We start from the raw sequence: 112,127 nt of genomic DNA on the forward strand, positions 1-112,127 counted from the left end.
CATGGAGGAGGTGCTGGCGCGCATCCGCGCGCTGCTGCGCCGCGCCGCCGGCCATGCGGCGAGCGAGCTCACCTGCGGGCCGGTCATGCTCGACACGCGCTCCGGCCGGGTGACGGTGAGCGGGCGGCAGGTGAAGCTGACCTCGCATGAGCACCGGCTGCTGGCCTATCTCATGCACCATGTCGGGCGGGTGGTCTCGCGCACCGAGCTGGTCGAGCATCTTTACGACCAGGATTTCGACCGCGATTCCAACACGATCGAGGTGTTCGTCGGCCGCCTGCGCAAGAAGCTGGATGTCGATGTGATCCAGACCGTGCGCGGGCTCGGCTATCTCCTGGTGGCGCCCGAAGGGCCGCGCGAGACCCCGCGCTGATGCGCGCCGGCTCGCTGGCGCTACGCCTGTTCGTCTCGGCGACGGTGGTCAGCGTCGCCGTGCTGGCGATCACCGGCTTCGCGCTGCATGAGGTCTACCGCGCGGCGGTGGAGCGAGCCTTCGACCAGCGGCTCGACGTCTATCTCAAGACCATCGTCGCCGATGTCGCCAATTCGCCCTCCGGCACCATGCCGGAGCCGACGACGCTGGGCGACCCTTTGTTCAACTTCCCCATTTCCGGCTGGTACTGGCAAATCACCCGCACCGACGGGCCGGCCGCGCAGGTGAAGACCTCGCGCTCGCTGCCCGAGGGCAAGCTGCCGCTGCTGTTCGAGCGCCAGGGCGATGCCGATGTCTCGGGCCTGCGCGAGGCCTATGCCGACGGCCCGTCCGGCCAGCGGCTGCGCATCGTCGAGCGGGTGGTCGATCTCGGCGAGGACGGGCGCTACGCGGTGGCGGTGGCGGCCGATGCGGGCGAGATCGCCGAGGAGGTCGCCGGCTTCGACCAGGCGCTGCTGGTGACGCTGGCCGTGCTGGGATGCGCCTTCCTGCTCACGCTGGTGTTCCAGGTGCTGTTTGGCCTGCGCCCGCTCAAGCGCATGCTCGCCGCGCTGCACGAGGTGCGCACCGGCCGCGCCGACCGCATCGAGGGCGCCTATCCGGTCGAACTCGCCCCGCTCGCCGCCGAGGTCAATGCGCTGATCGACACCAATCGCGAGATCGTCGAGCGCGCCCGCACCCATGTCGGCAATCTCGCCCATGCCCTCAAGACGCCGATTTCCGTGCTGCAGAATGAGGCGGCGCGGGCCGGCGAGGCCGATGCCGCGCTGGGCGCCAAGGTGACGGCGCAGGCGCAGATCATGAAGGACCAGGTGGCGCATCATCTGGAGCGGGCCCGCATGGCGGCGCGCGCCTCCGTCGTCACCACGGTGGAGGAGGTCGAGCCGATCGTCGCCCGCATCGCCGCGACGCTCGCCAAGGTGCACCGCGCCAAGGGGGTGGCGGTGGAGGTCGAGGTCGCGGGTGGCCTGCGCTTTCGCGGCGAACGGCAGGATCTGGAGGAGATCCTCGGCAATCTGGTCGACAATGGCTGCAAATGGGCGCGCTCGCTGGTGGAGATCGCGGTGGCGCCGGTGCCCGGCGGGGCGGGCGAGCGGGATTATTTCGAGATCACCATCGACGATGACGGGCCGGGCCTGACGCCGGAACAGCAGACCGAGGCGCTCAAGCGCGGCAAGCGGTTGGACGAGACCCAGCCGGGTTCCGGGCTGGGCCTGTCCATCGTTTCCGAACTGGTCGGGCTCTATAGCGGCCGGCTGGCGTTCGACCGCTCGCCCTTTGGCGGGCTGCGCTGCGTGGTGCGGCTGCCGGCGGCGTGAGGTGCAGGGGTAGAGGTGACGGGGCCGCGCTTTCGCCCTATTCCTCTTCCTTAGGTGGACATGTTCCGTGCGGAACGTGCCGTGTCCAGGCTGGAGGAAGCAATTTCATGCGCGCATACCAATTCGTGGCCGTGGGCCTTGTCGCCGGCGCCCTCGCGGGCTGCAGCACCGCGCAGGAGAACCCGAACACCGTCGGCGGCGCCGCCATCGGCGCGGTGGCGGGCGGGCTCATCGGACAGGCCGTCGGGCATAACACCGCCAGTACGCTGGTCGGCGCGGCGGTGGGCGGCCTGATCGGCGGCTCGATCGGCAATGCGCTCGACCAGGCCGACCGGCAGCGGGCGCAGCAGGCGCAGATTCAGGCACTGGAATATGGCAATCCCGGCGCGCCGGTGAGCTGGCGTGGCGACAGCGGCGCCTATGGCACCATCGTTCCCGGCCCGACCTATGCGCGCGGCGGCTCCCCCAAGTGCCGCGAATTCACCCACACCATCTACATCAACGGCCAGCCGCAGACCGCGCGCGGCACCGCCTGCCGCAACCCGGACGGTACCTGGTCGCCGGTGGCGGGCTGATCACGCACCCGGCCGAACCCGGTTCCGGCGCCCCGTGACGGGGTGACGCAGGCGCCCGCCGGCCGGCACCGGGCCTTGGTTCAGGCGGGCACACGCTCGCGCGACTGTGAGCCTGCGGCGATCGGACTGAGGGTGTTACGGATTGGCGACAGGGGCCGGGTCGGCTACCCCTCAGCGCATTAGAGGAAAACTAATGTTGCTGTGGATCGCCTTCTCGCTGATGACCGGCGCCGCCATTCTGGCGGTGCTCTGGCCGTTGCGCACCGGCGCGGCCATGCCTGCCGCCAGTACCGCCGAGGCCGATCTCGCCGTCTATCGCGACCAGCTGGCGGAAATCGAGCGCGACCGTGCCTCCGGCCTGATCGCGCCGGCCGAGGGCGAGGCGGCGCGCACCGAGGTGGCCCGGCGCATCCTGCGTGCCTCCGCCGAGAGCGGCCGGGAGGGCGCCTCCTTCGGCGACGACCGGCGCCGGCGCATCGTCGCGGTGGTGGGCCTGCTCGGCGTGCCGCTGCTGGCCGGCGGGCTCTACCTTTCCCTCGGCTCGCCGCTCTACCCGCCGCAGCCGCTGGCGCAGCGGCTGGAAGGCCAGCCCAACCCCTCCGACATCGCCATCCTGATCCGCAAGGTCGAAACCCATCTCGAAGCCAACCCGAATGACGGGCGCGGCTATGAGGTGGTGGCGCCGATCTATGCCCGCATCGGCCGGCTCGACGATGCGGCCCGGGCCTGGAGCAATGCCATCCGCCTGCTCGGCCCCAACGCCCAGCGTGAAACCGGCCTCGGCGAGGCGCTGACCGCACAGGCCGGCGGCGTGGTGACGGTCGAGGCCAAGGCGGCGTTCCAGGCGGCGCTCGCCGCCGATCCGAACGACCCCAAGGCACAGTATTTCCTCGGCCTCGCCGCCGAGCAGGACGGCCAGACCGCCGAGGCGGCGCAGCGCTGGAGCGCGCTGGTGGCCGCCTCGCCGCCCGACGCGCCCTGGCTCGGCCTGCTGCGCGAGGCGCTGGCCCGCATCGGCGCGCCGATTCCCGACGCCGCGTCCGGCCCCGGCGCGGCCGATGTGGCGGCGGCGCAAAGCCTCACCCCCGAGCAGCGCGACGCGATGGTGCGCGGCATGGTCGAGCGGCTGGAGGCGCGGCTGGCGCAGGAGGGCGGCGACATCGAGGGCTGGCTGCGGCTGATGCGGGCCTGGACCGTGCTCGGCCAGCAGGACAAGGCCAAGACCGCCGCCGGACAGGCGCGCACCCATTTCGCCAGCGACAGCGGCGCGCTCGGGCGCATCGACGCGCTGGCGCGCGAACTCGGGCTCGGGAGCTGACGCCATGACCCGCAAGGGACGTCGCCTACTGGTCATTTCCTGCGCCGCCGGCGTGCTGTTCGTCGCCGCCGGGCTGGTGCTGTTCGCGCTGAACGACACCATCGTGTTCTTCCGCTCGCCCAGCGAGATCGCCGCCGAGGGCACACGGCCGGGCACACGACTGCGGCTGGGCGGGCTGGTGAAGGACGGCAGCGTGCAGCACACCGACGGCACCCATGTGCGCTTCGTCGTCACCGATGGCGGCGCCGATATGGGCGTGACCTATGTCGGCCTGCTGCCGGACCTGTTTCGCGAAGGCCAGGGCGTGATCGCCGAGGGCGTGCTGGCACCGGACGGCAGCTTCACCGCCGACAGCGTGCTGGCCAAGCACGACGAAACCTATATGCCGAAGGAAGTCGCCGACGCGCTGAAGAAGCAGGGCGTGTGGAAGGAAGGGGAGGGGACGCCGTGAGGGATGGTGCCCACCGCTTCGCGACGACCATCCTTCGAGGCTCGGGCCTTGCCCGAGCACCTCAGGATGACGCTGTTCCCTCTCGTTTTCTTTCTCGGTGCGCCGTCATCCTGAGGTGCCGCGAAGCGGCCTCGAAGGATGCTTGTTGTTGGGATAACCGCCCATGAACCCGGAAATCGGCCATTACGCGCTGGTGCTCTCGCTGGCCGTCGCCCTCCTGATGACGGTGATCCCGGCCTGGGGCGCGCGCACCGGCGACGCGGCGCTGATGCGGGTGGGCTCGACCCTGGCGCTGGTGCTGGCCGGCTTTGTCGGCCTGTCCTTCGCCACGCTGGTCGTGGCCTATGTCCAGTCCGATTTCTCGGTGCTGAACGTGGTCGAGAATTCGCACTCGGCCAAGCCGCTGCTCTACCGCATCACCGGGACCTGGGGGAACCATGAGGGTTCCATGCTGCTCTGGGTGCTGGTGCTGGCGATCTTCGCCGCGCTGGTGGCGCTGTTCGGCGCCAATCTGCCGGCGCGGCTGAAGGCCAATGTGCTCGCCGTACAGGGCTCGGTGGCCACCGCCTTCCTGCTGTTCATCCTGTTCACCTCGAACCCGTTCACCCGGGTGATTCCGCCTCCGGCGGAGGGGCAGGACCTCAACCCGATCCTGCAGGATATCGGCCTCGCCATTCATCCGCCGCTGCTCTATCTCGGCTATGTCGGCTTCTCCATCACCTTCGCCTTCGCCGTCGCGGCGCTGATCGAGGGGCGGATCGACGCCGCCTGGGCGCGCTGGGTGCGGCCCTGGGCGCTGACCGCCTGGGCCTTTCTCACCCTCGGCATCGCCATGGGGTCCTACTGGGCCTATTACGAGCTCGGCTGGGGCGGCTGGTGGTTCTGGGACCCGGTGGAGAACGCCTCGCTGATGCCGTGGTTCGCCGGCACGGCGCTGATCCATTCCGCCGTGGTGATGGAAAAGCGCGACGCGCTGAAGGTGTGGACGGTGCTGCTCGCCATCCTCGCCTTCTCGCTGTCGCTGCTCGGCACCTTCCTCGTGCGCTCCGGCGTGCTCACCTCGGTCCACACCTTCGCCACCGATCCCACCCGCGGCGTGTTCATCCTCGCCATCCTGGTGTTCTTCATCGGCGGATCGCTGGCGCTCTATGCGCTGCGCGCGCCGATGCTGCGGCAGGGCGGGATCTTCGCGCCGGTGTCGCGCGAGGGCGCGCTGGTGCTGAACAATTTGCTGCTGACGGCGGCCTCCGCCGCCGTGCTGGTCGGCACGCTCTACCCGCTGGCGCTGGAGGCCTATAACGGCGCCAAGATCACCGTCGGGCCGCCCTATTTCAATCTGACGGTCGGCGCGCTGATGCTGCCGGTGGCCTTCGCCATGCCGTTCGGGCCGCTGCTGGCCTGGAAGCGCGGCGATCTCGCCGGGGCGGCGCAGCGGTTGATGGCCGCCTTCGGGGCCGCCATCGTCATTGCCGCTCTGGCCGCCTATGCGCAGGGCGGCGGGCCGGTGCTGGCGCCGTTCGGCATGGGGCTGGCCGCCTTCGTAGTGATCGGCGCGATGGCCGAGGTGATCGAGCGTGCCGGCTTCGGCCGGGTGCCGCGCGCGACCGCCTTCGCGCGGCTGCGCGGCCTGCCGCGCTCGGTGTTCGGCGGCGCGCTCGCCCATGCCGGCGTCGGCGTCTGCCTGTTCGGCATCATCGCCGAGACCAGCTGGAACGCCGAGCGCATCGCCGGAGTGAAGGTTGGCGGCAGCTTCGAGGTCGGCGGCTATGAGCTGACCCTCGACCGGCTGGAACCGCGCAACGGGCCGAATTACCGCGATCTCGTCGGGGTGTTCACGGTCCGCCAGGGCGGGGTCGAGATGGGGACCATTGAATCCGCCAAGCGCCTGTTCACCGCACGCAACATGCCGACCACCGAATCGGGCATCCGCACCATGTGGTTCAGCCAGCTCTATGTGAGCCTGGGCGACGAGCTGCCGGGCGGCGGCGTGGGCGTGCGGGCCTATTGGAAGCCGTTCGTGACGCTGATCTGGATCGGCTCGCTCATCATGGCGCTCGGCGGCGCGCTCTCGCTCAGTGACCGTCGCCTGCGCGTCGGGGCGCCGAAGCCGGCGAAGAAGCCGAAGGCGAAGGCGGACGGCGCTTCGCCCGTGCCGGCGGAGTGAGGGGGATGCGTGCACGCCTTTTCCGCCCCTCATCCCCGGGCGTGACCCGGGGATCCAGCCGCGTGGCGGCCGGCCTTCTGGGTTCCCGGGTCACGCGCGGGCATGAGGGAAGCGGGCGCTGGCGGGTGATGCTCGCCGCCGCGCTGCTTTGCCTCGCTTTCATCACCCCCGCCGCCGCCGTGCGGCCGGACGAGGTGCTGCCCGATCCGGCGCAGGAAGCGCGGGCGCGCGAGCTCTCGAAAGAACTGCGCTGCATGGTCTGCCAGAACCAGTCCATCGACGATTCGGATGCGCCGCTGGCGCGCGACCTGCGGCTGCTCGTGCGCGAGCGGATCCAGCAGGGCGAGTCCGACCGGGAGGTGATGGATTATCTGGTGGCGCGCTATGGCGAGTTCGTGCTGCTGCGCCCGACCTGGCACGGGGCGAACGCGATCCTGTGGCTGGCGCCCTTTGCCGTGCTTGTCGTCGGCGGCATCGGCCTGTTCGTCGCCTATCGCCGCCGCGCCGCGTCGGACAGCCTGCGCCCGACGGCGGCGGCGGAGCCGTTGACGCCCGAGGAGGAGACGCGCCTGCGCGCCGCGCTGGGCGAGCCGTCCTCGTCGGAGCAACCGGGCGACGTTACGAAAGTTTAACGCCGCCGCCAGACTGCGTTAAGGCGACGGCCTCTAGTTTCTCGTTCAACGCTCCCGGTGGGGAGAGTGATTTCGAACGAGGAACGATACATGTCGCGCACCGCGCCCAATCCGACCCGCACCCCTTCGTCCACGCTGCGCAAGAGCCGTTCCCGGCTGCTCGCCGGCGTGTTCACCCTGGCCCTGGCCGGTGGCACCGTCGGCGCTTTCGTGCTGCCCGAGATCATCACCCCTGCTCAGGCGCAGCTGACCACCAACCAGCCCGCCGGCACCTTCTCCTTCGCCGACATCGTCGAGAAGGTCTCCCCCGCCGTCGTCAGCGTGAAGGTGAAGAAGGACGAGGACAAGGTCGCCTCGAATGACGAGGAAGGCATGGGCGGCCAGAACGTGCCCCCGCAGATCGAGCGCTTCATGCGCCGCTTCGGCTTCGGCCCGGGCGGCCCCGGTGGCCCGGACATGGGCCCGCGTCGCGGCCCCGGTCCCGGTCATCGCGGCGTCGTCGGCCAGGGCTCCGGCTTCTTCATCTCCAATGACGGCTATGTCGTCACCAACAACCACGTCGTCGACGGCGCTTCCGAGGTCGATGTCACCACCACCGACGGCAAGAGCTACACCGCCAAGGTTATCGGCACCGACCCGCGCACCGACGTGGCGCTGCTCAAGGTCGACGGCAAGTCGGACTTCCCCTGGGTGAAGCTGGCCGCCAAGGCGCCGCGCGTCGGCGACTGGGTGGTCGCGGTCGGCAACCCGTTCGGCCTCGGCGGCACGGTCACTGCCGGCATCGTCTCGGCGCGCGGCCGTGACATCGGCTCGGGCCCCTATGACGACTTCATCCAGATCGACGCCCCGATCAACCGCGGCAATTCCGGTGGCCCGACCTTCGGCCTCGACGGCGACGTGATCGGCATGAACACCGCCATCGTCTCCCCCTCGGGCGGCAATGTCGGCATCGCCTTCGCCATTCCCTCCGAGACCGTCTCCGAGGTGGTTGAGGCGCTGAAGGATGGCGGCGAGGTGGCGCGCGGCTATGTCGGCGTGCAGATCCAGCCGGTCAGCGACGAGGTCGCCGAGGCGCTGGAACTCAAGTCGGCTGAGGGCGCCCTCATCGCCCAGGTGCAGCCCGGCACCCCCGGCGAGAAGGCGGGCCTCAAGCCCGGCGATGTCGTCACGCAGATCGACGGCGAGACCGTGAAGGACTCCCGCGAGATGTCGCGCGAGATCGCCCGCAAGAAGCCCGGCACCACGGTGAAGCTGAGTGTGGTGCGCGACGGCAAGTCGATGACCATCCCGGTCACGCTGGAGCAGTTGCCGACCGACGTCGCGTCGGCCGACAAGGCCAAGGCGGATCAAGGCGAGGAGGACGGCAAGGGCATTCCGCGCCTCGGCCTGTCGCTTGCTCCCGCCAAGGGCGTCGCCGGCGCCGGTGATATCGGCGTCGTCGTCACCGAGGTCGATCCGAGCGGCCCCGGTGCCGAGCGCGGCATCAAGGAAGGCGATGTCATCCTCGACGTGGGTGGCAAGCCGGTGATGACCCCCGCCGATGTGCGCGAGGGCCTCTCCACCGCCAAGAAGGACAACCGCAAGGCCGTGCTGATGCGGATCAAGTCCGAGCAGGGCACCCGTTTTGTCGCCATCTCGCTGGGTGACCAGAAGGGCTGAGCTGGAGCGCGCGCCGATCCGCTTGCACCGCAAGCGGATCGGATCACGCGGCCTCCAGTGTAACGCAGAGGGCGATTTGCCGATCAGATGTGCCATCTGATCGGATCGCACTCTAAGAGTTCCGGTTGCGGCTCGTTCCGTCGCCCCTTGGGCTGCGGCCGGTTCGGTGGCGCGGGGAGTCCGAGAGGATTCCCCGCGTCATCTATTTCAGGGGCCTTCCGGCGTTGGCGTCGGGGGATGGCAATATAGGCGCGAGGCTCGAAATGACGTACATGGAGACGAATTCGAATCTTACCGCCGCCTCCGATTCCGCGCGGGGCCGAGATGACCCGTTCATCGAGCTCGCGGACATCCGGAGGGCAGCCCGAAAGAGCGCCGAAGAGTCGCCCATGCGCCTGCTCATCGTCGAGGACGACCGCGACGCCGCCGATTATCTGCGCAAGGCGTTCCGCGAGGCGGGCCATGTGGTGGACGTGGCCTCGGACGGCGAGGAGGGGCTCGTGCTCGCCCGCGAGGGTGGCTATGACGTCCTTATCGTCGACCGCATGCTGCCGCGCCGCGACGGCCTCTCCGTCATCGCCGATCTGCGCGGGCGCGGCGACAAGACCCCGGCGCTGATCCTTTCCGCCCTCGGCCAGGTGGACGACCGCGTGACCGGCCTGCGCGCCGGCGGCGACGATTATCTGCCCAAGCCCTACGCCTTCACCGAACTGCTCGCCCGCGTCGAGGCGCTGGCCCGGCGCGGTGGGCCGCAGGCGGCCGATACGGTCTACCGCGTCGCCGATCTCGAACTCGACCGGCTGGCGCATAGCTGCACCCGTGGCGGCCAGGAGATCGTGCTGCAGCCGCGCGAGTTCCGGCTGCTGGAGTATCTCATGCGCCATGCCGGGCAGGTGGTGACCCGCACCATGCTGCTGGAGAATGTGTGGGACTATCATTTCGACCCGCAGACCAACGTGATCGACGTTCACGTCTCGCGGCTGCGCGCGAAGATCGACAAGGGCTTCGATCCGCCGCTGCTCCACACGGTTCGCGGCGCAGGATACATCATTCGTGACGGCGCTCGGTAAGCTCCTCCGCACCACCGCGTTCAAGCTTCTCGCGGCCTATCTGTTCATCTTCGCCCTCTTCGCCGGCTCGGTCATCGCCTATCTCGGCTGGCACACCCAGCGGCTGGTGACGCGACAGGCCGTGGAGGCGATCGAGAACGACACCCGCTTCATGCAGGCGCAGTTCGAGCGCGGCGGCATCACCCGCCTCGTGCAACTGGTGAACCGCCGCGCCCGCGCCCCCGATGCCGGCCTGCTGCTCATCGCCAGCTTCAATGGCGACCCGCTGGCCGGCAACATGCTTAACCTGCCGTTGAACATTCTTGACCGGCAGGGTTGGCGGGAAATCGACTATCTGCGCTCGGAGGAGTCCTCCGGCCCGCCGAGCCGCGCCCTGGTGCAGGTGATCTTCCTGCCCGGCGAATACCGGCTGCTGATCGGCCGCGACATCGTCGAGCGGGAGGAACTGCGCCAGATCATCATCGGCCCCGCCGTCTGGGGGCTGGCGCTTCTCGTGGTGCTCGGCATGGCGGGCGGCCTCTTCATCACCCGCCGCGTGCTCAAGCGCATCGACCAGATGACGGCGATCTCCGACGGCATCATGGCCGGCGACCTTTCCGGCCGTCTGGCCGTCTCCGGCACCGGCGATGAGTTCGACCGGCTGGCGCTGAGCCTCAACGCCATGCTCGACCGCATCGAGGCGCTGATGGCCGGGCTGAAGCAGGTGTCGGACAACATCGCCCATGACCTGAAGACGCCGCTGACCCGGCTGCGCAACCGGGCCGAGGATGCGCTGCGCACGGCGCAGTCGGAGCCGGAATGGCGTCTCGCCACCGAGCGCACCATCGAAGAATCCGACGGCCTCATCCGCACCTTCGACGCGCTGCTGATGATCGCCCGCGCCGAGGCCGGGCAGGCGAGTGCGACGATGCTGCGCTTCGACCTCGCCGAGACGGTGGCGGGGGTAGCGGAGCTCTACGAGCCGGTGGCCGACGAGAGCGGGCTGGACCTGCATGTCGAGGTCGCCGGACCGCTGCCGATGCGCGGCGTGCGCGAGCTGTTCGGGCAGGCGCTGGCCAATCTTCTCGACAACGCGATCAAGTACAGCGCACCTGACATGCCCGGCGGGACACCCGGCCCGCGCCGTGATGTCACCCTGACCGCCCGGCGAGACGGCGAGCGGCTGCGCCTCGTGGTCGCCGACCGCGGGCCCGGCATTCCCGAGGCGGACCGCCCGCGGGTGCTGGAGCGTTTCGTACGGCTGGAGGCCAGCCGAACCCGCCCCGGTTTCGGCCTGGGCTTGTCTCTGGTGGCAGCGGTGGTACGGCTGCACGGCGGCACACTGTCGCTGGAAGGCAACGATCCGGGACTGCGGATCGTTATCGACCTGCCGCTCGACCTCAACGACGAGGCGGCAACGGACTGACACGCGCAAGGGGGGCGAAGACGGCATGGCGGCAAGCACGAGCGGGACGGTGGTGGCGCCGGCGGAGAGCCTCGTTGCGAGGTTGCGGCGGGCGCCAGGCTTTCCCGTGCCGGTGGGGCTTCCCGAGGCGGTGGCGGATGCGCTCGCCGGCGCCGCGAGGCCGGTTCGTGTGCGCCTCGAAACCCTTCTTGCCGCCCATGACGAGGCCCGCGCCGTGCTGGCGGCGGTGGCGGACCATTCGCCGTTCCTGACCGATCTCATCCGCGTCGACCCGGCCCGGCTGCTGGCGCTGCTGGAGACCGACCCCGCTCAGGCCCTCGCCGAGGCGCGCGCCGCCACCGTCGCGGCGGTGGAGGCCTCTTCCGACGAGGCGGACGTGATGGCGGCGCTGCGGCGGCTGCGGGCGCTGACCGCGCTCACCGTCGCGCTGGCCGATATTGGCGGGGTGTTCGACCTCGCCACCGTGACCGCCGAACTGACCGCGACGGCGGATGCCGCCATCGCGGCGGCGGTGGCGTTTCTGGTGCGCGAGGGAATGAGCGCGCGCAAGCTGCGCAAGACCGGCGTGGAGGGCCTCGGCTACTCCGTTTTGGCCATGGGCAAGCATGGCGCGCGCGAACTCAACTATTCCAGCGATGTCGACCTGATCGTGCTCTACGATCCCGCCCTCGCGCCGCTGGCCAAGGATGTGGAGGCCGCGCCCTTCTTCGTGCGGATGACACAGCGGCTGGTGAAGCTGATCCAGGAGCGCACCGGCGAGGGCTATGTAGCCCGCGTCGACCTGCGCCTGCGGCCCGACCCGGCCTCGACGCCGGCCGCGCTGTCGGTGGAGGCGGCGCTGGACTATTACGAGCGCGAGGGCGCCACCTGGGAGCGCGCCGCCTATATCAAGGCGCGGCCGATCGCCGGGGATATCGCGCTCGGCCACGAGTTCCTCAAGCAGCTCACCCCCTTCGTCTGGCGCCGCGCCCTCGATTATGCGGCGGTGTCCGATGTCCACGCGATGAAGCAGGACATCCACGCCTTTCGCGGCCATGAGGCGATCGCGGTGGAGGGGCACAACGTCAAGCTCGGGCGCGGGGGCATTCGCGAGATCGAGTTCTTCGCCCAGACCCAGCAGCTGATCGCCGGCGGCCGTGACCCGCGCCTGCGCACCCCGCGTACGCTGGAAGCGCTCGCCGTGCTGGCGCAGACCGGCTGGATCGGCGAGGGCGCACGCACGGAGCTCGACGAGGCCTACCACTTTCTGCGGCGGGTGGAACACCGGCTGCAGATGGTGGCCGACGCCCAGACTCACAGCCTGCCGGAGGACGAGGACGCACTGGCCGGCTTCGCCCGCTTCATGGGCTATGCCGACCGCGAGAGCTTCGCCCAGGCGCTCACCCAGCGCCTCACGCGGGTGCAGGACCACTATTCGAAGCTGTTCGAGGACGCGCCGCCGCGGGCGGCGGTGGAGGGGCGGCTCGAATTTCCGGAAGAGGCCGACGACCGCGAGACGCTGGCGACGCTGCACCGGCTCGGCTATGCCGACCCCAAGGCGGCCAGCGCCACCGTGCGCGGCTGGCTGGCGGGCGAGCCCCGCGCGCTGCGCGCCGAGGGCGTGCGCGAGGAACTGGAAGCCATCGTGCCGCTGCTGGTCGACGCGCTGGCGCGCGGCGGCGGCCCCGATGCCGGGCTGAACGCGGCCGACCGCTTCTTCCGCGAAATGCCGACCGCGCAGCGGCTGCTGGCGGCGCTGCGGCACAATCCGGACCTCGTGCGGCTGCTCGCGACCATTCTCGGCACCGCGCCGCGCCTTGGCGAGATGCTGGCGCACCGCCCCTCGCTGCTCGACGCGCTGCTCGACCCCGCCTTTTTCGGCGCGCTGCCCGACGAGCCGGAGCTGGCGGCGCGGCTTGCCGCCGATCTCGCCCAGGCGGAGAACGAGGAAGACCGGCTCGACCGCGCCCGCCGCTTCCGGCAGGAGCACCATGTGCTGATCAGCGTGCGGATTCTCTCCGGCACGCTGCCCGCCGCCCGCGCCGGCGAGGCCTTCGCCCGGCTGGCCGATGTGCTGATCCGCTCGCTGGAGGAGGGGGTGATCGCCCGCTTCCGCGCCGCGCATGGCACGCTGGCCGGGGCCGAGGTGGCGGTGCTCGCCATGGGCAAGCTTGGTGGGCGGGAGATGACGGCGGGCTCCGACCTCGACCTTATCGTGCTCTATGATTTCGACGAGGAGCACCCCGACAGCGACGGGCCGCGCCCGCTCTATGGCGGCCAGTATTTCGCCCGGCTCACCCAACGCATCGTCAGCGCCCTGACCACCCCGACCAATGCCGGCCAGCTCTATGAGGTGGACCTGCGGCTGCGGCCTTCAGGCCGTTCCGGCCCGGTGGCGACAAGTCTGCCGCGCTTCGAGGTCTACCAGGCCGAGGAGGCCTGGACCTGGGAGCATATGGCGCTGACCCGTGCCCGGGTGGTGGCGGCCTCGCCCGCCTTCCGCGCCCGGGTGGAAGGCGCCATCCACCATGTGCTGGCGGGCGAGCGCGACCCGCACCGTCTCGCCGCCGACATTGTCGACATGCGCGGCGCCATTGCCGACGAGAAGGGCGAGGACGATCCCTGGGATCTCAAATATGCGCGCGGCGGGCTGGTCGATATCGAGTTCATCGCCCAATACCTGGTGCTCGCCCATGCCGCGCATGAGCCGCGCATCATCGACACCTCGACGCTGCGGGTGATCGAGGCGGCGCAGCGCGTCGGCCTGCTCGACGTGCAGGACGGGCAGCTTCTGGCTGACGCCTGTCGGCTGCTGCACGACCTGACGCAGGTGCTGCGCCTCGCCATCACCGAGCCCTTCAAGCCGGCGGAGGCGAGCCCGGCGCTGCGCCGGCTGCTGGCGCGTGCGGGAGCGATGCCGGATTTCTCGACGCTGGAAGCCCACCTGTTCGAGACCCAGCGCCTGGTGCGCGCCACCTTCGAGCGCCTGCTCGCCGCCGAGCCCAAGCGCCGGCGCAAGAGAGCCTAGCCCAGCAGAGAGCCTAGCCCAGCTTTTCCGCCACAAGGTCGCCGATGGCGAGGCTGGCGGTGAGGCCGGGGGATTCGATGCCGAACAGCTGCACCAGGCCCGCCACGCCGTGCTCGGCCGGGCCGTCGATGCGGAAATCCGCCGCCGGGGCGCCGGCGGGCACGATCTTCGGCCGGATGCCGGCATAGGCGGGGTTCAGCGCCCCGTCCGGCAGCGCCGGCCAGTAGCGGCGGATGGCGGCATAGAACACGTCGCCGCGCCGGGGGTCGACGGCATAGTCCGGTGCGTCGATCCATTCGGTGTCCGGCCCGAAGCGGGCCTGGCCGCCGAGATCGAGCGTCAGGTGCACGCCCAGCCCCGCCTGTTCCGGCACCGGGTAGATCAGCCGGGAGAACGGTGCCCGGCCCGACAGGGTGAAATAGGAGCCCTTGCAGAAATAGGCCGGCGGGATCGCTCTTTCCGGGAGGCCGGCGATCGAACGCGCGAGCGGCACGGCGCCGTGGCCGGCGGCGTTGATGAAGCTGGCGCAGGACAGCCGCATCGGCTCCGGGCCGCCAATGTCGAGGACGATCCCCCGCGCCGTCGCCTCGCCGGAGAGGATGGGCGCGTTGAAGGCGATCATGCCGCCGCAATCTTCCAGATCGCCGCGCAAGGCGAGCATCAGCGCATGGCTGTCGATGATGCCGGTGGAGGGCGAGAGCAGCGCGGCTTCGGCGTTCAATGCCGGCTCCAGCGCCCGCGCCTCGGCGCCGCTCAGCGGCTGGAGGTCGGTGACGCCGCAGGCGTGGGCGTGGGCATTGATGGCGGCGAGCTTGTCGGTCTCCGCCGGGCTTGTGGCGACAATGAGCTTGCCGGTGCGCCGGTGCGGAATGCCGCGCGCCTCGCAATAGGCATAGAGCGCTTCACGGCCCTCAACGCAGAGCCGGGCCTTCAGCGTGCCGGGTGCGTAATAGAGGCCGGCATGGATGACCTCGCTGTTGCGGGCCGAGGTATCCGAGCCGACAAGGCCGGTGGCTTCCAGCACCAGTACGTCGCGACCCTTTTGGGCCAGCGCACGGGCAATGGCGAGGCCGACCACGCCGGCGCCGGCGACGACGCAGTCGACGGCATGTTCTTCAGGGCTGTGCATGCAAGGCTACTCGGCGACGGAAGAGCGGCCGGTACGGTATTGCAACGCCGGGCGGCCATTCAAGGGCAGGCGGATCACCACCGTGGTACCGACACCCTCGGAGGAGCGGATGCGCATCGAGCCGCCATGCAGTTCCACCAGCGACTTGGCGATGGCGAGGCCGAGGCCGGACCCCTTGTGGGTCTTGGTGAACTGGCTCTCCACCTGCTCGAACGGGCGGCCGATCTTGGCCAGCGCGCTCTTGGCGATGCCGATGCCGCTGTCCTCGATGACGAGCAGCGCCGCGTGCTTGGAGCGGCGCGTGCGCAGGCTGACGCGGCCCTGCTCGGGGGTGAACTTGATGGCGTTGGACAGCAGGTTGAGGGTGATCTGCTTGAGCGCCCGCTTGTCGGCCTCGACGGCCACGGCGGCATCGGATTCGTCGACGATGGTGAGCTGCTTCTCGCCGGCCCGCACCGACATGACGCGGATGGCATCGGCGACCACCTCGTCGAGCCGGACCGGCTGCAGGTTGAGCTGTACGCGGCCGGCCTCGATGCGGGACATGTCGAGAATGTCGTTGATGACGTCGAGCAGGTAGCGGCCGGAATCGCGGATGTCGCGACAGTACTCGTTGTACTTGTCATTGCCGAGCGGGCCGAACAGGCCGCTTTCCATCAGCTCGGAGAAGCCGATGATGGCGTTGAGCGGCGTGCGCAGCTCATGGCTCATATTGGCGAGGAACTCGGATTTGGCGCGGTTGGCGTCCTCGGCCTTGGTCTTCTCGTCGGCATAGTTCTGCGCCAGCTCGGCGAGCTGCAGCGCCTGCAGCTCCAGCGTCTGCTGCGATTTGCGCAGGTCGGCGACCAGCGCCATCAGCCGCTTCTCGCTCTCCATCAGGCGCTCTTCGTGGCGCTTGAGGGCGGTGATGTCGGTGCCGACCGAGACGTAGCCGCCATCCTTGGTGCGGCGCTCGGCGACCTTCAGCCAGCGCCCGCCTTCCAGCTGCGCCTCGAAGGCGCGAGCGCCCTCTTCCGGCCGGTCTTCCGGGCGGAGCGGGATGCGGACCACCGGCTGGCGGGCGAGCGAGGCGATGGTCTCGAACTCCGTCCCCTGCGCCACATGGGCGTCGCCAATGCCGTAGAGCGACTGGAACCGCGAGTTGCAGAGCACCAGCCGGTTGGAGGCGTCCCACAGCACGAAGGATTCGGAAATGCTTTCGATGGCGTCGCGCAGGCGCATGTCGGCGGTGGCGGTGCGCTCGGCCAGGCGGCGCTCCTCGGTGACGTCCACCGCAATGCCGACGAGATGGGGTGGCTCGCCATTGGGCTGGGGCACGACTTCGGCGCGGGCGCGCAGCCACACCCAGTGGCCGTCGGCGTGCTTCATGCGGAAGACGCGATCAATGGTGCGGCCGGGCTTGTCGGCGATCTCGCGGGCGATGTCGTAGAGATTGGTGTCGTCGGGATGAACGAGGCTCGCCACCTCGCCGAAGGAAATCAGGTCCTCGCGCGGGGCGTGGCCAAGCATCTCGAACATCGAGTCCGACCAGAACATGCGGCCGCGGCCCATGTCCCAGTCCCACAGGCCGCAGCGGCCGCGCGAGAGGGCGGTGTCGATGCGCGCGCGCACCGTCTCGTAAATGCCGTCGGCCTCGCGGGCGCGGGTCGCCTGCCAGTGGAAGGCGAAACCGAGGATCAGCAGCACTGCCCCTGTCGTGGAGAGCAGTGTGACGGTGAGCACGGTGTCGGAGCGCCAGGTCGCCAGCGCGCCGGAGAGAGGCTGCACGACGACCAGCTGCAGCGCGCCATTGGGCAGGTTGCGCACGGTGGCGAGGGCCGCGGCGCCATCGGGCATGATGACGTCGAGCACGCCGGCATTCTCGGCGAAGATGGTGAGTGCCTGCGTATTGGCGAGAAGCTGGCCGATCTGCTCGGCGGCGGTCGCGGTCTCGTCATGGGTGGCGAGGATCTTGCCGCTGGAATCGATCAGGCCATAGCGGCGCCCGTCCTCGGCGGCGCGGGGCGGCAGGCTGTTCTGCAGCAGTGCGTCCGGCGTCGTCGACCCAGCCGGCAGGCGGCCGGCTTCGCTGGCGATGGCGGCGGCAAACAGCGCCAGCTCATCCTTGGCATTGGCGATAGCGTCGGCGCGATAGGCGTGGATCTGCACGATCGCGGCGATGGCGACCGAGGCGATGAACGCAATGATCAGCGCCGGAACGGCCTTGCGCATGAAGGGTTCGGCGTCGACCAATCGCTGATACGCAGGTCGCGCCACGGTGCGTGCAAGCCCTCTCATGGCCTGTACGCGCACGGATGCGCCTGCAGCGTTGGCGCGCGCCATCGCCGGTCTCCCCCGAAGTCCCAAAACCCGTTCCCAGTCCGATAGGAGCGATGTGCCGCATCTCTCCGAATCACTCCGATTTGAATCGATATGGCCCCCCACTGTCCAGAGTCCCGGGGAGTCAAGTTAACGATTCAGCAACCTGCGGAGGTGGCGAGGGTGCCTGGGTGGGTGGCGCGGCCGGACAAGCGGGGTGTCGCCTGCCGACAACCACGCCGCATGGACGTCGCGCAGGCGCCGGTGCTATGCGCTTTTGCCCGGTTTGCGGGTGGCTGCTGAAATAAAGAGGTTCACATGAGCGACATCTGGTTCCGTACCGGCGAAGCGACGGTTCTCGCTGCCGACGGGCAGTTCACCGACGCGATGCCGGAGGTTCTGATCGGCTCGGTGCGCGGCCCCGCCGGGCATGCCTTCGCCTCGATGATGGGGCAGGTGCAGGGGCACACCCGCATGTTCGTGGTGCGCGACCTGAACCAGCAGGTGCGCCCGGCGACGATGATGACCACCAAGGCCACCATCCACACGCTGGAATATGTCGACCTGCTCGGCGGCGTGGTGCAGGGCGCTATTGGCGACGCCATCGTCGACGCGCTCAGCGAGGGCATCCTGCCGAAGGACCAGGCGGACGAGCTGTGCATGATCGTAATGGTGTGGCTCGACCCGCGCTGCGCCGAGGATGCCAATCTCGACAAGGCCGATCTCTACCGCACCAATTACGAGGCGATGAAGCTGGCGCTGGAGCGGGCGATGACCGGCAAGCCGACGGTGGACGAGCTGATCGCCAACCGCAAGACGATCAAGCACTACGCGCTCGACGGCGTGGTCGAGTACTGAGCGCGGCTTGCCGCGTCACCCGGCGGCGCTGCCGGCCGGGATGACGCGGTGGTCCGCGAGGGTCAGCCGAGCGAGCGGCCGACGATGTCGGTCACATCAGGCGACAGGCCGGGCTTGTCGGCGACGCGCCGCAGCGCTGCCTCGGCCGAAGCGCGCCGCACCGGCTCCAGCGAGCGCCAGCTCTTGAAAGCGGCGAGCAGCCGGGCGGCGAGCTGCGGGTTGCGCCCGTCAATGTCGATCACCGCGTCGGCCACCAGTTCATGGCCGGCGCCGTCGATCCGGTGGAACTGCGTCGGGTTGAGCCCGGCGAAGCTGCCGATCAGCGCCCGCACCCGGTTCGGGTTGCTCCAGGCGAAGGCCGCATGGTGGGTAAGCCCGCGCACCCGCTCCAGCGCCTGCGGTTCGGCGATCTGCGCCTGCAGCGCCATCCATTTGTCGACCACCAGCGGGTCGTCGCGGAACCGCTCATGGAAGGCGGCCAGCGCCGCCTCGCGCGCCTGCGGCGCCGCGTGAGCCAGCAGCGAGAGGGCGAAGAAGCGGTCGGTCATGTTGTCGGCCGTCTCGAAATGCGCCTGTGCCCGGGCGAGGCTTTCCGCCGTGCCGCCGGCGGCAAGAAGATCGAGGCAGGTGTTGCGCAGCGCGCGCTGCCCGGCCGAGGCGGCCTCCGGCGAATAGGCGCCCGAAGGGGCGTGCCTGATATAGGCGGCCTCCAGCGCCGGCGCCAGCGCCGCGCTGACCGCCTGGCGCAGCGTTGTGCGGGCGAAATGGATCGCATCCGGGTCGACATCCTCGCCGATCTCGCGGGCGACGTCGGTTTCCGAGGGGATGGAGAGTGCCTGCGCCACGAAGGCCGGGTCCAGCGTGCCATCGTCCAGCGTCGCGCCAAGCGCTGCGACCAGCGCGTCCGGCGCCGGCAGATCGGCGCCGGCGCGGGCGGCGGCGGTCGCCTCCACCAGATGGCCGAGCGCGATGGTCTGGGCGGCGTCGAAGCGGTTGAACGGGTCGCTGTCATGACGGGCGAGAAACAGCAGGTCCGCCGTCGACATGTCGCTGGAGAGCTTCACCGGCGCCGAGAAGCCGCGATTGAGCGAGGGCACCGGGCGCTGGGCGATGTCGCGGAAGACGAAGCTCTGGCGCGGCTGCGTGACCAGCAGCACGCCGCGTTCGGCATTGCTGCCATCATCGAGGGTGAGCGGCAAATCCTGCCCGTCGGGGCCGACAAGGCCGACCGCGAGGGGGATGAGCATGGGCTGCTTCTCGCTCTGCCCCGGCGTCGGCGGCAGCGTCTGCACCACATCGAGCCGGTAGCTGCGCGCGGCCGCGTCCCAGCTGCCGCTCACCGTGACCTGCGGGGTGCCGGACTGCGCGTACCACAGGGCGAACTGTGTCAGGTCGACGCCATTGGCGTCGGCGAAGCAGGTGAGGAAGTCCTCCACCGTCGCGGCATCGCCGTCATGACGGTCGAGATAGAGGTCCATGCCGGCCCGGAAGCCCTCCTCGCCCAGCAGCGTCTTCAGCATCCGCACCACTTCCGCGCCTTTCTCGTAGACGGTGGCGGTGTAGAAATTGTTGATCTCGCGGTAGCTGTCGGGACGCACCGGATGTGCCAGCGGGCCGGCATCCTCGGGGAACTGGTGGCCCTTCAGCAGCCGGACATCGCTGATGCGCTTGACCGGGCGCGAGCGCGCATCCGCGGAGAATTCCTGGTCGCGGAAGACGGTTAGGCCTTCCTTGAGGCACAGCTGGAACCAGTCGCGGCAGGTGATGCGGTTGCCGGTCCAGTTGTGAAAATACTCATGGGCGATGATCGCTTCGATATTGGCGTAGTCGGCGTCCGTCGCGGTCTGCGGGCTGGCGAGGACATATTTGTCGTTGAAGATGTTCAGCCCCTTGTTCTCCATCGCCCCCATGTTGAAATCGGCCACGGCGACGATGTTGAACACGTCCAGGTCGTATTCGCAGCCGAACACCTCCTCGTCCCAGCGCATGGAGCGCTTGAGCGCGTCCATGGCGTAGCCCGCCCGCTCGGTCTTGCCGGGCTCGACATAGATTCCGAGCGCGACCTTCTTGCCGGTGGCGGTGACGAAATCCTCGGTAATGCGGTCAAGCCGTCCGCCGACGAGGGCGAACAGGTAGCAGGGCTTCGGCCAGGGATCGTGCCACACCGCGTAATGGCGGCTGGTGCCCTCTACTGCGCCGCTCTCCACCGGATTGCCGTTGCCCAGCAGAACGGGCGCTTCCTCCCGCTCGGCCTCGATGCGGGTGGTGTAGACGGCGAGCACGTCCGGCCGGTCAGGGAAATAGGTGATGCGGCGGAAGCCTTCCGCTTCGCACTGGGTGCAATAGGTGCCGCTGGAGCGGTAGAGGCCCATCAGCTTGGTGTTGGCGGACGGGTTTACTACCGTCTCGATCTCCAGCGTCAGCGGCCGCTGCGGCGGGGCGAGCAGGGTCAGTGCCGTCGGGGTGACGACATAAGCGGTGCCGGCCAGCGGCACGCCGTCCAGCGTGATCGCTTTCAGGCTGAGTTCATCGCCATCGAGCACGATGGGCGAGCCTGCGCGCCCCGCCGGGTTCGGCCGCATCGTCAGCCGGGCGACGATGCGGGCGGCGCTGGGGTGGAGGCGCACATCCAGATGCACGGTGTCGACAAGCCAGTCCGGCGGCCGGTAGTCGCCAAGGCGGACAGGCGGGGGCACGGCATCGCGCGACATGGTCGACTCCAGGCAGAAGGCGGGCAGAGGCCCTAGAGGTAAGCGCTTCGGCTCCGTACCGGAAGCCTTGAAGCCCGATCTTGGCGAGGGTCAACGCGTACGGGTGATCTCGACCCCGGCATCGCGAAAGATGCCGGCGATCGGCGCGGAGGGCTTGTGCAGTTCGACCCGGACCTTTTCCACACGCGGGAAGCGGGCAAGCACCGCCTCGGCGATCGCCTGGGCGAAGGCTTCCAGAATGTGGAAGCGGTGGCCGGTCGAGACCTCGTGGATGACCTCGAACACCTTCTCGTAGCCGACGGTCTCGCTGTAATCGTCATGGGCTGCGGCGTCGCCGGCGTCCAGCCACCAGTCGATGTCGACGATGAAGCGCTGGCCAAGCCGCGCCTCCTCCTCAAGTAGGCCATGGGTGGCGTGCAGCTCGACGCCGCGAAGGAAGACGCGGTCGGATTGGATGCGCTCGGCCATGGGGCGCTCGGACATGGGCAGGGTTCCGGTACGTGCGAGGGTGGGTCAGGCGGCGTCGAGGGCGGCGGCGAGCAGGCCGACGGCTACGGCGGGCGCGCAATCCGCCGCCTGGCGGGACAGGGCAGGATCGTCGGTCAGCACGTCGGCGAGGTCGAGATAGGCGAGGTCGCGCCGCTCGGCGAGCCGTGCCGCCATGAACCGACCAACGCCGGCGCCGACCAAAAGTTCGGGGCCGTTCTCCTGGGCGGAGGCGACGCAGTCGAAGGCGCGTCCGATGCGGGCAAGCTGCGCCTCGGCGAGGTGGCGGGCCAGAGCCCGCGCCTTGGGCAGCAGAGCGGGCGAAAAATCCTGGCCGATCATCCGCAGCAGCCGCCGGGCGCTGGCCTCGATCGTCTTCGGCCCGCCATCGGCGCTGGGGTGGAGGTCGGCATCCTCGGCAAGCGCCCCGGTGAGGCGGTGGATATCCGCCGTGGTGGCAAAATGCTCGGCCATCAGCGCCAGCCACCGCCCCTCGAACGGCGCCTCATGGGCCAGAGCCATGACCGGGGTGCGGGCGGTGCCGGTATAGACAAGCTCGTTGCTGGCGAGGCGCTCGGCGTCGGTGAAGCCGCGCGCCGTTACCCGTCCGCTGTCGAAGGGGATGAGGTCGGTGGTGGTCGAGCCGATGTCGACCAGAATGCCGCCGGGTAGCAGATGCGAGAGCACGGCGGCGGCGGCGTACCAGTTGGCGGAGGCGATGTGGTCGGCGTGCTCGGCGGCACGCTCGGGCGGGACGAAGCCCTCCGGCCCGGCGAACAGGGCCAGCGGGGCACCGGCAAGCTCGCGCATCAAGATCGCCGCCGTACCGACCACGCCGGCGCGGCGATCCGGCCACAAATCGGCACCCTCGGCGGTCATGGTGACGGCGGAGGGCACGCCGGGCTCGAACTCGGCGCGCAATTCGCGCAGGGCACCGGCGAGCGTCTCCTCGCCCTTCCACACCGGGCAGGGGGCGATCCGCACGGCTTTCAGCCGTCCATCCTGCCCGAAGGCGGCAAGCTTCACATGGGCGCCGCCGACATCCCATCCCAGGCGGGCAATTCTCTTCACGGCAATTCCTCAGGCACAATGTCGACAGGACGCGCGGGCGGCAGGTGCGGCAGATCCGGCACCACGCCATCGCGAATGAACTCGGCCATGAAGGCCAGAGGATTGACCGCCAGCGCCCGGCGCAGGCCGGCATAGGAGGTGGTGAGGCGCGGATTGACCTCCACCGCCACCGGCCCTTCAGCGGTAGCGATATAATCCACGCCGACCAGCCCGTGCAGCCCCGGCAGCGCCGCGCCCACGCTCTCCCCGAAGGCGCGCAGCGTGTCGTCGACCGGGAAGGCGCCGACGGTGACGCCGGTGAAGCGCAGCGTGCCGTTCGCCCGCACGATATGCTGGCGATTGGCGGTGAGCACATGGGTGCGGCCGCTTTGGCAGAGCAAAGTGAGGCTCGCCGCCTCGCCTTCGATATAGGGCTGGACGACGTGGTCGGCCGCCAGGGGCGGCGTCGGGCGGTGATCGAGAACGCGCAGGCCGAGCCCGCCGGCGCCGTCATCCGGCTTCAGCACGAAGGGCCCGCCCATGCCCTCGGGCAGCGCCTCGAGCGGCCAGGTGGGAACGACCTTCACGCCCGCCGCCACCAGCGCCTGCGCGGTGCGGCTCTTGCTAGCGCACAGGGCGATGGTTTCCGCCTCCGGCGCCACCACGCGCCGGCACTGGGCGCGGAAGTCGCGCACCAGCCCTTCGAGAACGCCGCCGCTCTCCGGCGCGATGGGCCAGCAGCAATCGGCCTCCTGCGCCATCAGCCGCCAGATCGAGCGCGGATCGTCGCCGAGGCGCAGCGCCGTGCTGGTGCCGCGCGGCGGCGCGGGAAAGCGCGCATCATGGGTGGTGATCACCCGCACGCCCGGCAGGTCCTCCAGATCGCAGATCAACGTGTCGCGCATCAGCGTGCCTTCGGCTATCAGCGACGCCGGCAGCTCCGAACCGAGGGCGCCGCCCCCGGTGATCGTTTCAACGACAAAGACCAACATCTACCAAAGTGCCAGAGAGGAACGTCGAAAGTGGAACTTATACCCGTGATCGACCTGATGGGAGGTGCGGTGGTCCACGCACGGCGCGGCGCCCGTGAGGCCTATCGCCCGATCGAGACACCGCTCTCCGCCAGCGCCGCGCCGCAGGATGTGGCCGAGGGCCTGCTGGCGCTCGGCGCCTTCCGCACGCTCTATATCGCCGATCTCGACGCCATTGCCGGCGGCCGGGGCCATGACGCGGTGCTGGAGGCCCTCGCCGTGCGCCATCCCGGGCTCGCTCTGTGGGTCGATGCGGGAGAGGCGTCCGCCGCCGCGCTCGCCCGCCGTGTCGCGGGCGGACCGGGCCGGCCGGTGATCGGCAGCGAAAGCCTTGCCGATCTTGCCGTAGCCAAGGCGGCGCTGGCCAGCGGCGCGGGATTGCTCTCGCTCGACTACGGGCCGGAAGGCCCGCGTGGGCCGTCCGAACTGCACGCCGACGCCAATCTCTGGCCGGAGGCGGTGATCGTGATGACGCTGGCGCGGGTCGGCGCCGGGCAGGGGCCTGACATGGAGCGCCTGTCCGCCATTCTCGCGCGGGCGGACGGCCGGCGCGTCTATGCCGCAGGCGGGGTGCGGGATGCCGGCGACCTTCATCGTCTGGCCAACCTCGGCGTCGCCGGCGTCTTGCTGGCCAGCGCGCTGCATGACGGGCGGCTGTCGCGCGAGGATGTCGCGGCGTTCATGGGGTGAGCAGAGCGCCAGCGAACAGGGTCGCCACGGTGAGGTCGGCGCTGGTGCCGGGGTTGAGGCCGCGCGCCTTCAGGCGGACGTCGAAGGCGTGAAGCGGCGCGCGGCGTATCCCTGCGGGGGCGCGGAAATCCACAATGCCCGCGACCTCCGCCGCCTCCGCACGCACCTGTTCGGCGCTGGCGTCGCCGAATTTGCGGGCGATGTGGCTGTCCGGGAAGGCGGCCATGAAGGTGAGATGCACCGCCTCGGTGCGCGCGTCCGGCTCGGCATCGGCGAGCGCGGCGATGCGGGCGAGACCGATGTCAAACACGTCCGCGAAGCCGCTGACATATTGCCGGGCGATGCGGTCGCGGCCGGCTGCTTCCGCCATGGCCTCGACCAGTCCGATGCGGGCGGGCGCGGCGACATCATGCGCGCCATGCCGGCCGAGCCCGCCCGGATTGGCGGCGGCGATGGCGCGGAAGGCGGCCTGCGCGTCGGTGATGTCGAGGCTGGCGAGCACCGCCTGCAGGTTCACCCGCAGCGCGCCGGGCCGTTCCGCCGCCGCCGCCAACGGCGCGCAGAGGAGAATGATGCCGAGATTGGTGTTGAGGCCGGTCGCCGCCAGCGAGGCCGCCACCGCCGCCTCGATCCGCGTGCCCACACGTTCTCCCGGCGCGGCGAGAGGGGCCGCCGCTGCATGCGCCGCGCGTTCGAAATGCGCCACCTCCATGCCGTGGCCGGCGCTGAAGCGGTGGACATTGCCCGCCTTCAGCGCGTCGAGTTCGGCATGGCAGGCGGCGCGGAAGGCGGCGACGATGGCGTCGGCGTTCATGCCGGCACGGCCACGCGCCGGGGTGAGGCCAGCTGGGCCGCGAGGTGGTGGGCCAGCATTGCTGCGATGTCGACCTCGATCGCCTTCTGCAGGCCCTTCCAGGCCGGCATGGAATTGACCTCCAGCACCTGAAGCTGCCCTCTCGCATCCTCGATCAGGTCTACCCCGGCATAATCGGCGCCCACCGCCGCCGTGGCGCGGATGGCGAGATCATGGGCGTGGGCATCGAAGGGTGCCGGCACGCCGACCGCGCCCTGGTGGATATTGGTGATCCACACCGGCGAGCGGCGCAGCATGGCGCCGGTCACCTTGCCGCCGATGACGAAGACGCGCCAATCCTGATAGCTCTCCGCCTCGGGCGCGGCGACGAAATCCTGGAGATAATACAGGCCGCCGACCTTTTCCGGCTCGGGCAGCAGGGCGCGCGGCGAGAGGCGACGGATGCCGCGCCCCTGGGCGCCGAACAGGGGTTTGAGCACCATGTCGCCCGGCGCGGCGTCGAGCAGCGCCTGCATCGCCGCGCGGTCCTCGCTGACGAAGCTGCGCGGGGTGGGCAGGCCGGCCTGCGCGATCAGAAAGCTGGTCATCGACTTGTCGACACAGCGCTCGACCGCGCGGGCGTCGTTCATCACCTTCACCCCCAGTGCGGTGAGCGCGTGCAGCAGCCCGAGCCGGGCGGTGATCTGCTCGGTCGAGCCCTTGGCGATGAGGCGCACGAAGGCGGCGGCCGGCAGAGCGTCGCCGAGGCCCGGCAGCACCAGCCCGTGGGCGGTGCCGCCGATCGCGAAGCCGCAATCATTTAGAGACAGCACGAGGACGTCGAAGCCCTCGCGCTCGATCGCCGCCTTCAGCCGGCGGGTGTGCCAGTCGGCATCCTCGGTGAAGATGACGACCGTATCGGACCGTTCCAGCCTCATGCGAAGGAGCGCTCCAGAATGTCGTCGTGGAACGCGCCGAAGGTGAAGCTGCGGCCGGTTTCCAGCGCCGTCACGGTGACGCGGGCGGGGCTGAACAGCATCGGGTCCATGGCGTAGAAATCGCCCTTATAGGCGGTGAAGATTTCCGCGAAGGTGCGGCCATGGTCGCGCGAGGAGGAACTGGGCAGGCCTTCCGCCAGCGCGCGGGCCTCGTCCTCCGGCCCGGTGACGAAGAGCTGCACGTCGCCGCCATAGAGTGTGGCGTCATTCGTGCGACCCATGGCGGCGACGAAGTCCGGCGCCGGCGGCGGCAACGGTGAGGCACCGATGCCGTCGATCACCCGGTCGAGCGGGAAATGCAGCGCATGCGCCTTGTGCAGCGCCACTTCCAGCACCCGGGCGACGATCTGCACCGTGCCGGCGAGGCTTGAGGTAGGGGTGAGGATCAGCGTCAGCTTCTCCGGCGCGATGCCGCATTCCTCGGCGATGCGGGCGACCAGCACATCAGGCGGCAGCTTGTCGACTTCCAGCACCAGGCAGGCCTGGTCGGCGCTGTCGCGGTAGCCGAGCTCCTCGAACAGCGCTTCCTTGCCCCACAGCGCGCGGGCCGGGCCCGAGCCGAGGGCGAAGAAGTCGCCTTCCGCGAGGCTCCAGCCGGCATATTGGCTGCCGAGGCAGGCGATGACCGGATCGGCGGTCGTCACCGTCACCATCGTGCCCCAGCGCGGAAACCGCCCGCTGGTGCCGAGGCTGACCGAGCCGAGGCCGCCAAGGCAGATTTCGGCGATGCGCCGGCCGGCTTCCAGCCCGCCGCGCGCGGCGATGCCGGCATCGACGAGGCGGGCGCCGCAGGGGCTTTGGCTTACGCCGAGCCGCAGCGTGGTGGCGTTGGCGACGAGATGGTCGACGAGGGGCGCCGCCAGCGCCGCAACGCTCGGCTTCAGCCCGTCCAGAATAAGGTCCGCCATGGGAGAGTTACTCCGCAGCTGCGCGGCTGGCTGTGTTCAGCGCGCGCGAAAGATGATCCATGCGCCGCGCCAGATTGGCGCGGGCTTCGGCAATGTCGCGCCCGGCTGCCCGCACCGTGCAGACGGGTTCGCCCGCCGCGATGCGCGTGCCCGGGGCGGGACGGTCGGCAGCCCAGTCGGGCAGCGCGTCCCTCAGCACCGTGGCGGCGGGTGCGTAAAATAGGCCGGCGGCCCGGGCCTCCACGCCCGCGCCGGGGACAAGGAGCGGGAGGTCCGGCAGGTCGCCCGCGCAGGCGTCGAGATGAAGCCGCAGCAGGGGCGGCAGCGGGGGAGCATCGAAGATGTCCAGCGTTGCGCCGGGCCGTGGGTTGACCTCGATGAGGTGCCAGCCTTCGTCATGGAGGATGAGATCAGCGCTGGCGAGGCCTTTGAGTCCGACGGCGCCGGCGAGCCGGGAGAGCGCGTCGGCAAGCGGGTGGACGAGGGGGGCCTCCGCATGGATCGGCCCGGCGCAGCCGCCATAGCGGAACGGCGCGGTGTCGGAGGGGGCGCACCATTGCTGGGAGAAAGCGAGCAGGTGTGCCCTTCGGCCATCGGCGAGGAACAGGGCGGAGACGCTGCGCCCGTCCACGAACTCCTGCAGATACCAGCCCGCGCCGCGCGCCCGCCGCGCCCGCCGGATATGGCCGCCGCCCGCACCGCCGACACGCTTTTCCAGCGCGCGAACACCCTCCGGCGCCTCCCCGGGGAAGAACCGGGGATGGGGAATGCCGAGAGCGGCCAGATGCCCGGCGAAGATGCCGGGGTCCTTGAGCCGGGCGAGGGTGTCGGCACCGCTGCCCACGAGACGAAAGCGCGCCGCCAGCTTGGCGACAAGCTCCGGCGCGTCTTCGAAACCCGTGCCGAGCACGAGGGGAACCGCCGACCCGGCATGGCGGTCCAGCTGTTCGAGAAGATCGTCCGGGTCGAGGGCGAAGCTGTCACGGCGGCGCAGCTGGACAACCTGCGAGGCCAGCGCCCGCGTGTCCTCGTCCGCGAACAGGTCGAGGACGAGGGCGCGCAGGCCGGCGCGGCGGGCGCTTGCCGCCAGCCCGCGCGCGGCGATGCCGACAAGGACGACATCGAACGCGCCCTCAGGCCGTGAGGGATCGCGCGAGGACGAAGGCATCTTCAAACCCGATGGTCATCGCCGCCGGGGCGACGCGCATGCGCTGAAGCAGCTCATGCTGCACGCGATATTTGAGATGGCCGATGGTGAGAGCGCCGATACCGAGCGCGCCATGGGCCAGCGGCGTGCCATTGGCGTGGGCGTCGATGCCGGCGATGCCCGAGGGCGGCACGGCGTTGACGTCGGCGGCGACCTTGAGGTGCTTCGCCTCGGCCAGCACGTCGGCGGAGAGGATTTCCACCCCGGCGCGGCCACAGGCCAGCACCACCTCGACCTCCGCGACCAGCGCGCGCTTGTCGTCTTCGCTCTTGCCGCTGGCGCTGGCGAGGTCGACCCCGAAGCGCTGCTTGAAGTCGCGGGCCTTGGCCTCGACCGCCTCGATGTCGCGATGGCTGACCAGCGTCACCTCGGCACCCGCCTGGGCGGCGATGACGCCGGCAATGCCGCCGACCACGCCGGTGGCGCCATAGACCTGGACCTTCACACCCTTCAGCCCCTCCGGGCGGGCGGGGCGCAGCTTCAGCTCGACTTCGGCCACCATGGCGGCGGCGGTGGTGAAGGAGCCGGCCGGGTCGACGAAGACGGAAATCTCGAAGGGCGGGAACAGCACGCTCTTCGCCTTGTTCGCCATGTCGAGCGCCAGGCCCGCATCCTTGCCGCCGATGAACAGGCCGGTACGCGGGGCGGCGTCGGGATGGCGCGAGAACATCATGTCCTGCGTCAGGTCGCCGACCTCGTCGAGCGTCACCCCGGAATAGGGGAGGATGGTAGTGTAGCCGGCATCGACCGCCATGTTGACGTCGAACGGGCTGACGTGGCGAAGCGGCGAGATGATGTGGAGAATGGGGGCGATGTCCGCCATGGCGTGCGTTCCCTAGGTCAGAATCGGGCCTTGCGGCCTCTCGTGCGGAAGATGGGTGAGCGACGCGGGCGGGACGCCAAAACCGTCGCTAGCACTGCTCGACGCAGGCAAGCCATTCGATCCGCGCCCCGGCATTGCTGCCGCGCGCACAGTCGAAAGCCAGAGCGGGCCGGTCGCCGAAGCGGATCCGGGCCTCGCTGAGAAGCTGGTCGGCCTCCTCGGGGCTGCCGACAATGGCAAAACCCGTGGGGCCCCAGGAACTCTGGCCGAGGCCGCGCAGGCCGCGCGCCTCCAGCCAATCCATCACCTCGGCGACGAATGAGCTTGTATAGCGGCCACCCTGGGCACTCGCATAGTGCTCTCCGAGCAGTCGCTGCATTTCGCCCACCGCCGCGGCGAAGTAATCCACATCGCCCTCGGCCAGCGCAGGCAGCGCCACCATCACGGCGAGCCGGGACATGTGGCCGGCCAGCGTGTCGGCGAAAGGCGGCAGGCCCTCCATCGCCTTCACCTCGTCCGGCCCGCTAAGTCCCTGATGGCCGTGGTCATATACCAGCAGAAGGCGCCAGTGCTCGGGGAAGGGCAGGCGCGAGAGAATGGGGGGAGGGGCGTCCGAGCCGCGCTTCTTGCCGCCATCGAGGATCACCCCGCCCTCGGTAAAAGCGCCGATGCCGATGGCGGAGCGGGCGCCGCGACCCAAAGCCGCGCCGATCTCGCGCGGGGACAGGTCGAGCCCGTTGATCAGGCAGAGCCCTGTCGCCACGGCGAGGCCGAGCTGGGTGCCGGAGCCGAGGCCCGAATGAGGCGGTAGCGCCGCCTCGACCGTCACCTCCACCCGCGTGTCGAGGCCGAAGCGGGACGCGGCTTTTTCAACGGCCAGAAGGGCGCGGCCAGCGTCGGGGCCGCTGGCGGTGAGCGTTTCGGCGCGGCGCAGGCGGACCACGGTGGCGGGTCGGTCCAACGCGATGCCGAGGCTACCGAAATGGCGGCCCAGCGTGCCGGCGAGGTCGAGGAATCCGAGATGCAGCCGGCCCGGCGCGGTGATGCGGATCACCGACCTCTCCCGTTCATCCTTGGCCGTCCGTAATTGGCGTGTTGTGGTGTTCACCAGCGTTTCCTCGGCGGCCATGGTAAGGCCCGGAAGCCGTCCGGGACAAGCCGGGTGATGATTTACGGGTTTGCCGGATGCGGCGCGGGCGTGCTACCGAATCAGTCAATGACGCCCGCATCAGAACGGGCAGATGCCGCCAGGAGGACGCCAGGACATGGCGCTGGATCCCAAAAAGACCTTCACCGACAATGAGGTGGAGGAACGCCTCGCCGTCGACCTGCCGCAGTGGAAGCTGCAGGACGGGTGGATTCGGCGCACCTATCGCACCTCCTCGTGGAAGGGGACGCTGATGGTGATCAACGCTGTCGGCCATTTGGCGGAGGCAGCCTGGCACCATCCGGATCTCACCGCTTCCTATGCCTGGGTCGAGGTGCGGCTGATGTCGCACGACGCCAAGGGCATTACCGAGCGGGACTTTCAGCTGGCGAAGAAGATCGAGGATGTCGTCGGCTGGCAGCCGGGGACCGAGGCCGACAGCGCGCTGGAAGGCACGCCGCGCGGCGACCTGAGGTTCGCCTACATCAAATACGACTGATTTGTCAGGTAATTAGCAATGGCCGAGGTTCAGACGATCCATGATGTGGCCTGCGGCTTCTGCGGGCTCGGCTGCGATGATTTGACGGTCGAGGTCGAGGGCCGGCAGGTCCGCGCCAAGGCCCCGGTCTGCCCCGAAGCCGCCCGGCTCTTGCGGCGCCTGGATACCGCTGATCCGATGCCGCGCGTGGCCGGTGAGGTGATCGATCAGGCCGATGCGGCCAAAGCGGCGCATCAGATCCTCGCGGCCGCCCGCGCGCCTGTGATCGGCGGGCTCGGCGTCGACATGGCCGGTGCCGGCGCCGCCGTCGACCTCGCCATCCGCTTCGGCGGGGTGCTCGACCATTACGCCTCGGACGGGCTGTTTCGAAACTATGCCGCCGCCCAGCGCACCGGCTGGCTCTCCACCACGCTGGCGGAGGTGCGCAACCGCTGCGACGTGCTGCTGGTGGTCGGCGACGACCCGGCCGCGACCTGGGGCCGGCTGTTCGAGCGGCTGTTCCCGGAGAAGCCGCTCTTCGCCGGTTCGAACCGCCGCGTGATCTTCCTCGGCGGCGCGCCGGGGGAGAAGACGCGCGCGCAGCTGGCCGGCGCGAGCGTCGTTCACCACGCCACCACCGACGCGGTGGCGGCGCTGGAGGCGCTTGGCAGTTTCACCGCCGGCCGTCGCCCGCCGGGGAGCTGCTTCGGCGGCATCGAGGCCGACACGCTGGCGGGCCTCGCCGAGGAACTGCGCAATGCCCATTACGCGGTGGTGACCTGGAACGCGGCCGACCTTGACGATGGGGACCTCGTCGCCGAGCGGGCCACCGCGCTGGTCGACACGCTGAACGTCACCACGCGCGCCGGCGTGTTCCCGCTCGGCGGGCGCGACAACATCATCGGCGTCAACCAGCTGCTGCTGTGGCGGCTCGGCTATCCCCTGCGCACCGCCGTGCAGGGGCAGGCGAGCAGCCATGACGGCACGCTGTTCGCCACGCAGGCGGCGCTGGCCGATGCCGATGTGCTGGTGTGGATCTCGGCCTTCCGGCCGGAGCCGCCGCCGGCCTTCGGCGGCAAGATCATTGCTCTTGCCCATCCCGAGACAGTATTCGACAAGGAACCTGATGTTCTCATCCCTGTGGGCACCCCCGGCGTCGACCATGCCGGCACGGCGTTCCGCATGGATTCCATCGTAAGCCTGCCGCTCGGCGCCTTGCGCGTCGCGACGCTTCCTAGCGTCGCCGAGGCTGTGCGTTGCATAGCGGAGGGGTAAATGAGACTGCGGTTGAAGGGCGGGCGTGTGCTCGACCCTGCCAATGGCGAGAACGGGGTCGCCAGCGGCACCGTGCGCGACATCGAGATCGAGGACGGGCGCATCGTCGCCGCCACCGATCTGCGGGCTGACGCCGAATATGACCTTGGCGGCGATGTCGTCATGGCCGGCGGCATCGATCTGCACAGCCACATCGCCGGCGGCAAGATGAACCTGGCCCGCCTGCTGATGCAGGAAGACCGGCGGGCCTTCCCCGAAATGCCGGGCAATTTCTGCGGCTGCGGCGGCGGACGGGCGGTGCCGACCGCGCATGCCACCGGCTGCCGCTATGCCGAACTTGGCTACACCACGGTGTTCGAGCCGGCCATGGTCGGCGCCAATGCGCGCGCCGCGCATCTGGAAATGGCCGATATTCCCAATCTCGACACCGGCGCCTATCTGGTGCTCGGCAATGACGATTATTTCCAGCGCCTGCTGGCCGCCGGGGCCGGGCAGGAGCAGGTGAACGCCTATGTCGGCTGGATGATCGAGGCGACGCAGGCCTTCGCCATCAAGATCGTCAATCCCGGCGGCATCAACGCCTTCAAGTTCAACGCCCGCAAGATGGACCTCGACGAGGCCAACCCGCATTACGCGGTGACGCCGCGCAAGGTGCTGACCACGCTGATCCGGGCGGTGACGGAACTCGGCCTGCCGCACCCGATCCATCTGCATGGCTGCAATCTCGGCGTGCCGGGCAATGACGAGACCACGCTCGCCACCATGCTCGCCACCGAGGGGCGGCGGCTGCACCTGACCCATCTGCAGTTCCATTCCTACGGCACGGAAGGCGACAAGCGCTTTTCCTCCTCGGCGGCGCGCATCGCCGAGATGGTGAACGCGAACCCGAACATCTCGGTCGATGTCGGGCAGGTGATGTTCGGCCAGACCATCACCGCGTCCGCCGACTACATGTCGCAATACCGCAATCGCGGACTCGCCAGCCCGAAGAAGTCCATCGGCATGGATATCGAGCTGGACGCCGCCTGCGGCGTGGTGCCGTTCGAGTACAAGGACAAGTCCTTCGTCAATGCGCTGCAATGGGCGATCGGGCTGGAGCTGTTCCTGCTGGTGGAGGACCCCTGGCGGATCTTCCTCACCACCGACCATCCCAATGGCGGGCCGTTCACCACCTATCCGCACCTGATCCGCCTGCTGATGGACCGCGATTTCCGCAACGCCCAGCTGGCGACGCTGAACAAGGCGGCGCAGGCGCACACGCTGCTGGCGCAGATCAAGCGCGAATATTCGCTGGAGGAGGTCGCCATCCTCACCCGCGCGGCGCCCGCCCGCATTCTCGGCCTCACCGACAAGGGCCATCTGGGCCCCGGCGCGGTGGCCGACATCGCCGTGCACACGGAGGACGCCGACCGCGAGGCGATGTTCTCGACCACCCGCATGGTGTTCAAGAACGGCCGGCTGATCGTGAAGGACGGCGTGGTGGTGGAACTGGCGCAGGGCACCACCCATGTCGCCCGCCCCGAGTTCGACCGCTCGGTCGACAAGGATATGCAGCGCTGGTTCGATGAATCGGTGGGGCTGAAGTCGAAGCATTTCCGCATCGCCGATGGCGAATTGCGGGGCGGCGCCGGGCCGACCATCCTCAAATGCGAAGGGGTGGCGTCGTGAGGAGTGTCGTTCTCGTTCAACATCCTTCGAGGCTCGCGGAGCCTGTCCTCGGGCTTGCCGGAGGCAAGACCCGTGGGCTCGCACCTCAGGATGATGTGGTTTTCCTGGATGAACGTCATCCTGAGGTGCCGGCCGCAGGCTGGCCTCGAAGGATAGTCGTGGAGGGCGCCCGATGATCCTCAATGGCGTCGAGATCCGCGACACGTTCGCGGAAGCCTTTCCGATGGTGGGCACGCGGCTCATCATCACCGCCGACACGCCGGAATGGGCGCTGATCGCCGGCCGCACCACCACCGGCTTTGCCACCTCGGTGATCGGCTGCGGCTGCGAGGCGGGCATCGAGCGCACGCTCAATCCCGAGGAGACGCCGGACGGGCGTCCGGGCGTTTCCCTGCTGATCTTCGCGATGGATTTCGGCTCGCTGAAGAAGGTGGTGCCGCTGCGCCTCGGCCAGTGCGTGCTGACCTGCCCGACCACGGCCTGCTATGCCGGCATCGACACCGGCAAGCGGGTGCCACTGGCGAAAACCATCCGCTATTTCGCCGACGGGCACCAGATTTCCAAGAAGATCGGCGGGAGCAAAGGCGAGGGGATGCGCTTCTGGCGCCTGCCTGTCATGGAGGGCGAGTTCGTCTGCGACGAGGACACCGGCTCGGTCGAGGGCGTGGGCGGCGGCAATTTTCTCATCCTCGCCCGCTCGCGGGGGGAAGCCCTTAAGGCTGCCGAGACGGCGGTGGCGGCGATGGTTCAGGTGCCCGGCATCATCCTGCCCTTCCCCGGCGGGGTGGTGCGCTCGGGCTCCAAGGTCGGCTCGAAATACAAGGGCCTGTTCGCCTCCACCAACGACGCCTATTGCCCGACCCTGCGCGGCACGGTGCCGAGCCAGCTGCCCGACGAGGTCGGTTCGGTGCTGGAGATCGTCATTGACGGGATGAGCTTCGCGGCGGTGGCGGAAGCGACACGGGTCGGCATCACGGCGGTCTGCGCCATCGGTGCCGAGGGCGGCGTGGTGGCGATCGACGCCGGCAATTATGGCGGCAATCTCGGCCCCTTCCACTTCAAGCTGCGCGAGATCATGCAGAACGGCGCGGGAGAGACGGCATGACCGGGGTTTCCCTCAAGCCGCGGGCGCCGTTCGAGGCGCGGGTCGACCTCTCCGGCCTCACGCCCGAAGTCACCGGCCCGCTGTCGCTGCGCGAACTGGAGCATCGCGAGGTGCCGTGCGGCGGGCGCAGCGTGAAGCTGGCAGAGCTGTTCTTCGTCGAGGGCGCGCCGGACGGCGTGCTGCTGGTCGAGCTCGGGGATGTCAGGCTCGACGGCGTCGGCGCCGGCATGACCAAGGGCGAGCTGATCGTCGACGGCACGGTCGGCGCCCATGCCGGGCGCGGCATGAGCGGCGGCATGCTGCGGATTGGCGGCGATGCCGGCGATTTTCTAGGCAGTGAGATGTCCGGCGGGCGGATCGAACTCGCGGGGAATGCGGGCTCGCATGCCGGCGCGGCCGGCTCCGGGGCGCGGCGCGGCCTCTCCGGCGGGGTGCTGCAGATCGGCGGACATGCCGGCCCGCACGCGGCCGAGCGCCAGCGCGGCGGCCTCATCACCATTGCCGGCGATGCCGGCGAGGGCCTCGCCACCGGCATGATCGCCGGCACGGTGAGCGTCGGCGGCACCATTGGGCCGCTGGCCGGGCGCGGCATGAAGCGCGGGACGATCTTCGTCAACGCGGCGCCCGAGCTGCCGGCCGGCTTCATCGACACCGGCACGCATGAGCTGGTGGCGCTGCGCCTCATCGCCCGCCGGGTGCCGGAGCTTTCCGCCCTGCTGGGCGGCTGGACGCGCGCGCGCCGGATCGTCGGCGACACGCTGATCGGCGGGCAGGGCGAAGTGCTGGCGGGGGCGTAGGGGCTGCCCCGTCATCCCGGACCGGCCACAGGGCCGATCCGGGACGAGGTTGCCCCCGTCCTACAGCAGCGTGCCGTTCAGGATCACCATGGCGACGGTGAAATAGATCACCAGCCCGGTCACGTCGACGAAGGTGGCGACGAACGGCGCCGAGGCGCTGGCGGGGTCGAAGCCGGCGCGGCGCAGCACGAAGGGCAGCATCGAGCCGATCAGCGAGCCGAAGGTGACGATGGCGACCAGCGCCGCGCCCACCGTCGCCGCCACCAGCATCCAGTACTCGCCATAATCATGGAAGCCGGCGAGCTGCCAGACGGTGATGCGGGTCATGCCGAGCGTGGCGAGGATGGAGCCGAGCACGAGGCCCGAGGGCAGCTCGCGCAGCGCCACCCGCCACCAGTCCTTCAGCTTGATCTCGCCCAGCGCCAGCGCCCGGATGATCAGCGAGGTGGCCTGCGAGCCGGAATTGCCGCCCGAGCTCATGATCAGCGGGATGAACAGGGTGAGCACGATGGCGCGCTCCAGCTCATCCTCGAAATGCTGCATCGCGTTGGCGGTGAGCATCTCGCCGAGGAACAGGATGGAGAGCCAGCCGCCGCGCTTCTTCAGCATGTTGAAGAAGCCGATTTCCATATAGGGCTCGTCCAGCGCTTCCATGCCGCCGAATTTCTGCGCGTCCTCGGTGCCTTCCTCGATGATGGCGTCGATCATGTCGTCGACGGTGACGATGCCGAGCACCTGCTCGTTCGCGTCCACCACGGGCACGGCCAGCAGGTCGTATTTGGTGATGAGCCGGGCGACATCCTCGCGGTCCATCAGCGGGTCGGTGGTGATGGGATCATGCCGGGGCGCCACGTCGAGGATCGGCTGCTCGGGCTCGCCGGTGATTAGGCGGCGCAGTGTTACCGCCTTGAGCAGCTTGTGCGAGACCGGATCGAGCACATAGATCGCGTAGATCGTTTCGCGGGTGCGCTCGATTTCGCGGATATGGCGCAGCGTCTCGCCCACCGTCCAGGACGCGGGCACGGTGACGAATTCGGTCGTCATCAGGCTGCCGGCGCTGTGCTCGGGCCAGGCGAGCAGGCGATTCAGCTCGGTCTGGGTTTCCACCGGCAGGCGGGCGAACAGATGCGAGCGGGCGGGCTCGTCCATCCAGCGGAACAGGTCCGCCGCGCGGTCGGCCGACATGTCGGAGATAAGGCGCACCGCCTCCTCGACCGGCAGCGCTTCGATCAGTTCGCTGGTGAGGTCGACATCGGGGCCGTCAAGCACCTCCACCTGCTGCTCGCGCGGCAGGCTGGCGAGCAGGGCGGAGGCGGTCCTCGGCTCGTGCTCGTCAAGCGCTTCGGCAATGTCGGCGGGGTGCTCTTCGGCGAGCTCGGCCGCGAGGGCTGCGGTGTCCACGACGATGTCGTCGCGGCGGTCTTCCGTCCGGTCGTCCATTTCGGCTCTCTTTCCGCTGTCCTGCCTTTAGCAGGCGGGCGCGGGGAGCCGAGACCGGGTCACGCCCGGGGCCGGTTCACAGCGCCAGCCGCCAGGGGCCGGGCAATCGACTGGTACTGTCGCTGGGCATGTCTACGGTATTCCGGTGGCGGCGCGGTGACACGCGGCGGGCGGGGAATGAACCTGCGGGGTGGTAAAGTCAAGGCGGACCATCGCCGCCGCGGTGCCCCGCGTGTCCCGGACGCCTGCAGCGCCAGCGGAAGGCGATCCCGGACCCAGCGGGCGAGTCTTCGGCGATGTCTGCCGGCGTGTTTCCCCCGACGGTCGCCTGTGGCGGAGTCTTCGCTGGGCCCCGGATCGGCGCGCCGCTTCGCGGCGCTTGTCCGGGGAACGGGGGGGTGGGAGACGGCGCGGTGGCAGCCCTAATGGTCGCTTGGTTCGCGCAGGCGGGCGTGGACCTGGCCGAGACGCACTGGGTCGAGCGTGCCGGTGCGGCCGCCCTCGCAGAGCGCGCCGCGAAAGCCGAGATAGTCTGCCCCGACGCCGACCAGCGCCGGGATGTCCTCCAGCCGCAGCGAGCCGGCCAGCCCGGTCATCAGCCCGTGGCGGCGCGCCTCGGCGACGAACTGGCCGAGCGTGAGTGGGTCGAAATGCTCGGTCAGCGAACCGGCCTTCTTGTCGGCGGTGTCGATCATCACCCCGGCGAAGCCGGCGCGGCCAAGTGCGGCGAGCACGGCGAAATCGGGCGCCTCGTCGGCGAACAGCACGCCGATCAGCCGGGTCCGGCTGGCGAGTGGGGCCAGCGCCTCGATGCACTCATTGGTGTGCTGGGAGGCGGAAAGACCGATCTTGACCAGCGGCACGCCGGTGCGGGCGACGCGCTCGGCGGCGGTGCGGACCAGCGCCGGCACCATCGGCTGGTCGCCGATCGTCGCGCTCAGCGCCGGCCGGCCGGCTTCGCCCAGTTGCTCGCCCCAGGCGGTCCACAGCATGACCGCGGCGGCCAGTGCATCGGTGCTCCAGGCGCCGAGAGTGCCGAAGGCCGGCTGCTTGAGATCAACGATATCGGCACCGCCGGCCCGCGCCAGCTCCATCTCGTGGAGATCGGTGACGCTGGCGAGCAGGCCGGGCGCGGCGGTGCTCATGATGCCCGCCGGCTGCGGTGTTCGGCCACGGCGTCGAGCACCCAGCCCCACGCTTCCAGCTCCTCCGGCCCGGCGGTCTTTTCCACCGCGATGGCGAGATAGGCCATTTCCTGAGCCACCTTCTCGTCGGGCAGAAGGCCGAGCCGGCTGACCAGCACGGCGGCTTCCAGCACCGCCGCCTTGGCGCGGTTCATGCCCTCGAAGCGGGTATGGCCTTCGGAATGATAGGTCTTGCAGAAGAATTTCGGCCGCTGCGGGTCGTCCTCCGCCCGTTCCACCGTCACCTCGTCATGCGAGAGCGCGTCGGCAAGGCGCGGGCAGTCGATATAGGTCGCCTTCTTCACATCGACATTGTAGCGGCGCCCGACCACGCAGCTGGCGAAGATGCGGACATCGTCGGTGAAATTGACCACGGCGATGCGGGTGGCGGCGAGATTTTCCAGCGTGCGCGAGGGCCGGAAGGGCTGCAGCACATAGCCGCCCTCGATCACCGTCGCGCCCATGGGGGCGATGTGCGGCTCGCCTTCGAGCGAGCGGGTGGTGACGATGGCTTCACGGATCACGGCGTCTCTCCGGCTTTCGCCTTGGCGGCTTTGGCCTGCAAGGTTGTGCCGGCCTCCTTGAATGTCAAACGGTGGGCCTCTTCGGGGCTGCCGGCGATCTCGCCCGCCGCGCCCCATTTCAGCCCCTCGTCCTGCGCGTAGCGCTTGCCGAGCTTGTAGGCGATTTCGGCGCGGGCGGCTTCCACCCCGAGATAGAAGGCATGGGCGCCATCGGCTTCGACGCCGAGATTGGGAAACAGCGCGAAGGGCTCGGAAGCCACATGGTGGCCGTCGCGATTGTAGATGTGGATGCCCGCCTCGCTGACATCGATGCGGAAATTGCGGTCGCGCACCTCGGCCGCCAGACGGGCGATCTCGTCCGGCGTGGCGGCATAGGGCTTGCGGTCGCGCAGCGCCATCAGCCCGCCGCCAAAGCCCTGCGGCAGCGCGCCGGCCTGCCGGGCGGCGAAATATTCGCGCCGCGCCCGGTCGAATTCGCGCACCGCCGTGCGGCAATGCGGGCTCACCTGCACCGCCAGCACCGCCTGGATGTGCAGCTCCGAGATCATGCCCATGAGCAGGGCGTTGATCCCTGTCGTGTCGGCGTCGGTCAGCTCGGTGACATTGCCGATGCCCATGAGGATCGGAATGTCCGGGTAGCGCCGGCGCAGCTCGGCATAGCGCACCACGGAAGCGGTGTAGCCGTAATGGATCGGGTCGAGGATCGGGTCGGCATAGAAGGGCTGGCCCGAGGCGAGGCAGGCGTCCACCGCGCGGCAGAGCGAGGCGAGGTCGCCCTGCGTCGCCGGCACCAGGACGGGCACCGCCGGGCCTTCCTTCGCCACGTCGAGCGTGTTCCCGTTGAGGCTGAGCAGATAATCCGCACCGGCGCGGGTGGCGCGGGTCAGCTCCTCCAGGCTGAACGAATCGACGCTGACCTTCAGCCCCGCGCCGTGCAGCGCGGCGATGGCCTCTTCCAGATGCGGGAAGGGCGTGTCCGGCAGGCAGCCGAGGTCGATCACATCCGCGCCCTCGCCCTTGAGGAACAAGGCGCGCTCTACGAGGGCGTCGATGTCAAGCACGGTGGCGTCGACGATCTCGGCGAAGATGGTGACGTCGTGCTGCGTGAGGTCCGCCGCCCGGCGCTTCTGGCCGAAATAATCCGGCAGGTCCGCCACCTCGTCCGGGCCGCGGGCGAAGGGCACGCCGAAGAAGCGCTCCAGCCGGTCGAGATCGCCGCGGAAGCGGCCGGGCATCAGCACCCGGTCGGTGCCCTCGGGCAGCTTCAGCCGGCGCTCGACGATCTCGGCCGTCATCAGCGCGGCCACCTTCACCCCGACATTGACCACGACCGGATCGAGGCTCGCATCGGTGATCTCGCCGGCGATCTTGGTCAGGCGCGGCTCGGCCAGCGAGCCGGTGATGAGGGCGACCCGCTCCGGTTTGGTCGAGGCAGGGGGCTCGTCCGCCATTTCAGGAGGCGGCCCTGTCCGCGAGGTGGAGCCGCCGCGCGGCAATGGCCGCTTCCAGATCGCCGATCGATTCCACCACGACAGTGTCGTCGAATTCCTTCAGCTTGGCGGTGTTCTCCAGGTCGATCCGGCGCGGATAGACCGAGACCGGCCCCTTGGGCGCCATGGTGATCATCTCAGGCGCGGTGTCGCAGGCGAAGACGATTGTCTGGACGCGGCATTTGCCGGCCTGGGCGAAGCAGTTGGTCACCAGCGTGTCGGAAATGCCGAACACCGCCTTCGCCACCGTGTTGGAGGAGGCGGGGGAGACCACCAGCGTGTGGTACAGCCCCTCATAGAACCGCCCGACCGGGGCGGAACTGGCCGTGGTTTCCTTGAAGATGCGGGTGTCCTTCGGCAGGTCCTGCTTGTACATGCGCAGCACCTCGTCCGCCGCTTTCGAGACGAACAGGTCCACCGCGTCGAGTGCCTTGATGAGCGCGATCGACTCGGTGAAGAAATGGCCCGAGCCGGTGAGCGCCCAGGCCCAGCGCGGATAGGTTCCCTTGCTCGCGCTCATGCGGCGATGTCCCCTTGGGTGGATGCGGCCAGCAGCGCCGGCACGGTGGTCAGCCCGACCGGGCCGGCGAGGCGGGCGGCGAAGCTGGGAAAGAGCGGGTCGACAAGGCCGGCGGTCGCCCAGTCGGCGGGGCCGCTGCCGGGAGCGGCGGCGGCGGATTTGACCAGCGTCAGCCGGACGGCGCCGAGCTGTGCCGCCAGCCAGGCGGACAGGCTGTCGGAGGTGAGGTCCCAGCTTTCCGGCAGCTCGCTTGCCGCCAGCGCCATGCGGGCGGGCAGCCACAGCGCGGCGCGGCCTTCCGCATGGGCGGCAGCGATCTCCTCCGGCGTGGCGGCGAGGGCGAGCGCGTGATCGCGGCAGAGGTCGACGAAGGCGTGGGCGGTCTGCTCCATGGCGAGGATCGCCATGCGGTGGCAGGCGGCATCGGAAAGCGCGAGGCGCGGCTGCAGCGCCCGCACCGCATCGGCCAGCGGGCCGCCGCCGGCCACGAGGAGCAGGGGCGCGCCCTGCCGCGCCAGCGCCTGCAGCAGAGCCGGCAGGCCGGGATCGCCCATGAGGCTGCCGCCGAGCTTGACGATGGCGACAGGGGGCGGGTGGGACAGGTCCGGCATCGTTCAGCTTCCGTTCGGGCCGGGGCAGGAGCCCGCATCGATCAGGCGAGCCTAATCGCTTCCGTCTCCAGGCCCTAGATCGTGCCGCGCGGTCGTCGCAATACCAGCAAAAGGCCGGCGCGTCCAAAGCGGCCGCCGACAGAAAAAAGGCCCGAGGGGGTACCTCGGGCCTTGATGAGTTGACGATCAATCAGACGGCTTCCCGCCTGTAGAAGTGCACCTGAAGATGCGCTTCGGGGCGGCGATTGTCGAGACATGATTCGAATCTCACGCGTGCTTTACCGGCCACAGGCCAGAGAATGCAGCGCGATACCGCTGGTTGTCGCGACATTCAGCGAATCGAAGCCGCCGTGCATCGGGATGCGCACCGTGCGGGTGCGGGCGAGAATGGAATCGGGCAGGCCCGGGCCTTCGGCGCCCAATAGAAGGGCGGTGCGGCGGGCGGGCTTCACCTCGCCCAGTACGGTCGCGCCGGCCGGGCTGAGCGCCAGCAACTCGAAGCCGACGGCGGCGAGAAGGTCGAGCAGCGCCTCGGCGGAGCCTTCGCGGGCGAAGGGCACGATGAGGCTGCCGCCGACCGAGACCCGGATCGCCTTACGGTAGAGCGGATCGCAGGAGGCGAAGTCGAACAGCGCCGCATCGGCGCCGAAGGCGGCGGCGTTGCGCATGATGCCGCCGACATTGTCGTGATTGGCGATGCCGAGCGGCACCACCACCAGCGCCTCCTCCGGCAGCCCGGCCACCAGTTCCGCCATCGAGGGCAGGGCGCCGCGCAGGCCGACGCCGAGCAGGCCGCGATGGATGTGGAAGCCGGTGATGCCGTCCAGAATCGTCTGGCTGGCGGTGTAGATCGGCAGGTCCTCCGGCGCCTGCGCCAGCAGCGGGCCGAGCGCCTCGATCCGGCTTTCCGCCAGAAGCAGCGATTCCAGCGCGAAGCGGTTGCGGGGCGAGAGCGCCACATCCAGCACCGTGCGGCCCTCGACGATGAAGCGCCCGCCGCGCCCGACCAGATCGCGCTCCTTGATGACGCGATAGGCGTCGATGCGCGGGTCGTCGGAGGAGGTGAGGGGGATGAGCATCATGACGGCACTCTGATCTCTCCCTCATCCCCGGGCCTGACCCGGGGATCCAGGTTTCCGTTGGCTCACGGCGGCAAGGCTGGGTCCCCGGGTCAGGCCCGGGGATGAGGGCGGTTCAGATCGGATGATGGACCTGAGCCGCGTCTCGAAGCACGCAGGCCGCGCCTTCGCGCGGTCCCGCGCGGCTCACCCGCCGGCTTCCTCGCGCATCATTTCCAGCTTCAGCCACTCTTCCTCGGCCTTGGCCAGTTCCGCCTGCGCCTTGGTCAGCTCGGCGGTGGCCTTCTGGAAGCCGGCGGGGTCGCGGGTGTAGAAATTGGGCGTGTGCAGCGTGTTGTTGATACGCTTGATGTCCGATTCCAGCTGCGCGATCCGCTTGGGCAGCTGTTCCAGCGCGTGCTTCTCCTTGAAGGAGAGTTTGCGCTTGGACGAGGCAGGTGCGGGCGCGGAGCTGCCGGCGCTGGTGTTGGCGCCCTTGGCATTGCCGGCCTTGGTGCTCGCCCCCTTGGGCGCCGCTGCCGCCGCCGCGCGCATCTTCACGCCATGGCCGCGCTGGGCGACCATGTCGGAATAGCCGCCGGCATAGACTTCCCAATTGCCGTCGCCCTCATAGGCGATGGTGGCGGTGACGGTGCGGTCGAGGAAGTCGCGATCATGGCTCACCAGCAGCACGGTGCCGGCATAGTCGTCGATCATCTCTTCCAAGAGGTCGAGCGTCTCAAGGTCGAGATCGTTGGTCGGCTCGTCCAGCACCATGAGGTTGGAGGCCTGCGCCAGCGCGCAGGCCAGCAGGAGCCGCCCGCGCTCGCCGCCGGACAGGCGCGAGACGGCGGTGCCGGCCTGTTCCGGGGTGAACAGGAAGTCCTTCATATAGCCGATGACATGGCGGGGATTGCCGCCGACGAACACCTGGTCGCCGCGCCCGTCGGTCAGCGTCTCGCGCACCGAGCGGTTGGGGTCGAGCGCGGCGCGGCGCTGGTCCAGCGTCGCCATCTCGATATTGGTGCCCATCTTGGCCTTGCCGGTGTCGGGGGCCAGTTCGCCGGTCAGCATCTTCAGCAGCGTGGTCTTGCCGGCGCCGTTGGGCCCGACAATGCCGATGCGGTCGCCGCGCTGGATGCGGATGGTGAGGTCGCGCACGATGACGCGATCGCCATACGTCTTCGAGATGTGTTCGGCTTCCATCACCAGCTTGCCGGAGATCTCCGCCTCGGTGGCGGCCATGGTGACGGTGCCGACCGCGCCGCGATGGTCGCGGAACTGCGCGCGCAGCGACGCCAGCTCGCCGACGCGGCGCACATTGCGCTTGCGCCGGGCGGTGACGCCGTAGCGCATCCAGTGCTCTTCCGCGACGATCTTGCGGGCGAGCTTCTGCTGGTCGCGCTCTTCTTCCTCCAGCACCTGGTCGCGCCATTCCTCGAAGAAGGCGAAGCCGCGCTCCATCCGCTTGGTGCGGCCCCGGTCGAGCCAGACGGTGGCGCGGGTGAGGTCCTGCAGGAAGCGACGGTCATGGCTGATCAGCACGAGGGCCGAGCGCAGCGAGGCGATCTCCGCCTCCAGCCATTCGATGGCGGGCAGGTCGAGATGGTTGGTCGGCTCGTCGAGCAGCAGGATGTCCGGCTCGGGCGCCAACACGCGGGCCAGCGCCGCGCGCCGTGCCTCGCCGCCGGACAGGTTGGCCGGGTTTTCCATGCCGGTGAGGCCGAGCTCGCTCAGCAGATATTGCGCGCGGTATTCCTGGTCGCCCGGCCCCATGCCGGCCTCGACATAGGCCAGCGTGGTGGCGAAGCCCGTGAGGTCGGGCTCCTGCGGCAGATAGCGCACCGTCGCGCCGGGCTGCACGAAGCGCGCCCCGCTATCGGCGGCGACGAGGCCGGCGGCGATTTTCAGCAGGGTGGACTTGCCCGAGCCGTTGCGGCCGACAAGGCCGACGCGCTCGCCGGCGGAGACGGAAAGCTCCGCCCCCTCCAGCAGCGGCGTGCCGCCGAAGGTGAGCTTGGTGTCTTGAAGCAGAAGAAGAGGAGGGGCCATGGCGCGGGGATAGGGGGAAAGACGCGCCGGGGCAAGGGGGCGCGGCGCGGCGACAATGGAGCCATGTCCGCGATGAACGTCGCGCCGGGTGGGCGCGCGCCCGCCTTGCCATTGCCGGGCAATGATGTACATAAATCATGTACAGGTTTCAGGAGACAGGTGCATGAGCGCAAGGATCGTCCCGGCCGCGCAGTTCAAGGCCGAATGCCTGCGCCTGATCGACGAGATGAACCAGACCGGCGAGCCGGTGACGATTACCCGCCGGGGCAAGCCGGTGGCGGTGCTGAGCCCGGTCCCGGCCTCGCCGGCGCGGTCCCTGATCGGCGCTTCCCGCGGGGTCGTCACCCGCTATGACGACCCGTTCGCGCCGGTGGCGGAAGCGGGCGACTGGGCCGCCATTTCGTGATCCTTCTCGACACGCATGTACTGATCTGGGCGCTGGACGACGACGCGCGCCTCGGCGGGCAGGCGCGTGCCGTCCTCGATCAGGCGGGTGCGGCCGGCGGCGTGTTCGTCTCCGCCATCACGCCGTGGGAAATCGCCATGCTGGTGCACAAGGGCAGGCTGGCGCTGGCCGACGATGTCGGCGCCTGGCTGGAGACCGTTCTGGCCCTGCCGGCGCTGCGGCTGGCGGCGCTGGAGCCGGCCATCGCCGTCGGCAGCGTGCGCCTGCCCGGCACGCTGCATGCCGACCCGGCGGACCGGATCATCATCGCGACGGCGCGGCATCTGGGTTCGTCCCTGCTTACCGCCGACCGCGCCATTCTCGACTATGGTGACGCCGGCCACGTCCGTGTCATCGACGCCTCCCGCTAGTTTCAGGATCGCTCATGTCCGCCCTCTCCCCCTTGCTCGCCACCCTCGCCCAGCGCATCGGCGCGGCGCATGTGCTCACCGACCCGGCCGACATGGCGCCCTATCTGCATGAGGAGCGCGGGCTCTACCGGGGCGAGGCGCCCGCCGTGCTGCGGCCCGGCTCGACCGAGGAGGTGGCGTTCATCGTCGAGGCCTGCGCCCGGGCGGGCGTCGCGCTGGTGCCGCAGGGCGGCAATACCGGGCTGGTGGGCGGGCAGATGCCGTTCGGGCAGATGCTGCTCTCGCTTGCCCGGCTCGACCGCATCCGTGCCGTCGATCCCGTCGACATGACGATGACGGTGGAAGCCGGCTGCATTCTCGACAAGGTGCATGCGGCGGCGGAGGAGGCGGGCTGCCTGTTCCCGCTGCACATCGCCTCGCAGGGGTCCTGCCGCATCGGCGGCAACCTTTCTTCCAATGCCGGCGGCACCGCCGTGCTGCGCTATGGCAATGCGCGCGAGCTGGCGCTGGGGCTGGAAGTGGTGCTGGCCGACGGGCGGGTGTGGAACGGGCTGAAGCGGCTGCGCAAGAACAATGCGGGCTACGACCTCAAGCAGCTTTTCCTCGGCAGCGAGGGCACCCTCGGCATCATCACCGCCGCCGTGCTGAAGCTGTTCCCGCAGCCGGCGCAGCGCGCCACCGCCTTTCTCGCCGTCCCCGACCCCACGGCGGCGCTGGCCCTGCTCAAGCGGCTGCGCGGCGAGGCGGGCGACGCGCTGACCACCTTCGAGCTGATGGCCGCCTTCGGGGTCGAGACGGTGCTCAAGCACATGCCGGGCACGGTGCGCCCGCTGGCCGGCGCCTATGAGTGGTATGTGCTGGCCGAACTCTCCTCGCCCACCCGCGCCTTCGACCTCGGCGCGCTGCTGGAGGAGGGGCTTGGCGCCGCGATGGAGGCGGGCGAGGTGCTCGACGCCGTCATCGCCACCAGCGAGGCGCAGGCGGCCAATCTGTGGCGGCTGCGCGAGGACATGTCGGAGGCGCAGAAGCACGAGGGCGGCTCGATCAAGCATGACGTCTCGGTGCCGGTCTCGCGCGTGCCGGAGTTTCTCGACCGGGCGCTGCCCGCCTGCCTCGCCGCGCTGCCGGGGCTGCGGCCGTGCCCGTTCGGCCATGTCGGTGACGGCAATATCCATTTCAACCTCAGCCAGCCCGAGGGCATGGACAAGGCCGCCTTCCTGGCCCTGTGGGAGATGTTCAACAGGATCGTGCATGACATCGTGACCGAGATGGACGGCTCCATCGCCGCCGAGCACGGCATCGGCCTGTTGAAGCGCGAGGAACTGGCGCATTACGCCGATCCCGTCGCCCTCGACCTGATGCACCGGGTCAAGGCTGCACTTGATCCCGTACAGACCCTCAATCCCGGCAAGGTTATTGGTGTTCAGGTGGGATGAATTCTTAGTTTGGAATAATGTAAAATTGTACAATCCTGCTCTAATCCTTCTTTCGAAGAGTTCTACATTTGAGCATCTGGTCGTTTTAGTGTTGTCGATCCCGTCACTGCGGGTTTATGCAAGCCGGGACTGAGGACGCCCCGGCCGACATCTCCGCCTTCGGGCCGGGGCGCCGGGGAAGACCGGAGCTTCGGGAAGCCGCCATGCTGACGACACCCACCACCCTCACTGCGCGCCCGGCGCTGAACCTCCTGCTGGCGCTGGCCATGCTGGCTGCCGGCCCCGTGGCGGCGTGGGCGCAGGTTCAGCAACCGGCGCCGGCCGTCTCCACCCCCGCGCCGGCGGCTCCCGCTCCTGCGGCCCCCGCGCTCTCGGCGCCGGCGACGCAAGCGCCGGCCACTTCCGCGCCCGCCGCGCCGGCGGTCGATCCGCTGGTGCCGCCGGCTCCCGGCATGGCTGCCCCGGCGATCGGTGCCCAGATGTCGCCACCGGCAGGCGATGCCGCGCCCACCGCGGGGGAAGCCCCGGCCGCTCCCGCTGGCGACCCCGCCGCTGTCGATCCCTCGGCGGATCCGGCCGCATCCGGCATGCCGCTCGACCAGAGCGAGGATCCCTCCGTCGCGGCGCAGCTTCCCCATGACCTGTCCCCCTGGGGCATGTTCATGGCGGCGGACTGGGTGGTGAAGACCGTCATGATCGGCCTCGCCTTCGCCTCCGTGGTGACGTGGACGGTGTGGCTGGCGAAGACGATGGAACTGGCCGTCGCGAAGCGCCGGCTGCGGCGGGCGCTGAAGGGCTATCTCGCCAGCGCCACGCTGGACGAGGCCCGGCGCGTAGACCCGCGCGGCCCGGCCGGCGCCATGCTGGCGACGACCGATCTGGAACTGAAGCGCTCCGGCCCGCTGCCGGCCGACGGCATCAAGGAGCGTGTGTCGATCTCACTCTCGCGCATCGAGGTGGCGGCGGGGCGGGCGATCACGCGCGGCACCGGCCTGCTCGCCACCATCGGCGCCACGGCCCCGTTTGTCGGCCTGTTCGGCACGGTGTGGGGCATCATGAATTCGTTCATCGGCATCTCGAAGGCGCAGACCACCAATCTCGCCGTGGTGGCGCCGGGTATCGCCGAGGCGTTGCTGGCCACCGCCATCGGCCTGGTCGCCGCGATTCCGGCAGTCGTGATCTACAACCACTTCTCGCGCCAGGTGTCGGGCTATCGCGTGCTGATGGGCGATGCCTCGGCCGAGGTGCTGCGGCTGCTCTCGCGCGATCTCGACCGGCGCGATGCCGGCCGCGCCGCCCCGCAGCGTGTGCGCGCCGCGGCGGAGTGAGCCAGCATGGGCGCCAAGCTGCAGAGCACCGAGACCGACGATCTGGTCGAGAACCACGAGATCAACGTCACCCCGTTCATCGACGTGATCCTGGTGCTGCTCATCATCTTCATGGTGGCGGCGCCGCTGTCGACGGTGGATGTGGCGGTGGACCTGCCGGCTTCCAATGCGCAGGTGCAGCCGCGCCCGGACAAGCCGGTCTATCTCACGGTCAAGAGCGACCTGGTGCTGGCGATCGGCAATGATGACGTTCTGCGCCCGTCGCTCGGCGCCACGCTGGACCGCACGACCGAGAACAAGCGCGACACCCGCATCTTCCTGCGCGCCGACAAGACGGTGGACTATGGCGAACTGATGGAGGTGATGAATCTCCTGCGCGCCGCCGGCTATCTCAAGATCGCGCTGGTCGGCGTCGAGATGACCAGCCAGCCCGCGCCCGCCGCGCCGCCCGCGCCCGGAGCCGTGCCGGCGGCCGCCGGTGCTTCGCCGACCACGCCCGCTCCCGCATCTGCGGCGCCCGCTGCCGCCCCCGCTCCGGCGGTTGCCGCTCCTGTCGCCCCCGCATCCGGGGTGCCGGCTCCATGAGCCTGCTGCTGGTCAGGGGAAGCGCCGGGCACCGGCTGCGCGAGGCGAGCGTCTGGGTCGTCTGCGGCGCCGTGGTGCTGGCCGTGCATGGCGGGGCGCTCGGCTACATGCTGACCGAACCGCCGATCCTGGCGGCCGAGGAGCCGGCGGCGATCATGATCGAGCTGGCGGAAATGCCGGTGGCGCCCGCCGCCCAGCCGGTGGAGCTGCCGCCCGGCCCGGAAATGGTCGAGGCGCCGGAAGAGGTGCAGGAGGAGGTTCCCCCGGACCCGCTGGCCGAGGAGGTGGAGGACACCCCGCCACCCGAGCCGCCGCCGGTGGAAGAGCCGGTGCCTGAGGTGACCGAGAGCCCGGCCGAGACCATCGAGGTGCCGCTTCCGCCGCCCCCGCCGGAGGCGTCCGAGATTCCCCCGCCGGAGAAGAAGCCCGAGCCGCCGAAGGAGCGCCCGAAGCCCAAGCCCAAGCCGAAGGAGCGCGAGAAGAGCAACAAGCCGCCTTCGCCCCGAACCTCCGCCGCGCCCTCGCTCGACGCGCAGAATTCCGATCGCATCGCCGCCCCGACATCGGGCGCCGCGTCCTCGAACAGCCGGGTGCCGGCGAACTGGCGCTCGCGGCTGATGGCCCATCTCCACCGCCACAAGCGCTTCCCCGCCGGGGAGAGCGGTTCCGGCAAGGCGATGGTGACGTTCTCGATCAACCGGGCGGGGCAGGTGCTCTCGGCGCGGCTGGCGGGCTCGTCCGGCAATCCGCGCTTCGACGAGGAGGCGGTCGCCATGCTGCGCCGCGCCTCCCCCGTGCCGCCGCCGCCGCCGGAAGTCGGCGGAAGCACCATCTCCTTCACCGTGCCGGTTCTGTTCAGCCTCAGGTGAGGCCAGAGCCCGGCGCCGCGCCGGCCTCGGAAGCGCCCGCGAAACGGCCCGCAGACACCTTGCGACCCTGCCGCACAAGGCCGGATGCGCGTCCTCGCGTGACGTTGTAAGAGAGGCGGGCCGGCCCAGTGTGCCGGCCTGTCCGGGAGAATGTGCATGAGTGCCGCGCCGTCCGCCGCCCCCACCGTAGCCGCCAAGGCGGCCAAGGTCTCGTTCGACTGGGCCGATCCGGTCGATTTCGATGCGCAGCTCACCGAGGAGGAGCGCCTCGTCCGTGACACGGCGCGCGACTACGCGCAGGAGAAGCTGCAGCCGCGCGTGACCTCCGCCTATATGGAAGAGCGGTTCGACCGCGAGATCATGAGCGAGATGGGCGAGCTGGGCCTGCTCGGGCCGACGATTCCCGAGGAATATGGCGGGGCGGGCCTCGGCTATGTCTCCTACGGGCTGGTGGCGCGCGAGGTGGAGCGGGTCGATTCGGGCTATCGCTCGGCGATGAGCGTGCAGTCCTCGCTGGTGATGCACCCGATCAACGCCTATGGCAGCGAGGCGCAGAAGCGCAAATTCCTGCCAAAGCTCGCGACCGGCGAGATGGTCGGCTGCTTCGGCCTCACCGAGCCCGATGCCGGCTCCGACCCCGCCGGCATGCGCACCCGCGCCGAGAAGATCGACGGCGGCTACCGTCTCTCCGGCGCCAAGATGTGGATCACCAATTCGCCGATCGCCGATGTCGCGGTGGTGTGGGCGAAGTCGCCCGCGCATGGCGACGAGATCTGCGGCTTCCTGCTGGAGCGCGGCATGAAGGGCTTCACCACCCCGAAGATCGAGCACAAGCTCTCGCTGCGCGCCTCGGTCACGGGCGAAATCGTGATGGACGGCGTCGAGGTGCCGGAGGAGAATCTGCTGCCCGACGCCTCCGGGCTCAAGGGCCCGTTCGGCTGCCTCAACCGCGCCCGCTTCGGCATTGGCTGGGGCACGATGGGGGCGGCGGAAGCCTGCTACGCCGCCGCGCGCCAGTACACGCTCGACCGCAAGCAGTTCGGCAAGCCGCTGGCGGCGACGCAGCTGATCCAGAAGAAGCTCGCCGACATGGCGACCGAGATCACGCTCGGCCTGCAGCTCGCCTTGCGCGCCGGCCGGCTGTTCGACGAGGGGCAGCTGCCGGTGGAGACCATCTCCATGCTCAAGCGCAATAATTGCGGCAAGGCGCTCGACATCGCCCGCCTCGCCCGCGACATGCATGGCGGCAACGGCATTTCCGGCGAGTTCCCGGTGATGCGCCACATGGTGAACCTGGAGACGGTGAACACCTATGAGGGCACGCACGACATCCACGCGCTGATCCTCGGCCGGGCCATCACCGGGCACCAGGCGTTTTTCTGAGCCGGGCGCGCTGAGGGGCTTTGCCGAAGGGCTTATCCTGGGTCCCGGCGCGGCACTCCGGCTTCGCCTGTGCTGGGCCGGGACACGGGCGCCCTCTGCTGTTTCCCGGACAAGGCGCGCTTGCGCGCCGCCGATCCGGGACCCAGGGGAGACCCTTCGGCTTCTCCGCCCGTCGTCTCAGATGCTGTACATCAGGTCGGCATCCGGGGCGTGGGCGAAGACGACCATGTCGTGCAGCGACATGCCGTCGAGAATGTCCGACATGGCGTCGCGCACCTTGCTCATGGTGATGCGGACCGAGCAGGTCGCCAGATCCTCACAGTCCTCGCAGGGCACAAAGGCGCTCTTGCTGGCGCAGCTGAGCGGGGCGAGCGGGCCGTCGAGCACGCGGATGATGTGGCCGATGCGGATCTCGCGCGGGGTCTTGGCCAGCGCATAGCCGCCGCCCGGCCCCTTCTTGGAGCGCAGCATGCCGGCATTCCTCAATTCCAGCAGAATGGCGTCGAGGAACTTCTTCGGGATGTTGTTGGCGGTGGCGATCTCCTGCCCCATGGCGCTCGAACCCGGTTCGAGCCGGGCGAGAAAGAGCATCGCCTTCAGGCCGTATTTGCCCTTGTTGGTCAGCATGTCCGCTTCGTCATGTCGCCGCACCCCGGGCTTGAGGGAGGGACGGGCGGAGCCGGGCACCGCCATCCTTCCCGGCAAAATGAGCGACCGGCGCCGATTCGGCTAGTGCCGGACCGGCGATCAGCGCGCAGCGGCGCCCGTCTCGACATTGGCGGCGAGCTTGCCGGCGTCGCGCGTCTCCGGCACCGGATGCAGGAACAGCACGGCGGCGATCACGGCCCCGTAGGCCAAGGCGAAAAGCAGCTTGTCGCGGGTACGGCGGAGGCCGGTCTGGCTCATGATTACTCTCCAGTTGGATAGTAATCTATCGACCATATAGGAATATGTAAAGGGTCACGCGTCATCCAGCCCGCGCGCGGCGGTCATCAGGTTGCCATTGCCCTCGAAGGCGGCGGTGAAGGCGGCGACGCGGCGGTCGATGCGGATGTCGGAGGCGCGCAGCGGTCGGGCCAGCGACAGGCCTTCCAGCGAGCGGGCGCGCGAGAGCGCGACATAGGCCTGGCCGGCGGCGAAGGCGCCGGCGTCGAAGTCGATCCGCACGTCCTCCAGCGTCAGGCCCTGCGCCTTGTGCACCGTCACTGCCCAGGCCGGGACAAGGGGAAGCTGGGTGTAGGAGCCGACCACCTTGGCCGCGACCTTGCCCGTCGCCTCGTCCCAGTCGTAGCGGATGCGCTCCCAACTAGTGCGCTCGATTTCGACGATGCCGGCGCCGTCGAGCCGGACATAGGCGCGGTCCGGGGCGAGGCCGGTAATGGTGCCGACCGAGCCGTTGACCCATTGCCGCTCGGGGTGGTTGCGCACCGTCATCACCCGCGCCCCGACCTTGAGCGCCAGCGTCTCCGGCACCGGCAGCCGGTCATTGGCGAGGTCGAACTCGCCCTCGCTTTTGCCCTCGAACAGCCGGCCGTCATCATAGAGCGCTTCCATGCCGCGCCTGTTATAGGCGTCGACCCGCGCATTGGTCGGCGCCAGCACGACAGGGGTGCGCCCGGCCCGGTGGTCGCGGTGCGAGGCGGCGTTGATGGCGGCGATGGCGTCGCCGACGGAGCGGCCGGTGCGCAGCTCGGCGAGGTGGCCGACAAAGGCGTCGTCGGTCTGCCGGTAGACCTGGAGGAAGGGCAGCCGCGCCGGCTCCACCTCGCGCAGCACGCGGGCGTCGAAGGCGAACGGGCCCTCATAGCCGAGATGGCCGAGGATCTCGCGCTCGGCCATCGGCACGACCGGCGGCAATTGCAGGAAGTCGCCGACCAGCACCACCTGCACGCCGCCGAACGGCTCGGGATTGCCACGCGCGATGCGCAGGCTGCGGTCCACCGCGTCCAGCACATCGGCGCGCACCATGGAAATCTCGTCGATGACGAGACGCTCCAGCTTCTTCATCAGGGTGCGTTTTTGCGTGCGCGGGCGTACCTGGTCGGGGTCCATCAGCCGCGGCGGCAGGCCGAAGAAGGAGTGGATGGTCTGCCCGCCGAGCTGCAGCGCGGCAACGCCGGTGGGGGCGAGAAAGGCCTGCCGACCGCCGCCATGTTTGCGCAGCGCGTGCAGGAAGGTGGTCTTCCCCGTGCCGGCACCGCCCAGCACCATCACCACGGGCGCGCCGGAGCCGACCAGCGCGAGCGGCCCGGCGAAGGCGTCGGCGGGGATGGGAGGGCGAATCGGAGGGCTGGCCGTGTCGTTCATCGGCGCAATGGAGCACAGGAGGGTGCTTTCCACTAGAAAGGTCGCGGCAGCCCCCCTGCCTCCGGCCCGGCCGGCGCCTAATCGAAGGCCTCAGCCTGCATCTTCTCGAACGTGGTGATCGCCCGATTGACGCGCCTGGTGTAGCGCCAGTGCCGCAGGCCGTTCAGGCGCATCAGCCAGTCATGGTCCGGCGAGCCGAGGCCCGGACGGCCCAGCGCCTGGCGCGCCTTGTTCAACAAGGCGACTTCCAGCGTGTCGCTGCGGTGTCTTCTGCGCGGAAGAAACTTCTGCTGCCCGGCATAGTGCCGCACGGCCGCATTCCTCCACCTCTCGGTAAACATGGCGGCGGCCTGGCAATTGAAGGTCAGCGGAAGCCGCGTCCAATTATTCTCGAATATTATGTTCAGCACGCATTGGTCCTGCAGCGGACAATTGTCATGGTAGTCGCAGGATATCTTGTGTCGCTCGAATTCCTCATCGAACCGGCTCAGAAAGGTACTGCTCCAGTTCGGGTAATCGACGGCGATGAAACCTGAGTTGAAATAGTGAGGCGAACGGCCTCTTTCCGAGCATCGCTGATAAAAAGCGTGCCCGCGAATGCCCTCAAACCCCACGATGTCGTAGACGGCCGCAATCGGCCTGCTTTGAAAATCAATCTTGTCCAGATCGATATTCTCCATCAGCAGGACGTCGCCGTCGATATAAAGCGCTCTTTGATAATCGGCAGCGAGTTCGTTGAGCGCAAACAGCTTCATATTGGCCGTGCCGGTGGCATTGGTGCCGGCACGGGCCTCCGATGCTTTGACGCTGTCGCTGGAGAGAAATCTGTAATGGATGTTCTTGCCGAGGGGGGCGCCTAGACGAGTGAGGCTCTCCTGGTCCTCCGGTACAAAATCGCGGCAGAAAACGATGATGTCCGTCACCGTCTGCTGTGTAAGGGCGGCAACCGCCGCCGCGTGCTCGGTGAGGTGAAAGCCCTTTGCGTCAGTGAGTAAGCAGATCGCGGTGCGCATCAAGCCTCCAAGGCCGGCGGTGAACAGCGTAGTCTAGATACGCCCTGCGCCGCTGTATGCGCCAAAGTGAAGAACCTGCCGTGCGGATGGAAGGTGGCGCCGAAACGTCACCGTCGGGAGGTCGGCGGATGCCGGGCTGAAAACGGCAAGGCCCATGGCAGGGCCGCGAGGGGAGGGCACGCTGTCGTGCCTCCCTCACGGCCGCCAGGATGCCGGCGTCAGACGCCTAGCTGGGTGACGAACTTGGTGTTCACATAGGCCTCCATCGCCTCGGTGCCGCCCTCCGAGCCATAGCCGGAATCCTTGATGCCGCCGAACGGCACTTCGGGAAGGGCGAGGCCGTGATGGTTGATCGAGATCATGCCGCTCTCGACCCGGCGCGCGAACTCGTCGGCGCGGGCGGAGGAGGTGGTGTAGGCATAGGCGGCGAGGCCGTAGGGCAGCCGGTTGGCCTCGGCGATGACCGCCTCGGTGGAGGTGAAGGACTGGATCGGCACGATCGGGCCGAACGGCTCCTCATTGAGGATGCGCGCATCCGCCGAAAGGCCGGTGAGCACGGTCGGCTCGAAGAAATAGCCCTTATTGCCGATGCGCGCCCCACCCGTGTTCAGGGTGGCGCCCTTGGCGAGGGCGTCGGCGGTCAGCGCTTCCATCGCCTCGACCCGGCGCGGATTGGCCAGCGGGCCCATGCGCACGCCCTCGTCCAGGCCATTGCCGACCTTCACACCCTTCACCGCCTCGGTGAAGCCGTCGACGAAGCGGGCATAGAGGTCCTCATGTACAAGGAAGCGGGTCGGCGAGACGCAGACCTGCCCGGCATTGCGGAACTTGGCGCCGGACAGCAGCTTGATCGCCACTTCCACGTCGGCATCCTCGAACACCACGGCCGGGGCGTGGCCGCCCAGCTCCATGGTGACGCGCTTCATATGCGCGCCGGCCAGCGCCGCGAGCTGCTTGCCAACCACGGTGGAGCCGGTGAAGGAGATCTTCTTCACGATCGGGTGCGGGATCAGGTACTGCGAAATCTCCGCCGGCACGCCGAAGACGAGATTGACCACGCCCGCCGGCACGCCGGCATCGGCATAGGCGCGCACCAGCTCGGCGCAGCTGGCCGGGGTCTCTTCCGGTCCCTTGAGGATGACCGCGCAGCCGGCGGCGAGCGCGGCGGAGACCTTGCGCACCGCCTGGTTGATCGGGAAGTTCCACGGGGTGAAGGCGGCGACCACGCCCACCGGCTCGCGGTGCACGGCCTGCTGCACGCCAGCGGCGCGGGCGGGAATGAGCCGGCCATATTGCCGGCGGCCTTCCTCGGCGAACCAGTCGATGATGTCGGCGGAGGCGAGCGTTTCCATCCGCGCCTCGGGCAGCGGCTTGCCCTGCTCCATCGTCATCAGGGTCGAGATCGTCTCGTGGCGCTCGCGCAGGAGCTCCGCCGCCTTGCGCATGATCTTGTAGCGCTCATGCGGGGGCGTGTGGCGCCAGATCGCAAAGCCCTTCTCCGCGGCGGCGAGCGCGGCGTCGAGATCGGCGCGGCTGGCATGGGCGACGGTGCCGATGGCTTCTTCCGTCGCCGGGTTGATGACAGGCTCGCTGCCGCTGCCACCGCGCCAGGTGCCGTCGATGTAGAGCTGGACCTCGGGGTAGGACACGGAATGGGGCATGGCCGAACCTTTCGCGACAGGATGCTGGGGCATACCTAATCGCCCCGGCCCCGGACGGAAAGGGGCTAGACGGACTGCCGTAGCGGCATTGGATCCAATTTTCCGCCCCGCCGGCGGGCAAAGATGGCCCGCGCAGCCAGGCGCTGAGGCCGGCATGCGCCCGTTCCTGTACCGCCCGGCGCGGCGTGCCGGGGGCACCGTTCCTGTACCGCCCGGCGCGGCGTGCCGGGGGCGGTGGGTTGGTCAGGCCGTTGGCGGTCAGCCCTGCCGGGTGGTGAGGATGTCGCGCTTGCCGGCATGGTTCGCCGGGCCGACGATGCCCTCATTCTCCATCCGCTCCATCAGCGAGGCGGCGCGGTTGTAGCCGATCTGCAGCCGGCGCTGGATGTAGGAGGTCGACGCCTTCTTGTCGCGCAGCACCAGCGCCACCGCCTGGTCGTAGAGATCGCCGCAATCCTCGCCGCCAAGCGCGCCATTGGCGGACTTGTCGAACACGGCGCTGTCCTCAGCGGCGGCCTCCTCGTCCTCCTCGGCCGTGACCTCCTCCAGATATTCCGGCCGCGCCTGGCTTTTAAGATGCTCGACCACGCGCTCGACTTCCTGGTCGGAGACGAAGGGGCCGTGGACGCGGGAAATCCGCCCGCCGCCGGCCATGTAGAGCATGTCGCCCTGGCCCAGCAGCTGCTCGGCGCCCATTTCGCCGAGGATGGTGCGGCTGTCGATCTTGCTCGTCACCTGGAAGGAAATCCGGGTCGGGAAGTTCGCCTTGATGGTGCCGGTGATGACATCGACGCTCGGGCGCTGGGTGGCCATGATGAGGTGGATGCCGGCGGCGCGGGCCATCTGGGCGAGCCGCTGGATGGCGCCCTCGATCTCCTTGCCGGCGACCATCATCAGGTCCGCCATCTCGTCGACGACGATGACGATGAAGGGCAGGGGATCGAGATCCATGATCTCCTCTTCCTCGATCAGCTCGCCGGTCTCCTTGTCGAAGCCCTTCTGCACCGTGCGGGTGATGATCTCGCCCTTGGCGGTCGCCTCCGCCACGCGGGCGTTGAAACCGTCAATGTTGCGCACGCCGAGGCGGCTCATCTTCTTGTAGCGGTCTTCCATCTCCCGCACCGCCCATTTAAGGGCGACGATGGCCTTCTTCGGGTCGGTGACGACCGGCGTCAGCAGATGCGGGATGCCCTCATAGACCGAGAGTTCCAGCATCTTCGGGTCGATCATGATCAGCCGGCACTGGTCCGGGCGGTGCCGGTAGAGCAGGCTCAGGATCATGGTGTTGATGGCCACCGACTTGCCCGAGCCTGTCGTGCCGGCGACCAGCAGGTGCGGCATGCGGGCGAGATCGACGATCACAGGCTCGCCGCCGATGGTCTTGCCCAGCCCGATGCCGAGCTTGGCGCGGGCGGCCTCGAATTCGTGGCTCGCCAGCATCTCGCGCAGCCACACCGTCTCGCGGCGCTGGTTGGGCAGCTCGATGCCGATGACGTTGCGCCCTTCCACCACGGCGACGCGGGCGGAGATGGCGCTCATCGAGCGGGCGATGTCGGCGGACAGGCCGATGACGCGGCTCGACTTGATGCCGGGCGCCGGCTCCAGCTCATACAGCGTCACCACCGGGCCGGGATTGGCGTCGATGATCTCACCGCGCACGCCGAAATCATGCAGCACCTGCTGCAGCTTCACCGAATTGCGGTCGAGGAATTCTTCCGACAGTTCGTAGTCGGGCTCGTTCTGCGGCGGCTCGGTCAGCAGTTCCAGCGGCGGCAGCTCGTAGCCGTCATGTGCCTCGGTCGCCGGGCGTGGGGCGGGACGGGGCGCGCGGGCTGCCGGGGCGGGCGCGGCAACCGGGGCGGCAATGGGCGCTACAGTGGCGGGCGCCGGCGCGGGAGCGGCGATCGGCGCCGGGGCCGGGGCCGGTGGCGTGGCCGCGACTGCCACCATGCCGAACATCGGCCAGGAGAACGACAATTCGGCCGGCGTCACGCTGTAGCCGGAGAAGCCGCCCAGCACCGCGGCCGGCGCCTCGGCCGAGGGGGCGCTGTCCTCGATCAGGGGCTCGCCGTCGGCAGGCTCGGGCGCGAGGTCGCGCGCGGCGGCGTCTTCCGCCCAGAACTCTTCGACTCCGGTGTCGGCGTCGTCCTCGAACTCGTCGTCCTCGTCGTCGGCGAAATCCTGTTCGGCGAATTCGTCCTCGGCCACTTCGTGTCCGGCGAATTCCTGTTCGTCATCCGCCGCGAAGACGGATTGAGGGGCGACGGGTTCCGGGGCGCCTTCCTGCGCCTGGGCGGGCATTTCCCGACGCGCGGTCTCCCCGGCCGGGGCCGCGCTGTCGCGCACGGCGCCGTAGCGCGCGGCGAGCAGGCGCTCCTCCTCCGGGAACTCGTCCTCATAGGCGCCGTCTTCCAGCGGAATGAGGTCGTAGATATCGGCCACGTCGTTGGGCACTACGTCGGGGGCCATCACATCGTGCGCGGCGACATCATTGGCGGCGGTGAACTGCTCGTCCGGCACCCAGGTCGCGCCCGGCGCAAGCGTCCGCGCGACGGGGATCACCGGCGGCGTGTCGTAGCCGAACTGGATCATCGAGGCGACCGGCGGGGCGACCGGGCGGGCGGCGACGGCCGGCGCCGTGGCGGCGGGAGACGGTGCGGCTTCCACAAGCGGCGCGGCCGCAACGGGCGCGGCCACCGGGGGGACGACCGGCGCGGGCGAGATTTCGGGCTGGGCGCCCAGCGCGCGGCGGGCATGGGCGGCGATCAGCGCCTTCGGCACCGCGCCGAGCGGCGGCTTGCGCGGTGGCACCCGCAGCACGGGCGTCTGCGAGGGACGCGGCGGCGCCACGATGGCGGTGGCGGTCGTGGGCGCTTCCGGCACCGGCGCCGGCAGCGGCTGGCGCATCAGATAGTCCGGCGTGCGGGTGAAGCGCGTATTGGGCGGCATGGTGAAGGGCTGCAGCCAGCTCGGCACCATTTCGTGCTGCGGCGCCACGACGGGCGGCCGGGGCGCGGGGGCTGCCGTCTTCGGCACCTTGGGCGCCGGTGGCGCGTGCGTCACCTGCGGGTTGGCGCGGGAGAACACATGAGTCTGGGCGGTCGCCTTCGACTCGGAAGCCTTGTCCGCATTCGGATCGGAGGGACGCGCCGGATTACGCATGGGACGCTGGAACCTTTGCCACTACTGCCGTTGAGCCTGCCGGACGATGCGCGAAAGGCGCCGTCGCGGCCGTGCCATATGGTTAGGCGCACAGCGTTAACGAACGGTATGAAGCGGCGGGATTTCCCGCGTCGAAAGGCGTGGACCGGCGCGTCTCTCCGCTGGCCGAAGCGCAGGCGTCAGACCGGCAGGCCGAGCGTGGCGCGGATTTCCGCCGGCATCAGGTCATGCGTCTCGGGGTGCTTCATCATGTAGCGGCCGAACACTGAGCAGCGCGGCACCACGGCCAGCCCGCGCTGGCGGGCGCTGGCGAGGCCGGCCTCGACCAGCTTGGTGGCGAGCCCGCGCCCGCCGAGTTCCGGCGGCACTTCGGTGTGGGTGAAGATGATGTGGTCATGGGCGAGAATATACTGCGCGATGGCGGTCTGGCCGTCCTGCTCGATCTCGAAGCGGTCGGCAGCGCGGTTGTCCCGCACTGGGACTTCGCCGTTCATGCTCATGGTTTTTCTCCTTGGGGGCGCCCGGTTCGGTTTCGTGAGGTCGGTTTGGCGTAAGGCGGGCGCCTTGGGATATTGTCGACCAAAACGGGTGCAGCGTCGCCCCCGTTTGGCCGCGCGGGGTGAATTTATCGGCTGGGTCCGATATAGCGCAGCTCAACCTGCAGGGAAGAGAGCGCCGATGACCCCGCCCCCTCGCCGTCCGTCCACTCCCGAAGCGCTGGCGCTGCTGGAGACCCGCCGCTCGGTCGCCGCCGCCGGCCTGCATGCGCCGGGGCCGGATGCCGACCAGACCCGCCGCCTGCTCGCCATCGCCGCCCGGGTGCCCGATCACGCCATGCTGGTGCCGTGGCGCTTCATCGTCATCTCAGGCGCGGCGCGGGGCGAGATCGGCGCGCGGCTGTCGCAGGCCTATCGCGAGAACAACACCCATATGCCTGAGGAAAAGCGGGAGAAATTCGCCGCCATCATGGGGCGGCTGTTTCCCGCCCCGCTGGCGGTGGTGGTGGTCAGCCGCCCGGTGGAGAGCAGCGCCATCCCCGCCTTCGAGCAGGAGCTTTCCGCCGGCGCCGTCTGCATGAACCTGCTGACCGGCGCGGCGGCGATGGGGTTTGACGGCATCTGGGTGACGGGCTGGGCGGCGACGCACAAGGCGGCGCTGGCGATCCTCGGCGTGGGGGAGGGCGAGCGGGTGGCCGGAATTCTCCATATCGGCACCGCCAAGGAGGCCCCCGCCGACCGCCCGCGTCCGGATGTGGCGGCGCTCACCACGCACTGGTCGCCGCCCGAGGCATGAAAAAAGACCGCCCCGGCGAACCGGGACGGCCTCTTCTCTGGCGTTTTTTGGCGCTTCCTCGAAGGGTGGATCAGGCGGCGGCCTGGGCCTCAGCCTGCGCCTGCTTCGCCTCGCGGCGGCGGCGGGTGAGCACGAATTCGGTGTAGCCGTTGGGCTGGGCGCGGCCCTCGAAGACCAGGTCGCGGGCGGCGCGGAAGGCGAAGCCGTCATAGGCCGGCGCCATCGGCACATAGGCCGGGTCGCCCGCGTTCTGGCCGTCGACCACCTTGGCCATGCGGCGCAGCGTCTCCTCGACCTGCTCGGCCGTGACCACGCCGTGCATCAGCCAGTTGGCGACGTGCTGCGAGGAGATGCGCAGCGTCGCGCGGTCTTCCATCAGCCCGACATCGTGAATGTCCGGCACCTTGGAGCAGCCGACGCCCTGGTCGACCCAGCGCACGACATAGCCGAGAATGCCCTGGATGTTGTTGTCCAGCTCCTGCTGCACGTCGGCGGGGTCCCAATTGCCGCGGTCGACCACGGGGATGGTGAGCAGGTCGCGGCGCGCGGCGCGCTTGCGGTGGCGCAGTTCCGCCTGCCGCTTGAACACGTCCACCTTGTGGTAGTGCAGCGCGTGCAGCGTGGCGGCGGTAGGCGAGGGCACCCAGGCGGTGTTGGCGCCGGCCAGCGGATGGGCGACCTTCTGCGCGATCATGTCGGCCATGCGGTCGGGCATCGCCCACATGCCCTTGCCGATCTGGCCGTGGCCGTCGAGATGGGCGGCAAGGCCGGCATCGACATTGTTGTCCTCATAGGCCTTGATCCAGGCCTGCGCCTTCATCTCGTTCTTGCGCACCACCGGCCCCGCCTCCATCGAGGTGTGGATCTCGTCGCCGGTGCGGTCGAGGAAGCCGGTATTGATGAACACCACCCGCTCGCGGGCGGCGCGGATCGAGGCGGAGAGGTTGGCGCTGGTGCGACGCTCCTCGTCCATAATGCCGATCTTCAGCGTGTTGAGGTCCAGCCCCAGCGCCTGCTCGACGCGGGCGAACAGGTCGACGGCGAAGGCCACTTCCTCGGGGCCGTGCATCTTCGGCTTGACGATATAGACCGAGCCGGCGCGGCTGTTGCGCAGCGCGCCGGTGCCCTTGAGGTCGTGCAGCGCGATCAGGGTGGTGACGGCGGCATCGAGAATGGCCTCGGGAATCTCCCGGCCCTGCGCGTCCAGCACCGCATCGGTCAGCATATGCTGGCCGACATTGCGCACCAGCATCAGGCTGCGCCCATGCAGGGTGAGCTCGCCGCCGGTGGCGGAGGTGTAGCGGCGATCGGCGGCGAGGCTGCGCTCCACCGTCTCGCGGCCCTTGGCGAAGCTGGCGCTGAGCGTGCCGGACATCAGGCCGAGCCAGTTGCGATAGACCAGCACCTTGTCCTGGGCGTCCACCGCCGCGACGCTGTCCTCGCAGTCGACGATGGTGGTCACCGCCGCCTCGATGACGATATCGGCGATGCCGGCGGCGTCGGTCTTGCCGATGCGGTGGGCGCGGTCGATGACGATGTCGATATGCAGGCCGTGATGGACCAGCAGCACCGAGGCCGGCGCCTCGGGCGCGCCGCTGAAGCCGGCGAACTGGGCGGGGTCCTTGAGCGAGGTGCGCGTGCCGGAGGCGAGCTCGGCGACCAGCGCACCCTCCGCCACGCGATAGGCGACGACATCAGCATGGCTGCCGGCGGCCAGCGGCACGCTGTCGTCGAGGAAGGCGCGGGCGCTCTCGATCACGCGCTGGGCGCGCACGGCGTTGAAGCCGTTGGACCGGCTGGCGCCCTTGTCCTCGGGCAGGGCGTCGGTGCCATAGAGCGCGTCATAGAGGCTGCCCCAGCGGGCATTGGCGGCGTTCAGCGCATAGCGGGCATTGGTGACGGGCACCACCAGCTGCGGGCCGGGAATGCGGGCCAGCTCGTCATCCACCTTGTCGGTGACGACTTCGAAGGCTTCCGGCTCCGGCAGCAGATAGCCGATCTCGGCCAGGAAGACCTCATAGGCGACGGGATCGATCGGCTTGTTACGGTGGGCGCGGTGCCAGGCGTCGATCTGCGCCTGCAGTTCGTCGCGGCGGGCCAGCAGTTCCGCATTGCGCGGGGCGAAGTCGCGCACGATGCCGGCGAAGCTCTCCCAGAAGGCCTCTACCTCGACCCCGGTGCCGGGAATGGCCTCCTTGTTGATGAAGTCGACAAGGTCGGAATCCACCTTCAGGCCGGCGAGGTCGGTGTAGTTCATGACAGGTCCCTTCACGCGAGCGGAAAGCCGGTCGCCGCGAGCGTCCGGCACAGCTGTGCTTTCCAATAGACAAAAGTGCGGGTGCGGCGCAACATCGCACATAGTCGAAGTTTTGCCCGTGGCAAGGGGTGAACCCTTGCGGGTCAACGCTTCGTGAGGCGTTTGCGTTGCAGCGCAAAAATGAAAAGCCTCACCCCCGGGGATGACGAAAACGTCCCCCCGGGGCGCCCGGCCTTCGCCGGACCACGGCGGCGGCTCTCCCCGAACCGCCGCCGGGCGCGCCGTGCGCCGCCCCGGAGTGACAAGGGCTCAGAACTGCGCCGTTTCCGTCGAGTCCTGCATCGCCGTGGTGGCGCTCATGCCTTCGCTGAGCACGGTGGCGATGGCGTCGAAATAGCTGGTGCCCACTTCGCGCTGGTGGCGCGTGGCGGTGAAGCCCTGCGCTTCCGCCGCGAATTCGCGCTGCTGCAGTTCGGAATAGGCGGCCATGCCGTCCTCGCGGTAGCGCCGCGCCAGCTCGAAGGTGGTGAAGCACTGGTTGTGGAAGCCGGCGAGCGTGATGAACTGGTACTTGTAGCCCATGGCCCCCAGCTCGGCCTGGAAGGTCTTCATCTGCGCCTTGTCCATGTGCTTGGCCCAGTTGAAGGAAGGTGAGCAGTTATAGGCCAGCATCTTGCCCGGATGGACGCGGTGCACGCCCTCGGCGAAGCGGCGGGCATCGTCGAGGCTGGGGGTCGAGGTCTCGCACCAGAGCAGGTCGGCATAGGGCGCATAGGCGATGGCGCGGGCGATGCCGGCCTCGAAGCCGCCATTGTAGCGGTAGAAGCCTTCCTGCGTGCGCTCACCGGAGATGAAGGGCCGGTCCAGCTCGTCAATGTCGGAGGTGATGAGCCGGGCCGATTCCGCGTCGGTGCGGGCCATGATGATGGTGGGCACACCGAGCACGTCGGCGGCCAGGCGGGCGGCGTTCAGCGTGCGGACAAACTGCCGGGTGGGCACCAGCACCTTGCCGCCGAGATGGCCGCACTTCTTCTCCGAGGCCAGCTGGTCCTCGAAATGCACCGCCGCCGCGCCGGCCTCGATCAGCGCCTTGGTGAGCTCATAGGCGTTGAGCTGGCCACCGAAACCGGCCTCGGCATCGGCGATGATCGGCACGAAATAATCGTGCTCGGGACCCTTGGCGCCGTCGGCGCGCTCCATGGTCTGGATCTGGTCGGCGCGCATCAGCGCCTTGTTGATGCGCCGGACCACGGCCGGGACGCTGTCGACGGGATAGAGGCTCTGGTCGGGATACATGTCGCCGGACGAATTGCCGTCGGCGGCCACCTGCCAGCCGGAGAGATAGATCGCCTCCAGCCCGGCCTTCACCTGCTGCACCGCCTGGATGCCGGTATAGGTGCCCATGGTCGGCACGAAATCCTGCGTCTGCAGCAGTTCCCACAGCCGGCGGGCGCCATTGGTCGCGAGCGTGTGCTCGATGCGCAGCGAGCCGGCGAGGCGGGCGACCTCAGCGGGGGCGTAGCTGCGATGGATGTTCCGCCAGCGCTCCGGCGCCCAGTGCGGGGCGGGGAAGGTGTCGGGCGTGGTGCGAAGCTGGTCCAGCATGGTCGTTTCCTGCAGCGATGTCGGGGAAGGAGAGAGACGCGGGGGCCGAGGAGGGCGCGGCTCCCGCGCCGGCCGACCCGCTTCGCGCGTCCTCGAAACGGGACGGCCGGAAGTCGGGCAGCCTGAAGTCATGCGGTTTGAAGCGGGGTCTTGCGGCCATCAGCCTAGCGGGGCCGCCGCGCATAGGTGGCCGCCACCAGCCGCCCGCCGAGCAGCGCGCCGACGAGCGCGCTCATGTCGTCCTGGCCGGGCGCCATGGCGATGCGGTGGCGGCCGATGCGGTGAACGATGGTGAAGTCCTTGGCGGCCAGCCCCTGGTCGCGGAAGACCTGGCCGATCTCCTCGGCGTCGCCGCCGATGATGGTGACGAATTCGTCTTCGCCTGAGGTGGTTTGGCTATGGGTGGTCGGGCTCATGTCAATTCCTCCCTGCAATGTCTGGTGTAAAGATTTAACACTCGACACCGAAAGGCAAGAAAGATAATGATTTGAGCGTGTTAAGCTGATAAGGCTTGTAAAGTTTACAGGTCGATTTTGTAAAGCCAGCAAAGGGCCGGGCCATGCTCGCCACCACCGAACCGCGCATCGGCAGCCGGGTGCAGAGGCTGCGCCGCGCCAAGCGCATCTCGCAGGCGGACCTCGCGACCGCGCTCGGCATTTCCGCCAGCTATCTGAACCTGATCGAGCATAATCGCCGGCGGATCACCGTGCCGCTGCTGATGAAGCTGGCCGGCTATTTCGGCATCGAGCCGGGCGAGCTGGTGGAGAACGACGAAACCCGCCTCGTCGGCGACATGATGGAGCTGTTCAGCGACGAGCTGTTCGCCGAGAACGCGCTGACCAACCAGGACATTCGCGACCTCGCCACCTCCAACCCGGCGATCGGGCGGGCGGTGGTGCGGCTCTACGACCAGTTCAAGACGCTGCGCGAGGCGCACCGCACCGGCGGCACCGGGGCGCTGGACAGCGAGGCCGGCTATCACCCCTCGACCGATGCGGTGTCCGATTTCATCCAGGAGAACGCCAATTACTTTCCCACGCTGGAGGCCGAGGCCGAGCGCATCCGCCGCGACATCGATTTCGCCTCGGATTCGTTCGAATACGGGCTGAAGAGCTACCTCTCCAACGTGTTCGGGCTGAACTGGCGCTCCGCCTCGCTGCCGGCCGGCATCGCCCGGCGCTATGATGCGGGGGCGCATGAGCTCATCACCGCCGAGGTGCTGCCGCCGGAATCGGCGCTGTTCGTGGTCGCCCACCAGCTCGGCCTGCTCGCCGCCTCGCGCCAGATCGACGAGCTGATCGAGGCCGGCAACCTGCCGGCGGACGCGCCCATCGTCACCCGCAACGCGCTGGCGAGCTATTTCGCCTCGGCGCTGGTCATGCCCTATGAGCCGTTCTTCGCCGCCTGCCAGGAAACGCGCTACGACATTGAGCGCATCCAGCGCCGCTTCCGCACCAGCTTCGAGCAGGTGTGCCACCGCATGACCACGCTGCAGCGGCCGGGGCGCTCCGGTATCCCGCTGCATCTGGTGCGGACCGATATCGCCGGCAACATCTCCAAGCGCTTCTCGCTGTCGGGCATCCATATTTCCCGCCATTCCGGCGCCTGCCCGCGCTGGAACGTCTATGCCGCCTTCTTCCATCCCGAGCGGATCAATGTGCAGCTGAGCCAGATGCCGGAGGGCCAGCGCTATTTCTGTATCGCCAAGTCGATCACCAAAGGCGGCCACCGGCACAATGCGCCGCGCCGGCACCTCTCCATCGGGCTCGGCTGCCACATCAGCCACGCCCACCAGATGGTCTATTCCGACGGCATGAACCTCTCCGATCCCTCGCAGACCGTGCCGATCGGGGTCGGCTGCCGCATCTGCCCGCGGCTCGACTGCGAGCAGCGCGCCCAGCCGCCGACCGACCACCGCTTCACCCTGAACGAGATCGACATGTCGGAGAGCTTCTACGCCCCGGCGCGGCGGGGGCTTTAGTCGAACTTTTCCCCCGTCACCTCGGCGAGGCGCCGGCCCATCTCGTCGCTGTAGCGCTTGACCGCGTGCGCCTCGCTCAGCACGCCCACCACCGTGCCATCGGGAAGGGTGACGGCGAGCGCGTCAGCCTCGGTGCGCTCGAACAGGTCCAGCGCCTCGCGCAAGGTTGCGGTCGGGCGCAGCGCGGTATCGGCATGGAGCAGCAGCGAGCGCAGGCTCGCGGGCGCGTCGTCCCCCCCAGGCTCGAACAGCGCGGCGGGCGCGATCATGCCGGCATAGCGGCCGTTCTCGGTGGCGACGAGATAGGCGGTGGCGCCGGGCGGATAGTGCCGGCGGGCGTCCATCAGCGGCGTGTCGACATCGATAAGCGGCACTTCGCGGCGCATCAGCGCGGCGACGGTCATCTCGCGCAGCCAGCCGATATCGTGGGCGCCGCGAATATTCTCACCGCGCAGATGGAAGCGCCAGGTGGCGAAGGAGAAGCCGAACAGCCGCCGCGTCGCCAGCGAGGCGGTGCCGGCCGCCGCCAGCACGGCCAAGGTCAGCTGCAGATTGCCGGTCATCTCAAGCGCCAGCAGGGTCATCGTCATCGGCCCGCCGACGACGGCCACCGCCAGCGCGCTCATGCCGATGAGGGCGTAGAAGGCGTGGGCGGGCACCAGATCGGGCAGGACGAGGCCCATGCCGGCGGCATAGACGCGCCCGGCCATCACCCCCATCAGCAGCGAGGCGAAAAACAGGCCGCCGCGAAAGCCGGCGCCGATGGAGACGGAGGACGCCGTGACCTTCGCCACCAGCAGCAGCGCCGCCATCACCAGCCCGGTGTCGGCGGCGAGGAAGTGATAGACCGCGCCATGCCCGGCCGAGAGCACCGCCGGATTCCACAGCGCGAGCGCGCCGACGATCAGCCCGCCCACCGCCGGCCGCAGCCAGGCGGGCAGGGCGGAGCGGCGAAAGCCCGCCTCCACCAGCGTCGCCCCGCGCATGACGGCGATGCCGACCAGCGCGCAGAAAAAGCCGAGCAGCAGCACCGAGGGCAGGTCGGACAGCTGCGGGGCGCTGAGTTCAGGCAGTGGCGGATGGTGCGGCGGCGCCAGCACCTGCTGGGTGAGAGCGGCGGCGAAGGTGGCGGTCATCATCGGCACGAAGGCCGGGATGGCATAGGTGCCGAGCACCAGCTCGAAACCATAGAAGGCGCCCATCAGCGGCGCGTCGAAGGCCGCCCCGATCGCCGCGCCGGCGCCGCAGCCGACCAGCAGGCGCAGATCCGCCCGCCGCACATGGAACACCCGGCCGAACCAGGAGGCGAAGCCGGCCGCCGCCTGGGTATAGCCGGCCTCCAGCCCCACCGAGGCGCCGACCCCGCTGGAGAACAGCGTCTGCAAGGCGACGATGAGGCTGTCGCCCGGCGACATCCGCCCACCCTGGAGCGCATTGGCCTCGATCGGGTCGACGGGCGGGCTGGCGCGGGTGCGCAGGAAGGCCCGCACGCACAGCCCGAAGGCGAGGCCGCCGAGCGCCGGGGCGAGCAGCACGAGCCAGGGGTCGATGCCCTCGGTGATCGAGAGGTGGCCGGCGGCGGGGATGCGGAAAAGGAGTTCGTGCAACAGCTGCAGCGCCGCGTTCATGGCGATGACCACCAGCCCGGCAACCACGCCGACAAGCGCGGCCAGCGCGACGATGCCAAGCTCGCTGGTCCGCACCAGCCGGCGCAGCCTCTGCCTCAGATGTCGCTCACCGGTGGTGGAATCGGGGGTCACGTGACGCTCGCTCTCGCCCTGTCCTGCCTGCACTAGGCAAGGACAGGGCCGCGCGCAACCGCCCTGAAGCCGGCTGACGCAACGTCGCGTCGCTCCGATGTGATGCCGTCGGGGATGACCGGGCCGGTGGCGCGGCTAAAGTCGGTCCGACGCCACACGGATTCGGCGGCGCCCCAAGGGCCGGCCGCCCCACGCATGGAGAACTGCCTATGTCCGAAACCACCGACTACACGCCGCCCAAGGTATGGACCTGGAACAAGGCCAATGGCGGCGCCTTCGCCAACATCAACCGCCCCATCGCCGGGCCGACGCATGAGAAGGAACTGCCCGTCGGCACGCACCCGCTCCAGCTCTATTCGCTCGGCACGCCGAACGGGCAGAAGGTGACGATCCTGCTGGAGGAACTGCTCGCCGCCGGCCATATGGGCGCGGAATATGACGCCTGGCTGATCAAGATCGGCGAGGGCGACCAGTTCGGCTCCGGCTTCGTCGAGGTCAACCCGAACTCGAAGATCCCGGCGCTGATGGACCGCTCGGGCGCGACGCCGGTCCGGGTGTTCGAATCCGGCGCCATCCTGCTTTATCTCGCGGAAAAGTTTGGCGCCTTCCTCCCCGCCGACCCGGCCAAGCGCGCCGAGTGCCTGTCCTGGCTGTTCTGGCAGATGGGCAGCGCGCCCTATCTCGGCGGCGGCTTCGGCCATTTCTATGCCTATGCGCCTGTTAAGATCGAATACGCCATCGACCGTTTCGCCATGGAGGCCAAGCGCCAGCTTGATGTGCTGGACCGGCGGCTGGCGGAGAGCCGCTATCTCGCCGGCGACGACTACACCATCGCGGATATCGCGGTGCTGCCCTGGTATGGCGCGGTGGTGAAGGGCTGGACCTACGGCGATGCCGGCACGTTCCTCTCCGCCCATGAATACACCAACGTGCTGCGCTGGGCCGACGAGTTGTTCGCCCGGCCGGCGGTGAAGCGCGGGCGCATGGTCAACCGCATGACCGGCGAGCTTTCCGAACAGCTGCGCGAGCGGCACGACGCGCGCGATTTCGACACGCGCACGCAGGACAAACTTGAGGGCTGACAAGTTGGAAGCGGCCGGCTAGAGGCCCGCAAACGAAAAAGGGCGCCCCGCGCGGGGCGCCCTTGCTCTCCATGGGGCAGCGTCAGGCGCACAGGCGCGTGAGCTCGCGGATATCGCCCAGCTGCTCCAGCCGGCGCACCGTCTCGACGATGGATTCGGTCTTGGCCTTGTCCCAGCGGGCGAATTCGGCGCAGCCGCGGAACTTGTCGGCGGCCTCGTCATAGGTCATCGGGTTGGCTGGGCTGCCCTTGCCGAAGTCGGAGCGGCCGGAGATGGTGCGGCCGTCCTTCATGTGGATGTCGATGATGGTGGTCATCTTGTCGTAGCCGGCGGCTTCCGCCTCCGGGTGGACATGGAAATTCACCCGCTCGATCATCGCCTTCACGTCGTCCCGCTCCACCGTCTCGTCGGTGAATTCCGGCAGGCTGCCGCGCCCGTCGAGCAGCAGGATCGCCATGCAGAATTCCATCGAGAACTTGGCCTGAAGCTCGTTCTTCGGGCGGTGATGGATCAGCGCGTTCGGCATGTTCTGGTTGGTGCCGACATCGACCCGCTCCACATCGCCGGCCTTGATCCCGTGTTCACGGATCAGCTCCAGCATCTTGGTCATGCCGGGATGGGTGAGCGAGCCCGACGGATGCGGCTTGATCGAGACGCCGGGGAACGCAAAGGTCCAGGGCTGGCCGAGCTTGCCGACAATGGCGGTGGGATCGAAGCCGCCGCCCGCCGCCTGGAAGAATCCGCGCGGCGCTTCCAGGATCTTGTCGGTGGTGGTCCAGCCCAGCGCGGCGAAATCCGCCGCCACCACGCCGCTCTCCGACGAGCGGCCGGCGTGGAAGGGCTTCATCATGGTGCCGAAATTCTCCCGCAGCCCGGCCGACTGGCTGCCGGCGCAGCCGAAGGCGCGCACCATCTGCTCGACATTCAGCCCCTTGAGCTTGCCGGCGGCGGCGGCGGCGGCATAGGTGCCGCAGGTCGCGGTGGCATGGAAGCCGTGCTGATAGTGGCGCGGGTTGATGGCCTCGGCGATCTTGCACTCCACCTCGACGCCGAGGTGATAGGCCAGCATCATCTCCGGGCCGGACGTGCCGGCGGCCTCGGCGACGGCGAGCGCCGCCGGCAGGGCCGGAGCGGTGGGGTGGGTGAGCAGGCCGTAGACCCGGTCCTTGCCGACGGCGAGCTGGGTGTCGTCATAATCATCGGCATGGATGCCGACGCCATTGGCGAAGGCGGCAAAGCGCGGCGGCACCTTCAGCGACGTGCCGATGACGGTGGCCGGCCCTTCCTGGATGCCGAGGCCCTTGAGATAGGCCTGGATGTGCTCGCCGCTTTTCGCCACAGAGCCGGAGAGGGCGAGGCCGATGCCGTCGAGGATCGACTTCTTGCCGAGTTCGACCACCTCGGCCGGCAGGTCGGCATAGGAAGTGCCGACGACGAATTCCGCCACCTGCTGGGTGAGGCCCTCGACGATGGGCTGGGCCTGGGCGGGGTTGGTCTGGTGCAGCGTCATGGGGCGTTTCCTTAGGGCTCGTTGGGCGGTGGTCAGGCCGCCGAGGCGCCGGCCGAAGAGGGCAGGGCGCCGATGATGGCGTCGGTCAGTTCGTGGGTGCCGGCGGTGCCGCCGAGGTCGCGGGTGAGGCTGTCGCGGCGGGCGAGCACTTCCTCGATCGCCTGCTCGATGGCATGGGCGGTGGCTTCCTCGCCGAGATGGCGCAGCATCATCGCCCCCGACCAGATCTGGCCGATGGGGTTGGCGACGCCCTTGCCGGCAATGTCAGGCGCCGAGCCGTGCACCGGCTCGAACATGGAGGGGTAGTCCTTCTCGGGATTGATGTTGCCGCCCGGCGCGATGCCGATGGAGCCGACCACGGCCGGGCCGAGATCGGACAGGATGTCGCCGAACAGGTTCGAGGCGACCACCACGTCGAACCAGTCCGGGTTGCGGACGAAATGCGCGGTGAGAATGTCGATGTGGAACTGATCGGTGGTGAAGCCGGGATATTCCTTCGAGATCGCGGCGAAGCGCTCGTCCCAATACGGCATGGTGTGGCTGATGCCGTTCGACTTGGTGGCCGAGGTGACGTGCTGCTTGCGGCCGTTGGCCAGCTCGAAGGCATAGCGCATCACCCGGTCGCAGCCGCGGCGGGTGAAGATGGACTGCTGCATCACCAGCTCGTCCTCCAGCCCCTCATAGAGCCGGCCGCCAATGGAGGAATACTCGCCCTCATTGTTCTCGCGCACGACATAGAAGTCGATCGAGCCGGCCTCGCGGCCCTTGAGCGGGCTTTCGACGCCTTTGAGCAGCTTCACCGGGCGCAGATTCACATATTGGTGGAAGCTGCGGCGGATCGGGATCAGCAGGCCCCAGAGCGAGACATGGTCCGGCACGCCGGGAAAGCCGACGGCGCCGAGAAAGATCGCATCCTTGTGCCGGATCTGGGCGAGGCCGTCGGCCGGCATCATCGCGCCGGTCTTGGCAAAGCGCTCGCAGCTCCAGTCGTAATGGCTCCAATCGAAGGAGAAGCCGCCGATCCGGCTCGCCGCCTCCAGAACCCGCTGCGCCTCCGGCACCACCTCCTTGCCGATCCCGTCGCCGGGAATGACCGCTATGGAATAGGTCGTCATGCAAACTCCTGGATATCGGCGGCGGCACCGCGACGCTTTCCAGGGCAGACTGTTCAATGAACCGACAACTGTCAACAATTAATGCCGACGAAGGCCAGCGTCCAGACAGCCGCGTTCCGCCGCTCAGGTCCATCTCGTCAGTCCACAATGCCGATGAATAAAGGGTTCGTAGCTCTCTCTCTGGCGGTAATTGGGAGCTGGCGGGGCAGTGGCTGCCGGTGACGCATGAGGCGAATATCGTCTCTTTAGTCCATCATTGTTGACAATCTGCGATTATGTGGGCCAGATGACGCCATGCTCCGCCCCGCCGCAAACCCCGCCCGCACCCCGCGCACCGCCTCCTTCGTGCCGCTGATCCAGCGCGAGATCGAGCGGATGATCGGCACCGGCGAACTCACCGGCGGCACCCGCATCAATGAGAGCACGCTGGCGCTGCGGCTCGGCATCAGCCGGGGCCCGGTGCGCGAGGCCTGCCGGGCGCTGGAACAGATCGGCCTGCTGCGCAGCGAACTCAATCGCGGCTTCTTCGTGCGCGAGGTCTCCACCAAGGAGGCGCTCGACCTCTACGACATCCGCGCCGGCCTGTTCGGCACCGCCGGGCGGCTCGCGGCCGCCATCATCACCACGGTGCAGCTGCGGGGGCTGGGAGAGCTGATCGCGCAGATGGACGCGGCGATCGAGGCACCCGACATCGCCACCTTCTACACGCTGAACAACGAGTTCCACCGCCAGGTCGTCGTCGCCTCCGACAATGACAAGCTGATCGAGCTGTACCCGCTGCTGGAGGCGGAACTGCATCTGTTCCGCCGGCGGGGCCTGGTGCTGCCGGGCTCGATGCGCACCTCCAATGACGAGCACAAGGCGATCCTCGACGCGCTGCGCCAGAGCGACGGCACTGGCGCCGCCCGCCTGCTGGAGCGGCACATCCTCGCCGGCAAGGCGCGCTTCCTGCGCACGCTGGAGGATGACAGCGCCACCGAGGCGCGGCCCGGCCCGCTCGATCCCCGCCATTCACGTTCCAAGGACAGGTAGTTCGATGACCGCGCACCCGCTTCCCATCCTCGCCCTCACGCCCGGCGACTGCACCGGCATCGGCCCGGAACAGACCGCCCGCCTGCTCAGCCAGGGCGGGCTTGAGCATGTGGCGCGGCTGGTGGTGGTCGGCGATGCCCGCGTGCTTGATATGGGCGCCCGCCATGCCGGGGTGGCTCTGTCGTTCCAGCGTTACGACTCACCCGGCGCGGTGGACTGGAGCGCGCCCGGTATTCCGCTGGTGGATCTCGGCAACACCGACCCCGACCTGTTCCCGCTGGGCGTCGCCAACCCCGAGTCCGGCCGGCTGACCGGCGACACGCTGGCCCGCGCCATCGACTTCGCCAAGGCGGGGGAGGTGGACGGCGTGTGCTTCGCCCCGCTGAACAAGCAGGCGATGTTCAAAGGGGGCTGGCGCTTCCCGGACGAGCACAAGATGTTCGCCCATCTGCTCGACCACAAAGGCCCGTTCAGCGAGATGAACGTGCTGGAGGGCCAGTGGATGACGCGCGTCACCTCGCATGTCTCGCTGCGCACGGCGCTGGACCAGGTGACGTTCGAGAGCGTGTGCGGCGCGCTACGCCTCGCCGACGAGACCATGCGCAAGGCCGGCATCGACCGCCCCCGCATCGCGGTGGCGGCGCTCAACCCGCATGGCGGCGAGGGCGGGCTGTTCGGCACCGAGGAAATCGACATCATCCGGCCGGCGGTCGAGGCGATGGCACGCGAGGGCATCGCCTGCGAAGGGCCCTATCCGTCCGACACCGTTTATCTCAAAGCGTTCGCCGGCGCCTATGACAGCGTGCTGGCGATGTATCACGACCAGGGCCAGATCGCGACCAAGCTCAAGGGCTTCAACAAGGGCGTGACCATCACAGCCGGGTTGGAGGTGGTGTTCACCACCCCGGCGCATGGCACGGCGTTCGATATCGTCGGCAAGGGCGTGGCCGATATCGGCGCCTTCCAGTCCGCCATCCGCCTCGCCGCCCGCGTCGCTGCGCGAAAGATCGAGGCCCGCGCCGCCGCGTGAGGCGCGCGCTTACGGATTCCCTCTCCCCGACGGGGAGAGGGAGCGCGACCGCCGCGAGGCGCCGGCGCCGTCAGTCGTTGCGGGCGTGGCCGTCGACGGCGGCGATGAGCCGACGCTTGGCCAGCGCCACATGGCGCCAATGCGTCACCTGCGCCCGTTCGCCATCGCCGGAAGCCAGCGCCTCAAGCATCGCCCGGTGCTCGCGGTTCGATACGGCGAGGCCGCCGCCCTGCACCAGCGCGCGAGCGCGGAACAAATGCAGCTTGTTGACGAAGCGGTGGTATTCGGCGAGCAGCGTGCGGTTGCCGCAGGAGCTGACAATGAGGTTATGGAAGCCGAGATTGAGCGGGTAATAATCGTCGAAGCTGCCGCGCTCGGCCACCGCGTCCATCTCGTCGACCATGCGGGTCAGCTCGGCCAGCAGCCCGTCGGTCATGCGTTCGGCCAGCAGGCGACCCGCCTGGCCGAACAGCGCGGCGCGCACGTCATAGATCTCGATCGCGTCCTCGACTGACAGCCGCCGGACGAAGACGCCCCGGTTGCGCACTACCTCGACCAGCCCCTTCGCCTCAAGGCTGCGGGTGGCCTCGCGGATCGGGCCGCGGCTGGTGCCGAAGCGGTTCGAGAGGTGGATCTCGTTGATCCGAACCCCCGGCTCCAGCTCGCCTGTCAGAATGAGGCGCTCAAGTTCCTTTTCGAGCGCGCTCGTGAGGGAAACGCTCTTCACAACGGACAGGTCGCTCAAATGAGCGGAATCGCTGATGATGCTCATCCGTCAATTGTAAACAGTTTCGCGTTGGAAGGCTTCCAGTTTCTACGCGATGCGGCGGGTTGTGCCGGCTTCTGCGACACTTTGATGTTGAAGAGCGGCGATCACCGCCGCCGTCACGTCGCTGGTGCCGGCCGTGCCGCCGAGATCCGGGGTCAGGGCTGTGCCCTCGGCCGTCACCTGCTCGATGGCAGCCATCAGCCGCGCGGCGGCGTCCACCTCGCCCAGATGCTCCAGCATCATCACCGCGCTCCAGAACGCGCCGATCGGGTTGGCGATGCCCTTGCCGATCAGATCGAAGCCGGAGCCGTGGATCGGCTCGAACATGGAAGGCGTTGAGCGGTCCGGCGCCAGATTGGCGGTGGCGCCGATGCCGAGGCTCCCGCTCAGCGCCGAGGCAAGGTCGGAGAGCACATCGGCGTGCAGGTTGGTGGCGAGCACCGTGTCCACCGTGCCCGGCCGCAGCACGAGGCGCATGGTCATGGCGTCGACCAGCATCCAGTCGACATCCAACTCGGGGAAGTCCTTGATCACGCCCTTGCACACCTCGTCCCACAGCACCATGCCGTGGCGCTGGGCGTTCGACTTGGTGACGATGGTGAGTTTCTTGCGCGGGCGCGATAGGGCGAGTTCGCAGGCGAAGCGGCAGACGCGCTCGATGCCGGTGCGGGTGAACACCGAAACGTCGATGCCGACCTCGATCGGCAGGCCGCGATGCGCCCGCCCGCCGGCGCCGGCATATTCGCCCTCGCTGTTTTCACGCACGATCACCCAGTCGATCTCGCGGCCCAACTCGGGCCGCAGCGGGCCGGTGATGTTCGGCAGGAGGCGCGAGGGGCGGACATTGGCGTATTGGTCGAGCCCCTGGCAGATGGCGAGGCGCAGTTCCCACAGGGTGATGTGGTCGGGAATCTCAGGATCGCCGACGGCGCCGAAATAGATGGCGTCGAAGCCGCGCAGCGTGTCGACGCCATCCGCCGGCATCATCGTGCCCGTGCGTCGGTAGCGGTCGGAGCCCCAGTCGAAGCTCTCGAAATCGAAGCCGAAGCCGCCATCGCTGGCAGCCAGCGCGTCGAGCACCTCGCGGCCGGCATTGATGACGTCGGAGCCGATGCCGTCTCCGGGAATGAGCGCGATTTTATGCCGGCGCATGAGCGTTCTCCATAAAGGCGATAATGGCGGCGACCATGTCCGCCTGGGTGCCGCTGCCGCGAATGTCGGGGGTGCGGGTGGCGGGGTCGGCCAGCGCTGCGTCGATGCCGGCCTTCATCAGCGCAGCTGCCTCGCCCGCGGCGGCAATGCCGCGACGGCGGCCGAGCCATTCGATCAGCATCCTTGTCGATTCAATCATCGCATAGGGGTTGGCGAGGCCCTTGCCGGCAATGTCCGGGGCCGAGCCGTGGGTGGCCTGCGCCATGGCGATCTCGCCGCGGCCGATGCACAGGCCCGGCGCCATGCCGAGCCCGCCGACGAGGCCGGCCGCCTCGTCGGTGAGAATGTCGCCGAACATGTTGGTGGTGACGACGACATCGAAGCGCTGCGGCTCGCGCACCAGCTTCATGGCGAAGGTGTCGACGATGACTTCCTCGATGGCGACATCGGGGAATTCCTTGCCGGCCTCGTAGCACTCTTCCACGAACATGCCGCAGCCGAGCTTGAACACGGTGTTCTTGTGCACCACCGTGAGCCGCTTCTTGCGCGCCCGGGCGATCTCGAAGGCGGCGCGTGCGACCTTGCGGCTGCCCTCGCGGGTGATGACGCGGACCGAGATGGTGGTGTCGTGCGTCGGGCGGAACTCGCCGCAGCCGGCGACCACGTTGCGGTCCGGCTGGAAGCCCTCATTGTTCTCGCGCACGATCACGAGGTCGATGTCGTCATAGAGGCACCCCAACCCCGGATAGGAGCGGGTGGGGCGCACATTGGCGAACAGGTCGAAGCTCTTGCGCAGGATCGGGTGCGGGTTGATCGCCTCCGGCACCTTCGGATAGGCCTGATGGCCGATCGGGCCGAGGATGAAGCCGTCGAGCGTGCCGAGCGTCTCCAGCGTGCCGGGCGGCATGGTGTGGCCGAGTTCTTCCAGCGCCTTGCGGCCGAGCGGCATCGGGCGCCACTCGACGGCGAGGCCGCAGGCCTGCGCCGCCGCAGCGGCGATGGCATGGGCGGCGGGGACGATCTCATGGCCGATATCGTCGCCATTGAGAACACCGATGCGCAGAGGTGGGTGCGTGGTCACGGTGCTCACTCCGCCGCGTCGCGCAGGCCGGCCGGCACCGAAGCGCGGGCGATCTCGCCGACATCGCCCAGTTCCGGCAGGCGCCAGCACAGGGCCATCAGCCGCTCGGTCACCTCGTCGCCGACGACAAGGGCCGACTGGTGGGCGAATTTGCGCGCGAGGTGCTCGTTGCTCAGCGGCTTGTCATGGCTGCCGATGGCGCGGTCGATGATCTTCTCGATCACGCGCCCGTCCTCGAACTGCACCTCGATCTCCACCGAGGCCTCGTGGATCGCGGTATCGGAGGTGGCGTCGACCTTGTCGCGCAGGGCAATGATCTCCGGCGCGTTGGCGGCTTCGTCGGTAAAGGCGGTGGGCGAGCCGTCGCCGCGCAGCAGGGCGCAGGCGGCGGCGTGGAAGACGCTGAACTTGGTCTCAAGCCCGGTCTTCGGCGTGCGCTTGCCGGTGAGTTCCAGCACCAGCGGATGGGTGCGCAGGCGCACGGCGGCGATGGCGTTCACCGCGTCGCCCAGCTCCTCGCGCAGCTGCTGGCAGCCGTCGATGGTGGGGTGGATGACGATGCCGCAGGCGAAGGGCTTGTAGGAGTTGAGCCCGGCTTCCCAGGTCTCGCCGAGCCCGCCGAGGATCTCGTTATAATCCTGCTTGGTGGAGAGCACATTGGCGAAGCCGCGCGGCGCCTCGATCGCCTGCAGCGAGCTGTCGAAGCCGGCCTTGGCGAGGAAGGCGGCGAGCGCGCCGTTGCGGGCGGCGGCGCCGGGGTGCAGGCTCTTGCACATGGTGCCGAACATTTCGCGCAGGCCCGAGGCCTGCGTCGCCGCAATGCCGAGCGCCCAGGTCATCTGGGTCTCATCCAGCTTCAGCATGTGGCCGACGGCGGCGGCGGCGCCGAACACGCCTGTGGTGCCGGTGATGTGCCAGCCGCGGTCGTAATGTTCGGGATAGACGCTGTTGCCGATGCGGCATTCCACCTCGACGCCGACGATCAGCGCGGCGAGGAAATCGGCGCCGGTCATCGGCTGATACTCCGCCGCCGCCAGCAGGGCGGAGGCGACCGGCCCGGCGGGGTGGATGATGGTTTTCAGATGGGTGTCGTCATAGTCGAGCACATGCGAGGAGATGCCGTTGATCAGCGCCGCGTTCGGCACGTCCAGCCGCTCGCCGCGCCCGAGCACGGTTGCCTGCGGCTTGCCGGCGAAGGGCGAGATGCCGGCCAGCGCCCGGTCCACCGTCTCGTGGCGGGCGCCGCCGACGGCGCAGCCCATCCAGTTGAAGAAGGTGCGCACGCCCTCCGTCTGTACCGAGGCGGGAATGTCGCCGAGCTTGCAGCCGACGATCCAGGCGGCGAGCTGGCGGGTGACGTCTTTCGTGGACATTCTGTTCTCCTTTAAACGAGGCCGCGCGCGATGCCGCCGTCGACATTGATGGATTGGCCGGTGATGTAGCTGGCGAGCGGGCTGGCGAGCCACGCGACCATGACCGCGATCTCCGCCGGCTCGGCGAAGCGCTTCAGCGGGATTTCTTCCGCGAATTCGGCGTAGATCGCTTCCACCGGCACGCCGCGCTCGGCGGCCATCTTGGTTGCGCGGTTGATCCAGAGCGCGGTCTTGGTGCGGCCGGGGCCGACCGCGTTGATGCGGATGCCCTTTTCGCCGAGCTCCAGCGCCAGCGTCTTGACGAGGCCGAGCAGGCCGGCCTTGTGGACATTGGTCATGATCTGGTGCGCGTAGGGCATCTTCGCCGCCGCCGCGCCCAGCGTGACCACGGCCGGCGTGTCGCCCGCCGCCAGCAGGGGCAATGCGGCGCGCACGGAGCGGACGGTGGAGAGCACGTTGAACTCATAGCTCGCGAGCCAGTCTTCGTCGCTCAGCGTGTCGAAATCCGCCCGCACGCTCCCGCCCACCGCGCTGACGAGAATGTCGAGCGCCCCCCAGCGCGTGCGCGCCTCGTCCATCAGTGCGATCGCCGAGGCGGCATCCTTCACCACATCGGCGACGAAGAGTTCGGGCGCGCGCCCGGTCGCCACTTCGAGGCGGGCGCGGGCGGCCTCCAGATTGTCGCGGCTGCGCGAGGCGATCAGCACCTGCGCGCCCTCGCGCAGCAGAATGGCGGCGGTGGCCTCGCCAATGCCGTAGCTGCCGCCGACGATGACGGCGCGGCGGCCGTCAAACCCCAGAATCATATTGGCTCCTCAGCACGAAGCGGTAGACGCGGAACACGATCAGGATGGTCGACGAGATCACCGCGATGCGGACGATGTGAAACGCCGTCACCAGCTCGGCATCGGCGTGCATCGCCTTGGCGGTGAGCACCATTTCGGTGATCGCCGCCGGGGCGAGGGCGAGGAAGCTGGTGGTGAGCGGCAGCCCGGTGGCGAGCGAGAGCGCTTCCGCCCCCAGCGCTGCGGCGAGGATGAGCAGCACCCCGATCAGCAGGCCGGAGGCGGCGACGCGCGGCAGCCGCACGAACAGGTCGCGGCGGAAGCGCAGGCTCAGCCAGACGCCGATCATCACCTGCGCCGCGATGATGAGGAGGCCCGGAACCGCGACATTGAGCAGGCCGGTCGCGCCCAATACGGCGCTCGGCAGCAGCGAGCCGAGCAGCCAGGGATTGGGAATGACCGTCGGGCGCAGCGCCTGTGCGCCGAGATAGGCGATGACGAGGCCGAGACCCAGCAGCAGCAAATCATGCGAGGCGGTGGGGTCGACCGTGTTGACGTTGCCGGTCTCGCCGAAGGCGAACACCATAAACGGCACGATGCTGACCACCGTCGTGACCCGCAGCGCGTGGACGATCGAGACCGCGTTCGTATCACCGCCCCGCGCGGCCGCCACCACCGCCATGTCGGCCATGCCGCCGGCGGCGGTGGCGAAGAAGGCGGTGGTGGGGTCGATACGCGCCAGTGGGCGCATGATGAGCGCGCCGATGAAGGTGGCAATGATGATGTAGAGCGTCGCCACCAGCATGGCCGGCAGCAGTTCCAGCGACACCAGCAGCAGATGCGGCGTGAAGCGCATGCCGATGGCGAGACCGACAATGACCTGCCCGATCTCGCGCAGATGCGGCCCGGCCTGCAAGGGCACGCCCGAAACATTCAGCAGGCCGCAGACGAAGAGCGGGCCGAGCATCCAGGGCAGGGGGACGTGCAGGCGCGAGGCGGCATAGCCGGCGGCGGCGGCGACGGCGTAGGTGCCGACAAGGCGCAGCCCGGCCATCCACCGCAACGCCCCCCGCTTGCCCGCCGGGTTGGGCGGTTCGGGACGCGCCGCCATCACCCGTTCGCCCGCCCGGCAGACGCCTGCCTCTGTGCCGTGACGGTCGCGATGAGGCGGGAGGTCGGCCTCCGGCGGTGGCGCGGGCGTTCGGACATGACGGCCTCCCCAAAGTGCCGCGACGGTTCGCATCGGCGCGGCGGTTTGTTGGCGCCTGTCTCGCAGCGGGCAGGTTGCCGCCGGCAGGGCATGCGGCGATAGAGACAGCTTGAATGAAAACTGTCAACAGATTGATGGGTCCTGCGCCGCCTCTCCACAGTCGACGGAAAAGGCGTGTGAAAGGGCTCACGCACGGTGTTTCGTTGATTCAAAGGTCAGAGCTGCCCCAAAGGAGCCGCCGGGCGACCGTCGCGTGGCGTCGCGAGCTATCCTTGCGGATACCGTATCTCGCGGCAAATGTGTTGACAGTTGACGGAGAGCGGGACAGTCTTCCCCAGCCTAATCCACACGGGCCGGCCGCTTCATGGCCGCCGGCCGAAGGACCCAGATGGAACGGCGGGAGGAAAACATGACAGATTTCACACGCAGAGATGCCTTCAAGATTTCGGCGGGCGGCCTCGCAGCGGTCTCCGGCATGGTCGCCATGCCATCCATCCTGCGCGCCGCGACCTATCCCTCGCGTCCGATCAATGTGATCGTGCCCTTCGCCACCGGCGGCTACAATGATCGCCTGTCCCGTGCCTTCATGCCGTATCTTGAGCAGGAGCTGGGCCAGCCCCTCGTCATCGTCAACAAGCCCGGCGCCGGCACCCAGCTCGGCAATTCCTATGCGCTGAACCAGCCGGCCGATGGCTACTCCATCCTGTGCACCTCGGCCGCGCCCTATATCCCGCTGACCGTGCTGCTGCAGAACGCGCCGTACAAGGTCGAGGACTTCTCGATGATCAACCTGCCGTCGCGTGACTACACGCTGGCGGCGACTTCGTCCGGCGGGCCGGTAAAGACCTTCGCCGAGGTGATCGAGAAGCTGAAGAAGGACCCGTCGAGCCTCAGCATCGGCGTGCAACCCGCTTCCGCCGACTATGCCAACATGGTGCTGGCCTTCCAGGCCGCCGGGGTCGATGCCAGCAAGCTGCGCATCGTCACCTATGATGGCGGCGGCCCGGCCCGCAACGCCACCGCCGGCGCCCAGGTCGATGTCGGCTTCGTCGGCGGCGAGGGCTTCCTGCCGCTGAAGTCGAAGGTCCGCCCGCTGGCCATTTTCGCCGCCGAGCAGGTGGACTGGTATCCCGACGCGCCGCTGATTGGCGCTACCCTCAAGACCGACTTCGTCGAAGGCTCGCAGCGCGGCTGGGCCGTTACCACCAAGCTGAAGAACGAGCAGCCGGAGATTTTCAAGATTCTCGTGGCGGCGGTCGAGAAGGCGAGCAAGAACCCGAAGGCGATCGAGACGCTGAAGCTGCAGGAACTGGCCACCACTTGGTACGGGCCGGATGCTTCCAACAAGGCCTATCTCGACAACGCCGCCAAGATGGCGAAATACGTCGATCTGCTGAAGTAGGCCGCATCAATGGAAGGCGGGCCGCCGGTGCGGCGCGCCCGCCTTCATTCTCCCTCCTCTGACGAATGGAGATGAAGATGCGTATCGGTCGGCACAGCTATGCCATCGACTATGGCCATCTCGCGCTCATCACGTTCATCGCGGCACTCGTCTTCTGGTATCTTCTCGATGCCCGCAGCGTGTCGCTGAGCGTGAACAATCTGCTTCTGGTGCAGCCGGTGGCGATCTTCGCGCTGGCGATGTACCTGTTCATCGTGCCGCAGTGCTTCCACAAGCTGGAGGCGCGCGAGGCGGCCAAGCCCACATCCGAGAACGACCCGTTCGCCGTGAGCCTGTCCACGGACCGTGCGGATGTGATCCGCATGGCGGCGCTCGGCGTGTCGCTCGGGCTGATGGTGTTCCTGCTCGATGTCATCGGCTTCGACATCGCCATCTTCCTGTTCGCCGCCGCGGCCATGGCCATTTGCGGCGAGCGGCGGCCGCTGCATCTGCTGTTCTTCTCGCTCGCCGTCACACTGGTCACGATCTACGGCTTCCGCGCCCTGATCTCCTATCCCATGCACACGACCCTGCTGTGAGGCGCGCCCGATGATCGACGTATCCGCCTTCAATGATGCCCTCGGCATCATGTTCACGTCGGTCGGGTCCTGGGGATGGATTGTCCCGGGCCTGATCGTCGGCCTCGTCTTCAGCGCCATTCCCGGCATTTCGATCACCATGGCGATGGCGATCGTGCTGCCAATGTCGCTCTACATGGATTTCTTCTCGGCCATCGTGTTCCTCACCTCGGTCTATACCGGGGCCGGGTTCGGCGGGTCGGTGCCGGCGATCCTGATGAACATACCGGGCTCGCCATCGTCTTTCGCGACCACCTTCGACGGCTATGCCATGTCGCAGAAGGGCGAGCACAACGAGGCGCTCGGCTATGCGCTGTTCGCTTCCACCCTGTGCGGCATCGCCGGCTATGTGCTGCTGCTCCTCGTCATCGAGCCGCTGGCCGACATCGTGCTACGGATCGGGCCGGTGGAAATGTTCGCGGTGGCGATCTGGGGCATGATGCTGCTGGGCTCGCTCGGCTCCACCTATATCAGCCGCGGTCTGCTGGCCGCTGCGCTGGGCATCCTGCTCGGCACGGTGGGCATGAACACCGCCGGCTTCACCCGCGGCACGCTGGGCCTGCCGGTGCTGCTCGACGGCATTGCGCCGATCCCGGCGATGATCGGCCTGCTGGCGGCGAGCCAGCTGCTCAGCCTCGCCAGCCGCGACTACATCATCGAGGCCGAGGGCTCGCGCGAGGTCAGCCTGCGCAAGATTCTCAAGGGCTGCTGGGGCACGCTGAAATATCCCGGTGTGCTGCTGCGCGGCTCGATCATCGGCATCATCATCGGTGCCGTGCCGGGCGTCGGCTCCTCCATCGGCAACCTCATCGCCTATGCCGAGACCAAGCGCACCGCCAAGGACAGCGCCACCTTCGGCAAGGGCAACCCGAAGGGCGTGATCGCGGCGGAATCGGCGGTGGCGAGCGGCGAGGGCGGCTCCATGGCCACCATGCTGGCGCTCGGCATTCCCGGCGGCGGCGCCACCGCGATCCTGATCGCGGCCTTCATGATGCACAACATCGTGCCCGGCCCGAGCTTCATCGAGACGCAGAAGCCGATGGTCTACGCCATCATCCTCAACAACATCGTCCAGGCGGTGGTGCTGCTGGCGGTGGGTATCGGCTTCATCTATGTCGCCTCCAACATCATGAAGGTGCGGACCCGCTACGTGCTGCCGGCGATCCTCGTCATCGCCACGCTGGGCACCTTCGCGGTGACCGGCGAGGCGGCCGGACCGATCACTTTGTTCGTGTTCGCTCTGCTCGGCTATGCCCTCAACCGCTACCAGTATCCGGTCTCGGCGGTGGTGGTCGGCATCCTGCTGGGCCGCATGCTGGAGACCGAGTTCCTGCGCTCCTACCAGCTCTCCGGCGGTAATCCGCTCTATATTCTGGAACGGCCCGGCGCGATGGCGATCTTCGCGGTCATGTTCGCCTCTCTCGCCATGACCGCCTGGGGCAAGCGCAAGCAGAACCGGGCGGAAGCGGCCGAGGCGCTCGCGATGCGGCAGATTCAGGAAGAAACCCGCGCCGCGCACACGACGCCCAGCAAGGGCTGAGCGTTCTTCTCCTATCGGCAGAACTCGGAGGGCGGGTGCGAACCCGCCCTTTTCGTTGTGCGATGCCCCGGCCTGCTGCCGGGCAAAGAAAACCCCTTCCGCCGCTCGCGAAAGGGGTTGAGGGCAGAACGAGCGCCCCGCGCGGCCGTCAGGCCGGGGAGATGGGGACCCAGCCAAAGGCGGCGCGCTCGGCCTCGTCCAGCTGGTGGATGAGGCCCATTTCCCAGGCGAGATATTGGCGGGACGCCTCGGCATTGCCGTCATGGCGGTCATGGACGAACCAGACCCGGTCGCGGGCGTCCTCCCGGCTCATGCGCCGGCGCACGCGATCGACCGGCCACCCCGCCTGCGCGCAGGCATCGGCGTCGGCCGGCAGCCAGCGGGCGGAAACGCCGGCCGCGCGCAGCTCGCAAGTGGCCGCCGCGACGGCCGTTGCATCACCGAGCAGAATCGCCTGCCGTGCGCCCTTCGCGAGCGCGCCGGGCAGCTCGCCGCGCAGCACCCAGCGCGCGCCATCGAGCCGCCACGACTCCCAGTCGCCGGAGGCGCGCAGATCCAGCACCGGCACGCCGCTCTGGGCGAGGCCCCACGCCGTCCGGGCGTCAATCGCGGCAGGCGGGGCGGGGGCCTTGAGCGCGAGCGCGGGAACCATGGGGACGTCGTTTTCCTCGACCTCATCAAGCGCCAGCACATGCGTCTCGAAGCCGAGCGCGCGCAGGAACAGCGCCGCCAGCGCGGCCCGCAGCCCGGTGTCGTCGATCAGGATCAGCCGGCCATGGCGGATGCCGACATATTGGTCGGTCGCCTGAATCAGCTGGCCGGCAAGGACGGGGACCGCACCTGGCACCGGCCGGGCCGCCCGTTCCGCCTCGCTGCGCAGATCGAACAGGAAGGGGGTGCGGCCGGCCTCATGCAGCAGCGTTTGCTCCGCGCGAGGCGTGAGCGTCGAGAGCTGCGCGGCGGCGATAAGGCGTTGGGCACGGGCCCGGCTGGCCTGCGCCTGGGCGGGGTCCAGCTCCGGCAGCGGATCGGCCTGCGCGCCCCGGTCGAGCGGCAGGCCGGCGAGCGCCCAGCCCTGCGTGCCGTTTTCCAGCGCATAGACCGGGTTGGCCACGCCGATGGCGCGCAGCGTCAGCGCCCCGACAATGCCGCGGGTCCGGCCGGCGCAGGTGATGACGATCGGCGTCGCAGGGTCCGGCACGGCGGCGCCGACCCGATGGGCGAGCTCGCCATTGGGCACGCAGCGCGCGCCCTCGATCCGCATCTTGGCGTATTCGATAGGGGGCCGGGCATCGAAGAAGGCGTGCGCGCGCCCCTCGCGGCGCCAGCGTGCCAGCGTGGCGGCGTCGATCATCGCGGGGCGATGGTCGTGCTCCAGCAATTCGCCCAGCGTCTTGCTCGGCACATTGACCCCGGCGAAGACACCGAACCCCGCCGCTTGCCATTCGGGAAGCCCACCCGCGAGGACGGCGATGTCGGTATAGCCGCAGGCCGCCAGCCGCTGCGCGGCCGTCTCGGCGATGCCGTCGCCATCATCGATGAGCAGCACCGGGCAGTCGGGGCGCGGCACCAACGCAATGGCGGAGGCTTCCAGCCGGCTGAACGGGCAGGGGACGGCGAAGAGCGGGTGCCCCTCGCCGAAGGCTGCCGCCTCGCGCACATCGAGAAAGGCGATTTCCTCCCCGCCATGCAGGCGGGCCTTTGCCGCCGCCGCCGTCACCGCTGCCGTGTTCATGTAACGCGCTCACCACGGAAGAAGCGGTAGAAGGCGGCGTAGATAAGATCGGGGCGGTGCTCGGCCGGGTAGTGCCCGGTCGGCACCGGCAGGCCGACGAGATCGTCCGCCCATTCCGACCAGGCTTCCACCGGCTTGAAGTGACGGCCGCAATGGCTGTTGGTGCCCCAGATCACCAGGGTCGGACAGGCGATCTTGCGCGTGCCGTAGTCGGCCGTGTCCATGTCGAGGTCGACGGTGATGGTGGCGCGGTAATCCTCGCACACGGCGTGGATCTGCTCGCGGGTGGCGCAGCGTATGTACTCGTCCATCGCCTCGGGGGTGAAGATCTCCAGCCCCACGCCCTTCTTGTTGAGCTTGTAGCGCATGTAATAGTCGAGATCGGCGCCGAGCAGGTTTTCGGGAAACGGTGCCTTCTGCGCCATGAAGAACCAGTGATAGCTCTCGCGCGCCCAGCCGAGCGTGATGTTGTTCAGCACATGGTGCGTCGGCACGATGTCGAGCGCGGCGTAGCGGGTGATGCGCTCGGGCCGGTCGAGGCACATGCGGAAGCCGACGCGGGCGCCACGGTCATGGCCGGCGACGGCGAAGGTCTCGTGGCCGAGTGCGTCCATCACCTCGAACGCATCCTCGCCGATGGCGCGGAAGGAATAGCCCGAATGGTCCTCGCCGCCATCGGGCTTGGAGCTGTCGCCATAGCCGCGCATGTCGATCGCGACCACCGAGAAATCGCGCGCCAGCGACGGGGCCACCTTGTGCCAGCTGACCAGAGTAAGCGGGTTGCCATGGATGAGGAGGAGGGGAGGTCCTTCGCCGGCAGTGGCGACATTGATCTCGGCGCCGCGCGTCCTGATGCGCCGGAAGGTGAAACCCTCCATCAGCCGCGTGGTCTGAACGAGTTCGGGAACGGCTTCTGCAACGTCCATCGGGCGCCTCCTCGCATGGGTCGGACTTTACTGTCCGCATTGTGCCAACTGTCAACAATATGGCCCTGAAAGGCAAGGGCATTGCGCAGGAAGTGCCCATTCGGCGACAAACTGACGGCAAGGTTCAGATTGTCGACCACGCGAGCGTCCACCCGACCTGATGTTGGGCTGAGTATGAGACCTCGCGCCTACGGGTGACGGCAGGCGGGACGGCCGGCCAGAGCATTTGCCAGCCGAAATGCCCCGCCCTCGACGACCGCCGCATCGACGCGCTGGTTGCGTTCCTGAAGACGCTGACCGACAAGCGGCTGGAGCCGCTGCTGGAGCCGCCCGCCGCCGCCCGCCGAGAGGAGAGGGGCGGCAGCGCCGGGGGGCTTACGCATTTATACTTGCGATATAACGATTGCAAATTTATGCAATCGTTATATGTAGAGAGTGGCAGGAACGGACCTGCCGCGCTCAGGAAACCCGCCATGACCCGCAACATCGGACCCGTCGACAAGGCCGTTCGCATCGTCCTCGGCCTCGTCCTGCTCTCGCTGATTTTCGTGCTGGAAGGCGATCTGCGCTGGATCGGCCTGATCGGCGTCGTGCCGCTGCTCACCGCGCTGATGGGCAATTGCCCGCTTTATTCCGTCTTCGGCCTTTCGACCTGCCCGGTGGCCGGGCGCAAGTGACGCCGGCCGATGCCGGCTGACGTCAAGGAGCCTGCCATGACGCCGCAGCCCGAAGTGACCGGGTTCTTCGATCCGCGCACCTGGTCGATCCAGTATGTTGTCGCCGATCCGGCGACGAAGATGTGCGCCATCGTCGACCCGGTCTATGATTTCGACGAGAAGTCGGGCCAGACCGCCTCGATCAATGCCGACCGCATCCTCGCCTTCGTGCGCGAGCGGGGCTACACGGTCGAGTGGATTCTCGACACCCACCCCCATGCCGACCACTTCTCCGCCGCGCCTTATCTCAAGGAGAAGACCGGCGCGCCGACGGCGATCGGCGAACGGGTGAAGGACGTGCAGGCGCTCTGGAAGGGATTCTACAACTGGCCGGACTTCCCCGCCGACGGCTCGCAATGGGACCGGCTGTTCACGGAGGGCGACCGCTTCAAGGTCGGCGACATCGAGGCCCGGGTGATGTTCTCGCCTGGGCACACGCTGGCCTCGATCACCTATGTCGTCGGCGACGCCGCCTTTGTCCATGACACGCTGTTCATGCCCGACAGCGGCACCGCCCGGGCCGATTTCCCCGGCGGCAGCGCCAGGGTGCTGTGGGACTCGATCCAGGCCATTCTGGCGCTTCCCGACGAGACCCGCCTTTTCACCGGCCATGACTACCAGCCGGATGGGCGGGAGCCGATGTGGGAATCCACCGTCGCTGAACAGAAGGCGGGCAACATCCACATGGTGCGCTGCACCACCCAGGAAGCCTTCGTCGCGGTGCGCGAGGCGCGCGACCGCAGCCTCGCCATGCCGAAGCTGATCCTGCAGTCGCTGCAGATCAACACCAATGGCGGGCGGCTGCCAGTGCCGGAATCGAACGGGGTACGCTATCTCAAGATTCCGCTCGACCTGCTCAAGGGTGCGGTCTGGGACTGACGTCATCCGGGAAAGACACGATGCTCGACACGCCTGCCAGCGAGATCGCCGACATGAAGGCCCGGGTGGGGGAAGCCTCGGCCTTTTTGAAGACCCTGTCCAATCCCGACCGGCTGATGGTGGCCTGCGCGCTGGTGCAAGGCGAACGCTCGGTGCGCGAGCTGGAGGATCTGCTCGGCATCCGCCAGCCCGGCCTGTCGCAGCAGATTGCCGGGCTGCGGGAAGCGGGGCTGATCGTCGGCCGCAAGGAGGGTAAGCAGGTGTTCTATCGCCTCGCCGATCCCCGGGTGGAGACCTTCATCGCCACCATGCACGCCCTGTTCTGCGCGCCGCACGCGGCCGAAACCACGCGATAGAATCATGACCGACTTCACCCCCGTTGCCTCCCTCGTCGGCGGCGCCCTGATCGGCCTCAGCGCCGTGCTGATGATGCTGGCGGAAGGCCGCATCGCCGGCATCAGCGGCATCGCCAGCCGGCTGTTTCCCCCCTATGCCGACAAGGCTTTCGCCGGCCGGCTGGCCTTCGTCGCCGGGCTGGTCGCCGCGCCCCTGCTTTACGCCGCCGTCACCGGCGCGGCGGTGGTGCAGACGGTGTCCACGAACCTCGCGCTGATGGTCGCTGCCGGCCTGCTGGTCGGCTTCGGCTCGGTGTGGGGCTCGGGCTGCACCTCGGGCCATGGCGTGTGCGGGCTTTCGCGCCTGTCGCGGCGCTCGTTCGTCGCCACCGGCGTGTTCATGGCGGTGGGCTTTGCCACCGTCTTTGTCGTGCGCCATGTGATTGGAGGCTGAGGCCATGTCGATCCTCGTCAATCTCGGCCTCGGCCTGCTGTTCGGCTTCGGGCTCATCGTCTCCGGCATGAGCAACCCGGCCAAGGTGCTGAACTTCCTCGATCTGTTCGGCACGTTCGATCCCTCCCTTGCCTTCGTCATGGGCGGTGCGGTGGTGGTCGCCTTCATCGGCTTCCGGCTGGTACTGACGCGCGAGAAGCCGCTGATGGCGCCGCGCTTCCAGCTGCCGACCCGGAGCGATATCGACGCAAGGCTGATCGTCGGGCCGGCGCTGTTCGGGATAGGGTGGGGGCTGGGCGGCTTCTGTCCCGGCCCGGCCTTCGCCGCGCTCGGCCTTGCCGCGCCGGGGACGCTGGCCTTCATTCCCGCCATGCTGGCGGGTATGTGGGCGGCGCGCGCCCTCGCCGAGCGCAGGGCCTAGGCGCAGGACGTCGGCCGGCAAGGTCGTGCCGCAAAGGGGGAGTGCCGCGTGCGGGAAAACAGCGGGTTGCCGATCGTGCCGGTCTCCTTCTTCGGCATGGTGCTGGGCCTTTGCGGGCTGGGGGGAAGCTGGCGCGCCGCCCATGCGCTCTGGGGCGTGCCGGCGATCCTCGGCGAGGCGTTCATGGCGGCGGGCGCGCTCGTCTGGGCGGTGGTCCTGCTGCTCTATGTCCTCAAATGGACGCTGGCCCGCCCAGCGGCGCTGGAGGAACTTCACCATCCGGTGCAGTCGGGATTCGTCGGGCTGGCCGGCGTGGCGACGCTGCTGGTCAGCATCGGCGCGGCGCCCTATTCCCGTGCCCTTGCCGAGGGGCTGCTGCTGTCCGGCGCGCTGTTCACGCTCGGCTTCGGCGTCTGGCGCACCGGTTGCCTGTGGCGCGGCGAGCGCGACCCGGAGGCCGCCACCCCGGTGATGTACCTGCCGCTGGTCGCCGGGAGCTTCGTGACCGGCACCGCCTGCGGGGTGCTCGGCTTCCAGAATTGGGGGCAGTTGGCGTTCGGCGCCGGCCTGTTCTCCTGGCTCGCCATGGAATCGGTGCTGCTGAACCGCTTCCAGCACGGCTCCGCCCTGCCGCCGGCGCAGCGCCCGACGCTCGGCATCCAGCTGGCGCCGCCGGTGGTCGGGGCTGTGACCTATCTCAGCCTGACCGACGGCGGGCCGGACATCTTCGCCCGGGCGCTGCTGGGCTATGGGCTGCTCCAGCTGCTGCTGATCGCCCGGCTGCTGCCGTGGATCCTGCGCCAGCCGCTCTCTCCGGCCTATTGGGCCTTCACCTTCGGTCTCACCGCACTGGCGACTGCGACCCTGCTTCTGGTCGCGCGGGGCGAGACGGGCGTGCTGGCGGTGCTGGCGCCGTTCCTGCTCGCCCTCGCCACCGGCGTCGTCGCCCTCGCTTCCGCCCACAGCCTCTGGCAGCTGGCGAGTGGACGCCTTCTGCCGCCGTCGCCAAAGCGCCGGTGACAAGAGGGGCGCGGCAGCCTCGCCGGCGCCGCTGGACGGCGGGCGGCTTGAGGGCTAGACCGCTCGCATGCGGCCCGGGCTCCTCATCTTCGACTGCGACGGCGTGCTGATCGACAGCGAGATGCTCGCTGCAAGCGCACTGATCAACGAGCTTGCCTGTCACGGCGTCGCCGTCGACATGGACTTCGTGGCGCGCCATTTCATCGGCCGTGCCCATACGGTGATCCGGACCGAGGTGAGGGCGCGTTTCGGCCGGGAGTTGCCGGCCTCCTTCGAGGATGACTACCGCAGCCGGCTGCTTGCCGGGTTCGAGGCGGGCCTCGCTCCCATGGAGGGAGCGCTGGAGGCGCTGGCGGCGCTCACCGTGCCGTTCTGCCTCGCCACCTCGTCCAGCCCGCCGCGCCTGGCCGCCTCGCTGCGGATCGCGGGCCTGGCGGAGCTGTTCGCCGGCCGCGCCTTCACCGCCTCGCAGGTAGCGCGCGGCAAGCCGGCGCCGGACCTGTTCCTGTACGCGGCGTCGCAGATGGGGGTCGACCCGGCCGCCTGCGTGGTGGTGGAGGACAGCGCGGCGGGGATCGCCGCCGGACTGGCCGCCGGCATGGAGGTTTGGCATTTCGTCGGCGGCGCCCATTTCGCGGGCATGGACATGCCGCTGCCTGCCGACGTAAGTCCGCACCGGCGCTTCGCCGGCTTCTCGGAGATCCGGGCGGCGATGCCCACTCTCTTTCACGCGCCGCCCGATATAGCAGACCCGACATGAGCCTGACGCCCGAGATGGACGCTTCGATCGACGACCAGGCCGCCCGCGCGGCCTGGCTCTATTATGTCGGGGGGCTGACGCAGGACCAGATCGCCAGCGAGATGGGGCTGTCGCGCCAGCGGGCGCAGCGCCTCGTCAGCCGGGCGGTGGCGGCCGGGCTTATCCATGTGCGGCTGAATCACCATCTCGCCCGCTGCGTCGAGCTGGAAGCGGCTCTGCGCGCGCGCTTCGGGCTGGTGCGCTGCCGGGTAATGCCGGGGCTCGGGCCGGCGCGCGACCCGGTGCGTTCCATCGCCCCCGCGGCCGCCGAGGAGATGGAGCGGGTGCTGGCGGAGAGCGGTTCGCGCGTCATCGCGCTCGGCACCGGGCGGGCGCTGCGCGGCATGGTGGATGCGCTGAGCCCGGTGGAGGCGCCGCAGCACCGTTTGGTTTCGCTGCTCGGCAATATCGCGCTCGACGGCTCGGCCTCCTATTTCGAGGTCATTATGCGCCTGGCCGAAAAGGTGCGGGCGCCGCATTACCCGATGCCGGTTCCGGTGCTGGTCGACACGGTCGAGGAAAACCGCACGCTCCAGTCGCTCACCGCCGTGCGCAAGGTGCGCGGGCTGGCGCAGGCGGCGGACGTCACCTTTGTCGGTGTCGGCCAGATGAGCGAGGATGCGCCGCTGCTGACTGACGGCTTCCTCACCCCGGACGAACTGCACGAGATCCAGCGTGTCGGTGCGGCTGGCGAGGTGGCCGGGTGGATCTATGATCGCCAGGGGCGCTATCTCGACCTCGCCCTCAACGCCCGCCTGACCGGCGTGCGGGTGGAGATCGCCACGCCCGAGCGCCCGGTCATCGGCATCGCTGCCGGGGAGGCCAAGATCATGGCACTCCGGGCGGCGCTGACCTCCGGTATCATCAACGGCCTCGTTACTGACGAGCCCACCGCCGCGGGCATTCTGGCCGGCTGAGGCTCCGCCCCAGACCCACGCACACGTGCATGTGAGGATCGTGACGCAACGGCAGCGTGCCGGTGCGGCGCGTCCGGTGCACACTTAAGCGGCTGATCTGCCTAATATAATACCACATTCTTACGTGCTTTCGACCAAAGGCGGGCCGACTGCTCGCGCCTGCAGCATCGAATTCACTTGACGCCCGCATGGGTGCGCGTGAGTATTTGCCCATACGGCGATTATTTGCTCAAAAACGCCGAAGGGAGGAGAGCTATGACCGTGACATTCCGCACCCTCGCGGGTGCCTCGCTGCTGGTTGCCCTGATGGGCTCGGCCTCGGCGCAGACCAGCATCACCGTCGCCACCGTGAACAATGGCGACATGATCCGCATGCAGCGGCTGATGCCCGAATTCAACGCGCTGCATCCCGACATCAAGGTCAACTGGGTGACGCTGGAAGAGAACGTGCTGCGCCAGCGCGTGACCACCGACATCGCCTCCAAGGGCGGCCAGTATGACGTGCTGACCATCGGCAATTACGAAGTGCCGATCTGGGCCAAGCAGGGCTGGCTGATGCCGCTGGAGAACCTTGGCGCCGATTACGACCAGGCCGACCTGCTGCCGCAGGTGGCGCAGGGCCTCACCGTCGACGGCAAACTCCACGCCGTGCCGTTCTACGCCGAAAGCTCGATGCTGATGTACCGCACCGACCTTCTGGAGAAGGCCGGGCTGAAGATGCCCGAAAATCCCGATTGGGATTTCATCACTGACGCGGCCCAGAAGATGACCGACAAGGGCGCCGGCATCTACGGCATCTGCCTGCGCGGCAAGGCCGGCTGGGGCGAGAACATGGCGTTCCTCACCTCGATGAACAATTCCATGGGCGGCGCCTGGTTCGACATGGAGTGGAAGCCGCAGTTCAACGGGCCCGAGTGGAAGCAGACCCTCGACACCTATCTGAAGCTGATGACGGAATACGGCCCGCCCGGCTCCTCCTCCAACGGCTTCAACGAGAACCTGGCGCTGTTCCAGACCGGCAAGTGCGGCATGTGGATCGACGCCACCGTCGCCGCCTCCTTCATCTCCGACCCGAAAGAGTCGCAGGTTGCCGACAAGGTGGGCTTCGCGCCCTCGCCGGTGCGCAAGGGTGGCTCCAACCACGGCAACTGGCTGTGGTCGTGGAACCTCGCCATCCCGGCGACCACGTCCAAGGCGGAAGCCGCCAAGACCTTCGTCGCCTGGGCGACCTCGCCCGCTTATACCAAGCTGGTGGCGGAGAAGGACGGCATCGCCAATGTGCCTCCGGGGACCCGTACCTCGCTGTACAAGAACCCGGACTATCTGAAGGTCGCGCCCTTCGCCGCGATGACCCTGACCGCCATCGAGTCGGCCAACACGCAGAAGCCGTCGGACAAGCCGGTGCCCTATACCGGCGGCCAGTTCGTCGCCATCCCCGAGTTCCAGGCGATCGGCACGGCGGTGGGCCAGCAGTTCTCGGCCGCGCTCGCCGGCAAGGCGACCGCCGACCAGGCGCTGGCGGCTGCGCAGGCGCTCACCACCCGTGAGATGACCCGCGCCGGCTACCCCAAGAAGTAGCCCCCTCTCCGGGCCTTCGCGCTGCGAAGGCCCTTAACGTCCGCCCGGCGCCCGCCCGCGCCGGGCTGTTTCCCGACACGGCGCGAGGGTCTCCCGCTCCCGTGCCGTGTCGGGACCTCCCCGCACAGGGGCAGAATTTCGCGGCCACGCCGGCGACGCCTGCGTGCCGCCGAGCGCTCGAACCCCATCCGTTCCTCCGAGCCTGCGGCGGCCTGCGCCGCCGCGCGCTCTGGCCAGGGAGGCCCTCCATGGCGACGCAAGCCTCACGCATTGCCGGCCGGCTGATGCTCTCCCCGGTGGTTGTGCTGCTGTTCCTGTGGATGATCGTGCCGCTGGGCATGACCATCTACTTCTCCTTCCTGCGCTTCAATCTCCTGATGCCGGGCACGGAAGAGTTCACCGGCTTCGAGAACTACAGCTACTTCTTCACCGATCCCGCCTTCTGGCCGGCGCTGGTCAACACGCTGGTCCTCGTGCTGGGCGTGCTTGTCATCACCGTTGTCGGCGGGGTTGCGCTGGCGGTGCTGCTCGACCAGCCGATGTGGGGGCAGGGGATCGTCCGCATCCTCGTCATCGCGCCGTTCTTTGTCATGCCGAGCGTGTCCGCGCTGGTGTGGAAGAACATGCTGATGAACCCGGTCAACGGGCTGTTCGCCGCGCTGGCGCGCGGGCTCGGACTGGAGCCGATCGACTTCTTCGCCGACGCACCGCTCGCTTCCATCATCGCCATTGTCGCCTGGCAGTGGCTGCCCTTCGCGACGCTGATCCTGTTCACCGCCATGCAGAGCCTCGATCGCGAGCAGATGGAAGCCGCCGAGATGGACGGCGCCGGCCCGATCTGGCGCTTCGTGCACCTCACCATTCCGCATCTGATGCGGGCGGCGACGGTGGTGGTGCTGATCCAGACCATCTTCCTCCTGTCGGTCTTCGCCGAAATCCTCGTCACCACCAATGGCGGTCCGGGCACGGCCTCCACCACGCTGACATTCCTCGTCTACATGCAGTCCATGCTGCAGTTCGACGTCGGTCTCGGCTCGGCGGGCGGCATCGTCGCGGTCATCCTCGCCAATATCGTCGCGATCTTCCTGATGCGGATGATCGGCAAGAATCTGGAGGCTTGAGATGGCACGCGAGGCTTCCAAGGGCCACAAGGCCGCCGTCACGGTGCTCGCCTGGGGCGTGGCGCTGCTGATCTTCTTCCCGATCCTGTGGACCTTCCTCATCTCGTTCAAGACCGAGGGCGAGGCGATCAATTCGCACCCGTCCTTCCTGTTCTTCGAGTGGACGCTGGAGAATTACGAGACGGTGAACCAGCGCTCCGACTATCTCGCGCATTTCTGGAACTCGGTGGTGATCTCGCTCGGCTCGACCGTGCTCGGCCTCATCATCGCGGTGCCGGCGGCGTGGTCGATGGCCTTCGTGCCCGGCAAGCGCACCAAGGACCTATTGATGTGGATGCTCTCCACCAAGATGCTGCCGGCGGTGGGCGTGCTGGTGCCGATCTATCTGCTGGCCCGCGACGCCGGCCTGCTCGACACCAAGACCGGCCTCGTCATCGTGCTGACCATGGTGAACCTGCCGATCATCGTGTGGATGCTCTACACCTACTTCAAGGAAATCCCCGGCGAGATCCTGGAAGCGGCGCGGATGGACGGGGCCACCCTGTCCTCGGAAATCCTCTATGTGCTGACGCCCATGGCGGTGCCGGGCATCGCCTCGACGCTGCTGCTCAACGTCATTCTCGCCTGGAACGAGAGCTTCTGGACGCTGAACCTGACGGCGGCCAGCGCCGCGCCACTCACCGCCTTCATCGCCAGCTATTCCAGTCCGGAAGGGCTGTTCTACGCCAAGCTTTCAGCCGCCAGCACCATGGCCATCGCGCCGATCATGATCCTGGGCTGGTTCAGCCAGAAGCAGCTCGTGCGCGGGCTGACCTTCGGCGCCGTGAAATAGGGAGAGACTTATGGGCGAGATCGTTCTTTCCGAAGTCCGCAAGTCCTTCGGCGGCGTGTCGATCATCCAGGGGATCGACCTCGTGATCCCCGATGGCGAGTTCGTGGTGTTCGTCGGCCCATCGGGCTGCGGCAAGTCCACCTTGCTGCGCCTGATCGCCGGGCTGGAGGACACCTCTTCCGGCACCATCTCCATCGATGGCAAGGACGCGACCAAGCTGCCGCCGGCAAAGCGCAGCCTCGCCATGGTGTTCCAGAGCTACGCGCTCTACCCGCATATGAGCGTGCGCAAGAACATCGCCTTCCCGCTGCGCATGGCCGGCCTGCCGGCCGAGGAGCAGCAGCGCAAGGTGGAGGCGGCGGCGAAGGTGCTGAACCTCACCCCCTATCTCGACCGCAAGCCGAGCCAGCTTTCCGGCGGCCAGCGCCAGCGAGTCGCCATCGGCCGCGCCATCGTGCGCGAGCCGGCGGCGTTCCTGTTCGACGAGCCGCTGTCCAATCTCGACGCGGCGCTGCGGGTCTCGATGCGGCAGGAAATCTCCGAGCTGCACCACACGCTCAAGACCACGATGATCTACGTCACCCACGACCAGGTGGAGGCCATGACTATGGCCGATCGTATCGTGGTGCTGAATGCCGGCCGCATCGAGCAGGTGGGCAGCCCGCTGGAGCTCTATCGTTCCCCCGCCAACCTGTTCGTCGCCGGCTTCATCGGCAGCCCGAAGATGAACCTGATCGAGGGCGCGGAAGCGGCCAAGTATGGCGCCCATACGCTCGGCGTGCGCCCCGAGCATATCGATATCGCTGAAGACGGTCCGTGGAAGGGCCTTGTCGGCCTGTGCGAGCACCTCGGCTCCGACACCTTCCTGAAAGTCGAGGTGGAGGGCATCGGCCAGATCAATGTCCGCGTCGGCGGCGACGTACCACTGCGCCATGGCGCGCGGGTGAACCTCGCCCCGCAGGCAGACAAGCTCCATCGCTTCGACGCTGGCGGCAAGGCGATGGTGTGAGCTGTCGCGCGCCCGCCCGCCTTGCCTGAGCTACCGCGCCCGCCCGCCGGGCCGCGCCTTCAACGTCGCCCCTGCGTGCATGGCGCGACAACCGGAAGACCTGAGAGATGACGACCCCCGCCCACGCGCTTCCCGCCTATGCGCCTCCCGCCTATGACCGCGCCCGCCTGACGCCGGGCATCGTTCATATCGGCCTCGGCAATTTTCATCGTGCCCATCAGGCGGTCTATCTCGACGACCTGTTCGCCCTCGGCGAGGGGCATGACTGGGCGATCATCGGCGCCGGCGTGCGCCCGGCCGATGCGGCGATGCGCGACGCGCTGAAGGCGCAGGACTGCCTGTCCACCGTGATCGAACTCGACCCCACCGGCCGGCGCGCCCGCCGCGTCGGGTCGATGATCGACTTTCTCCCCGTCGAGCCGGGCAATGGCGCGCTGGTCGCCGCGATGGCGCGGCCGGAGATCCGCATCGTCAGCCTCACCGTGACCGAGGGTGGCTATTTCATGGATTCGGCCGGGCGGCTCGACACCGGCGCCCCCGGCATCAAGGCTGATGCCGCCAGCCCCGACGCGCCGGAGACGGCTTTCGGCGCCATTCTCGCCGCCTTGAAGCTTCGCCGCGCTGCGGGGGTGCCGCCCTTTACGGTGATGTCCTGCGACAACCTTCCCGGCAATGGCCATGTGACGCAGCAGGTGGTGGTGGGTCTGGCCCGGCTGTCCGACCCGGACTTCGCCGCCTGGGTCGAGGCAAATGTCGCCTTCCCCAATGGCATGGTCGACCGCATCACCCCCGCCACCGGCGAGCGCGAACGCGCCATGGCGGCGGCATTCGGGCTTACCGACCCGGTGCCTGTCACCTGCGAACCCTTCCGCCAATGGGTGCTGGAGGATCATTTCCCTGCCGGCCGCCCGGCGCTGGAAAAAGTCGGCGTCGTGTTCACCGAGCATGTTCACGCCTATGAGGCGATGAAGATCCGCATCCTCAATGGCGGCCATGCCATCATCGCCTATCCCGGCGGGCTGATGGATGTCGACCTGGTGCATGAGGCGATGGAGGAGCCGCTCATCTCTGCCTTCCTCGACAAGGTGGAGCGGGAGGAGATCATCCCGATCGTGCCGCCGGTGCCGGACACCGATCTCGACGCTTATTACAGCGTCATCCGCGAGCGCTTCGCCAATCCTGAGGTGGCGGACACGGTGCGCCGGCTCTGCCTCGACGGCTCCAACCGGCAGCCCAAGTTCATCGTCCCTTCGATTCGCGACAACCGCGCTGCCGGCCGCTTGCCGACGGGTCTGATCCTCGAATCCGCTTTGTGGTGCCGCTACTGCGCCGGGGTCAGCGACAGCGGCGCGGTGATCGAGCCGAACGATCCCAATTGGGACGAACTGACCGTCCGCGCCCGCGCAGCCAAGGATGATCCTGCCGTCTGGCTGGCGATGAGCGAGGTCTATGGCGATCTCGGCAGCGATCCGGAGATGGTGGTGGCTTTCGCGCAGGCGCTGCGCGCGCTATGGGCGAAGGGTGCCCGCGCGGTTCTTGCTGACTATCTCGCGGGCTGAGGTCAAACGTTCCAGAGGTTGCCCATGTCCGCGCCCGCTTCGCCCGCCGCGCCGGTTCTGCTTTGCGCCGGGGAGGCGCTGATCGACATGGTGCCGCGTCCGACGCCGGAAGGGCAGGCCTTCCTGCCACTGCCGGGCGGGGCGGTGTTCAACACCGCCATCGCCGCCGCCCGGCTCGGCGTGTCGACGCGCTTCTGGTACGGCCTGTCCAGCGACATGTTCGGGGAGCAGCTGCGCGCCGCCCTCGCCGATGCCGGCGCCGATGCCAGCCTGTGCGCGCCGGTCGACCGGCATACGACGCTGGCCTTTGTCACGCTGGTGGAGGGGCAGGCGCGCTATCTCTTCCTCGATGAAAACACCGCCGGCCGCATGCTCACGCCGGTGGACCTTCCCGATCTTCCTGACGAGGTCGGGGTGCTGTTCTTCGGCGGCATCAGTCTCGTGAACGAGCCGGTGGGCTCAGCCATGGAGGCACTGGCGGCGCGCACGGCGGGCGACGGGCAAGTGCGGCTCATCATGCTCGACCCCAATATCCGCCCTGGCTTTATCCGTGACGAGGCGACCTATCGCGCCCGTCTCTTCCGGCTGATTGCCCTCAGCCATGTGGTGAAGCTGTCCGACGAGGACCTGTTCTGGCTGACGGGCCCCGGCGAGATCGCCACGCAGGCGGAGCGTATCCGCGCCATGGGGCCTCGGCTCGTTCTCATCACGCTGGGGGCCAGGGGTGCCCGCGCGTTCGGTGAAGGTCTGGACGTCGCTGTGCCGGGGCAGGCGGTGACGGTGGCTGATACGGTAGGGGCGGGCGACACCTTCAATGCCGCCTTCCTCTGCGCGCTGGTCGAACGGGGCCTGGCGACACCCGAGGCGCTGGGCGGCATGTCCTCCGACGTGCTCAACGCGGCGCTCGACTTCGCCAGCCGCGCGGCGGCGATCTCGGTCACGCGCGCCGGTGCCAACCCGCCCTGGCGGCACGAGGTGGCGGCGGCGGGCTGAAGGCGCGGCCACCTCTCCGGAACCCCCGCCTGCGGGCGGCGTTGAGCCAGACAGGCAAAACGGGAGGAGAGTTCGCCATGATCCCCATCCAGGCCGATCCTACGAATCCGGGCATGCCGCCGATGCCGGATGTGAACCCGGTGCCGGACGTGCCGCCGACTCCCGACCCGGCGCCGATCCACGATCCGGTGCAGCCGCCGGTGCATGATCCCGACGTGCCTGACATTCGCGATCCCGTTCCGCCCAATGTCAGTGATCCCTGGCCAGCCCCGCCGCCCCCGCAGCAAGGCGTTAGGGCGGCTGCGGTTGTTGCGACGCCGCCCCGCGAGCCGCCATCGGATCGGCCCCAGCCCGGTATCGACGAGCCGACAATGCCGCCCGACCAGGATCCCGACATCACCCCCGAGGTCGAGGAGCCGCTGGACGAGCCGACCGCGCCGCCGATCGACCTTCCCCCGCGCGACCCGGCGCCGGCGCCGATGTGACCGATCCGAAATCCTGCAAATGAGGGAACACGGCCCGGGTGGCGCGTGTTCTCTTGATGCGGCGGAGATTAATTCATGCCGCCGCAGTACAGATTATCGGATGACACCCTGAAGGCCATTCCGAAAGGAGTAATTTACCATGGGTCTGTTCTCCAAAGACATCAAGACCATGGACGATCTCTTCGTCCACACGCTTCGCGACATCTATTATGCGGAGAAGAAGATCGCCAAGTCGCTGCCGAACATGATCGAAAAGGCGAGCGATCCGCAGCTGAAGGCGGACTTCCAGAAGCATCTGTCCGAGACCGAGGGCCACATTCTTCGCGTCGAGGAAGTGTTCAAGATGCATGGCGTGGACGCCAAGGCGGTCACCTGCCCGGCGATTGACGGCATCATCGACGAGGCTGAGGAAGTCTCCGGCGAAGTCGCCGACAAGCAGGTGCTGGACGCTGCGCTCATCGCGGCGGCGCAGGCGGTCGAGCATTATGAGATGACGCGCTACGGCACGCTCATCGCCTGGGCCAAGCTGCTGGGACGTCCGGATTGCGCGAGCGTGCTGGCGAAGAACCTCGAAGAGGAAAAGGCCACGGACGCCAAGCTGACCAAGCTGGCGGAGGCGCGCGTCAACCTGCACGCCGCCGAATAAGACGGCGCACGCTGCCGGTACTCGCCTTTGCGAGGCCTGCGGCGGCGTGGTTCTGCCGCGATCCAGGAGGTTCGCATGCCCGCTAAGTCGAAAGCCCAGCAGATGGCCGCCGGCGCGGCGCTCTCCGCCAAGCGCGGCGACACCAGCAAGAGCGATCTCAAGGGCGCCTCGAAGTCGATGGAGAAATCCATGACGGAGAAGGAGCTGGAGGAACTCGCCAGCACCAAACGCAAGGGCGAGCCCGGCCACGCCGTCGCGTGAGGCGGCTTGACGGAAGAACCGGCGACGCGGCTGCACCCGTGCCGCCGGCTTGGCGTTTTCTGCGGCGTTGGCGCGAGGCGTCCGCGCGGTCCCTTACCGAGGTCGACCATGGCTCTCAGTAGCGGCGGCAAGCCGACACGCTCCTATTTCACCCGCTTCGCCCAGTGGATAGCGACACAGGCCGGCAAGCCGATAACCTTTGCCGCCGCCGCGAGCCTCATCGTGCTGTGGGCCCTCACCGGGCCCTTTGTTGGCTTTGGCGATACCTGGCAGCTCATCATCAACACCTCGACCACGATCATCACCTTTCTCATGGTCTTCGTGATCCAGAACAGCCAGAACCGCGATACCGCCGCCCTCCACATCAAGATCGACGAGCTGATCGCCCGCACCGAAGGCACGCGGCGGGTGCTTCTCGATCTTGAGGAGCTGGACGACGGCGCACTGGAAAAGATTCGCGGCGAATATGAAGAACTCGCCCGCCGGGAGCGCGAGGGCGGCGAGGATGAGGGCGATGCGCCGACCGCTCGCGGCGGCTAGGCCAGGACAGGGCGGGAAAGAAGCCGGCGACTGCCTCGGCCTAGAGCATTTTCGAGCGAAGCGTGTTCCGGTTCGCGTGACGAAAATGGGTAAGAACAGTAACCTAGAGCACCTCCGTTGAACCGGGTTTCACCGGACGTGCTCCAGGCGTTCCCTCAGTCCTTCGCGTCCGACGCCTTCCGGCCCGCGTTCCTGTCCTTGCCATTGGAGGAGCGCTTGCGGTTGGTGTAGCGGGCATTGCCGAGCCCGGTGCCGATGGTGAGCACCCCCCAATGCGCGACATCCTGCATGAAGGGCACCTCGCTCAGCCCCTGCACAACGGCGTCATTGTGCATCACCACGGTGGTCTCGTTGCCGCCGATGGAGGGGATCGCCTCCCAAAGCGCCGAGGGAAGGTTGAAACGTGAGCTCTGCCAGTTGCCGGGCAGGTTCTGGGCGCCGTTCTCGATGGTGCCATCGCCGGCGATCGAGCCGGGGCAGCCGACGCCAATGAAGGGCGCAAGCCGCAGATCGTCTTTCTCTGCCTGTGCGATGAGCTTTTCCAGCATTCGCACCAGCCGCTTGATGGCGTCCTCGCGGCTGGGCTCGTCATCCCCATGCCGCCAGAGGTCAAAGCTGCGCACGCGGGCCTTGGAGAGGTCGTCCGACTTGTCGAGATTGAGCCGGACGATGCCGCAGCGGATGTTGGTGCCGCCGATATCCACCGCCAGAATGTTGTCGAAGCTGGCGAACATCCAGCTCGGGGCGAGGTGGGCGGCGCCGATCAGCCCCGCTTCGTCAGGCTCGTGCCGGATCGGCCGCAGCTCGATGTCGATGCCCTCGGCGCGCGCCAGCAGTTCCGTCCGTGCCACCGCGATCTCGGCGAAGCGGCCGGCCTTCAGGCCGCCGCCAATCACGACGCGCTGGGTGTCTCGCCATTCCTTGCTGCGCAGAAGACGGCGGATCACGGCAAACAACTCGTTGGCGTATTCCTCGATGGCGCTGTGTATGATGGCCTGCTCATGCGGCTTGCCATCGGCGAGGGCCTCGTCGATCACCGACTTCGAAAGCTCGGCTGTCGGCGTTTCGCCGAGAACGGAGAGCTTGCGGTCGCCGAGATCGCGCCAGCGGTCGAAGATCTCGAAGAACGCGGCGCGCCGGGCCCGATCACCGATGAAGCCCTCCTCGTCGCGCAGCTGCGCGTTGAATGCATCGACGGTGACGCTCGTCAGCGTGGCGGCCCCATGGATCGCCACATTGGGCGGCGTGTCCTTGGTCTTATGCTCCACGCTTTTGGTCTGCGCTGCGCTCTTGCCCATTCCCATGCTTCCCATTCGCTCCCGCTTCTTCGTGGCGAGAACGAATGAGGACGACCGGGCGTTCCATCGCCCGGCAGGAAGATGGTAGGGCCGCGATCAGGTCCGCTTGCGGCGGCCGGGTGACACCGACGCGGGTGCCGGTGCCTCGGTGATGGTGGATTCCGCGCTGACCTTCTTCGGCCGGGCCGCCTTCGGCTTCGCGGCGGCTACCGGCGCCGGCTCCGGCTCGGATGCCGTTTCGGGCGCGGCTTCCGATTCTGTCGCGGGGGTGGTGTCGGCAGCGGCCTCAGCCTCTGGCAGGCCGTCCTCCTCCATCACGATCGCGACGGCGCGGAACCAGTGCTCTCCGTCGCGGCCATGGGGATATCCCTCTTCTTCCCACAGTCGGTAGGCCCATTCACGGATACGCGTCTCTCGCTCGTTCATGGCGGGTCCCCTGCAACAGATTGTCCAGCGTGAACCGTTCGGCACCGCGGCGCTACAGCCAAGGTGCCGCACTCCGATGAAAAGCAGAAGACGGAAGACGACGTATGGACTCTTCGTCGCGGTGACGTGAAGCGGACCTTAGTCGCGCAGGCTGCGATAGGCGACCTGCAGCGCCTCGAACGCCTTGAAGCGGCGGGCGTGCCAGTCGCGCGTGCGCTCCGCCGGCGAGTAGACCACCTCGATTTGCGACATGGAGGCCATGGCGTCGGTGAAGCTGGCGTAGCGACCGGCGGCGACGGCGCCGAGAATCGCCGAGCCAAGCAGCACCGGCTCGGGGGCGGCGGTGGCGGCGACAGTCACCTGCGCCGCATCGGCCAGTACCTGGCGAACCAGCGCGCTCTGGCCGGCGCCGCCGGAGATGACGACCATCTGCGTGCGCGCGCCCTTGGCGGCCTGCGCATCAAGGATCTGGCGCAGCCCGTAGCCGATGCCCGCCAGGCCGGCCATGTACAGCCCGACCAGGCTGTCCAGCCCCTCATCCATGCCGAGCCCGGCGATGATGCCGCGCGCGAGATGGTCGGCGAAGGGCGCGCGGTTGCCGAGGAACTCCGGCACCACATGCAGCGTGCCGGCGAGCTCGGCGATGGCGGCCGCGCCGCCACCCGCCTCGGCACGCTGGGCCAGCCAGACATTGACGCTCTGCCCGGCGGCCCGTGCCAGCTCGGCGGCCTGTGGGGCGGCCGGATGCAGCCGCACCAGCCGGTCGATGGCGGCACCGGCGGCGGATTGCCCGCCCTCGTTCAGCCAGACATCCGGCACCATGGCGGAGAAATACGGTCCCCAGACGCCGGGCACGAAGGCCGGTTCGGCCGTGGTGAGCAGGGTGCAGGCGGAGGTGCCGAACACATAGGCCATGCGGCTGAGCACATCGCCGCTGCCGCCGCGCGCGCCGACCGTGCCGATGCCGCCGGCATGGGCGTCGATCAGCCCCGCCGCCACGGCGGTGCCCGGCGCGAGGCCGAGCTCGTTCGCCGTCTCATCGGTCAGCCCGGCGCCGAGCGGCGTGCCGGCGGCGACGATCTCAGTGCCGATGCGCGCGAAGCCCTCATCGGCGAGGGTGCCGAGGCCGATCTTGCGGAAATAGTCCGCGTCCCAGCGCTGCTCATGCGCCAGATAGGTCCATTTGCAGGTGACGGTGCAGACCGACCGGGCAAGGCTGCCGGTCGCCTTCCAGGTGAGGAAATCGGCGAGGTCGAGGAACTGCCACGCGCCGGCGAAGGTGGCGGGAAGTTCCTCGCGCAGCCAGAGCAGCTTGGGCGTTTCCATCTCCGGCGAGATGGTGCCGCCGACATAGTCCAGCACCGGGCTGCCGAGCGCGTTGATGCGGTCGGCCTGGCCGGTGGCGCGGTGGTCCATCCACACGATGACGTTGCGGGCGGGGTCGCCATGCCGGCCGACGGGGAGGGGATGCCCGCCCTCGCCAAGCACGACCAGCGAGCAGGTGGCGTCGAAGCCGATGCCGGCAATCGCGCCTGGCGCGAGGCCGGCGGCCTCCCGCGCTTCCTTCACGCAGGCGCAGACGCAGGCCCAGATATCGTCGCTCGATTGCTCGACGATATCGCCCGCTTCCTTCCACATGCGGATGTCGCGCTTGGCGACGGCGAGCTGCCGTCCGTCCGCATCGAAGATGCCGGCGCGCACGCTGCCCGTGCCGACATCGATTCCCGCGAAGCATCCGCCCATGGCCTAGAGGTCCGTTCCGTTCGGCACGATCACCAGATCGCGTATGGTCACATTACGCGGCCGCGTCAGCATGAAGATGACGCAGTCCGCCACTTCCTTTGCTTCCATCAGGGCGCCGGAGGCAAGTGCCTCGTCGAGCTTGGCCTGTGGCCAGTCCTTGATCAGGGCGGTGACGACGGGCCCGGGAAGAACGGCGCCGACGCGGATGCCGTGCTTGGCCACCTGCCGGCGGGTGGTGTGGACGAAGGCCTGAACGGCGAATTTCGAGGCGGTGTAGATCGGCTCCCACACCACCGGCACCACGCCGGCGATGGAGGAGGTGAACAGCACGTCGCCGGTTCCGCGCTCGACCATGTGCGGCAGAACCGCCTGCACGGTGCGGAAGGCCGCGTTGATGTTGAGGTTCAGCACCCGATCCCACACATCGGGATCGCCCTCCACCACGTCGCCGCCGATATAGGCGCCGGCATTGGCGTGGAAGATGTCGAGCTGCCCGCATTTTTCGAGAATCTGCGGCAGCATGGTGGCGACACTCGTGGGGTCGAGCAGATCGACCACGACCGGCACGGCCTTGGGGCCGAGCTCAGTGCACAGCGCGGCCAGCGTGTCGGCGGCGCGGTCGACCAGGGCGACGGTGGCGCCCTCAGCGAGCATGGCGCGGGCGCATTCGAGCCCGATGCCCGACGCCGCGCCTGTTATGGCGGCTACCTTGCCTTCAAGCCGGTTTGCCATGGGGGAACTCCGATGGGGTTGGTACACGCCCGATCGAACGGGCGGAAGAAGCTTGTGTGTCCCTCTCCCCGCCGGGGAGAGGGAGAGGCGCCGCCTCAGCCCGGCATCACGATCTGCAGCTTCACATCGGTCGGCAGGCCCTTGGCGGCGCGGTCGAACGCCTCGATGCTGCGGGCGAAGTCGAAGGTCTCGGAGATCAGCGGCTTGAGGTCGACCTTGCCGGAGGCGATGAGGTTGACCGCGCGGTCGAAATTATTGGCGTAGCGGAACACGGTCTCGATCCGCGCTTCCTTGATGATCGCCGCCGCAACATCGAACTTCGTCGTCTCCACCGGCATGCCGATCAGCACCAGCGTGCCGCCGGGGCGGACGATATCGAACAGGCCCTCATAAGCGCGCGGCGAGCCGCTGGCCTCGAACACCACATCGGCGCCCCAGCCCTCGGTTTCCTCGGCGATCACCTCAGCCAGCGGGCGCTCGGTGATGTTGACCGGGTGGATGCCCGGATACTGGCCGGCAATGGCGAGCTTCGGCGCGGAGAGATCGGAGATGTAGACGCGCGAGCAGCCGCCAGCCAGCGCGGCGAGCGCGGTCATGATGCCGATCGGGCCGCAGCCGATCACGACAGCCACATCGCCGGGGGTGATGCGGGCGCGGGTGGCCGCCTGCAGGCCGACGGCGAAGGGCTCGACCATGGCGCCCTCGGCGAAGGAGACGTTGCCGGGCAGCTTGTAGGTGAAGGCGGCGGGGTGGACGACCTCGGGGGTGAGCACGCCATGGATCGGCGGCGTCGCCCAGAAGCGCACATCCGGATCGACATTGTAGATGCCGAGCTTGGTGGCGCGCGAATTCATGTTCGGCACGCCCGGCTCCATGCAGACCCGGTCGCCGACCTTGAGATTCTTCACATTGGCGCCGACCGCCGTGACCACGCCCGCCGCCTCGTGGCCGAGCACCATGGGCTCGCGCACGATGAAGGAGCCGATGGCGCCGTGGGTGTAGTAATGCACGTCGCTGCCGCAGACGCCGACCGTGTGGATGGCGATCTTGACGTCGTCCGGGCCGACCTCAAGCGGGAGATCGATGTCGCGAAGGGAAAGCTCGCCCTTCTTTTCGAGAACCAGTGCCTGCACCATGGGGCGTGTCCTGCTGGAGTGTGCCGTCGTCGGGGCGCTCAGAGAGCGAGGCCGGCGGCGTCGAAGAGATAGATGTGGGAGGGGGCGATGCCGAGGGTGAGCGCGTCGCCCGGCTTGAGGTTCGGCCGGCCGGCGGTGAGCGCGATGATCGGCTCGCCTTCCGAGCGGGCATAGAGCTGGGTCGACCCGCCGAGGCTCTCGGAGAAGTCGAGGGTGAGCGCCAGCACCGGGTTGCCGGTGTTCACGGTCAGGTGCTCGGGTCGCAGGCCCACGGTCACGGCCGCGCCAACCTTGGTGCGGGCGGCAGCGGGCGTGTCGAGGGTGAGCCTGCCGCCGGCGAAGGTGGTGTGCTCCAGCGCCAGGGTGCTGCCGGAGACGGAGGCGACCTTGGCATTGATGAAGTTCATCTTCGGCGAGCCGATGAAGCCGGCGACGAAAATGTTGGCCGGCGTGTCGTAGAGCTCGGTGGGCGAGCCGATCTGCTCGACGAGGCCGGCGCGCAGCACCACGATGCGGTCGGCCAGCGTCATCGCCTCCACCTGGTCATGGGTGACATAGACCATGGTGGCGCCCAGCGCCCGGTGCAGCTTGGCGATCTCCACCCGCATCTGCGAGCGCAACTCGGCGTCGAGATTGGACAGCGGCTCGTCGAACAGGAACAGCTTGGGGTGGCGCACGATGGAGCGGCCGATGGCAACGCGCTGGCGCTGGCCGCCGGAAAGGGCGCGCGGCTTGCGCTCCAGCAGCGCTTCCAGCTGTAGGATGCGCGCGGCCTCCAGCACCTGCGCCTTGATCTCGGATTCCGGCTTCTTGGCCATGCGCAGGCCGAACGCCATGTTCTCGAACACGCTCATATGCGGGTAGAGCGCGTAGGACTGGAACACCATGGAGACCTCGCGCTTGGCGGGCTCCTCATAGGTCACATCCTTGCCGTCGATGTAGAGCTCGCCCGAGCTGACATCCTCCAGCCCGGCGATCATGCGCAGCAGGGTGGACTTGCCGCAGCCCGAAGGACCGACGAACACCACGAACTCGCCCTTCTCGGCCTCGAAGCTGACGCCCTTGATGACGGCGGCGTCGCCATAGTTCTTCTTGATGTTGTCCAGTCGCAGGAAGGTCATCGTGCAGTCTCCAGATAGGCCGGCCGCGAGGGTCCGGCGGCCGTCCATCAGTTCGTGAGCAGCGCGGCGGCGCAGCGTTCGTCCGTCACCAGTCGGTTCACATAGCCCGCGCGCAGGATCGCCCGCACGATCGGCACCTTGTAGAGGCCGCCCGAGGCGAGGATCGAATGGCGCACCGGGTTCAGCTCGTGCGGCGCCAGGGAGAGCACCCGCTCGTTCAGCGGGTGATCCACCGGGCGCCCGTCGGCATCGAGGAACATGCCGAGCAGGTCGCCCACCGCGCCGGCGGCCCGCAGGCTATCGAGGTTTTCCGAAACGGTCTGCGTCTGCACCAGCAGCGAGCGGGTCGTCATGTCGCCGCAGGAGAGCAGCGCCACGTCCACGGTGCGCGCGCGGCGCATGGTCTCGCTGATCCCATGATGGGAGAGCAGCATGGTGCGGCTCTCCGGGGTCGGGAAATAGAGCGGGGCGGCGAGGTAGTAGCATTCGGCCGAGATGGCGCGGGCATAGCCGGTGGCGACCTCAAAGGTGCTCGACCCCGAACCGCGGGTGAGCCCACCCATCACCGATGTGACCCAGCTCTCCGTCATCGGCCGGGCGGTGACGCGCTTGAGCCCGGCGGCGAGTGTCTTGCCCCAGCCGACGCCAAGGCCCATGCCGTTCTCCAGCAGCGTGTCGAGCAGGCCGCCGGCGGCCTCCCCGATCACGCGCTGCTGCTCGGCCTCATCGGGCAGCGCGGGGACAACGCTGACATGCTCCAGACCGAACTTAGCCTTCAGCCGCTGCTCGGCCTCGATGCAGTCGGCCATGGGCATGCGGATGTCGATGAAGACCGATCCGTCCGAGCGCACCTGGCCGAGGATCTTGTTGGTGCGCAGCCGGGTAAGGCCGAGCTGGTCGGCAATCTCCTGCTGGGTCAGGCCGCCGATGAAATAGAGCCATGCGACCCGCGCACGGATCTGCGCGGCTTCCATCTCCACCGTCGCCACCGGCCTGTTTCGCTCGCGCCCGCTGCCGTTCATGTCGTCGCCCTTCAGGCCAGAGCCTGGCGCAGGCGCGCGCATGTCGTCTCAAGCGCGCCGAGGATCGACCGACTGTCCTGCTCAAAGGGATAGAACACTTCGAGGAAGACCGGGCATCCATCGACGCCGGTCCGCCGCAACAGGGCGGCCGCGTCCACAGGATCGACCTTGCCCGGCACGGTGAAGTCCCAGTGGCGATCGAAGGCGAAGTCGGTCTGCTGGATATGGACGGCGGTGATGACGTCGGCGAGACCGCTGAACCACGGCTCCATGCCGCCATGGTCCTCGCCATAGAGCGGCGCGAAGGTTCCGTGCCCCCAATCGACGCAGAGCCGCCACGGCACGGCGCTGCTGGCGGTGTCGTTCATCATCTGCCGCGCCTGGTCGATGCTCCATGGCCACTCCCGGCGCAGCGGCGTCGGCTCGACATAGAGTTCGGTGAGCCCCTCGGCGGCGGCGCGCTCGCCGAGCCGCTGCAGGCGAGTGATGAGTTCCGCGTAGTCGGCCGGATCAAGCGCGTCCGCCTCGCGTCCGTCGAGCGTGGCGGGAATGGCGCCGAGCGGCCCGCCGACGCGCGGAATGCCGGCCAGCGCGGCGAAGCGATAGGCGCGCCCGAGCCAGTATTCGGCATAGTTGCGCACGGCCGGGTCGGGATGCAGCAGCTGGTTGAAGCTGTAATGGGCAAGGCCGATGAAGGCGCTGTGGATGGTGATGCCCGCCGCCTCCGCCGCGCGCCTTATGTCGGCGGCGTGGCGGTCGACGATGGCGTCCGGCCACATCGGATCGACGAGATCGAAGGAGAACTGCACCAGATCGAGCCCGAGCCGCTCGCGCACGACCCCCGTCCACAGCTCCGGCGTCACCCAGCGCTTGGTGCAGAAGCCGAGATTGATACCGAAGTCGATCGGCGCCGGGAACCCGTTCACTTGGTCGCTCCCATGGTCAGGCCGCGCACCATGTGGCGGGAGACGATGAGGGCGAAGATGGTGACGGGCAGCACGATGACGGTGCCGGTCGCCATGATCTTGCCCCAGGGCAGCTCATAGCCGGACATGAAGCTGGTGGCGACGACCGGGGCGGTCTGCACGGCGCGGCGCGTCAGCACCAGCGCATAGAGCAGCTCGTTCCAGGAGAAGATGAAGGAGAAAATCGCCGACACGGCGATTCCTGGGGCACCGAGCGGCAGGTAGATCTTGCGGAAGATGGTGAACTGGTCGGCGCCGTCGAGCCGCGCTGCCTGTTCGAGATCGGCGGGGATCGACTTGAACTGGTCGGTGACGATCCACACCACGATGGGTAGCTGGAAGGTCAGATAGATCAGGATCAGCACCAGATGGGTATCGAGCAGACCGACCTGAATCGCCAGCAGATAGACCGGAAGCGCCAGCACGATAGGGCTGATCATGCGGTTGGAGATGAACCAGAACCACAGGTCGGACTTGCCGCGGAACTCGTAGCGGGCCAGCGCGAAGGCCGCGGGCGTGCCCAGGATCACGGCGAGCAGGGTCGAGCAGGTGGCGACGATCAGCGAGTTGATGATCGCCCCGCTGACCTTGGTGTCAGCGAAGATCTCGGCATAGTTCTGCAACGTCGGGGTGAAGAACCACACCGGCGGCGAGGACAGGATATCGGCCTGGGTCTTGAAGCTGGCCGATACCATCCAGAAGAACGGGAACAGCGTGAAGATGACGACGGCGGTCAGGCCGAGGGCGTGAAGGAGCTTGCCGGACGAGATACGCATCAGTGAACCTCGCGGTACAGCAGGCGGATATACAGCCGGCTGATGATTATGGTCAGGATCAGCAAGAGGATCGCCTGCGCCGAGGCGGTGCCGAGATCGAAGATGCGGAAGCCGACGCGCTGGATGTAGATCGAGATCAGATCAGTGGCCGAGCCCGGACCGCCGCGCGTCATCACGAACACCATGTCGAACAGCTTCAGCACGTCGGCCGAGCGCAGGATCATCACGGCGGTGAGGCCGGGCAGCAGATAGGGCAGCTGCACATGGCGCAGCAGAGCGAGCTTGGACGACGTTTCCAGCCGCGCCGCTTCCTCGATTTCGCCCGGCACCATCGACAGCCCGGCGAGAAAGATCAGCGCGCAGAAGGGCGTCCACTGCCACACATCCATGATGACGATGGCGGCGAAGGCGCCGTCCTGGGTGGACAGCCAGTCGATGGGGCCGAGGCCGAACACGCTGAGTGCCTGGTTAGCGACGCCGAAATCTCTGTTGAAAATCAGGCGGCCGACAAGGCCGACGACGGCATAGGTGGTGGCCAGTGGGACGACCAGTGTGACCCGTGCGAGCGATTTGAGCAGGCCCATCCCGGGCTTGTGCAGCAGCAGCGCGATGGCGAGGCCGAGCACCACCTGGATCGGCAGCACGGCGACGTAGAACTTCGCGGTGAGGAACAGCGAGGACCAGAAGGTGCTGTCGGTCAGCACATGCACGTAGTTCTCGAAGCCGACGAACGGAAAGCCCTCGCGCGGGCGGGTGATGTTGTAGCGGCGGAACGAGGTGACCAGCGCGAAGATGGTCGGGTAGATGCCGATCAGCAGCAGCGTCAGAACGGCCGGCGCCAGGAACAGCGCCGGCGTCCAGCGGCCATAGCCCCGGTTGGGCTTGCGTCGTGCGGCGGATGTCGCGGCCTGGCTCATGGCGTCTTCCCTGTCGCGTCTTGCTGGGGCGGTGTCCGGAAAAACCTCTCCGGTCACTCCAGATTCGTATGATTGGCGCGCATCTGCGCCGGCGTCACGCCCAGCCGCTCGCGCAGGCCGAGGATCATTATCTCGAACAGCACATAGAGTGCGCCCTCATAGAGTGAGCCCATCGGCAGCACGGAGGTCGCGGCGGCGCCCTGGTCGCGGGCCATGGTCTGCGCCGGCACGGTGAGCACGCGGTCGGCGCGGGCGGCGGCGCTGCCTTCCGGCTCGGCGGTGACGAGCAGCGTGCGGGCGCCGGCGGCACGCGCCTCGCCCATCAGCGCGGAAACGGTGGAGAAGTCGCCCGGTCCGGCGGAGACGACCAGCAGGTCGCCCGGCCCGACCGGCGGCGTGGTCATGTCGCCCACCACGGCCGCCTTGCAGCCGAGATGGTAGAGGCGCATCGCGAGGCCCTTGATCTGCAGACCCTCGCGGCCAACGCCATAGAGGGCGATACGGCCAGCGCCGGCCAGCTCGGCGATGGCGCCGTCCAGCTCGTCGTCGCGCACCTTGTCGAGGCAGGCGCGGATCTCGTCCAGCGCCCGGCTGTGCAGAGTGGTCATGTCATTGGGTCCCGGGACAGTTCGCAATGAAAATGGGCGGATGCCGCTTCGCGGGTTGCAGCATCCGCCCGGAGGCCGGCGGCGCGGGAGAGAGGCCCCGCCGCCGGCTTCAACTCACTGAAGGAGCTTCTTCTTGCCGTCGTAATAGCCTTCCTTGCCGAGGATGGCTTCCATGCGGGTGCCGATCTCCTTGGACCCGCCTTCGACGGTGACTTCACCCAGCATCATCTTGGAACCCCACTCGGCGACGATCTCGGAGATCGCCGGCCAGGCCGGGAAGCGCGGGCGATACTCGGGAACGCCAGCCTGCCAGGAAGCGACCATCGGCTCGACGAACTTGTACTTCGCCTTGATCTCCGGGTCGTTGTAGACGGCCATGCGGCCCGAGACGCCACCGGCCTCGACATAGGCCTTGGCGATGTCTTCCGACGTCGCCCACTGGATGAACAGCCAGGTGGCCTTCTGCTGCTCGGGGGTCGCCTGCGCGGCGACGGCGAGCGAGAAGCCGCCCAGCGCGGGCAGGCGGCCGGCGGGACCGGCGGGCTCCGGCGCCACGGCGAGGCAGTCGCCGAGCTTGGAGGTCGCGGGGTCGGCGAGGGTGGAATAGAAGGCCGACCATTCGGTGATCATCGCCACCTG

The 112,127-nt window shown here is 68.6% G+C and carries 104 protein-coding genes (2 of these 104 only partly in view); 51 read left to right on the forward strand and 53 right to left on the reverse strand.

All coding sequences use genetic code 11. The features are described from left to right. The 11 genes from BLO63_RS12320 to BLO63_RS12370 form a co-directional block, all read left to right on the forward strand. On the forward strand, window positions 1-373 hold the 3' portion of the coding sequence (locus BLO63_RS12320) for a response regulator transcription factor (RefSeq protein WP_091440883.1). Its footprint begins 311 nt before the window's first position; the window shows 373 of its 684 coding nt (coding positions 312-684); the start codon falls outside the window, past its left edge; it ends in the stop codon at window positions 371-373. After that, the gene (locus tag BLO63_RS12325) at window positions 373-1,752 is read left to right on the forward strand and encodes an ATP-binding protein (RefSeq protein ID WP_091440886.1); all 1,380 of its coding nucleotides are present in this window, start codon (window positions 373-375) and stop codon (window positions 1,750-1,752) included. Before BLO63_RS12320 ends, BLO63_RS12325 begins: the two co-directional genes overlap by 1 nt. A gap of 107 nt (window positions 1,753-1,859) precedes the next feature. Next, window positions 1,860-2,327, forward strand: coding sequence for a glycine zipper domain-containing protein (locus BLO63_RS12330; RefSeq protein WP_091440889.1), 468 nt, complete (start codon window positions 1,860-1,862; stop codon window positions 2,325-2,327). A gap of 193 nt (window positions 2,328-2,520) precedes the next feature. Further along, a complete protein-coding gene (ccmI, locus tag BLO63_RS12335) occupies window positions 2,521-3,645 on the forward strand; it encodes a c-type cytochrome biogenesis protein CcmI (protein ID WP_091440893.1) in 1,125 nt (374 codons plus the stop codon). 4 nt (window positions 3,646-3,649) lie between these two features. Beyond that, window positions 3,650-4,096: a cytochrome c maturation protein CcmE gene (ccmE, locus tag BLO63_RS12340; RefSeq protein ID WP_018389896.1), complete on the forward strand. Its 447-nt coding sequence runs from the start codon at window positions 3,650-3,652 to the stop codon at window positions 4,094-4,096. 163 nt (window positions 4,097-4,259) lie between these two features. Continuing rightward, on the forward strand, window positions 4,260-6,260 hold the full coding sequence (locus BLO63_RS12345) for a heme lyase CcmF/NrfE family subunit (RefSeq protein ID WP_091440896.1): 2,001 nt from the start codon (window positions 4,260-4,262) through the stop codon (window positions 6,258-6,260). A 128-nt stretch (window positions 6,261-6,388) separates the two neighbouring features. Beyond that, a complete protein-coding gene (locus BLO63_RS12350) occupies window positions 6,389-6,892 on the forward strand; it encodes a cytochrome c-type biogenesis protein (RefSeq protein WP_091441421.1) in 504 nt (167 codons plus the stop codon). Between the two features lie 90 nt (window positions 6,893-6,982). Next, window positions 6,983-8,551, forward strand: a complete 1,569-nt coding sequence (locus BLO63_RS12355; protein ID WP_091440899.1) for a Do family serine endopeptidase — start codon at window positions 6,983-6,985, stop codon at window positions 8,549-8,551. Between the two features lie 389 nt (window positions 8,552-8,940). Beyond that, window positions 8,941-9,621 carry a response regulator transcription factor gene (locus BLO63_RS12360; RefSeq protein WP_205409322.1) on the forward strand — a complete coding sequence of 227 codons (681 nt, stop codon included), beginning with the start codon at window positions 8,941-8,943 and terminating at the stop codon, window positions 9,619-9,621. Then, window positions 9,605-11,026, forward strand: a complete 1,422-nt coding sequence (locus tag BLO63_RS12365) for a sensor histidine kinase (RefSeq protein ID WP_091440904.1) — start codon at window positions 9,605-9,607, stop codon at window positions 11,024-11,026. Before BLO63_RS12360 ends, BLO63_RS12365 begins: the two co-directional genes overlap by 17 nt. Window positions 11,027-11,051: 25 nt before the next feature. Then, window positions 11,052-14,033: a bifunctional [glutamine synthetase] adenylyltransferase/[glutamine synthetase]-adenylyl-L-tyrosine phosphorylase gene (locus BLO63_RS12370; RefSeq protein ID WP_091440907.1), complete on the forward strand. Its 2,982-nt coding sequence runs from the start codon at window positions 11,052-11,054 to the stop codon at window positions 14,031-14,033. A 13-nt stretch (window positions 14,034-14,046) separates the two neighbouring features. Here BLO63_RS12370 and BLO63_RS12375 read toward each other — a convergent pair whose 3' ends face one another. After that, the gene (locus BLO63_RS12375) at window positions 14,047-15,162 is read right to left on the reverse strand and encodes an NAD(P)/FAD-dependent oxidoreductase (protein WP_091440910.1); all 1,116 of its coding nucleotides are present in this window, start codon (window positions 15,160-15,162) and stop codon (window positions 14,047-14,049) included. Window positions 15,163-15,168: 6 nt separating this feature from the next. Then, window positions 15,169-17,373 (reverse strand): PAS domain-containing sensor histidine kinase, encoded by a 2,205-nt coding sequence (locus BLO63_RS12380; protein ID WP_091440913.1) that lies wholly within the window; start codon window positions 17,371-17,373, stop codon window positions 15,169-15,171. Between the two features lie 405 nt (window positions 17,374-17,778). On the opposite strand from BLO63_RS12380, the gene fae reads away from it, so the two are divergent. Continuing rightward, window positions 17,779-18,318, forward strand: coding sequence for a formaldehyde-activating enzyme (fae, locus tag BLO63_RS12385; protein ID WP_018389907.1), 540 nt, complete (start codon window positions 17,779-17,781; stop codon window positions 18,316-18,318). A 62-nt stretch (window positions 18,319-18,380) separates the two neighbouring features. Here the strand turns inward: fae and pepN are convergent, their stop codons facing one another. The 4 genes from pepN to BLO63_RS12405 all read right to left on the reverse strand — a co-directional run bounded on the left by pepN (window position 18,381) and on the right by BLO63_RS12405 (window position 23,557). Further along, on the reverse strand, window positions 18,381-21,029 hold the full coding sequence (gene pepN / locus BLO63_RS12390) for an aminopeptidase N (protein WP_091440915.1): 2,649 nt from the start codon (window positions 21,027-21,029) through the stop codon (window positions 18,381-18,383). A gap of 90 nt (window positions 21,030-21,119) precedes the next feature. Beyond that, window positions 21,120-21,512 carry a dihydroneopterin aldolase gene (gene folB / locus BLO63_RS12395; protein ID WP_091440918.1) on the reverse strand — a complete coding sequence of 131 codons (393 nt, stop codon included), beginning with the start codon at window positions 21,510-21,512 and terminating at the stop codon, window positions 21,120-21,122. A gap of 30 nt (window positions 21,513-21,542) precedes the next feature. Further along, window positions 21,543-22,586, reverse strand: a complete 1,044-nt coding sequence (locus BLO63_RS12400) for a hydantoinase/oxoprolinase family protein (RefSeq protein WP_091440921.1) — start codon at window positions 22,584-22,586, stop codon at window positions 21,543-21,545. Then, window positions 22,583-23,557, reverse strand: coding sequence for an ATP-grasp domain-containing protein (locus BLO63_RS12405; protein ID WP_091440922.1), 975 nt, complete (start codon window positions 23,555-23,557; stop codon window positions 22,583-22,585). The genes BLO63_RS12400 and BLO63_RS12405 overlap by 4 nt, the downstream gene beginning before the upstream one ends. Window positions 23,558-23,587: 30 nt before the next feature. Between BLO63_RS12405 and BLO63_RS12410 the strand changes: the two genes are divergently transcribed. Further along, entirely contained in the window at window positions 23,588-24,286 is a 699-nt protein-coding gene (locus BLO63_RS12410; RefSeq protein WP_244517847.1) for a HisA/HisF-related TIM barrel protein, read from the forward strand. On the opposite strand, the gene BLO63_RS12415 is transcribed toward BLO63_RS12410, so the two are convergent. The 6 genes from BLO63_RS12415 to BLO63_RS12440 all read right to left on the reverse strand — a co-directional run bounded on the left by BLO63_RS12415 (window position 24,276) and on the right by BLO63_RS12440 (window position 30,144). After that, window positions 24,276-25,100 (reverse strand): triphosphoribosyl-dephospho-CoA synthase, encoded by an 825-nt coding sequence (locus tag BLO63_RS12415; RefSeq protein WP_091440927.1) that lies wholly within the window; start codon window positions 25,098-25,100, stop codon window positions 24,276-24,278. The two genes, BLO63_RS12410 and BLO63_RS12415, sit on opposite strands and share 11 nt — an antisense overlap. Continuing rightward, window positions 25,097-26,017, reverse strand: a complete 921-nt coding sequence (locus tag BLO63_RS12420) for a RimK family alpha-L-glutamate ligase (RefSeq protein ID WP_091440929.1) — start codon at window positions 26,015-26,017, stop codon at window positions 25,097-25,099. The genes BLO63_RS12415 and BLO63_RS12420 overlap by 4 nt, the downstream gene beginning before the upstream one ends. Further along, window positions 26,014-26,985, reverse strand: coding sequence for a methenyltetrahydromethanopterin cyclohydrolase (gene mch / locus BLO63_RS12425; RefSeq protein ID WP_091440932.1), 972 nt, complete (start codon window positions 26,983-26,985; stop codon window positions 26,014-26,016). The genes BLO63_RS12420 and mch overlap by 4 nt, the downstream gene beginning before the upstream one ends. Before the next feature lie 7 nt (window positions 26,986-26,992). Beyond that, window positions 26,993-28,153 (reverse strand): ATP-grasp domain-containing protein, encoded by a 1,161-nt coding sequence (locus tag BLO63_RS12430; protein WP_091440935.1) that lies wholly within the window; start codon window positions 28,151-28,153, stop codon window positions 26,993-26,995. Next, window positions 28,119-29,015, reverse strand: coding sequence for an NAD(P)-dependent methylenetetrahydromethanopterin dehydrogenase (locus BLO63_RS12435; protein WP_091440937.1), 897 nt, complete (start codon window positions 29,013-29,015; stop codon window positions 28,119-28,121). The genes BLO63_RS12430 and BLO63_RS12435 overlap by 35 nt, the downstream gene beginning before the upstream one ends. 88 nt (window positions 29,016-29,103) lie before the next feature. Continuing rightward, complete coding sequence (locus BLO63_RS12440; RefSeq protein WP_091440940.1) at window positions 29,104-30,144, reverse strand: beta-ribofuranosylaminobenzene 5'-phosphate synthase family protein; 1,041 nt, start codon at window positions 30,142-30,144, stop codon at window positions 29,104-29,106. A 136-nt stretch (window positions 30,145-30,280) separates the two neighbouring features. On the opposite strand from BLO63_RS12440, the gene BLO63_RS12445 reads away from it, so the two are divergent. The 5 genes from BLO63_RS12445 to BLO63_RS12465 all read left to right on the forward strand — a co-directional run bounded on the left by BLO63_RS12445 (window position 30,281) and on the right by BLO63_RS12465 (window position 35,485). Continuing rightward, window positions 30,281-30,661, forward strand: a complete 381-nt coding sequence (locus BLO63_RS12445; protein WP_018389919.1) for a 4a-hydroxytetrahydrobiopterin dehydratase — start codon at window positions 30,281-30,283, stop codon at window positions 30,659-30,661. An 18-nt stretch (window positions 30,662-30,679) separates the two neighbouring features. Then, on the forward strand, window positions 30,680-31,915 hold the full coding sequence (locus BLO63_RS12450; protein ID WP_091440943.1) for a formylmethanofuran dehydrogenase: 1,236 nt from the start codon (window positions 30,680-30,682) through the stop codon (window positions 31,913-31,915). Continuing rightward, window positions 31,916-33,583: a formylmethanofuran dehydrogenase subunit A gene (locus BLO63_RS12455; RefSeq protein ID WP_091440945.1), complete on the forward strand. Its 1,668-nt coding sequence runs from the start codon at window positions 31,916-31,918 to the stop codon at window positions 33,581-33,583. Between the two features lie 172 nt (window positions 33,584-33,755). Beyond that, window positions 33,756-34,688: a formylmethanofuran--tetrahydromethanopterin N-formyltransferase gene (gene fhcD, locus BLO63_RS12460; RefSeq protein ID WP_091440947.1), complete on the forward strand. Its 933-nt coding sequence runs from the start codon at window positions 33,756-33,758 to the stop codon at window positions 34,686-34,688. Next, a complete protein-coding gene (locus tag BLO63_RS12465) occupies window positions 34,685-35,485 on the forward strand; it encodes a formylmethanofuran dehydrogenase subunit C (protein WP_091440949.1) in 801 nt (266 codons plus the stop codon). The genes fhcD and BLO63_RS12465 overlap by 4 nt, the downstream gene beginning before the upstream one ends. A 60-nt stretch (window positions 35,486-35,545) precedes the next feature. Here the strand turns inward: BLO63_RS12465 and mgtE are convergent, their stop codons facing one another. From mgtE to BLO63_RS12505, 8 genes are all read right to left on the reverse strand, one after another. Then, window positions 35,546-36,925: a magnesium transporter gene (gene mgtE / locus BLO63_RS12470; RefSeq protein ID WP_091440951.1), complete on the reverse strand. Its 1,380-nt coding sequence runs from the start codon at window positions 36,923-36,925 to the stop codon at window positions 35,546-35,548. A gap of 422 nt (window positions 36,926-37,347) precedes the next feature. Next, on the reverse strand, window positions 37,348-38,070 hold the full coding sequence (locus tag BLO63_RS12475; protein ID WP_091440954.1) for a (5-formylfuran-3-yl)methyl phosphate synthase: 723 nt from the start codon (window positions 38,068-38,070) through the stop codon (window positions 37,348-37,350). Then, window positions 38,067-38,633, reverse strand: a complete 567-nt coding sequence (locus BLO63_RS12480) for a DUF447 domain-containing protein (protein WP_091440957.1) — start codon at window positions 38,631-38,633, stop codon at window positions 38,067-38,069. Before BLO63_RS12480 ends, BLO63_RS12475 begins: the two co-directional genes overlap by 4 nt. Next, window positions 38,630-40,084 carry a DUF6513 domain-containing protein gene (locus tag BLO63_RS12485; protein ID WP_091440960.1) on the reverse strand — a complete coding sequence of 485 codons (1,455 nt, stop codon included), beginning with the start codon at window positions 40,082-40,084 and terminating at the stop codon, window positions 38,630-38,632. Before BLO63_RS12485 ends, BLO63_RS12480 begins: the two co-directional genes overlap by 4 nt. 1 nt (window position 40,085) lies before the next feature. Continuing rightward, entirely contained in the window at window positions 40,086-40,643 is a 558-nt protein-coding gene (locus tag BLO63_RS12490) for a flavoprotein (RefSeq protein WP_091440961.1), read from the reverse strand. Continuing rightward, entirely contained in the window at window positions 40,640-41,254 is a 615-nt protein-coding gene (locus BLO63_RS12495; RefSeq protein ID WP_091440964.1) for an amino acid kinase family protein, read from the reverse strand. The genes BLO63_RS12490 and BLO63_RS12495 overlap by 4 nt, the downstream gene beginning before the upstream one ends. Window positions 41,255-41,532: 278 nt before the next feature. Then, window positions 41,533-42,336 (reverse strand): TrmH family RNA methyltransferase, encoded by an 804-nt coding sequence (locus tag BLO63_RS12500; RefSeq protein WP_091440966.1) that lies wholly within the window; start codon window positions 42,334-42,336, stop codon window positions 41,533-41,535. A 183-nt stretch (window positions 42,337-42,519) separates the two neighbouring features. After that, complete coding sequence (locus tag BLO63_RS12505) at window positions 42,520-44,364, reverse strand: ABC-F family ATP-binding cassette domain-containing protein (protein WP_205409323.1); 1,845 nt, start codon at window positions 44,362-44,364, stop codon at window positions 42,520-42,522. A gap of 163 nt (window positions 44,365-44,527) precedes the next feature. On the opposite strand from BLO63_RS12505, the gene BLO63_RS12510 reads away from it, so the two are divergent. The 7 genes from BLO63_RS12510 to BLO63_RS12540 all read left to right on the forward strand — a co-directional run bounded on the left by BLO63_RS12510 (window position 44,528) and on the right by BLO63_RS12540 (window position 50,781). Continuing rightward, entirely contained in the window at window positions 44,528-44,770 is a 243-nt protein-coding gene (locus BLO63_RS12510; protein ID WP_091440971.1) for a type II toxin-antitoxin system Phd/YefM family antitoxin, read from the forward strand. Then, a complete protein-coding gene (locus BLO63_RS12515) occupies window positions 44,767-45,180 on the forward strand; it encodes a type II toxin-antitoxin system VapC family toxin (protein WP_091440974.1) in 414 nt (137 codons plus the stop codon). The genes BLO63_RS12510 and BLO63_RS12515 overlap by 4 nt, the downstream gene beginning before the upstream one ends. Window positions 45,181-45,194: 14 nt before the next feature. Beyond that, the gene (locus BLO63_RS12520) at window positions 45,195-46,616 is read left to right on the forward strand and encodes an FAD-binding oxidoreductase (RefSeq protein ID WP_091440977.1); all 1,422 of its coding nucleotides are present in this window, start codon (window positions 45,195-45,197) and stop codon (window positions 46,614-46,616) included. Window positions 46,617-46,819: 203 nt separating this feature from the next. Then, window positions 46,820-47,944, forward strand: a complete 1,125-nt coding sequence (exbB, locus tag BLO63_RS12525; protein WP_091440980.1) for a tonB-system energizer ExbB — start codon at window positions 46,820-46,822, stop codon at window positions 47,942-47,944. 6 nt (window positions 47,945-47,950) lie between these two features. Further along, entirely contained in the window at window positions 47,951-48,529 is a 579-nt protein-coding gene (exbD, locus tag BLO63_RS12530; RefSeq protein WP_091440981.1) for a TonB system transport protein ExbD, read from the forward strand. Beyond that, a complete protein-coding gene (locus BLO63_RS12535; protein ID WP_091440984.1) occupies window positions 48,526-49,398 on the forward strand; it encodes an energy transducer TonB family protein in 873 nt (290 codons plus the stop codon). The genes exbD and BLO63_RS12535 overlap by 4 nt, the downstream gene beginning before the upstream one ends. A gap of 156 nt (window positions 49,399-49,554) precedes the next feature. Continuing rightward, window positions 49,555-50,781: an acyl-CoA dehydrogenase gene (locus tag BLO63_RS12540; RefSeq protein ID WP_091440985.1), complete on the forward strand. Its 1,227-nt coding sequence runs from the start codon at window positions 49,555-49,557 to the stop codon at window positions 50,779-50,781. Between the two features lie 177 nt (window positions 50,782-50,958). Here the strand turns inward: BLO63_RS12540 and BLO63_RS12545 are convergent, their stop codons facing one another. The 7 genes from BLO63_RS12545 to BLO63_RS12570 all read right to left on the reverse strand — a co-directional run bounded on the left by BLO63_RS12545 (window position 50,959) and on the right by BLO63_RS12570 (window position 59,424). After that, entirely contained in the window at window positions 50,959-51,408 is a 450-nt protein-coding gene (locus tag BLO63_RS12545) for an RrF2 family transcriptional regulator (protein WP_162841809.1), read from the reverse strand. A gap of 120 nt (window positions 51,409-51,528) precedes the next feature. Continuing rightward, window positions 51,529-51,687, reverse strand: coding sequence for a hypothetical protein (locus BLO63_RS21130; protein WP_162841810.1), 159 nt, complete (start codon window positions 51,685-51,687; stop codon window positions 51,529-51,531). A gap of 54 nt (window positions 51,688-51,741) precedes the next feature. Then, window positions 51,742-53,121, reverse strand: a complete 1,380-nt coding sequence (locus BLO63_RS12550; protein ID WP_244517848.1) for an ATP-dependent DNA helicase — start codon at window positions 53,119-53,121, stop codon at window positions 51,742-51,744. Window positions 53,122-53,165: 44 nt separating this feature from the next. Continuing rightward, on the reverse strand, window positions 53,166-54,101 hold the full coding sequence (locus BLO63_RS12555) for a glycosyltransferase family 8 protein (RefSeq protein ID WP_091440991.1): 936 nt from the start codon (window positions 54,099-54,101) through the stop codon (window positions 53,166-53,168). Between the two features lie 218 nt (window positions 54,102-54,319). Further along, window positions 54,320-55,762 (reverse strand): NAD-dependent succinate-semialdehyde dehydrogenase, encoded by a 1,443-nt coding sequence (locus tag BLO63_RS12560; RefSeq protein ID WP_091440994.1) that lies wholly within the window; start codon window positions 55,760-55,762, stop codon window positions 54,320-54,322. A 258-nt stretch (window positions 55,763-56,020) separates the two neighbouring features. After that, window positions 56,021-58,924, reverse strand: a complete 2,904-nt coding sequence (locus BLO63_RS21350) for a DNA translocase FtsK (protein WP_244517849.1) — start codon at window positions 58,922-58,924, stop codon at window positions 56,021-56,023. A gap of 179 nt (window positions 58,925-59,103) precedes the next feature. Then, on the reverse strand, window positions 59,104-59,424 hold the full coding sequence (locus BLO63_RS12570; RefSeq protein ID WP_018389952.1) for a GNAT family N-acetyltransferase: 321 nt from the start codon (window positions 59,422-59,424) through the stop codon (window positions 59,104-59,106). 178 nt (window positions 59,425-59,602) lie between these two features. On the opposite strand from BLO63_RS12570, the gene BLO63_RS12575 reads away from it, so the two are divergent. Then, on the forward strand, window positions 59,603-60,217 hold the full coding sequence (locus BLO63_RS12575) for a nitroreductase family protein (RefSeq protein WP_091441000.1): 615 nt from the start codon (window positions 59,603-59,605) through the stop codon (window positions 60,215-60,217). Window positions 60,218-60,287: 70 nt separating this feature from the next. On the opposite strand, the gene BLO63_RS12580 is transcribed toward BLO63_RS12575, so the two are convergent. The 3 genes from BLO63_RS12580 to BLO63_RS12590 form a co-directional block, all read right to left on the reverse strand. Further along, complete coding sequence (locus tag BLO63_RS12580; RefSeq protein ID WP_091441003.1) at window positions 60,288-62,474, reverse strand: malate synthase G; 2,187 nt, start codon at window positions 62,472-62,474, stop codon at window positions 60,288-60,290. A 309-nt stretch (window positions 62,475-62,783) separates the two neighbouring features. Next, complete coding sequence (aceA, locus tag BLO63_RS12585; protein WP_091441007.1) at window positions 62,784-64,079, reverse strand: isocitrate lyase; 1,296 nt, start codon at window positions 64,077-64,079, stop codon at window positions 62,784-62,786. Window positions 64,080-64,243: 164 nt separating this feature from the next. Next, window positions 64,244-64,495: a hypothetical protein gene (locus tag BLO63_RS12590; protein ID WP_091441010.1), complete on the reverse strand. Its 252-nt coding sequence runs from the start codon at window positions 64,493-64,495 to the stop codon at window positions 64,244-64,246. A 143-nt stretch (window positions 64,496-64,638) separates the two neighbouring features. Here BLO63_RS12590 and BLO63_RS12595 point away from each other — a divergent pair, with 143 nt between their 5' ends. Then, on the forward strand, window positions 64,639-66,060 hold the full coding sequence (locus tag BLO63_RS12595; RefSeq protein ID WP_091441013.1) for a helix-turn-helix domain-containing protein: 1,422 nt from the start codon (window positions 64,639-64,641) through the stop codon (window positions 66,058-66,060). Here BLO63_RS12595 and BLO63_RS12600 read toward each other — a convergent pair. Beyond that, a complete protein-coding gene (locus BLO63_RS12600; RefSeq protein WP_091441016.1) occupies window positions 66,057-67,820 on the reverse strand; it encodes a chloride channel protein in 1,764 nt (587 codons plus the stop codon). The genes BLO63_RS12595 and BLO63_RS12600 overlap by 4 nt on opposite strands. 209 nt (window positions 67,821-68,029) lie before the next feature. Between BLO63_RS12600 and yghU the strand changes: the two genes are divergently transcribed. Further along, on the forward strand, window positions 68,030-68,902 hold the full coding sequence (gene yghU / locus BLO63_RS12605; RefSeq protein ID WP_091441018.1) for a glutathione-dependent disulfide-bond oxidoreductase: 873 nt from the start codon (window positions 68,030-68,032) through the stop codon (window positions 68,900-68,902). An 82-nt stretch (window positions 68,903-68,984) separates the two neighbouring features. Here the strand turns inward: yghU and BLO63_RS12610 are convergent, their stop codons facing one another. Then, a complete protein-coding gene (locus BLO63_RS12610) occupies window positions 68,985-70,412 on the reverse strand; it encodes an MmgE/PrpD family protein (protein ID WP_091441021.1) in 1,428 nt (475 codons plus the stop codon). Between the two features lie 32 nt (window positions 70,413-70,444). Further along, entirely contained in the window at window positions 70,445-71,527 is a 1,083-nt protein-coding gene (locus tag BLO63_RS12615) for a tartrate dehydrogenase (RefSeq protein WP_091441025.1), read from the reverse strand. A 294-nt stretch (window positions 71,528-71,821) separates the two neighbouring features. Between BLO63_RS12615 and BLO63_RS12620 the strand changes: the two genes are divergently transcribed. Together BLO63_RS12620 and BLO63_RS12625 are read left to right on the forward strand one after the other, a co-directional pair. Next, window positions 71,822-72,559: an FCD domain-containing protein gene (locus BLO63_RS12620; protein ID WP_091441028.1), complete on the forward strand. Its 738-nt coding sequence runs from the start codon at window positions 71,822-71,824 to the stop codon at window positions 72,557-72,559. 4 nt (window positions 72,560-72,563) lie between these two features. Then, window positions 72,564-73,589: a PdxA family dehydrogenase gene (locus BLO63_RS12625; RefSeq protein ID WP_091441031.1), complete on the forward strand. Its 1,026-nt coding sequence runs from the start codon at window positions 72,564-72,566 to the stop codon at window positions 73,587-73,589. A gap of 70 nt (window positions 73,590-73,659) precedes the next feature. On the opposite strand, the gene BLO63_RS12630 is transcribed toward BLO63_RS12625, so the two are convergent. The 6 genes from BLO63_RS12630 to BLO63_RS12655 form a co-directional block, all read right to left on the reverse strand. Further along, complete coding sequence (locus tag BLO63_RS12630) at window positions 73,660-74,334, reverse strand: FCD domain-containing protein (RefSeq protein WP_244517850.1); 675 nt, start codon at window positions 74,332-74,334, stop codon at window positions 73,660-73,662. 69 nt (window positions 74,335-74,403) lie between these two features. Continuing rightward, entirely contained in the window at window positions 74,404-75,510 is a 1,107-nt protein-coding gene (locus BLO63_RS12635) for a tartrate dehydrogenase (protein WP_091441035.1), read from the reverse strand. Beyond that, the gene (locus tag BLO63_RS12640) at window positions 75,497-76,591 is read right to left on the reverse strand and encodes an isocitrate/isopropylmalate dehydrogenase family protein (protein WP_091441038.1); all 1,095 of its coding nucleotides are present in this window, start codon (window positions 76,589-76,591) and stop codon (window positions 75,497-75,499) included. Before BLO63_RS12640 ends, BLO63_RS12635 begins: the two co-directional genes overlap by 14 nt. A gap of 5 nt (window positions 76,592-76,596) precedes the next feature. Continuing rightward, window positions 76,597-77,964 (reverse strand): MmgE/PrpD family protein, encoded by a 1,368-nt coding sequence (locus BLO63_RS12645; protein WP_091441041.1) that lies wholly within the window; start codon window positions 77,962-77,964, stop codon window positions 76,597-76,599. 11 nt (window positions 77,965-77,975) lie between these two features. Further along, complete coding sequence (locus BLO63_RS12650) at window positions 77,976-78,770, reverse strand: SDR family NAD(P)-dependent oxidoreductase (protein ID WP_091441044.1); 795 nt, start codon at window positions 78,768-78,770, stop codon at window positions 77,976-77,978. Then, window positions 78,754-79,860 carry an AbrB family transcriptional regulator gene (locus tag BLO63_RS12655; protein ID WP_244517851.1) on the reverse strand — a complete coding sequence of 369 codons (1,107 nt, stop codon included), beginning with the start codon at window positions 79,858-79,860 and terminating at the stop codon, window positions 78,754-78,756. The genes BLO63_RS12650 and BLO63_RS12655 overlap by 17 nt, the downstream gene beginning before the upstream one ends. Before the next feature lie 508 nt (window positions 79,861-80,368). Between BLO63_RS12655 and BLO63_RS12660 the strand changes: the two genes are divergently transcribed. The 3 genes from BLO63_RS12660 (at window position 80,369) to BLO63_RS12670 (ending at window position 83,518) form a co-directional block, all read left to right on the forward strand. Then, window positions 80,369-81,361, forward strand: a complete 993-nt coding sequence (locus BLO63_RS12660) for a tripartite tricarboxylate transporter substrate binding protein (RefSeq protein WP_244517852.1) — start codon at window positions 80,369-80,371, stop codon at window positions 81,359-81,361. Between the two features lie 77 nt (window positions 81,362-81,438). After that, window positions 81,439-81,939 (forward strand): tripartite tricarboxylate transporter TctB family protein, encoded by a 501-nt coding sequence (locus BLO63_RS12665; RefSeq protein ID WP_244517853.1) that lies wholly within the window; start codon window positions 81,439-81,441, stop codon window positions 81,937-81,939. Between the two features lie 10 nt (window positions 81,940-81,949). Further along, window positions 81,950-83,518: a tripartite tricarboxylate transporter permease gene (locus BLO63_RS12670; RefSeq protein ID WP_091441053.1), complete on the forward strand. Its 1,569-nt coding sequence runs from the start codon at window positions 81,950-81,952 to the stop codon at window positions 83,516-83,518. Window positions 83,519-83,666: 148 nt separating this feature from the next. Here the strand turns inward: BLO63_RS12670 and BLO63_RS12675 are convergent, their stop codons facing one another. Both BLO63_RS12675 and BLO63_RS12680 read right to left on the reverse strand, forming a co-directional pair. Next, window positions 83,667-85,253, reverse strand: coding sequence for a rhodanese-like domain-containing protein (locus BLO63_RS12675; RefSeq protein WP_091441056.1), 1,587 nt, complete (start codon window positions 85,251-85,253; stop codon window positions 83,667-83,669). Beyond that, window positions 85,250-86,179, reverse strand: a complete 930-nt coding sequence (locus tag BLO63_RS12680) for an alpha/beta fold hydrolase (protein WP_091441058.1) — start codon at window positions 86,177-86,179, stop codon at window positions 85,250-85,252. The genes BLO63_RS12675 and BLO63_RS12680 overlap by 4 nt, the downstream gene beginning before the upstream one ends. 473 nt (window positions 86,180-86,652) lie before the next feature. Between BLO63_RS12680 and BLO63_RS12685 the strand changes: the two genes are divergently transcribed. The 18 genes from BLO63_RS12685 to BLO63_RS12770 all read left to right on the forward strand — a co-directional run bounded on the left by BLO63_RS12685 (window position 86,653) and on the right by BLO63_RS12770 (window position 100,744). Then, window positions 86,653-86,856, forward strand: coding sequence for a YgaP family membrane protein (locus tag BLO63_RS12685; protein ID WP_091441060.1), 204 nt, complete (start codon window positions 86,653-86,655; stop codon window positions 86,854-86,856). A gap of 36 nt (window positions 86,857-86,892) precedes the next feature. Next, the gene (locus BLO63_RS12690; protein ID WP_244517854.1) at window positions 86,893-87,774 is read left to right on the forward strand and encodes an MBL fold metallo-hydrolase; all 882 of its coding nucleotides are present in this window, start codon (window positions 86,893-86,895) and stop codon (window positions 87,772-87,774) included. A gap of 20 nt (window positions 87,775-87,794) precedes the next feature. Next, window positions 87,795-88,130 carry an ArsR/SmtB family transcription factor gene (locus BLO63_RS12695; RefSeq protein WP_091441065.1) on the forward strand — a complete coding sequence of 112 codons (336 nt, stop codon included), beginning with the start codon at window positions 87,795-87,797 and terminating at the stop codon, window positions 88,128-88,130. A 4-nt stretch (window positions 88,131-88,134) separates the two neighbouring features. After that, window positions 88,135-88,563: a YeeE/YedE family protein gene (locus BLO63_RS12700; RefSeq protein WP_091441068.1), complete on the forward strand. Its 429-nt coding sequence runs from the start codon at window positions 88,135-88,137 to the stop codon at window positions 88,561-88,563. A 4-nt stretch (window positions 88,564-88,567) separates the two neighbouring features. Continuing rightward, entirely contained in the window at window positions 88,568-88,984 is a 417-nt protein-coding gene (locus BLO63_RS12705; RefSeq protein ID WP_091441070.1) for a DUF6691 family protein, read from the forward strand. A gap of 66 nt (window positions 88,985-89,050) precedes the next feature. Continuing rightward, window positions 89,051-90,004: a dicarboxylate transporter/tellurite-resistance protein TehA gene (tehA, locus tag BLO63_RS12710; protein WP_091441072.1), complete on the forward strand. Its 954-nt coding sequence runs from the start codon at window positions 89,051-89,053 to the stop codon at window positions 90,002-90,004. A 67-nt stretch (window positions 90,005-90,071) separates the two neighbouring features. Then, complete coding sequence (locus BLO63_RS12715; protein ID WP_091441075.1) at window positions 90,072-90,764, forward strand: HAD family hydrolase; 693 nt, start codon at window positions 90,072-90,074, stop codon at window positions 90,762-90,764. Continuing rightward, window positions 90,761-91,720 carry a sugar-binding transcriptional regulator gene (locus BLO63_RS12720; RefSeq protein WP_091441077.1) on the forward strand — a complete coding sequence of 320 codons (960 nt, stop codon included), beginning with the start codon at window positions 90,761-90,763 and terminating at the stop codon, window positions 91,718-91,720. The genes BLO63_RS12715 and BLO63_RS12720 overlap by 4 nt, the downstream gene beginning before the upstream one ends. Window positions 91,721-91,981: 261 nt before the next feature. Beyond that, a complete protein-coding gene (locus BLO63_RS12725) occupies window positions 91,982-93,298 on the forward strand; it encodes an ABC transporter substrate-binding protein (protein ID WP_205409331.1) in 1,317 nt (438 codons plus the stop codon). Between the two features lie 248 nt (window positions 93,299-93,546). Next, a complete protein-coding gene (locus BLO63_RS12730; RefSeq protein ID WP_091441082.1) occupies window positions 93,547-94,419 on the forward strand; it encodes a carbohydrate ABC transporter permease in 873 nt (290 codons plus the stop codon). Window position 94,420: 1 nt separating this feature from the next. Beyond that, window positions 94,421-95,251: a carbohydrate ABC transporter permease gene (locus BLO63_RS12735; RefSeq protein WP_091441084.1), complete on the forward strand. Its 831-nt coding sequence runs from the start codon at window positions 94,421-94,423 to the stop codon at window positions 95,249-95,251. A gap of 10 nt (window positions 95,252-95,261) precedes the next feature. After that, window positions 95,262-96,260 carry an ABC transporter ATP-binding protein gene (locus tag BLO63_RS12740; RefSeq protein WP_091441086.1) on the forward strand — a complete coding sequence of 333 codons (999 nt, stop codon included), beginning with the start codon at window positions 95,262-95,264 and terminating at the stop codon, window positions 96,258-96,260. Window positions 96,261-96,367: 107 nt separating this feature from the next. After that, a complete protein-coding gene (locus BLO63_RS12745) occupies window positions 96,368-97,819 on the forward strand; it encodes a mannitol dehydrogenase family protein (protein WP_091441089.1) in 1,452 nt (483 codons plus the stop codon). Between the two features lie 24 nt (window positions 97,820-97,843). Continuing rightward, complete coding sequence (locus BLO63_RS12750) at window positions 97,844-98,812, forward strand: carbohydrate kinase family protein (RefSeq protein ID WP_091441092.1); 969 nt, start codon at window positions 97,844-97,846, stop codon at window positions 98,810-98,812. Between the two features lie 77 nt (window positions 98,813-98,889). After that, window positions 98,890-99,297, forward strand: a complete 408-nt coding sequence (locus BLO63_RS12755; protein WP_091441094.1) for a hypothetical protein — start codon at window positions 98,890-98,892, stop codon at window positions 99,295-99,297. A gap of 139 nt (window positions 99,298-99,436) precedes the next feature. Then, a complete protein-coding gene (locus BLO63_RS12760) occupies window positions 99,437-99,943 on the forward strand; it encodes a YciE/YciF ferroxidase family protein (RefSeq protein ID WP_091441097.1) in 507 nt (168 codons plus the stop codon). A gap of 75 nt (window positions 99,944-100,018) precedes the next feature. Beyond that, complete coding sequence (locus BLO63_RS12765) at window positions 100,019-100,204, forward strand: DUF3008 family protein (RefSeq protein WP_091441100.1); 186 nt, start codon at window positions 100,019-100,021, stop codon at window positions 100,202-100,204. A gap of 108 nt (window positions 100,205-100,312) precedes the next feature. Further along, a complete protein-coding gene (locus tag BLO63_RS12770; RefSeq protein ID WP_091441102.1) occupies window positions 100,313-100,744 on the forward strand; it encodes a low affinity iron permease family protein in 432 nt (143 codons plus the stop codon). A gap of 155 nt (window positions 100,745-100,899) precedes the next feature. Here BLO63_RS12770 and BLO63_RS12775 read toward each other — a convergent pair whose 3' ends face one another. From BLO63_RS12775 to BLO63_RS12830, 12 genes are all read right to left on the reverse strand, one after another. Then, window positions 100,900-102,042, reverse strand: a complete 1,143-nt coding sequence (locus tag BLO63_RS12775) for an ROK family protein (protein ID WP_091441105.1) — start codon at window positions 102,040-102,042, stop codon at window positions 100,900-100,902. A 96-nt stretch (window positions 102,043-102,138) separates the two neighbouring features. Next, complete coding sequence (locus BLO63_RS12780) at window positions 102,139-102,468, reverse strand: DUF2934 domain-containing protein (RefSeq protein ID WP_091441107.1); 330 nt, start codon at window positions 102,466-102,468, stop codon at window positions 102,139-102,141. 138 nt (window positions 102,469-102,606) lie between these two features. Beyond that, window positions 102,607-104,211 carry an FGGY-family carbohydrate kinase gene (locus BLO63_RS12785; protein ID WP_091441110.1) on the reverse strand — a complete coding sequence of 535 codons (1,605 nt, stop codon included), beginning with the start codon at window positions 104,209-104,211 and terminating at the stop codon, window positions 102,607-102,609. Between the two features lie 3 nt (window positions 104,212-104,214). After that, window positions 104,215-104,943 (reverse strand): SDR family oxidoreductase, encoded by a 729-nt coding sequence (locus tag BLO63_RS12790; RefSeq protein ID WP_091441111.1) that lies wholly within the window; start codon window positions 104,941-104,943, stop codon window positions 104,215-104,217. Window positions 104,944-105,038: 95 nt separating this feature from the next. After that, entirely contained in the window at window positions 105,039-106,076 is a 1,038-nt protein-coding gene (locus BLO63_RS12795; protein ID WP_205409332.1) for an NAD(P)-dependent alcohol dehydrogenase, read from the reverse strand. Window positions 106,077-106,117: 41 nt separating this feature from the next. Further along, window positions 106,118-107,200, reverse strand: coding sequence for an ABC transporter ATP-binding protein (locus BLO63_RS12800; protein ID WP_091441116.1), 1,083 nt, complete (start codon window positions 107,198-107,200; stop codon window positions 106,118-106,120). A gap of 47 nt (window positions 107,201-107,247) precedes the next feature. Next, entirely contained in the window at window positions 107,248-108,222 is a 975-nt protein-coding gene (locus BLO63_RS12805) for a sugar-binding transcriptional regulator (protein WP_091441429.1), read from the reverse strand. An 11-nt stretch (window positions 108,223-108,233) separates the two neighbouring features. Next, window positions 108,234-109,148 (reverse strand): sugar phosphate isomerase/epimerase family protein, encoded by a 915-nt coding sequence (locus BLO63_RS12810; protein WP_091441119.1) that lies wholly within the window; start codon window positions 109,146-109,148, stop codon window positions 108,234-108,236. Then, window positions 109,145-109,963 (reverse strand): carbohydrate ABC transporter permease, encoded by an 819-nt coding sequence (locus BLO63_RS12815; protein ID WP_091441120.1) that lies wholly within the window; start codon window positions 109,961-109,963, stop codon window positions 109,145-109,147. The genes BLO63_RS12810 and BLO63_RS12815 overlap by 4 nt, the downstream gene beginning before the upstream one ends. Beyond that, a complete protein-coding gene (locus tag BLO63_RS12820; RefSeq protein WP_091441123.1) occupies window positions 109,963-110,880 on the reverse strand; it encodes a carbohydrate ABC transporter permease in 918 nt (305 codons plus the stop codon). Before BLO63_RS12820 ends, BLO63_RS12815 begins: the two co-directional genes overlap by 1 nt. Window positions 110,881-110,933: 53 nt before the next feature. Beyond that, entirely contained in the window at window positions 110,934-111,488 is a 555-nt protein-coding gene (locus BLO63_RS12825) for an SIS domain-containing protein (protein WP_091441125.1), read from the reverse strand. A gap of 114 nt (window positions 111,489-111,602) precedes the next feature. After that, window positions 111,603-112,127 carry the end of an ABC transporter substrate-binding protein gene (locus tag BLO63_RS12830; RefSeq protein ID WP_091441128.1) on the reverse strand. It continues 825 nt past the right edge of the window, so only the last 525 of its 1,350 coding nucleotides appear in the window; the start codon falls outside the window, past its right edge — the gene reads right to left on this strand; its stop codon occupies window positions 111,603-111,605.

The sequence above is a fragment of the Ancylobacter rudongensis genome, from assembly GCF_900100155.1.
In the GTDB taxonomy this organism is placed as follows: Bacteria; Pseudomonadota; Alphaproteobacteria; order Rhizobiales; family Xanthobacteraceae; genus Ancylobacter; species Ancylobacter rudongensis.

Excerpts from the sequence above, each read along its gene's own strand:
- BLO63_RS12785 (WP_091441110.1), bottom strand. The coding sequence starts at position 104,211 with ATGGGCGGATGCTTCGCGGGAATCGATGTCGGCACGGGCAGCGTGCGC.
- BLO63_RS12520 (WP_091440977.1), top strand. The coding sequence starts at position 45,195 with ATGTCCGCCCTCTCCCCCTTGCTCGCCACCCTCGCCCAGCGCATCGGC.
- BLO63_RS12510 (WP_091440971.1), top strand. The coding sequence starts at position 44,528 with ATGAGCGCAAGGATCGTCCCGGCCGCGCAGTTCAAGGCCGAATGCCTG.
- BLO63_RS12695 (WP_091441065.1), top strand. The coding sequence starts at position 87,795 with ATGCTCGACACGCCTGCCAGCGAGATCGCCGACATGAAGGCCCGGGTG.
- BLO63_RS12375 (WP_091440910.1), bottom strand. The coding sequence starts at position 15,162 with ATGCACAGCCCTGAAGAACATGCCGTCGACTGCGTCGTCGCCGGCGCC.
- BLO63_RS12505 (WP_205409323.1), bottom strand. The coding sequence starts at position 44,364 with ATGGCCCCTCCTCTTCTTCTGCTTCAAGACACCAAGCTCACCTTCGGC.
- BLO63_RS12700 (WP_091441068.1), top strand. The coding sequence starts at position 88,135 with ATGACCGACTTCACCCCCGTTGCCTCCCTCGTCGGCGGCGCCCTGATC.
- BLO63_RS12655 (WP_244517851.1), bottom strand. The coding sequence starts at position 79,860 with ATGGCGGCGCGTCCCGAACCGCCCAACCCGGCGGGCAAGCGGGGGGCG.
- BLO63_RS12680 (WP_091441058.1), bottom strand. The coding sequence starts at position 86,179 with ATGGACGTTGCAGAAGCCGTTCCCGAACTCGTTCAGACCACGCGGCTG.
- ccmE (WP_018389896.1), top strand. The coding sequence starts at position 3,650 with ATGACCCGCAAGGGACGTCGCCTACTGGTCATTTCCTGCGCCGCCGGC.
- BLO63_RS12455 (WP_091440945.1), top strand. The coding sequence starts at position 31,916 with ATGAGACTGCGGTTGAAGGGCGGGCGTGTGCTCGACCCTGCCAATGGC.
- BLO63_RS12415 (WP_091440927.1), bottom strand. The coding sequence starts at position 25,100 with ATGAACGCCGACGCCATCGTCGCCGCCTTCCGCGCCGCCTGCCATGCC.
- BLO63_RS12665 (WP_244517853.1), top strand. The coding sequence starts at position 81,439 with ATGCGTATCGGTCGGCACAGCTATGCCATCGACTATGGCCATCTCGCG.
- exbD (WP_091440981.1), top strand. The coding sequence starts at position 47,951 with ATGGGCGCCAAGCTGCAGAGCACCGAGACCGACGATCTGGTCGAGAAC.
- BLO63_RS12580 (WP_091441003.1), bottom strand. The coding sequence starts at position 62,474 with ATGAACTACACCGACCTCGCCGGCCTGAAGGTGGATTCCGACCTTGTC.
- BLO63_RS12780 (WP_091441107.1), bottom strand. The coding sequence starts at position 102,468 with ATGAACGAGCGAGAGACGCGTATCCGTGAATGGGCCTACCGACTGTGG.
- BLO63_RS12755 (WP_091441094.1), top strand. The coding sequence starts at position 98,890 with ATGATCCCCATCCAGGCCGATCCTACGAATCCGGGCATGCCGCCGATG.
- ccmI (WP_091440893.1), top strand. The coding sequence starts at position 2,521 with ATGTTGCTGTGGATCGCCTTCTCGCTGATGACCGGCGCCGCCATTCTG.
- BLO63_RS12670 (WP_091441053.1), top strand. The coding sequence starts at position 81,950 with ATGATCGACGTATCCGCCTTCAATGATGCCCTCGGCATCATGTTCACG.
- BLO63_RS12590 (WP_091441010.1), bottom strand. The coding sequence starts at position 64,495 with ATGAGCCCGACCACCCATAGCCAAACCACCTCAGGCGAAGACGAATTC.
- exbB (WP_091440980.1), top strand. The coding sequence starts at position 46,820 with ATGCTGACGACACCCACCACCCTCACTGCGCGCCCGGCGCTGAACCTC.
- BLO63_RS12805 (WP_091441429.1), bottom strand. The coding sequence starts at position 108,222 with ATGAACGGCAGCGGGCGCGAGCGAAACAGGCCGGTGGCGACGGTGGAG.
- BLO63_RS12555 (WP_091440991.1), bottom strand. The coding sequence starts at position 54,101 with ATGCGCACCGCGATCTGCTTACTCACTGACGCAAAGGGCTTTCACCTC.
- BLO63_RS12815 (WP_091441120.1), bottom strand. The coding sequence starts at position 109,963 with ATGCGTATCTCGTCCGGCAAGCTCCTTCACGCCCTCGGCCTGACCGCC.
- BLO63_RS12535 (WP_091440984.1), top strand. The coding sequence starts at position 48,526 with ATGAGCCTGCTGCTGGTCAGGGGAAGCGCCGGGCACCGGCTGCGCGAG.
- BLO63_RS12620 (WP_091441028.1), top strand. The coding sequence starts at position 71,822 with ATGCTCCGCCCCGCCGCAAACCCCGCCCGCACCCCGCGCACCGCCTCC.
- BLO63_RS12485 (WP_091440960.1), bottom strand. The coding sequence starts at position 40,084 with ATGGCGGACGAGCCCCCTGCCTCGACCAAACCGGAGCGGGTCGCCCTC.
- mch (WP_091440932.1), bottom strand. The coding sequence starts at position 26,985 with ATGGCGGACCTTATTCTGGACGGGCTGAAGCCGAGCGTTGCGGCGCTG.
- BLO63_RS12650 (WP_091441044.1), bottom strand. The coding sequence starts at position 78,770 with ATGATTCTGGGGTTTGACGGCCGCCGCGCCGTCATCGTCGGCGGCAGC.
- BLO63_RS12430 (WP_091440935.1), bottom strand. The coding sequence starts at position 28,153 with ATGCCTTCGTCCTCGCGCGATCCCTCACGGCCTGAGGGCGCGTTCGAT.
- BLO63_RS12705 (WP_091441070.1), top strand. The coding sequence starts at position 88,568 with ATGTCGATCCTCGTCAATCTCGGCCTCGGCCTGCTGTTCGGCTTCGGG.
- BLO63_RS12350 (WP_091441421.1), top strand. The coding sequence starts at position 6,389 with ATGCTCGCCGCCGCGCTGCTTTGCCTCGCTTTCATCACCCCCGCCGCC.
- BLO63_RS12730 (WP_091441082.1), top strand. The coding sequence starts at position 93,547 with ATGGCGACGCAAGCCTCACGCATTGCCGGCCGGCTGATGCTCTCCCCG.
- BLO63_RS12420 (WP_091440929.1), bottom strand. The coding sequence starts at position 26,017 with ATGAGGCTGGAACGGTCCGATACGGTCGTCATCTTCACCGAGGATGCC.
- BLO63_RS12560 (WP_091440994.1), bottom strand. The coding sequence starts at position 55,762 with ATGCCCCATTCCGTGTCCTACCCCGAGGTCCAGCTCTACATCGACGGC.
- BLO63_RS12820 (WP_091441123.1), bottom strand. The coding sequence starts at position 110,880 with ATGAGCCAGGCCGCGACATCCGCCGCACGACGCAAGCCCAACCGGGGC.
- BLO63_RS12495 (WP_091440964.1), bottom strand. The coding sequence starts at position 41,254 with ATGCCGGACCTGTCCCACCCGCCCCCTGTCGCCATCGTCAAGCTCGGC.
- BLO63_RS12575 (WP_091441000.1), top strand. The coding sequence starts at position 59,603 with ATGACCCCGCCCCCTCGCCGTCCGTCCACTCCCGAAGCGCTGGCGCTG.
- fhcD (WP_091440947.1), top strand. The coding sequence starts at position 33,756 with ATGATCCTCAATGGCGTCGAGATCCGCGACACGTTCGCGGAAGCCTTT.
- BLO63_RS12635 (WP_091441035.1), bottom strand. The coding sequence starts at position 75,510 with ATGCGCCGGCATAAAATCGCGCTCATTCCCGGAGACGGCATCGGCTCC.
- BLO63_RS12825 (WP_091441125.1), bottom strand. The coding sequence starts at position 111,488 with ATGACCACTCTGCACAGCCGGGCGCTGGACGAGATCCGCGCCTGCCTC.
- BLO63_RS12765 (WP_091441100.1), top strand. The coding sequence starts at position 100,019 with ATGCCCGCTAAGTCGAAAGCCCAGCAGATGGCCGCCGGCGCGGCGCTC.
- BLO63_RS12330 (WP_091440889.1), top strand. The coding sequence starts at position 1,860 with ATGCGCGCATACCAATTCGTGGCCGTGGGCCTTGTCGCCGGCGCCCTC.
- BLO63_RS12360 (WP_205409322.1), top strand. The coding sequence starts at position 8,941 with ATGCGCCTGCTCATCGTCGAGGACGACCGCGACGCCGCCGATTATCTG.
- BLO63_RS12490 (WP_091440961.1), bottom strand. The coding sequence starts at position 40,643 with ATGAGCGCGAGCAAGGGAACCTATCCGCGCTGGGCCTGGGCGCTCACC.
- BLO63_RS21130 (WP_162841810.1), bottom strand. The coding sequence starts at position 51,687 with ATGAGCCAGACCGGCCTCCGCCGTACCCGCGACAAGCTGCTTTTCGCC.
- BLO63_RS12345 (WP_091440896.1), top strand. The coding sequence starts at position 4,260 with ATGAACCCGGAAATCGGCCATTACGCGCTGGTGCTCTCGCTGGCCGTC.
- BLO63_RS12500 (WP_091440966.1), bottom strand. The coding sequence starts at position 42,336 with ATGATGCTCATCCCCCTCACCTCCTCCGACGACCCGCGCATCGACGCC.
- BLO63_RS12660 (WP_244517852.1), top strand. The coding sequence starts at position 80,369 with ATGACAGATTTCACACGCAGAGATGCCTTCAAGATTTCGGCGGGCGGC.
- BLO63_RS12465 (WP_091440949.1), top strand. The coding sequence starts at position 34,685 with ATGACCGGGGTTTCCCTCAAGCCGCGGGCGCCGTTCGAGGCGCGGGTC.
- BLO63_RS12405 (WP_091440922.1), bottom strand. The coding sequence starts at position 23,557 with ATGTTGGTCTTTGTCGTTGAAACGATCACCGGGGGCGGCGCCCTCGGT.
- BLO63_RS12770 (WP_091441102.1), top strand. The coding sequence starts at position 100,313 with ATGGCTCTCAGTAGCGGCGGCAAGCCGACACGCTCCTATTTCACCCGC.
- BLO63_RS12645 (WP_091441041.1), bottom strand. The coding sequence starts at position 77,964 with ATGTCCACGAAAGACGTCACCCGCCAGCTCGCCGCCTGGATCGTCGGC.
- BLO63_RS12775 (WP_091441105.1), bottom strand. The coding sequence starts at position 102,042 with ATGGGCAAGAGCGCAGCGCAGACCAAAAGCGTGGAGCATAAGACCAAG.
- BLO63_RS12715 (WP_091441075.1), top strand. The coding sequence starts at position 90,072 with ATGCGGCCCGGGCTCCTCATCTTCGACTGCGACGGCGTGCTGATCGAC.
- pepN (WP_091440915.1), bottom strand. The coding sequence starts at position 21,029 with ATGTCGCGCGATGCCGTGCCCCCGCCTGTCCGCCTTGGCGACTACCGG.
- BLO63_RS12540 (WP_091440985.1), top strand. The coding sequence starts at position 49,555 with ATGAGTGCCGCGCCGTCCGCCGCCCCCACCGTAGCCGCCAAGGCGGCC.
- BLO63_RS12475 (WP_091440954.1), bottom strand. The coding sequence starts at position 38,070 with ATGAGCACCGCCGCGCCCGGCCTGCTCGCCAGCGTCACCGATCTCCAC.
- BLO63_RS21350 (WP_244517849.1), bottom strand. The coding sequence starts at position 58,924 with ATGCGTAATCCGGCGCGTCCCTCCGATCCGAATGCGGACAAGGCTTCC.
- BLO63_RS12615 (WP_091441025.1), bottom strand. The coding sequence starts at position 71,527 with ATGACGACCTATTCCATAGCGGTCATTCCCGGCGACGGGATCGGCAAG.
- BLO63_RS12760 (WP_091441097.1), top strand. The coding sequence starts at position 99,437 with ATGGGTCTGTTCTCCAAAGACATCAAGACCATGGACGATCTCTTCGTC.
- yghU (WP_091441018.1), top strand. The coding sequence starts at position 68,030 with ATGTCCGAAACCACCGACTACACGCCGCCCAAGGTATGGACCTGGAAC.
- BLO63_RS12355 (WP_091440899.1), top strand. The coding sequence starts at position 6,983 with ATGTCGCGCACCGCGCCCAATCCGACCCGCACCCCTTCGTCCACGCTG.
- mgtE (WP_091440951.1), bottom strand. The coding sequence starts at position 36,925 with ATGGACGACCGGACGGAAGACCGCCGCGACGACATCGTCGTGGACACC.
- BLO63_RS12440 (WP_091440940.1), bottom strand. The coding sequence starts at position 30,144 with ATGGCCGCCGAGGAAACGCTGGTGAACACCACAACACGCCAATTACGG.
- BLO63_RS12545 (WP_162841809.1), bottom strand. The coding sequence starts at position 51,408 with ATGCTGACCAACAAGGGCAAATACGGCCTGAAGGCGATGCTCTTTCTC.
- BLO63_RS12800 (WP_091441116.1), bottom strand. The coding sequence starts at position 107,200 with ATGACCTTCCTGCGACTGGACAACATCAAGAAGAACTATGGCGACGCC.
- BLO63_RS12690 (WP_244517854.1), top strand. The coding sequence starts at position 86,893 with ATGACGCCGCAGCCCGAAGTGACCGGGTTCTTCGATCCGCGCACCTGG.
- BLO63_RS12435 (WP_091440937.1), bottom strand. The coding sequence starts at position 29,015 with ATGGCGGACATCGCCCCCATTCTCCACATCATCTCGCCGCTTCGCCAC.
- BLO63_RS12380 (WP_091440913.1), bottom strand. The coding sequence starts at position 17,373 with ATGCGCAAGGCCGTTCCGGCGCTGATCATTGCGTTCATCGCCTCGGTC.
- BLO63_RS12610 (WP_091441021.1), bottom strand. The coding sequence starts at position 70,412 with ATGACGCTGCACCAGACCAACCCCGCCCAGGCCCAGCCCATCGTCGAG.
- BLO63_RS12735 (WP_091441084.1), top strand. The coding sequence starts at position 94,421 with ATGGCACGCGAGGCTTCCAAGGGCCACAAGGCCGCCGTCACGGTGCTC.
- BLO63_RS12750 (WP_091441092.1), top strand. The coding sequence starts at position 97,844 with ATGTCCGCGCCCGCTTCGCCCGCCGCGCCGGTTCTGCTTTGCGCCGGG.
- BLO63_RS12790 (WP_091441111.1), bottom strand. The coding sequence starts at position 104,943 with ATGGCAAACCGGCTTGAAGGCAAGGTAGCCGCCATAACAGGCGCGGCG.
- BLO63_RS12675 (WP_091441056.1), bottom strand. The coding sequence starts at position 85,253 with ATGAACACGGCAGCGGTGACGGCGGCGGCGGCAAAGGCCCGCCTGCAT.
- BLO63_RS12570 (WP_018389952.1), bottom strand. The coding sequence starts at position 59,424 with ATGAGCATGAACGGCGAAGTCCCAGTGCGGGACAACCGCGCTGCCGAC.
- BLO63_RS12685 (WP_091441060.1), top strand. The coding sequence starts at position 86,653 with ATGACCCGCAACATCGGACCCGTCGACAAGGCCGTTCGCATCGTCCTC.
- BLO63_RS12445 (WP_018389919.1), top strand. The coding sequence starts at position 30,281 with ATGGCGCTGGATCCCAAAAAGACCTTCACCGACAATGAGGTGGAGGAA.
- BLO63_RS12745 (WP_091441089.1), top strand. The coding sequence starts at position 96,368 with ATGACGACCCCCGCCCACGCGCTTCCCGCCTATGCGCCTCCCGCCTAT.
- aceA (WP_091441007.1), bottom strand. The coding sequence starts at position 64,079 with ATGCTGGACCAGCTTCGCACCACGCCCGACACCTTCCCCGCCCCGCAC.
- BLO63_RS12740 (WP_091441086.1), top strand. The coding sequence starts at position 95,262 with ATGGGCGAGATCGTTCTTTCCGAAGTCCGCAAGTCCTTCGGCGGCGTG.
- BLO63_RS12595 (WP_091441013.1), top strand. The coding sequence starts at position 64,639 with ATGCTCGCCACCACCGAACCGCGCATCGGCAGCCGGGTGCAGAGGCTG.
- folB (WP_091440918.1), bottom strand. The coding sequence starts at position 21,512 with ATGTCCGAGCGCCCCATGGCCGAGCGCATCCAATCCGACCGCGTCTTC.
- BLO63_RS12625 (WP_091441031.1), top strand. The coding sequence starts at position 72,564 with ATGACCGCGCACCCGCTTCCCATCCTCGCCCTCACGCCCGGCGACTGC.
- fae (WP_018389907.1), top strand. The coding sequence starts at position 17,779 with ATGAGCGACATCTGGTTCCGTACCGGCGAAGCGACGGTTCTCGCTGCC.
- BLO63_RS12720 (WP_091441077.1), top strand. The coding sequence starts at position 90,761 with ATGAGCCTGACGCCCGAGATGGACGCTTCGATCGACGACCAGGCCGCC.
- BLO63_RS12325 (WP_091440886.1), top strand. The coding sequence starts at position 373 with ATGCGCGCCGGCTCGCTGGCGCTACGCCTGTTCGTCTCGGCGACGGTG.
- BLO63_RS12370 (WP_091440907.1), top strand. The coding sequence starts at position 11,052 with ATGGCGGCAAGCACGAGCGGGACGGTGGTGGCGCCGGCGGAGAGCCTC.
- BLO63_RS12450 (WP_091440943.1), top strand. The coding sequence starts at position 30,680 with ATGGCCGAGGTTCAGACGATCCATGATGTGGCCTGCGGCTTCTGCGGG.